This window comes from Rothia amarae (assembly GCF_014705945.2).
GTDB classification, from domain to species: domain Bacteria; phylum Actinomycetota; class Actinomycetes; order Actinomycetales; family Micrococcaceae; genus Rothia; species Rothia amarae.
On record NZ_CP061538.1, the window covers coordinates 2,014,366 to 2,129,708 of the forward strand.

General features: G+C 53.6%; 100 protein-coding genes, 3 tRNA genes, 3 rRNA genes and 1 other RNA gene (2 of these 107 only partly in view). 47 read left to right on the forward strand and 60 right to left on the reverse strand.

Annotated elements, in window-relative coordinates:
* The 13 genes from IDM48_RS09435 to IDM48_RS09495 all read right to left on the reverse strand — a co-directional run.
* Positions 1–975 carry the 5' portion of a FecCD family ABC transporter permease gene (locus IDM48_RS09435; RefSeq protein WP_190617099.1) on the reverse strand. Its footprint begins 81 nt before the window's first position, so only the first 975 of its 1,056 coding nucleotides appear in the window; the start codon lies at positions 973–975; its stop codon lies off the left edge, out of view.
* Positions 975–1,949 (reverse strand): FecCD family ABC transporter permease, encoded by a 975-nt coding sequence (locus tag IDM48_RS09440; protein WP_190617101.1) that lies wholly within the window; start codon positions 1,947–1,949, stop codon positions 975–977. Before IDM48_RS09440 ends, IDM48_RS09435 begins: the two co-directional genes overlap by 1 nt.
* Positions 1,950–2,090: 141 nt before the next feature.
* Complete coding sequence (locus IDM48_RS09445; RefSeq protein WP_068169976.1) at positions 2,091–3,140, reverse strand: ABC transporter substrate-binding protein; 1,050 nt, start codon at positions 3,138–3,140, stop codon at positions 2,091–2,093.
* A 267-nt stretch (positions 3,141–3,407) separates the two neighbouring features.
* Complete coding sequence (locus IDM48_RS09450; RefSeq protein ID WP_190617102.1) at positions 3,408–3,659, reverse strand: YiaA/YiaB family inner membrane protein; 252 nt, start codon at positions 3,657–3,659, stop codon at positions 3,408–3,410.
* Positions 3,660–3,831: 172 nt separating this feature from the next.
* Positions 3,832–3,905, reverse strand: a tRNA-Thr gene (locus IDM48_RS09455).
* Between the two features lie 74 nt (positions 3,906–3,979).
* Complete coding sequence (locus tag IDM48_RS09460) at positions 3,980–5,272, reverse strand: ATP-binding cassette domain-containing protein (RefSeq protein WP_190617108.1); 1,293 nt, start codon at positions 5,270–5,272, stop codon at positions 3,980–3,982.
* Positions 5,269–6,042: an energy-coupling factor transporter transmembrane component T family protein gene (locus IDM48_RS09465; protein WP_190617110.1), complete on the reverse strand. Its 774-nt coding sequence runs from the start codon at positions 6,040–6,042 to the stop codon at positions 5,269–5,271. Before IDM48_RS09465 ends, IDM48_RS09460 begins: the two co-directional genes overlap by 4 nt.
* Positions 6,039–6,845, reverse strand: a complete 807-nt coding sequence (locus IDM48_RS09470) for an ECF transporter S component (RefSeq protein ID WP_145175773.1) — start codon at positions 6,843–6,845, stop codon at positions 6,039–6,041. Before IDM48_RS09470 ends, IDM48_RS09465 begins: the two co-directional genes overlap by 4 nt.
* A gap of 14 nt (positions 6,846–6,859) precedes the next feature.
* Positions 6,860–7,864 (reverse strand): nucleoside hydrolase, encoded by a 1,005-nt coding sequence (locus tag IDM48_RS09475; protein ID WP_190617112.1) that lies wholly within the window; start codon positions 7,862–7,864, stop codon positions 6,860–6,862.
* 99 nt (positions 7,865–7,963) lie between these two features.
* The gene (locus tag IDM48_RS09480; protein WP_190617114.1) at positions 7,964–8,851 is read right to left on the reverse strand and encodes a DsbA family protein; all 888 of its coding nucleotides are present in this window, start codon (positions 8,849–8,851) and stop codon (positions 7,964–7,966) included.
* Positions 8,852–9,019: 168 nt separating this feature from the next.
* Positions 9,020–9,136, reverse strand: a 5S ribosomal RNA gene (rrf, locus tag IDM48_RS09485).
* A gap of 102 nt (positions 9,137–9,238) precedes the next feature.
* Positions 9,239–12,329: ribosomal RNA gene (locus IDM48_RS09490) — 23S ribosomal RNA — on the reverse strand.
* Positions 12,330–12,669: 340 nt separating this feature from the next.
* Positions 12,670–14,199: ribosomal RNA gene (locus IDM48_RS09495) — 16S ribosomal RNA — on the reverse strand.
* The 16S, 23S and 5S rRNA genes sit together here, the layout of an rRNA operon.
* 774 nt (positions 14,200–14,973) lie before the next feature.
* Here IDM48_RS09495 and IDM48_RS09500 point away from each other — a divergent pair.
* Positions 14,974–15,129, forward strand: coding sequence for a hypothetical protein (locus IDM48_RS09500; RefSeq protein ID WP_190617115.1), 156 nt, complete (start codon positions 14,974–14,976; stop codon positions 15,127–15,129).
* Between the two features lie 267 nt (positions 15,130–15,396).
* Positions 15,397–15,852: a hypothetical protein gene (locus tag IDM48_RS09505; protein WP_202939869.1), complete on the forward strand. Its 456-nt coding sequence runs from the start codon at positions 15,397–15,399 to the stop codon at positions 15,850–15,852.
* A gap of 61 nt (positions 15,853–15,913) precedes the next feature.
* Here IDM48_RS09505 and rlmB read toward each other — a convergent pair whose 3' ends face one another.
* Together rlmB and cysS are read right to left on the reverse strand one after the other, a co-directional pair.
* On the reverse strand, positions 15,914–16,897 hold the full coding sequence (gene rlmB, locus IDM48_RS09510) for a 23S rRNA (guanosine(2251)-2'-O)-methyltransferase RlmB (protein ID WP_068168629.1): 984 nt from the start codon (positions 16,895–16,897) through the stop codon (positions 15,914–15,916).
* Positions 16,898–17,011: 114 nt separating this feature from the next.
* Positions 17,012–18,433 (reverse strand): cysteine--tRNA ligase, encoded by a 1,422-nt coding sequence (gene cysS, locus IDM48_RS09515; RefSeq protein WP_068168627.1) that lies wholly within the window; start codon positions 18,431–18,433, stop codon positions 17,012–17,014.
* Positions 18,434–18,596: 163 nt separating this feature from the next.
* Here cysS and IDM48_RS09520 point away from each other — a divergent pair, with 163 nt between their 5' ends.
* Positions 18,597–19,484: an alpha/beta fold hydrolase gene (locus tag IDM48_RS09520; protein WP_190617119.1), complete on the forward strand. Its 888-nt coding sequence runs from the start codon at positions 18,597–18,599 to the stop codon at positions 19,482–19,484.
* On the opposite strand, the gene ispF is transcribed toward IDM48_RS09520, so the two are convergent.
* Genes ispF through IDM48_RS09535 form a run of 3 tightly spaced genes read right to left on the reverse strand, consistent with a single transcriptional unit; the run spans position 19,453 to position 21,235 of the window.
* Positions 19,453–19,935, reverse strand: a complete 483-nt coding sequence (gene ispF / locus IDM48_RS09525) for a 2-C-methyl-D-erythritol 2,4-cyclodiphosphate synthase (RefSeq protein WP_068168622.1) — start codon at positions 19,933–19,935, stop codon at positions 19,453–19,455. The genes IDM48_RS09520 and ispF overlap by 32 nt on opposite strands.
* A complete protein-coding gene (gene ispD, locus IDM48_RS09530; protein ID WP_190618748.1) occupies positions 19,932–20,699 on the reverse strand; it encodes a 2-C-methyl-D-erythritol 4-phosphate cytidylyltransferase in 768 nt (255 codons plus the stop codon). The genes ispF and ispD overlap by 4 nt, the downstream gene beginning before the upstream one ends.
* A gap of 50 nt (positions 20,700–20,749) precedes the next feature.
* Entirely contained in the window at positions 20,750–21,235 is a 486-nt protein-coding gene (locus IDM48_RS09535; RefSeq protein ID WP_068168621.1) for a CarD family transcriptional regulator, read from the reverse strand.
* Between the two features lie 232 nt (positions 21,236–21,467).
* Between IDM48_RS09535 and IDM48_RS09540 the strand changes: the two genes are divergently transcribed.
* Positions 21,468–22,025 carry a hypothetical protein gene (locus IDM48_RS09540; RefSeq protein ID WP_190617121.1) on the forward strand — a complete coding sequence of 186 codons (558 nt, stop codon included), beginning with the start codon at positions 21,468–21,470 and terminating at the stop codon, positions 22,023–22,025.
* 87 nt (positions 22,026–22,112) lie between these two features.
* Here IDM48_RS09540 and IDM48_RS09545 read toward each other — a convergent pair whose 3' ends face one another.
* The gene (locus IDM48_RS09545; protein WP_151146015.1) at positions 22,113–22,793 is read right to left on the reverse strand and encodes a response regulator transcription factor; all 681 of its coding nucleotides are present in this window, start codon (positions 22,791–22,793) and stop codon (positions 22,113–22,115) included.
* The gene (locus tag IDM48_RS09550) at positions 22,793–24,034 is read right to left on the reverse strand and encodes a sensor histidine kinase (protein WP_238397960.1); all 1,242 of its coding nucleotides are present in this window, start codon (positions 24,032–24,034) and stop codon (positions 22,793–22,795) included. The genes IDM48_RS09545 and IDM48_RS09550 overlap by 1 nt, the downstream gene beginning before the upstream one ends.
* 199 nt (positions 24,035–24,233) lie before the next feature.
* Between IDM48_RS09550 and phoU the strand changes: the two genes are divergently transcribed.
* Complete coding sequence (gene phoU / locus IDM48_RS09555) at positions 24,234–24,875, forward strand: phosphate signaling complex protein PhoU (RefSeq protein ID WP_068168617.1); 642 nt, start codon at positions 24,234–24,236, stop codon at positions 24,873–24,875.
* 110 nt (positions 24,876–24,985) lie between these two features.
* Here the strand turns inward: phoU and IDM48_RS09560 are convergent, their stop codons facing one another.
* The 3 genes from IDM48_RS09560 to IDM48_RS09570 all read right to left on the reverse strand — a co-directional run bounded on the left by IDM48_RS09560 (position 24,986) and on the right by IDM48_RS09570 (position 27,327).
* Positions 24,986–25,729, reverse strand: a complete 744-nt coding sequence (locus IDM48_RS09560) for a phosphoglyceromutase (RefSeq protein ID WP_068168616.1) — start codon at positions 25,727–25,729, stop codon at positions 24,986–24,988.
* A gap of 62 nt (positions 25,730–25,791) precedes the next feature.
* A complete protein-coding gene (locus tag IDM48_RS09565; RefSeq protein ID WP_238397961.1) occupies positions 25,792–26,109 on the reverse strand; it encodes a DUF2516 family protein in 318 nt (105 codons plus the stop codon).
* A gap of 27 nt (positions 26,110–26,136) precedes the next feature.
* A complete protein-coding gene (locus IDM48_RS09570; protein ID WP_151146012.1) occupies positions 26,137–27,327 on the reverse strand; it encodes a trans-sulfuration enzyme family protein in 1,191 nt (396 codons plus the stop codon).
* 76 nt (positions 27,328–27,403) lie between these two features.
* Here IDM48_RS09570 and tmk point away from each other — a divergent pair, with 76 nt between their 5' ends.
* The 5 genes from tmk to IDM48_RS09595 all read left to right on the forward strand — a co-directional run bounded on the left by tmk (position 27,404) and on the right by IDM48_RS09595 (position 32,084).
* Complete coding sequence (tmk, locus tag IDM48_RS09575; RefSeq protein WP_190617123.1) at positions 27,404–28,108, forward strand: dTMP kinase; 705 nt, start codon at positions 27,404–27,406, stop codon at positions 28,106–28,108.
* On the forward strand, positions 28,105–29,250 hold the full coding sequence (locus IDM48_RS09580; protein WP_190617125.1) for a DNA polymerase III subunit delta': 1,146 nt from the start codon (positions 28,105–28,107) through the stop codon (positions 29,248–29,250). The genes tmk and IDM48_RS09580 overlap by 4 nt, the downstream gene beginning before the upstream one ends.
* 107 nt (positions 29,251–29,357) lie before the next feature.
* The gene (locus IDM48_RS09585; protein ID WP_190617127.1) at positions 29,358–30,551 is read left to right on the forward strand and encodes an AI-2E family transporter; all 1,194 of its coding nucleotides are present in this window, start codon (positions 29,358–29,360) and stop codon (positions 30,549–30,551) included.
* 174 nt (positions 30,552–30,725) lie between these two features.
* Complete coding sequence (locus tag IDM48_RS09590; protein ID WP_274382296.1) at positions 30,726–31,832, forward strand: YeeE/YedE family protein; 1,107 nt, start codon at positions 30,726–30,728, stop codon at positions 31,830–31,832.
* Between the two features lie 24 nt (positions 31,833–31,856).
* Positions 31,857–32,084, forward strand: coding sequence for a sulfurtransferase TusA family protein (locus IDM48_RS09595; RefSeq protein WP_190617131.1), 228 nt, complete (start codon positions 31,857–31,859; stop codon positions 32,082–32,084).
* A gap of 72 nt (positions 32,085–32,156) precedes the next feature.
* On the opposite strand, the gene manA is transcribed toward IDM48_RS09595, so the two are convergent.
* On the reverse strand, positions 32,157–33,338 hold the full coding sequence (gene manA, locus IDM48_RS09600) for a mannose-6-phosphate isomerase, class I (protein WP_190617133.1): 1,182 nt from the start codon (positions 33,336–33,338) through the stop codon (positions 32,157–32,159).
* 130 nt (positions 33,339–33,468) lie between these two features.
* Here manA and IDM48_RS09605 point away from each other — a divergent pair, with 130 nt between their 5' ends.
* A complete protein-coding gene (locus IDM48_RS09605) occupies positions 33,469–34,869 on the forward strand; it encodes a phosphomannomutase/phosphoglucomutase (RefSeq protein ID WP_190617135.1) in 1,401 nt (466 codons plus the stop codon).
* A 94-nt stretch (positions 34,870–34,963) separates the two neighbouring features.
* Here IDM48_RS09605 and IDM48_RS09610 read toward each other — a convergent pair whose 3' ends face one another.
* Both IDM48_RS09610 and IDM48_RS09615 read right to left on the reverse strand, forming a co-directional pair.
* A complete protein-coding gene (locus IDM48_RS09610) occupies positions 34,964–35,788 on the reverse strand; it encodes a sulfite exporter TauE/SafE family protein (protein ID WP_190617137.1) in 825 nt (274 codons plus the stop codon).
* A gap of 35 nt (positions 35,789–35,823) precedes the next feature.
* Positions 35,824–36,333: a DUF1648 domain-containing protein gene (locus IDM48_RS09615; RefSeq protein WP_068168608.1), complete on the reverse strand. Its 510-nt coding sequence runs from the start codon at positions 36,331–36,333 to the stop codon at positions 35,824–35,826.
* Positions 36,334–36,460: 127 nt separating this feature from the next.
* On the opposite strand from IDM48_RS09615, the gene IDM48_RS09620 reads away from it, so the two are divergent.
* Positions 36,461–36,934, forward strand: coding sequence for a DUF192 domain-containing protein (locus tag IDM48_RS09620; protein ID WP_190617138.1), 474 nt, complete (start codon positions 36,461–36,463; stop codon positions 36,932–36,934).
* A 71-nt stretch (positions 36,935–37,005) separates the two neighbouring features.
* On the opposite strand, the gene IDM48_RS09625 is transcribed toward IDM48_RS09620, so the two are convergent.
* Positions 37,006–38,196 carry a globin domain-containing protein gene (locus tag IDM48_RS09625; RefSeq protein WP_190617140.1) on the reverse strand — a complete coding sequence of 397 codons (1,191 nt, stop codon included), beginning with the start codon at positions 38,194–38,196 and terminating at the stop codon, positions 37,006–37,008.
* Positions 38,197–38,307: 111 nt separating this feature from the next.
* Positions 38,308–38,781, reverse strand: coding sequence for an RrF2 family transcriptional regulator (locus IDM48_RS09630; protein ID WP_068168605.1), 474 nt, complete (start codon positions 38,779–38,781; stop codon positions 38,308–38,310).
* A 367-nt stretch (positions 38,782–39,148) separates the two neighbouring features.
* Here IDM48_RS09630 and IDM48_RS09635 point away from each other — a divergent pair, with 367 nt between their 5' ends.
* The gene (locus tag IDM48_RS09635; protein WP_068168604.1) at positions 39,149–39,517 is read left to right on the forward strand and encodes a hypothetical protein; all 369 of its coding nucleotides are present in this window, start codon (positions 39,149–39,151) and stop codon (positions 39,515–39,517) included.
* Positions 39,518–39,785: 268 nt separating this feature from the next.
* On the opposite strand, the gene IDM48_RS09640 is transcribed toward IDM48_RS09635, so the two are convergent.
* Both IDM48_RS09640 and IDM48_RS09645 read right to left on the reverse strand, forming a co-directional pair.
* The gene (locus IDM48_RS09640; RefSeq protein ID WP_190617141.1) at positions 39,786–41,249 is read right to left on the reverse strand and encodes a sugar ABC transporter ATP-binding protein; all 1,464 of its coding nucleotides are present in this window, start codon (positions 41,247–41,249) and stop codon (positions 39,786–39,788) included.
* A 233-nt stretch (positions 41,250–41,482) separates the two neighbouring features.
* Complete coding sequence (locus tag IDM48_RS09645) at positions 41,483–43,360, reverse strand: phosphoenolpyruvate carboxykinase (GTP) (RefSeq protein WP_190617143.1); 1,878 nt, start codon at positions 43,358–43,360, stop codon at positions 41,483–41,485.
* Between the two features lie 404 nt (positions 43,361–43,764).
* Here IDM48_RS09645 and IDM48_RS09650 point away from each other — a divergent pair.
* From IDM48_RS09650 to IDM48_RS09660, 3 genes are all read left to right on the forward strand, one after another.
* Positions 43,765–43,837, forward strand: a tRNA-Arg gene (locus tag IDM48_RS09650).
* A 181-nt stretch (positions 43,838–44,018) separates the two neighbouring features.
* Complete coding sequence (locus tag IDM48_RS09655; RefSeq protein WP_068168600.1) at positions 44,019–44,339, forward strand: 2Fe-2S iron-sulfur cluster-binding protein; 321 nt, start codon at positions 44,019–44,021, stop codon at positions 44,337–44,339.
* 1 nt (position 44,340) lies between these two features.
* Positions 44,341–45,171 carry a DUF4232 domain-containing protein gene (locus tag IDM48_RS09660; protein WP_190617145.1) on the forward strand — a complete coding sequence of 277 codons (831 nt, stop codon included), beginning with the start codon at positions 44,341–44,343 and terminating at the stop codon, positions 45,169–45,171.
* A 94-nt stretch (positions 45,172–45,265) separates the two neighbouring features.
* On the opposite strand, the gene IDM48_RS09665 is transcribed toward IDM48_RS09660, so the two are convergent.
* Positions 45,266–45,610 (reverse strand): nitroreductase family protein, encoded by a 345-nt coding sequence (locus tag IDM48_RS09665; protein ID WP_068168590.1) that lies wholly within the window; start codon positions 45,608–45,610, stop codon positions 45,266–45,268.
* A gap of 122 nt (positions 45,611–45,732) precedes the next feature.
* Between IDM48_RS09665 and IDM48_RS09675 the strand changes: the two genes are divergently transcribed.
* The 4 genes from IDM48_RS09675 (at position 45,733) to IDM48_RS09690 (ending at position 54,751) form a co-directional block, all read left to right on the forward strand.
* Complete coding sequence (locus tag IDM48_RS09675; RefSeq protein ID WP_238398082.1) at positions 45,733–51,234, forward strand: DEAD/DEAH box helicase; 5,502 nt, start codon at positions 45,733–45,735, stop codon at positions 51,232–51,234.
* A 184-nt stretch (positions 51,235–51,418) separates the two neighbouring features.
* Complete coding sequence (locus IDM48_RS09680) at positions 51,419–52,309, forward strand: DNA-formamidopyrimidine glycosylase family protein (protein ID WP_190617147.1); 891 nt, start codon at positions 51,419–51,421, stop codon at positions 52,307–52,309.
* The gene (locus tag IDM48_RS09685) at positions 52,257–53,444 is read left to right on the forward strand and encodes a pseudouridine synthase (RefSeq protein WP_238397963.1); all 1,188 of its coding nucleotides are present in this window, start codon (positions 52,257–52,259) and stop codon (positions 53,442–53,444) included. The genes IDM48_RS09680 and IDM48_RS09685 overlap by 53 nt, the downstream gene beginning before the upstream one ends.
* A 38-nt stretch (positions 53,445–53,482) precedes the next feature.
* Complete coding sequence (locus IDM48_RS09690; RefSeq protein ID WP_190617149.1) at positions 53,483–54,751, forward strand: glycoside hydrolase family 76 protein; 1,269 nt, start codon at positions 53,483–53,485, stop codon at positions 54,749–54,751.
* Positions 54,752–54,768: 17 nt separating this feature from the next.
* Here the strand turns inward: IDM48_RS09690 and IDM48_RS09695 are convergent, their stop codons facing one another.
* On the reverse strand, positions 54,769–56,280 hold the full coding sequence (locus IDM48_RS09695) for a SulP family inorganic anion transporter (RefSeq protein WP_190617151.1): 1,512 nt from the start codon (positions 56,278–56,280) through the stop codon (positions 54,769–54,771).
* A 164-nt stretch (positions 56,281–56,444) separates the two neighbouring features.
* Between IDM48_RS09695 and tgt the strand changes: the two genes are divergently transcribed.
* The 6 genes from tgt to IDM48_RS09725 all read left to right on the forward strand — a co-directional run bounded on the left by tgt (position 56,445) and on the right by IDM48_RS09725 (position 65,021).
* Entirely contained in the window at positions 56,445–57,935 is a 1,491-nt protein-coding gene (gene tgt / locus IDM48_RS09700; protein WP_238397964.1) for a tRNA guanosine(34) transglycosylase Tgt, read from the forward strand.
* A 104-nt stretch (positions 57,936–58,039) separates the two neighbouring features.
* Complete coding sequence (locus IDM48_RS09705; protein ID WP_190617152.1) at positions 58,040–60,775, forward strand: class I SAM-dependent DNA methyltransferase; 2,736 nt, start codon at positions 58,040–58,042, stop codon at positions 60,773–60,775.
* Complete coding sequence (locus IDM48_RS09710) at positions 60,772–62,760, forward strand: DEAD/DEAH box helicase (RefSeq protein WP_190617154.1); 1,989 nt, start codon at positions 60,772–60,774, stop codon at positions 62,758–62,760. Before IDM48_RS09705 ends, IDM48_RS09710 begins: the two co-directional genes overlap by 4 nt.
* Positions 62,753–63,964, forward strand: a complete 1,212-nt coding sequence (locus IDM48_RS09715) for a GIY-YIG nuclease family protein (protein WP_190617155.1) — start codon at positions 62,753–62,755, stop codon at positions 63,962–63,964. The genes IDM48_RS09710 and IDM48_RS09715 overlap by 8 nt, the downstream gene beginning before the upstream one ends.
* A 39-nt stretch (positions 63,965–64,003) precedes the next feature.
* The gene (locus tag IDM48_RS09720; protein ID WP_145175391.1) at positions 64,004–64,507 is read left to right on the forward strand and encodes an SRPBCC family protein; all 504 of its coding nucleotides are present in this window, start codon (positions 64,004–64,006) and stop codon (positions 64,505–64,507) included.
* Between the two features lie 28 nt (positions 64,508–64,535).
* Positions 64,536–65,021: an SRPBCC family protein gene (locus tag IDM48_RS09725; protein WP_190617157.1), complete on the forward strand. Its 486-nt coding sequence runs from the start codon at positions 64,536–64,538 to the stop codon at positions 65,019–65,021.
* A gap of 116 nt (positions 65,022–65,137) precedes the next feature.
* On the opposite strand, the gene IDM48_RS09730 is transcribed toward IDM48_RS09725, so the two are convergent.
* The 6 genes from IDM48_RS09730 to IDM48_RS09755 form a co-directional block, all read right to left on the reverse strand.
* Positions 65,138–66,208 carry an FUSC family protein gene (locus tag IDM48_RS09730; protein ID WP_190617159.1) on the reverse strand — a complete coding sequence of 357 codons (1,071 nt, stop codon included), beginning with the start codon at positions 66,206–66,208 and terminating at the stop codon, positions 65,138–65,140.
* Between the two features lie 22 nt (positions 66,209–66,230).
* Positions 66,231–66,689, reverse strand: coding sequence for an acyl-CoA thioesterase (locus IDM48_RS09735; protein ID WP_068168568.1), 459 nt, complete (start codon positions 66,687–66,689; stop codon positions 66,231–66,233).
* 121 nt (positions 66,690–66,810) lie between these two features.
* Complete coding sequence (locus tag IDM48_RS09740) at positions 66,811–68,250, reverse strand: amino acid permease (RefSeq protein WP_238397965.1); 1,440 nt, start codon at positions 68,248–68,250, stop codon at positions 66,811–66,813.
* Between the two features lie 129 nt (positions 68,251–68,379).
* On the reverse strand, positions 68,380–69,759 hold the full coding sequence (locus IDM48_RS09745) for an amino acid permease (RefSeq protein WP_190618757.1): 1,380 nt from the start codon (positions 69,757–69,759) through the stop codon (positions 68,380–68,382).
* A gap of 260 nt (positions 69,760–70,019) precedes the next feature.
* Positions 70,020–70,736 (reverse strand): queuosine precursor transporter, encoded by a 717-nt coding sequence (locus tag IDM48_RS09750; protein ID WP_068168487.1) that lies wholly within the window; start codon positions 70,734–70,736, stop codon positions 70,020–70,022.
* A gap of 364 nt (positions 70,737–71,100) precedes the next feature.
* On the reverse strand, positions 71,101–71,913 hold the full coding sequence (locus IDM48_RS09755) for a hydroxymethylpyrimidine/phosphomethylpyrimidine kinase (protein WP_145175378.1): 813 nt from the start codon (positions 71,911–71,913) through the stop codon (positions 71,101–71,103).
* A 120-nt stretch (positions 71,914–72,033) separates the two neighbouring features.
* Between IDM48_RS09755 and IDM48_RS09760 the strand changes: the two genes are divergently transcribed.
* Complete coding sequence (locus IDM48_RS09760; RefSeq protein ID WP_145175375.1) at positions 72,034–72,702, forward strand: TetR/AcrR family transcriptional regulator; 669 nt, start codon at positions 72,034–72,036, stop codon at positions 72,700–72,702.
* A 47-nt stretch (positions 72,703–72,749) separates the two neighbouring features.
* Here IDM48_RS09760 and IDM48_RS09765 read toward each other — a convergent pair whose 3' ends face one another.
* The 6 genes from IDM48_RS09765 to IDM48_RS09790 all read right to left on the reverse strand — a co-directional run bounded on the left by IDM48_RS09765 (position 72,750) and on the right by IDM48_RS09790 (position 79,832).
* On the reverse strand, positions 72,750–73,070 hold the full coding sequence (locus IDM48_RS09765) for a type II toxin-antitoxin system VapB family antitoxin (RefSeq protein WP_145175372.1): 321 nt from the start codon (positions 73,068–73,070) through the stop codon (positions 72,750–72,752).
* 66 nt (positions 73,071–73,136) lie between these two features.
* Entirely contained in the window at positions 73,137–74,537 is a 1,401-nt protein-coding gene (locus tag IDM48_RS09770) for a DUF1501 domain-containing protein (RefSeq protein WP_151145951.1), read from the reverse strand.
* 84 nt (positions 74,538–74,621) lie between these two features.
* Positions 74,622–76,184, reverse strand: coding sequence for a DUF1800 family protein (locus IDM48_RS09775; protein ID WP_190617161.1), 1,563 nt, complete (start codon positions 76,182–76,184; stop codon positions 74,622–74,624).
* A 327-nt stretch (positions 76,185–76,511) separates the two neighbouring features.
* A complete protein-coding gene (locus tag IDM48_RS09780) occupies positions 76,512–77,759 on the reverse strand; it encodes a glycosyltransferase (protein ID WP_202939870.1) in 1,248 nt (415 codons plus the stop codon).
* Positions 77,752–78,795, reverse strand: coding sequence for a glycosyltransferase family protein (locus tag IDM48_RS09785; RefSeq protein WP_190617163.1), 1,044 nt, complete (start codon positions 78,793–78,795; stop codon positions 77,752–77,754). Before IDM48_RS09785 ends, IDM48_RS09780 begins: the two co-directional genes overlap by 8 nt.
* Complete coding sequence (locus IDM48_RS09790; protein ID WP_202939871.1) at positions 78,792–79,832, reverse strand: WcbI family polysaccharide biosynthesis putative acetyltransferase; 1,041 nt, start codon at positions 79,830–79,832, stop codon at positions 78,792–78,794. Before IDM48_RS09790 ends, IDM48_RS09785 begins: the two co-directional genes overlap by 4 nt.
* 169 nt (positions 79,833–80,001) lie before the next feature.
* Here IDM48_RS09790 and IDM48_RS09795 point away from each other — a divergent pair, with 169 nt between their 5' ends.
* Genes IDM48_RS09795 through IDM48_RS09805 form a run of 3 tightly spaced genes read left to right on the forward strand, consistent with a single transcriptional unit; the run spans position 80,002 to position 83,995 of the window.
* Complete coding sequence (locus tag IDM48_RS09795) at positions 80,002–82,128, forward strand: glycosyltransferase (RefSeq protein ID WP_190617165.1); 2,127 nt, start codon at positions 80,002–80,004, stop codon at positions 82,126–82,128.
* A complete protein-coding gene (locus IDM48_RS09800) occupies positions 82,125–83,126 on the forward strand; it encodes a glycosyltransferase (RefSeq protein WP_202939872.1) in 1,002 nt (333 codons plus the stop codon). Before IDM48_RS09795 ends, IDM48_RS09800 begins: the two co-directional genes overlap by 4 nt.
* Entirely contained in the window at positions 83,123–83,995 is an 873-nt protein-coding gene (locus IDM48_RS09805) for a glycosyltransferase family 2 protein (protein WP_190617168.1), read from the forward strand. Before IDM48_RS09800 ends, IDM48_RS09805 begins: the two co-directional genes overlap by 4 nt.
* 131 nt (positions 83,996–84,126) lie before the next feature.
* On the opposite strand, the gene IDM48_RS09810 is transcribed toward IDM48_RS09805, so the two are convergent.
* Positions 84,127–84,663: a TetR/AcrR family transcriptional regulator gene (locus IDM48_RS09810; RefSeq protein WP_190617169.1), complete on the reverse strand. Its 537-nt coding sequence runs from the start codon at positions 84,661–84,663 to the stop codon at positions 84,127–84,129.
* Between the two features lie 137 nt (positions 84,664–84,800).
* Between IDM48_RS09810 and IDM48_RS09815 the strand changes: the two genes are divergently transcribed.
* Positions 84,801–85,190: an LLM class flavin-dependent oxidoreductase gene (locus IDM48_RS09815; protein WP_190617171.1), complete on the forward strand. Its 390-nt coding sequence runs from the start codon at positions 84,801–84,803 to the stop codon at positions 85,188–85,190.
* 219 nt (positions 85,191–85,409) lie between these two features.
* On the opposite strand, the gene IDM48_RS09820 is transcribed toward IDM48_RS09815, so the two are convergent.
* Positions 85,410–85,829, reverse strand: a complete 420-nt coding sequence (locus tag IDM48_RS09820; protein ID WP_190617173.1) for an organic hydroperoxide resistance protein — start codon at positions 85,827–85,829, stop codon at positions 85,410–85,412.
* A 77-nt stretch (positions 85,830–85,906) separates the two neighbouring features.
* On the opposite strand from IDM48_RS09820, the gene IDM48_RS09825 reads away from it, so the two are divergent.
* The 4 genes from IDM48_RS09825 to IDM48_RS09840 all read left to right on the forward strand — a co-directional run bounded on the left by IDM48_RS09825 (position 85,907) and on the right by IDM48_RS09840 (position 87,776).
* Entirely contained in the window at positions 85,907–86,344 is a 438-nt protein-coding gene (locus IDM48_RS09825) for a MarR family winged helix-turn-helix transcriptional regulator (protein WP_190617175.1), read from the forward strand.
* 206 nt (positions 86,345–86,550) lie between these two features.
* Positions 86,551–87,054: a TetR/AcrR family transcriptional regulator gene (locus IDM48_RS09830; protein WP_238397969.1), complete on the forward strand. Its 504-nt coding sequence runs from the start codon at positions 86,551–86,553 to the stop codon at positions 87,052–87,054.
* A 153-nt stretch (positions 87,055–87,207) separates the two neighbouring features.
* The gene (locus IDM48_RS09835) at positions 87,208–87,528 is read left to right on the forward strand and encodes an NmrA family NAD(P)-binding protein (RefSeq protein WP_190617179.1); all 321 of its coding nucleotides are present in this window, start codon (positions 87,208–87,210) and stop codon (positions 87,526–87,528) included.
* Positions 87,510–87,776, forward strand: coding sequence for a hypothetical protein (locus IDM48_RS09840; RefSeq protein WP_190617181.1), 267 nt, complete (start codon positions 87,510–87,512; stop codon positions 87,774–87,776). The genes IDM48_RS09835 and IDM48_RS09840 overlap by 19 nt, the downstream gene beginning before the upstream one ends.
* Before the next feature lie 159 nt (positions 87,777–87,935).
* On the opposite strand, the gene IDM48_RS09845 is transcribed toward IDM48_RS09840, so the two are convergent.
* Positions 87,936–88,023 (reverse strand) — tRNA-Ser (locus tag IDM48_RS09845).
* Between the two features lie 223 nt (positions 88,024–88,246).
* On the opposite strand from IDM48_RS09845, the gene hchA reads away from it, so the two are divergent.
* The 5 genes from hchA (at position 88,247) to IDM48_RS09870 (ending at position 94,094) form a co-directional block, all read left to right on the forward strand.
* Positions 88,247–89,098, forward strand: a complete 852-nt coding sequence (hchA, locus tag IDM48_RS09850) for a glyoxalase III HchA (protein ID WP_238397971.1) — start codon at positions 88,247–88,249, stop codon at positions 89,096–89,098.
* Positions 89,099–89,158: 60 nt separating this feature from the next.
* An RNA gene (gene ffs, locus IDM48_RS09855) (signal recognition particle sRNA small type) lies at positions 89,159–89,253 on the forward strand.
* A 101-nt stretch (positions 89,254–89,354) separates the two neighbouring features.
* On the forward strand, positions 89,355–92,384 hold the full coding sequence (locus tag IDM48_RS09860) for a DNA polymerase III subunit gamma and tau (protein WP_190617184.1): 3,030 nt from the start codon (positions 89,355–89,357) through the stop codon (positions 92,382–92,384).
* 43 nt (positions 92,385–92,427) lie between these two features.
* Positions 92,428–93,561: a recombination mediator RecR gene (gene recR, locus IDM48_RS09865; RefSeq protein ID WP_190617186.1), complete on the forward strand. Its 1,134-nt coding sequence runs from the start codon at positions 92,428–92,430 to the stop codon at positions 93,559–93,561.
* Positions 93,562–93,596: 35 nt separating this feature from the next.
* Positions 93,597–94,094 carry a DUF805 domain-containing protein gene (locus tag IDM48_RS09870; protein ID WP_190617187.1) on the forward strand — a complete coding sequence of 166 codons (498 nt, stop codon included), beginning with the start codon at positions 93,597–93,599 and terminating at the stop codon, positions 94,092–94,094.
* A 27-nt stretch (positions 94,095–94,121) separates the two neighbouring features.
* Here the strand turns inward: IDM48_RS09870 and IDM48_RS09875 are convergent, their stop codons facing one another.
* Positions 94,122–94,544, reverse strand: coding sequence for a DUF1801 domain-containing protein (locus IDM48_RS09875; RefSeq protein WP_190617189.1), 423 nt, complete (start codon positions 94,542–94,544; stop codon positions 94,122–94,124).
* Positions 94,545–94,575: 31 nt separating this feature from the next.
* Complete coding sequence (locus tag IDM48_RS09880; RefSeq protein WP_190617191.1) at positions 94,576–95,067, reverse strand: DUF2087 domain-containing protein; 492 nt, start codon at positions 95,065–95,067, stop codon at positions 94,576–94,578.
* A gap of 103 nt (positions 95,068–95,170) precedes the next feature.
* Between IDM48_RS09880 and IDM48_RS09885 the strand changes: the two genes are divergently transcribed.
* Complete coding sequence (locus tag IDM48_RS09885; RefSeq protein ID WP_202939873.1) at positions 95,171–95,335, forward strand: hypothetical protein; 165 nt, start codon at positions 95,171–95,173, stop codon at positions 95,333–95,335.
* A gap of 17 nt (positions 95,336–95,352) precedes the next feature.
* Here IDM48_RS09885 and IDM48_RS09890 read toward each other — a convergent pair whose 3' ends face one another.
* Positions 95,353–96,252, reverse strand: coding sequence for a DUF559 domain-containing protein (locus IDM48_RS09890; protein ID WP_190617195.1), 900 nt, complete (start codon positions 96,250–96,252; stop codon positions 95,353–95,355).
* A gap of 292 nt (positions 96,253–96,544) precedes the next feature.
* On the opposite strand from IDM48_RS09890, the gene IDM48_RS09895 reads away from it, so the two are divergent.
* Positions 96,545–97,840: an aspartate kinase gene (locus IDM48_RS09895; RefSeq protein WP_190617197.1), complete on the forward strand. Its 1,296-nt coding sequence runs from the start codon at positions 96,545–96,547 to the stop codon at positions 97,838–97,840.
* A 98-nt stretch (positions 97,841–97,938) separates the two neighbouring features.
* Positions 97,939–98,919, forward strand: coding sequence for a 3-methyladenine DNA glycosylase (locus IDM48_RS09900; RefSeq protein ID WP_238397972.1), 981 nt, complete (start codon positions 97,939–97,941; stop codon positions 98,917–98,919).
* Here IDM48_RS09900 and IDM48_RS09905 read toward each other — a convergent pair.
* On the reverse strand, positions 98,916–99,542 hold the full coding sequence (locus IDM48_RS09905) for a DUF4126 domain-containing protein (protein ID WP_190617199.1): 627 nt from the start codon (positions 99,540–99,542) through the stop codon (positions 98,916–98,918). The genes IDM48_RS09900 and IDM48_RS09905 overlap by 4 nt on opposite strands.
* Positions 99,543–99,619: 77 nt before the next feature.
* On the opposite strand from IDM48_RS09905, the gene IDM48_RS09910 reads away from it, so the two are divergent.
* The 4 genes from IDM48_RS09910 (at position 99,620) to purL (ending at position 103,382) form a co-directional block, all read left to right on the forward strand.
* Positions 99,620–99,856, forward strand: coding sequence for a helix-turn-helix domain-containing protein (locus IDM48_RS09910; protein ID WP_190617201.1), 237 nt, complete (start codon positions 99,620–99,622; stop codon positions 99,854–99,856).
* Between the two features lie 117 nt (positions 99,857–99,973).
* Complete coding sequence (gene purS / locus IDM48_RS09915; RefSeq protein WP_145175326.1) at positions 99,974–100,225, forward strand: phosphoribosylformylglycinamidine synthase subunit PurS; 252 nt, start codon at positions 99,974–99,976, stop codon at positions 100,223–100,225.
* Between the two features lie 3 nt (positions 100,226–100,228).
* A complete protein-coding gene (gene purQ, locus IDM48_RS09920) occupies positions 100,229–101,026 on the forward strand; it encodes a phosphoribosylformylglycinamidine synthase subunit PurQ (protein ID WP_068168545.1) in 798 nt (265 codons plus the stop codon).
* A 37-nt stretch (positions 101,027–101,063) separates the two neighbouring features.
* Positions 101,064–103,382: a phosphoribosylformylglycinamidine synthase subunit PurL gene (gene purL, locus IDM48_RS09925; protein ID WP_190617203.1), complete on the forward strand. Its 2,319-nt coding sequence runs from the start codon at positions 101,064–101,066 to the stop codon at positions 103,380–103,382.
* 128 nt (positions 103,383–103,510) lie between these two features.
* Here the strand turns inward: purL and IDM48_RS09930 are convergent, their stop codons facing one another.
* From IDM48_RS09930 to IDM48_RS09970, 9 genes are all read right to left on the reverse strand, one after another.
* A complete protein-coding gene (locus tag IDM48_RS09930) occupies positions 103,511–104,314 on the reverse strand; it encodes a hypothetical protein (RefSeq protein WP_190617206.1) in 804 nt (267 codons plus the stop codon).
* 87 nt (positions 104,315–104,401) lie between these two features.
* Positions 104,402–104,905: an asparaginase domain-containing protein gene (locus IDM48_RS09935; protein ID WP_190617208.1), complete on the reverse strand. Its 504-nt coding sequence runs from the start codon at positions 104,903–104,905 to the stop codon at positions 104,402–104,404.
* A 70-nt stretch (positions 104,906–104,975) separates the two neighbouring features.
* Positions 104,976–105,521 carry a CE1759 family FMN reductase gene (locus tag IDM48_RS09940; RefSeq protein ID WP_190617211.1) on the reverse strand — a complete coding sequence of 182 codons (546 nt, stop codon included), beginning with the start codon at positions 105,519–105,521 and terminating at the stop codon, positions 104,976–104,978.
* Between the two features lie 50 nt (positions 105,522–105,571).
* Entirely contained in the window at positions 105,572–106,966 is a 1,395-nt protein-coding gene (locus tag IDM48_RS09945; protein WP_202939916.1) for a DASS family sodium-coupled anion symporter, read from the reverse strand.
* Positions 106,967–107,308: 342 nt separating this feature from the next.
* On the reverse strand, positions 107,309–109,030 hold the full coding sequence (locus IDM48_RS09950) for an ABC transporter family substrate-binding protein (RefSeq protein ID WP_190617215.1): 1,722 nt from the start codon (positions 109,028–109,030) through the stop codon (positions 107,309–107,311).
* A 313-nt stretch (positions 109,031–109,343) separates the two neighbouring features.
* Complete coding sequence (locus tag IDM48_RS09955; RefSeq protein ID WP_190617217.1) at positions 109,344–111,068, reverse strand: ABC transporter family substrate-binding protein; 1,725 nt, start codon at positions 111,066–111,068, stop codon at positions 109,344–109,346.
* Positions 111,069–111,368: 300 nt separating this feature from the next.
* Positions 111,369–113,588 carry an ABC transporter ATP-binding protein gene (locus IDM48_RS09960; protein ID WP_190617219.1) on the reverse strand — a complete coding sequence of 740 codons (2,220 nt, stop codon included), beginning with the start codon at positions 113,586–113,588 and terminating at the stop codon, positions 111,369–111,371.
* Positions 113,588–114,583: an ABC transporter permease gene (locus IDM48_RS09965; RefSeq protein ID WP_145175296.1), complete on the reverse strand. Its 996-nt coding sequence runs from the start codon at positions 114,581–114,583 to the stop codon at positions 113,588–113,590. The genes IDM48_RS09960 and IDM48_RS09965 overlap by 1 nt, the downstream gene beginning before the upstream one ends.
* Positions 114,583–115,343 carry the 3' portion of an ABC transporter permease gene (locus IDM48_RS09970; RefSeq protein WP_068172928.1) on the reverse strand. The gene runs 223 nt beyond the window's last position, so 761 of the gene's 984 nt are visible here — the last part of the coding sequence; the start codon falls outside the window, past its right edge; its stop codon occupies positions 114,583–114,585. Before IDM48_RS09970 ends, IDM48_RS09965 begins: the two co-directional genes overlap by 1 nt.

The window sequence follows — 115,343 nt, forward strand, 5'->3', positions numbered from 1 at the left end:
GGGCATCGCGCCACTTGGAACGAAGTTGGCGGCTATGAAGTCCGCAAAGACTACAATGATTGCGCCCACGAGTGCCGACGCAGTCAGCGAATGCCGTCCGCCAATCAGCCGGCGCGCAATGGGTCCCGATACAAAAGCGACGAACGCAATAGGGCCGCTGGCGGCAGTTGCAACAGCTGCCAGTAAAACACCCAGCACGATATAGAGCCATCGAGTAATCGTCACGTTCAGTCCCAGGCTTTGAGCGAGTTCTTCACCCACAGCTAGGGCGTGAAGCTGCCGTTGGAAAAGCATCACAGCAGGGAAAATCAGGCACAGCGCAATGAGCAGAATCAGAATGCGTTCCCAGTTCGCTACTGACAGCGAACCGGTCATCCAGACCATCGCAGACTGGGCGGAATTGATGTCAATCCGAGTCAGCAGATAGTTCACCACCGCATTGCCCAAAGCAGCGACTCCTATGCCCATGAGGATAAAGCGGTTGCCCACTCCCCCGTGCCCTGCGGCAAGCACCATAATAAGAATGGCAAGTGCAAGAGAAAAGGCCACGGCAAGAAAAGAGATTTCAAAACCAGTTGACCCCCAGAATACGATGCCTAATACCGCTCCCAGCGAGGCACCGGAGCTGATGCCGATAATATCTGGTGAAGCCAGCGGGTTACGGAGCAACAACTGAAAAATAGCCCCGGCACACCCAAAAGCAAGGCCGGTCAACGTTCCCAAAACCGCCCGGGGCAGCTTATCGGAGAGCACAATATAACGAGCTCCACGAGCACCTTCAATAGAGCCGCCCTGCAAGATGGTAATAAAATCGGGAAAAGTCACCGTGTACGTTCCCAGGAGCACACGAACGAGAAAGACCGCTACCAATGTCACCGCTAAGCCGACAATGATGAGGCGGGGGCGACGTCGTCCGTCCGCGCGTAGTTTCGCTACGCGGTCAACAGGTGTCAGCTCAGTTGCAACTTGCGACATTAAAGTTCCACCGCCTTCTTGGTTCGTACCAGGTAGATGAAGACCGGCACACCAATGACAACCATGGTGACCCCCACCTGTATTTCTTCAGGGGGCATAATAACCCTGCCAACGGTGTCTGCAACGATGAGAAGTGCTGCACCAAAGAGTGCGGACAGCGGAATGATAGCGCGATAGTCGGGCCCGACGAGCGCGCGCAAAGCATGCGGCGCCATCAGTCCAAGGAATGCAATGGGGCCGCACATTGAGGTGGCAGTTCCGCTTAGAAGCGTAATGCCGATAAAGATGATGAAGCGTTTGAGCATCACGTTTTCACCGAGTGCTGTGGCCATGTCATCGCCGAGTGCAAAGTTATTGATGGAGCGGGCTCCCAGCCCAATAATTAGTGCCCCTGCAATCAGCAGAAAGACACCGGGGAAGAACTCCTCCATTGAGCTACCGGCGACAGAACCCAGCTGCCATTTGCGCAAAGAATCCAAAGCGTTGCTGAAGTTAAGAATCAGCGCCGAGGTAAGGGAGCCTAAACCTGCGGAAATAGCGGCGCCCATGAGCGCTAACTTGACGGGGGTAGCGCCGTCGCGCCCTACACTCGCCAAACCGTAAACCAGCGCCGAAGTAATGCCTGCCCCGATAAAGGCGAGCCCCGCCATCCCGGTTGAAGAGTTGATTCCCAGTAGAGAAATTCCCACCACGACGGCAAATGCGGCACCGGCGTTGACACCGAGAATACCTGGATCGCCGAGGGGGTTTCGGGTGACACCCTGCATGCCTGCACCGGCAAGCGCCAGCGCCGCCCCGATGGTTCCAGCCCACAGCGTGCGCACGCTGCGCTGATCAAGAACAGCCTCGGTCATGGCGGGCAAGTCTGCGTGAGTAAAGTAATTCCACACTGTATTCACACCAACATCGCGTGTTCCCCAGAAGATAGAGGAAACCACTGCGAGCGCCAGAAGAACCACCAGAGCTGCAGTCACCGCTAGGGTTCTTTGCCGCTGTGTATGTGGTTTTTCTCGGGCAGTGTGTGCCAGCGAGGGGGACATAAAAATCCTTGATGAATAAACGCCCAAAGCTGCCCGGGGCAATCGCCGCGGGCAACCGTGGAGGGGTGCGAAAAGTTAGGATGCTTTCTTGGTGTTCTCAACAGCCTTGGACATGTTCTCGAGGATTGGAGTTTCCTCGACAGCCCAGACGAGCGAGAGCGGTGAAGCTGCGGAAAGCGCCAAACCAGCAGTCTTGTCAGCTTCGAAGACGACGGCGTCGTGCTTCATCGCTGGCATCTGCGCAAAGAGGTCGTTGGACTTGACCTTTTCGATGTCGCCCTCTGCATTGACCCATGCCCATACGGCGTCGGCTTCGACGGAGTCGATAACTTCAGCGGAAATATCGAGGAAAAAGGCCTTGGAATCCTTTTCTTTGTCCTTCATGTAGGATGCCTGTTCCATGCCAATCATGGAGAAGAAGCGGGGGCGGGTGTCCTGGGAGGTGTATGCGCCGAAGGTGTTCTTTTCGGTGTCAAAAGCGCCCGAGAGGAAGGTTGCACCCTGCAGGTTCTCGTATTCGGCGCCCTTTTCTTTGAGCTTCGCTTCGGTGTCTTCGATGAGCTTCTTTGCCTCATCTTCTTTCTTCAGCATTTTGCCCGCCATTTCAACGGTTTGCTGCCATGAAGCTGCCCAGGAACCTACACCCTCAGGTGCGGGAACAACGGGGGCGATGCCCTTGAGCTTGTCGTAGATTTCCTGGCTCATGTCGCCGTAGGGGCAGAAGATCGCGTCGGGTTCAAGCTTTGCGAGTTCTTCGTAATTGGGGCCGTCGGTCTCGTCATAGCGAACGGGCTGTTTGCCACCGAGTTCTTCGAGTTTTTTGTCGAACCAGGGGGTGGACTGGTTCTCGTTACCACCCCATGCGACGACGGGCGTACCTGCAGGTACTACGCCTAGAGCTAGTACGGCGTCGGGGTTCTGCCAGTTCTGTACGATGGCGATTTTCTGGGGTACGGCATCAAATTTAGTCTCACCGAAAGCGTGTTTGATGGTGTAGGGCTCGGTTGAGGCGGAAGCGCTGGAATCGGATGCATCTTTGGATCCGGTTGAGCAGCCTGCGAGGAGTCCGGCTGCAGCGGTGGCTGCAGCGGCTTTGAGGAAAGCTCCGCGTGAAAGTGAAACCATGAGACAGTTCTCCAAAATCTAGTGGGGACCGCCCCACTGCCTGTTTAAGTTAGGTGTGCCTAAGCACCTCCCTAGAATATGCGAATTTTGGGGGCTCTACCAACTTAGTGCCGGTATTTGGAAAGATTTTTATGCGTTTATTATTTCTGTCTGGCAAGAGTAGGCAGGTTGAGGTGCGCACCCGGCTGACGAGCACAACGCAGACGACAAAGCGCCCCGAAAGATTCGTTCTTTCGAGGCGCTTATTTGAAAGTTTGTGAGAGCTTTTTAGTTTTCGAGACCACGCGAAGCTACACGTTCGCGGTATGCCTTGTGGCGGTTGTAGTCGTAGGTGGCCTTCATAGCGGTGATGGATCCCCCCACAAGAAGGACGGACGTAATGAAATAGTAGCCCTTCACCATCAGCGGTTCTTTCAAGGTCCACAATCCGATAATCATCATGGTGATAGCGATGGCGAGCTGCAGCCAAGCAAACACGAGAAAGCCGTAAGCGCCGCTGTTTTCTTCATTGGGGTTCATGTTTTACCTCTTCAGGTGTTAATACGAGTGTATTGCCGGTTTCCTAGGCGGAGAACGACGGGGGACGTTTCATATATTACAAGTGGACGCCGCGCGGGCTGAATATGCGGAGCTTTGTTACGTCAAGCAGCGGGGATTGAATATATAACACCGATTTTTGGGTAGAAAAAAGAGCCCCCTACCGGATTCGAACCGGTGACCCCCTGTTTACAAGACAGGTGCTCTGGCCAGCTGAGCTAAGGAGGCGAAGCGAAAAACGCAACTCGTCCATACTACCGCATAGCGTGCTAGTTTCGCATTGTCGGCGCGCTCACACCTCGTTAGAGATTCAGCGAGCGATGCTTCACCCGCGCCAGGAACTCAGCATCGTGCGTCGCCACCACAACAGCGCCGCCAGCTGCGCAGTATGCGTTCAGCAATCGAACCACTTGGCTCACGCCAGACTCGTCCAAACGCGCCGTCGGCTCGTCCACAAGCAATACGGCAGGACGCGCGGCAATAGCCGTCGCCAAAGCTAGTAGGTGCTGTTCAACAGGCGAAAGGTCCTGAGGATGCTCCTCTTCTTTTCCTGCAAGCCCCACTGCACCTAATAATTCAGACCGTAGCGCCTGCGAACTTTGCCCCGCCGGCCCTAAAGAAATCTCCGCTGCTACCGAGCTGGCGAGAAAATGGTGGGCTGGATACTGGGCAGCAAGACAGACGAGTCCTACTCGCTGGGCAGCATCTGCCCCCGCAAGAGACCTACCGGCAACCAAAAACTCCCCGCCCACCGAAGGTATGAGTCCAGCGAGCGTGCGCAAAAGAGTGCTCTTACCTGCACCATTAGCGCCCTGAATAGCCAGAATTTGCCCGCGATGAAGCTCAATATCGAGCCCAGAAAATATCGGTTGCGGAGCGTCACGCTTACCCCAGATTCTCCGCCTATCGTGCGGCTGAGGATGCACGGCTAACTGTTTCACGTGCAACGCTGGAAGATTTGCCGCTTCGTTCGAGCGCATCTCTTCCACTAAAAGTTCAAAAATTCGGTCTCTCGAATCCTCAACTCGCGCCGCCGTCATCTGAACAGCATCCGCAGAAGCCAGCTTCACCTGATGAGTCGCCAGGTTCAGCTCAGCTTCGGACGGCCTGACCGACGTCCACACCACACTCCCCTCGTACTCTTTCAACAGAGCAAGCACTCGGATTCGCGCGGAGTCGTCCAAGCCGGTGAAAGGCTCATCCATCACCCATACCGCAGGTTGCATTGCCGCAGAACATGCAAGCACCGCCAGCTGCGACTGCCCACCAGAAAGTTGCAGGGGATTGCGTTCTAACACATGTGAAATTCCCAGCGACTCGGCGGCGCTCTCAACCCGAACGGTCATTTCATCCCGCGTTGCCACCATCGTTTCTAGCCCCAGAGCAATCTCTTCGGCAACGGTTGAACACAGCGCACTCAGTTGCGCCTGAGCATTCGCCCCTTGGACGAGAGCACCCCACCGATGCGCAAAACGCTCGGCAAGCCCTGATTTCCCGCTATTTCGACCCCCATAAATCAGAATGCGCGCCGATTGAAATTCCGGCTCGTTCAGATCTGCCGTCATCAGGGCCCGAGCGTCAATAGTCTGCTTCAAAGAACACCTCCATAAGCAAGCAAAACCAACCCAATAGCCAGAGCGGGCAATATCCAACGCGCAACCTTCTGCCCACGCGAATCGGCGTAGGTTCGTAGAAAAGTACGATGCCCGGGCATCTCTACGCGACGTTGCGCCAACGATTTTCCACGGTCTTCATGCTCTAACAGAACCAGAGTAAAAACGGTCGTCGCGGTTTTCACCGCAAGCCGCACGTTACCCCCGAGCGTTCTGCGCTCAAGACCCCGAGCCCGCTCGCTTTCCCTCGTAATAGCTACATACCGTTGCAGTTGAGAAAGCGCGTTCAAGGACGCCACAATCAAGTAAATGAGCCTCGGCGGGAGACGCCACTTCCCCAGCGCCGTGCGCAACCCAGCCGCAGTGGTGGTCAGCGATATCAGCGCACATCCGGTTCCAAAGCAAAGAACCTGCAAAGCCAGCAAAACACCAAAATGTAGACCCTCCAACGTCACCGCAAAGTTCAATCCGGCAAATGGCTGCCATTGAGCGAGAACCCGCATCCCGTTGAAGCTAACAGCTTGAATGAGAAAGGACATCCCGGCAACCGGCGCCAGCGCTAACAGGAGAAGTAGCAGACGGCGTCCCTGCCCTGCTCCCAACAAAAGCCCACAACCCGTCAACCACAGAATAATACGAGCGCAAATCGACAGTGGAGCCAACGCCACCACGATGAAACTCAATCCGATAACAACCCAGGTTTGCGGATGAAGACCACCCCAGAGCCCATTCCCGTTTTCGAGTAACTTCATCGAGTTTTGAGTTGGTTTTTCACCCGCTGAGGTATAGTCTTGGCAACCGCCCACACCAGTAAGAAGGCAATTGCCTTATCCAGCGGGTCAGAAAGCAAGGATTGCAGGGTAGCCGCGCCCAACAAAGACTGTCCGGTTGCCTGTAAAACGGCGACGAGCGATCCAGTACCTACACCTTGCCCGCCACCAAAAACGAATGCAGCTACCGGCGCACCTAAGAAACCTGCCACAATACCTGTGCCAAATCCTGCCAGCAGGGCGGTCCACCAGCGCTCCAACAAACGATGTTGCCCGGCAATACCTGCCAATACACCGATGACGGCAGCTCCTGCGGCAAAAGGAATAGTCGTGGGGTTGATGGTCAGGCCCCAGGCAAGATTAGTGACGACGCCGGTCAGCACCCCTGCTGCTGGACCAGCCAGGTAACCCACCAAGATAGTAGCGATGGAGTCAAGATAAAGTGGGATTCCCGAGAATCCAACAATCTGACCTAGCACGATGTTAAAGGCAACGGCAAAAGGTATCAGTGCTACTGCTGAGAGTGGAATTCGTTGGAGGTTTCCTAGGAGTAGCAAAATCGCGCCCACGGCGTATCCGCTAACCAGGGGCAGGGAAACCGTCATATCCTCAGCACCACCGCCCGCACTCAGGACGGTAAAGAGGTAAGTCCCCGCAATGACGAGTGCCCCCAGCACGTTCAATAAAGTGTGCGTCCCTCGAGTATGTTGAGTTTGTTCATGATTACCGAGACTCTCACCCATTGGTGAAAGCCTCTGCCCAGACGTCGCGTTTCTTTCTGCCATGCTTTTCTCCTCGGTTATAGGGCGAATGCTTTTCGGACCGTGTCGATATAGTGTTGAAAAAATTCTTCGGTATCCGCAGATGTCAGTACTCTTGCGTTGTGTTCGCGGTTCCACCGTCTGCGCCAGTCGGCGACCGTCTGCCCGCGGGTGAGCCGGCCATCCAATTCCACGTCAATAGTTGTGGCAGTCGACTCCCCCAACATCAAAACTTCTGATTCGCCCTTAGTTCGGAGCGAATCGTTCACTGCCAGAGCCGTTACAAATGGATCATGAACGTGGGCGATAAATCCCAGTCCATCGCTCTCGTGAAACTCCATATAGAACTGCAACGCGTTGTCCAAAGCTTTGAGGACGGGAGCCTCCCCCGCACACAGTCGCGCTCTTAGCTCAGGGGTCATCTCGTTCTTCTCGGTTTGATCAAGCGGGCACAGAACCGGGTAACATTTCAGTCCTGGTTGAGAAAACGTTTCAAATACTTTATATGCCGCTTCTGGGTCAGTATGGATGTTCCACTCAGTGGTGGGCATAGTATTGCCCGTGTGGTTCAAGGCGCCACCCATGATGTACAGGCTTCGCAGTTTAGAAGGCAACTCCGGGTCTAGGTCGAGCGCTAACGCCAGGTTGGTGCAAGGCCCAAGAACGACGGCGTCCAGCTCCCCAGGGTAGGTGTTGGCCATATCCACCCAGAGTTGTGCCCCCTCCCCCATACCCCGGTTGGTGGGTTCTGCCTGTAGGGGTAGCTGAGCGTACCCTGTGCCAAAGAGACCGTGAGTTTCTTCTGTAGTAGTAAGACGTTGCCCCAGAGGGTCTTTCGCGCCCAAGGCCCAAGGCACTTCTGGAACGCCGGCGAGGTGCAAGACACCCCGTAAGTTCCGAGCTACTGTTTCGGTAGACACGTTCCCGCCCGAGGCGACTGCTCCCACAATATCTACGCGGGGATGAGCTGCGGCGTAGACGAGCGCCATCAAATCATCGATGCCTGGGTCGCAATCGATAAAGAGCTGGACGTTCCTATTCATGCTTCTCCTTCACACGAAAAAGGGACAGCTACCCCACGAGTTACCGCGGTAAGTAGCTGTCCCTACAAAACCTCTAATAGTTTAGCGGTTATCTACAGATTATGCTTTTCCTTTTTCGGAGATGATCTTGTTAATCCAACCGGTAAAGTCCTTGCTGGTGTACTGCTGTCCGTCTGCGTAAACAGTCGGGGTGCCGGACACTCCGTTCTTAGATGACTCGGGGGTCACAACGCTCACTAGCGGACGCCAGGTATTGTTGTCCATGTCTTCTTTGATGTCAGCGCCGTATTTAGAAGCAATATCGATGATTTCGTCATTCTTCAGAACGTTGCCCTGGTGGGTGAACATTTCGCGCTGCCAGTTCAGGTAATCATCGGTGGACACCTGGTTAGCAACGGAGTAAGCAGCGTTAGCTGCGCGAGCTGAGTATTCACCGGGGTGAGCTGCATCGAGGAATGTGAGGTTACGGACCTCAAGCTTGATTTTGCCTTCGTCAATAAGCTTTTGGATTTCTTCACCGTATTCCTGTTCAAACTGAGCACAGTGGATGCAGTTGAAGTCCTGGAAGACGGTCAGAGTTACGGGACCGCTTTCTTTACGAGCTTTTTCGGGATCGGGAAGACCAAGCGGGACGGGCGATGCAGTAGACTCACCCGATGGGGTAGCTGATGCAGATGCTGAATAGAGTGAGTTGAAATCACGGCTGGGCTCAGATGAGGCATCTTTAACGATTCCGCCTTTATCCATCACGATGCCGCCATACTGATTGGCGCTGGCAGGTACGGGACCTGATTCGGCAATCTCTTTGGACTTTGAATTGACCATAACGATTGCGACGATCGCAACGATCGCTACCACCAGTAGAGCTACAGTTGCTTTAATCCAGCCTGATCCAGATTTGGACGTCGATTTCGCCTGCTTTGAGGCTACCTGACGGGCGCGCTCACGGGCGTCGTCAGCGGATGAGACGTTTCTGTCTTTCGCCACCGGGTTCTCACTTTCTTCTGATTACTGTCTTCTTCAGAATACTGGAGTATTCAAGGAGTAACCACCTTAGAACATACTTTCTCAGTAAACTATTAGAAAGCCTTCAGTGTATCTGTTTATTAAACGAAAAAAGGCCTCGGAGCTATGCTCCAAGGCCTTCTAAAAGTAATGCGGCGATAACCTACTCTCCCACACCGTCCCCAGTGCAGTACCATCGGCTCAACAGGTCTTAGCTTCCGGGTTCGGGATGGAACCGGGCGTTTCCCCTGCGATATAATCACCGCAAATCTATGAAATTAACATGTGCCTATCTTCTTCGTTGAAGAAGAGTGTTTTGTTATTTCAAAACCATACAGTGGACGCAAACACAACCAAACCAAGAAAAAAATATGTAAGCCTTCGGTCTATTAGTACCAGTCAACTCCACAAGTCTCCAGTCCTTGCTTCCATACCCGGCCTATCAACCCCATCATCTATAGGGAACCTCACACAACACAAAGTTGCCAGGAAATCTCATCTCAAAACAGGCTTCCCGCTTAGATGCCTTCAGCGGTTATCCCTCCCGAACGTAGCCAATCAGCCATGCACCTGGCGGTACAACTGACATACCAGAGGTTCGTCCGTCCCGGTCCTCTCGTACTAAGGACAGCCTTTCTCAAATTTCCAACGCACGCAGCGGATAGGGACCGAACTGTCTCACGACGTTCTGAACCCAGCTCGCGTACCGCTTTAATGGGCGAACAGCCCAACCCTTGGGACCAACTCCAGCCCCAGGATGCGACGAGCCGACATCGAGGTGCCAAACCATGCCGTCGATATGAACTCTTGGGCAAGATCAGCCTGTTATCCCCGAGGTACCTTTTATCCGTTGAGCGACGGCCATTCCACAATGTACCGCCGGATCACTAGTCCCGACTTTCGTCCCTGCTCGACCTGCCAGTCTCACAGTCAAGCTCCCTTGTGCACTTACACTCAACACCTGATTGCCAACCAGGCTGAGGGAACCTTTGGGCGCCTCCGTTACTCTTTAGGAGGCAACCGCCCCAGTTAAACTACCCATCAGGCACTGTCCCTGAACCAGATCATGGCCCGAAGTTAGACATCCAATATGACCAGAGTGGTATTTCAACAACGACTCCACACAAACTAGCGTCCATGCTTCACAGTCTCCCACCTATCCTACACAAGCCACACCGAACATCAATACCAAACTATAGTAAAGGTCACGGGGTCTTTCCGTCCTGCTGCGCGAAACGAGCATCTTTACTCGTACTGCAATTTCGCCGAGTTCATGGTTGAGACAGTAGGGAAGTCGTTACTCCATTCGTGCAGGTCGGAACTTACCCGACAAGGAATTTCGCTACCTTAGGATGGTTATAGTTACCACCGCCGTTTACTGGGGCTTAAATTCTCAGCTTCGCCCAAAGAGCTAACCAATCCTCTTAACCTTCCAGCACCGGGCAGGAGTCAGTCCATATACATCGTCTTACGACTTCGCATGGACCTGTGTTTTTGATAAACAGTCGCTTCCCCCTGGTCTCTGCGACCCATACACGCTCGGGGCAGCAAGTGCCCTCCACGCTCAAGGTCCCCCTTCTCCCGAAGTTACGGGGGCATTTTGCCGAGTTCCTTAACCATGATTCTCTCGATCGCCTTAGTATTCTCTACCTGATCACCTGTGTCGGTTTAGGGTACGGGCAACTAGAACCTCACGTCGATGCTTTTCTCGGCAGCATAGGATCACCAAATCCCCCACAAACGGGGTCCCATCACGTCTCAGGCAAACACCAGCGCATTTAACAACCGGATACCCTACACGCTTAGACCACGACAACCATCGCGTGGCTCGGCTACCTTCCTGCGTCACACCTGTTAATACGTTTACCTCCACTCATCGGGTCCTGCAACCCACAACAAGCTCCCCCACAAAGTGAGGGTTACAAGTCGCTTCGCACAGTTAGCATCAAAATATCAGTATGGACGGTTCTTCGTCGGTACGGGAATATCAACCCGTTATCCATCGACTACGCCTGTCGGCCTCGCCTTAGGCCCCGACTAACCCAGGGCAGATTAGCTTGACCCTGGAACCCTTGATCATCCGGCGCACGGGTTTCTCACCCGTGATTCGCTACTCATGCCTGCATTCTCACTCGCATACCCTCCACCACTAGTTCACACCGCAGCTTCACCGGATACACGACGCTCCCCTACCCAACATGTCTAAAACACATTGCCATAATTTCGGTGGTGTACTTGAGCCCCGCTACATTATCGGCGCAGAATCACTTGACCAGTGAGCTATTACGCACTCTTTCAAGGATGGCTGCTTCTAAGCCAACCTCCTGGTTGTCTCAGCAACTCCACATCCTTTCCCACTTAGTACACGCTTAGGGACCTTAATTGATGGTCTGGGCTGTTTCCCTCTCGACAATGAAGCTTATCCCCCACTGTCTCACTGCCGCGCTCTCACTTATTGGCATTCGGAGTTTGGCTGACGTCAGTAACCAATACGGCCCATCGGCCAACCAGTAGCTCTACCTCCAACAAGAAACACACGACGCTGCACCTAAATGCATTTCGGGGAGAACCAGCTATCACAGAGTTTGATTGGCCTTTCACCCCTATCCACAGCTCATCCCCTCCATTTTCAACTGAAGTGGGTTCGGTCCTCCACGACGTCTTACCGTCGCTTCAACCTGGCCATGGATAGATCACTCCGCTTCGGGTCTAGATCCTGCCACTCAAACGCCCTATTCAGACTCGCTTTCGCTACGGCTTCCCCACACGGGTTAACCTCGCGACAGAACACTAACTCGCAGGCTCATTCTTCAAAAGGCACGCTGTCACCCCACAAGGCTCCAACGGCTTGTAAGCACACGGTTTCAGGTACTATTTCACTCCCCTCCCGGGGTACTTTTCACCATTCCCTCACGGTACTGATTCACTATCGGTCATCAAGAAGTATTTAGACTTACCAGGTGGTCCTGGCAGATTCACACGAAATTCCACGAGTTCCGTGCTACTCGGGTGATCAACAATCGGCGTGCCACATTTCGGTTACGGGACTCTCACCCTCTCCGGCCATCCATCCCAAGATGTTCACCTACACAACACAACATCGACTCAGCAGGCGATTGAACCTACCACGCTGACTCCCACAACCCCCATGATGCAACCCTCAACCGGTATCACACACCACAGGTTTAGTCTCATCCGCTTTCGCTCGCCACTACTCACAGAATCATTATTTATTTTCTCTTCCAGCGGGTACTGAGATGTTTCACTTCCCCGCGTTCCCCCCAACCAGCCTATACATTCAACTGGTGGTAACACACCTCACAGCATGCTGGGTTCCCCCATTCGGAAATCCTCGAATCAACGTCCTGTTATCGACTCCCCGAGGCTTATCGCAGATTCACACGTCCTTCATCGGCTCTTGATGCCAAGGCATCCACCGTGTGCCCTTAATAACTTACAAAACACACAAATAATCAAAGATCATTCAAAAATATCTAAGTTTGACAAAATCAAAGAAACACACAACAAACCCACAAAGAGTCCATTGAGCAGTTTCCAGAAGATGCTCGCGTCCACTATACAGTTCTCAAACAACAACCCACCCACACCATCAAGAACAACCACAACAGTCGAACCATCCAATGCGCCAGGCAAAAACAAGACAACAAACAACAGCTTGCAGCCTCAAAACCCAACAATGCGCCTCATCCAACAACCAAAACCAATATTCCACCCATGAGCAAACCACCCACATAACACTCGTATGCGAAAGCGGCCAACCAAAAAGTTGAGCTCCTTAGAAAGGAGGTGATCCAGCCGCACCTTCCGGTACGGCTACCTTGTTACGACTTAGTCCCAATCGCCAATCCCACCTTCGACGACTCCCTCCCAAAAGGGTTAGGCCATCGGCTTCGGGTGTTACCAACTTTCGTGACTTGACGGGCGGTGTGTACAAGGCCCGGGAACGTATTCACCGCAGCGTTGCTGATCTGCGATTACTAGCGACTCCGACTTCATGGGGTCGAGTTGCAGACCCCAATCCGAACTGAGACCGGCTTTTTGGGATTAGCTCAACCTCACAGTATCGCAACCCTTTGTACCGGCCATTGTAGCATGCGTGAAGCCCAAGACATAAGGGGCATGATGATTTGACGTCATCCCCACCTTCCTCCGAGTTGACCCCGGCAGTCTCCTATGAGTCCCCACCATAACGTGCTGGCAACATAGAACGAGGGTTGCGCTCGTTGCGGGACTTAACCCAACATCTCACGACACGAGCTGACGACAACCATGCACCACCTGTATACCAGCCCCGAAGGGAAACCCCATCTCTGAGGCGGTCCAGTATATGTCAAGCCTTGGTAAGGTTCTTCGCGTTGCATCGAATTAATCCGCATGCTCCGCCGCTTGTGCGGGCCCCCGTCAATTCCTTTGAGTTTTAGCCTTGCGGCCGTACTCCCCAGGCGGGGCACTTAATGCGTTAGCTACGGCGCGGAAAACGTGGAATGTCCCCCACACCTAGTGCCCAACGTTTACGGCATGGACTACCAGGGTATCTAATCCTGTTCGCTCCCCATGCTTTCGCTTCTCAGCGTCAGTTACAGCCCAGAGACCTGCCTTCGCCATCGGTGTTCCTCCTGATATCTGCGCATTTCACCGCTACACCAGGAATTCCAGTCTCCCCTACTGCACTCTAGTCTGCCCGTACCCACTGCAATACCGGGGTTAAGCCCCGGTCTTTCACAGCAGACGCAACAAACCGCCTACAAGCTCTTTACGCCCAATAATTCCGGACAACGCTCGCGCCCTACGTATTACCGCGGCTGCTGGCACGTAGTTAGCCGGCGCTTCTTCTGCAGGTACCGTCACTTTCGCTTCTTCCCTGCTGAAAGAGGTTTACAACCCGAAGGCCGTCATCCCTCACGCGGCGTCGCTGCATCAGGCTTGCGCCCATTGTGCAATATTCCCCACTGCTGCCTCCCGTAGGAGTCTGGGCCGTGTCTCAGTCCCAGTGTGGCCGGTCACCCTCTCAGGCCGGCTACCCGTCGTCGCCTTGGTGAGCCATTACCCCACCAACAAGCTGATAGGCCGTGAGCCCATCTAAAACCAGTACAAACCCTTTCCACAAAAAACCATGCGGTTCCTTGTCATATCCGGTATTAGACCCAGTTTCCCAGGCTTATCCCAGAGTCAAAGGCAGGTTACTCACGTATTACTCACCCGTTCGCCACTAATCCAACCAGTGCAAGCACCAGTCTTCATCGTTCGACTTGCATGTGTTAAGCACGCCGCCAGCGTTCGTCCTGAGCCAGGATCAAACTCTCCGTTAGAAAACAAAAAAGCTTGAATAACCTGATCTCAAAATAAAAACGAAACAATGATTCAAACGCCACACGGGGTACGGTGACTCATCACTGCTTCAAGCTGTCATTCTGATAACCAAAAGGTATTCAAAAATACATATAAATATTTGGTATCAGTTTCAGTCAATAAGCCTCCCCAATATTTATGAGAAAAGGAGGCCATTTATTGAACAAAGCACACTATTGAGTTCTCAAACAACAAACCACACGAACCAATCACACCACTTACATCGTGGCGACTGCAGAACGTCAGTCAACATCTTGTTTACATTTTTCGTTACCCTCATCGGGGCAACTCGTCTAGCTTACCAGGTGTCCAGCGACCATGCAACACGAACAACCGTGAAACACACCACATAACAAAGCGATGAAGTTTATCTTTTCTTCATCTCTTCAACACCCTATGTAATTTCGACGTTCGCTTCGGTTCGAAGTTTTTCGCTTCGTACCCTTGCGACTCCCATAACTATACGCACCCCCAGATAGCCTTGCAACTCGAAAAGTAGTGTGCTAGCTAACTTACAATCGTGTGATTATCGATTTCACCGCTAAATATCAAGGTTTTTAGAGCCAAAAAGATTTTCAAAAAGATTTCAAATTATCTTCAAATGTGCGTTTTCCACTCTTGCAACTCCCTAAATTCACCCAGAAAGACGTCATAAATGCGTCACAAACCACATTTAATGGAGATTTCCCTGAAGTTTAACCAGCTGGCCAACAATCGATAACTACCTTAGAATCATGACCCTCTACTATCGCTGGCTTACCTCCGAGATTAAAGCTTCCTTACCCACATGGGTTGCTATGCGGGGTATAAGTTCTGACCAGATAAGAGATTTAGATACGCGAGCTCTCGCCGTCTTCCACGACGAAGAACTAGTAGCAATAGCTGAATAGTATACGTCTAAAGCTCACGCTAGTGAGTACTGGCTGTATATCGAAGTCGCTCCAAAACGCCGTCGTCAAGGGCTAGGTTTCGAAGTATTTAGACTCGTTAGTCAATTGCGACATCGAGATATTCCTTTTACCTACAGGAACTACCTTCATACCAGCTCTCTTGCTTTCGCTCACAAACTAGGGGCATACACCCGACAAGTTGTTCGTCCAGATAGGGCTAGGCTTATCCATCGAGAAGAACTCACCCTCACGTTTCCAGCATTGGCTTTGCACTGCGAACAACAAGACATCTTTCAACGTGCCTACGTGGATATGTATGAATGGACCCATGAGCTATGGGCTCCTGTATCAGGTGAGCACCAACTCACTCTGCAACGTGAGGCATTAGAAGATATAGATAAAGAAGCTACCAGTATTGTCTATAGCTCCAGCGGTTCCATTGAAGGTTTCGTCGCCACTTACATAGTTGACGGTAAACCATTGCTCATGGGCGAAACAGCCTCCCGCAACACTCCCCATGGAGAACAAATCATTCAAAGCTGCCTTCGCAGAACACTTGACATTCTCGCACACCGTGGGATTGAGGAAGTCCAAATGGATGGGCATATCTCTGATCCTCATTGGCTACCCAATTGGATTAGATTAGCTCCCGACGGAGAATGGTTCACATTGGTCACTATTCCGCCATCCACTGAAATTTCTTCGATTAACGAATTACCTTAGCGATACATAAAGGCGGGGAGTATCTATTGATACTCCCCGCCTTTACATCTACTCAGTCTAGTTACTTACCCTGAGCACGACGCCGAGAAACCTCATACAGTGAAATACTGACCGCAGTTGCCGCATTCAACGACTCCATGGCAGAGCTAATCGGAATCGAAACAATCTGATCGCAGTTCTCAGTCACCAATCGAGACAAGCCCTTACCCTCAGAACCAACCACAATCATCAGCGGCTCCGATGCAAGTTCAAGGTTAGGAAGCTCGATGTCCCCACCGCCGTCCAAACCAACAACGAACACACCAGAATCTTTAGCCTGCTGAACCACACGAGTGAGGTTAGTTGCCATCGCTACCGGAATACGAGCAGCCGCGCCTGCAGAAGTCTTCCACGCCGAAGCAGTAACAGCAGCAGAACGACGCTCTGGAATGACGACGCCGTCGCCATTGAACGCTGACACGCTACGAATAATCGCACCCAGGTTACGAGGATCGGTAATGCCATCCAAAGCCACAAAAAGCGGAGGAGTCGAAAGCTGACCTTCATGGAATTTCTCCATAGTAGTCAGAATCAAATCAGTAGCATCGGGATACTTATACGGAGGAATCTGCAGAGCCACGCCCTGGTGCACAGACCCCTCAGTCAGCCTATCCAACTCACCACGAGAAATCTCCAACAAGGGCAAATCTTCTTGATTCGCAATCTTAATGATTTCTTTAACTCGCTCATCAGCCTCAATATGGCTCATGACGAAAAGATGCTTAGCAGGAATTTCAGTCTTCAAAGCCTCCAGCACAGCATTACGTCCGGTCACCAATTCCTCGCTGGTACGCTTACCGCCCAAACGTTGCTGAGGGCGCGAATGCTGACCCGCCTGGCGGCGCTCAGCAGCACGCTTCATCTTATAAGCCTTGTGATAAGGACGATCCTCAGCCTTGGGAGTCGGACCCTTGCCCTCAAGCGAACGACGGTTCTTACCGCCGGTGCCCTTAGTGGGACCCTTCTTTGCGTTTGTTGCGCCGGGACGGCGACCTGCTTTAGCCATGAAAACCTCTTTTGTTGCTCAGCCCTCAGGTGTGGCAGAACTATATAGAAAATTAAAGTTTGTGAATCTTCAATAGCGTAGTCGAATAAAACACCAACTACACCAAAATGTGCGCTAGCTGATAGACCAGGACGAGCCTTCTACTCCGTCCTTAATAGTAATTCCAGCCTCTGCGAGCGCGTCGCGTATCTGATCTGCTGCTGCCCAATCCTTCCGGGCACGAGCGTCGGTTCGTTGCGCCAGCATCGTTTGAATCAGCGAGTCCAAAGCCGCATGTTCAGCATCGGATGAGGCGCTGCTTCCTGCAAAACTCATCAGTTGAGTCAACCCCAGTACCTTTGCCATAGCGAAGACTTGGGAGGCGATACCAGTTGCATCAGCGCCCTGAGCTCGTTCAGCGTTACCTTCACGTACCTTCTCGTGAAGCACCGCGAGCGCGCGGGGAATATTGAGATCATCGTCCATCGCTGCCGCGAACTCTCCAGGAACCTCGGCGTGCTGGTTAATACCTTCAAGATTCTGCGCAATAAAGGCTTCGATACGCTCCACCGCAACCTTAGCTTCTTCTAAAGAAGTAGGGCGGTAGTCCAGCACCGACCGGTAATGTGCCTGCCCCAGGTAATAACGAACTACCAAAGGACGCGCGGTCTGCAACATATCTGCAGGCGATACAGTGTTGCCTATGGATTTTGACATCTTTTCGCCCTCGAAAGTTACTAGCCCATTATGAAGCCAGAAATTCGCGAAGTTATCGCCGGCAGCCGTAGACTGAGCCAATTCATTTTCGTGATGGGGGAAGCGCAAATCTAATCCGCCACCGTGAATATCAAAACGAGCGCCCAAGTATTTACCTGCCATTGCCGAGCATTCCAGATGCCAGCCCGGCCGTCCCCGACCCCACGGCGAATCCCATGCGGCGGTTTCCGGTTCGCCTACTTTATAGCCCTTCCATAGCGCGAAATCACGAGGGTCTCGCTTACCGCGAGGATCCGCATCTTCGGCGTCTTTCAGCTCATCTAACTTCTGATGGGTCAGAGCACCATACTGAGGCCACGACTTAACGTCGAAATAGACATCTCCGGAATCATCTAAAGCGGGGTAAGCATGACCCTCATCAATCAACCGCTGAATAAGGGCATGCATCTCGGGGATATGCCCCGTTGCGCGTGGTTCATATGTAGGAGGTGTGATACCCAGCGATTCATACGCCTGAGCGAAAACCTTTTCAAAACGATAGGCAAGCGCCCACCACTCTTCGCCGGGAAACTCTCCCTCAAACCCTTCTTCGAAAGAGCGGTTTGAGTTAGCCAAAATTTTGTCGTCAATATCCGTGACATTACGAACGGTCGTTACTTTCAGCCCGCGGTAGGTCAACCAACGCGAAAGCTGGTCAAAGACCAGAGCCGAACGAACATGTCCGATATGAGGAGCCCCCTGCACAGTGGCGCCACAATAGTAGAGGCTAGCCTCCCCGGAGCGAACGGGCTCAAAATCTCGAATGGTTGCTGTCGCTGTATCGTAAAAACGCATAGTCACAGGCACCAGTTTAGCGGTAACAGCAAGAGCGGGCGTAGTACACCGTAAAAATCCAGGTTTCACAGGACAAGGAAACCGATACGCTTACCTATATAGTTTTCGCTTTCATCATGGGTGCGACGGCAAAAACGCTCCTAGTGGTGATGAATTTTAGGTGCCTATCATGACTTCCACACACAATACTGCGCTGCGCATCGGCAGAACACGCCGCATCGTTCTTCGCGACGGCAGAATCGCCGAATGGCATGAATTTGGGGAGAATGAAAATCCCCAGACAGTAGCTCTTTATTGCCACGGGACACCGGGATCAGGCCGGGAAGCGCAAATTTTTGATCGGGTTGCTCGCGAAAAAAAGATTCTACTTATTGCTCCTGACCGACCGGGGTGCGGGGGAAGCACCTTGAAGCCCCATCGCACCGTGCAAGATTGGGCCGCTGATGCCGCAGAAATCCTGAATGCCCTTCAAATTACCCAGTGCCTAGTATTGGGATATTCAGGAGGGACACCGTACGCGCTAGCCTGTGCAACGGCATTTCCACAGAAAGTTTCTGCCCTGGGGCTTATCGCCCCCTACACCCCTGAAGAAGGTGTGTTTGCGCTCGTCGAAGAACGATCCATCCCTGTAATGATGAGACTTCAATACCTTCTCCACAACAACCTGCTACTTCCGTTTAGCCGCCGTCTCTTACATATACGCACTAAACGAGCAAGCGCAATCGAAAGTTTCATTCATTCGCATTCCCATGCATTTGAGCATAGTTTTCGCGGCGCCATCCAAGATTACACAGCTATCTACGGTGAGTGGGGCATACCCCCTGAGCAGGCAAGAAAGTATTTCTCTACCGTGGTATGGGTGGGCGAACGAGATCAAGTCATCAGCAAAGAAGGGGCTTACTCCCAAGGGCAAGAGCTAAACGCCGCCGTTCGTTCTTTCCCCGGACGCGGTCATGCTTCACTTTTCACGCAGCATGCCGAAGAAATACTGACAGAAATCAAACACGTTGCGTACCCCGGCATCCTTAAGAATTCTTTGGATAGACCAGCGCCGTAGCCAATGCTGCTACGCCCTCAGATCTACCGGTTAACCCCAGTTTGTCAGTAGTAGTTGCGGTCACGGTAACGGGAGCACCTGCAGCTTCTGTGAGCGCCTGATTCGCTTCATCACGACGCGGCGCGAACTTAGGCCGATTGCCAATCAGCTGTATAGCCACGTTTCCAATCTCGAAACCAGCCTCTCGCACAATCGCCGCCGCTTCACTCAGAATGAGCACCCCTGAGGCACCCTTCATATCCGGACGATCGACTCCAAAGTTAGAACCAAGATCACCGGTACCGGAGGCTGAAAAGAGCGCGTCCGCTGCAGCGTGCGCCACGACGTCGCCGTCCGAATGACCGCTTAGTCCTAACTCTCCCGGCCAATGCAAACCGGCGACCCACAGCTCAGTACCTTCTTCGCCAAAAGCATGAACATCAATACCAATGCCGGTACGGGGAATAATCATGAGTTCTCCTTTTCATACAGGGCGCGGGCAAGTGCCAAGTCTAAACGAGTAGTAATTTTGAAAGAGTCCTCGGAACCGGCAACGCACAATACGGGGATGCCCATAGTCTCTGCGAGCATCGCATCATCTGTAATACTCTCTGCCAAACCCTGTTGCGATGCCTTCGCATACGCAGCTAAAAGGGTAGAAAGATCAAACCCCTGGGGAGTCTGTACAGCGCGTAACTGAGAACGGGCGGGGGTTCCGGAAACGTACTCATCCGAATCGACCGACTTCACCGTATCTACGACGGGGACCACGGGAATCACTGCTTTTTCGCCAGATTCGAGGGCCTGCGCTACAGCGTGAAAAGCTTCAACCGGCGTAAAGCAACGAGCGCAGTCATGAACCAAAACAGCATCAGGATCAGAATCGCTCATCCCCCCTTGCGCAGGAGCCCGATTAATCGCGTTAAGCGCAGCCACCACTGATTCAGCACGGGTAGCACCGCCTGTGACAGCCAAAGCACCAAATTCCTCAGCAATAGCCGTCAACGCAGTATCGCCAGCGGGAACCGTCACGATAAGACGTGATGCCAATCCCGTGGCCTTCACACCTTCCAGTGCCCACCGCAACAGTTCCTTACCTGCAACGGGTACCTGTGCCTTGGGCAAACCGTAACCCAATCGGCTTCCAGAGCCTGCAGCAACAACAACGACGGCGAAGACCCGTTGCCCGGAAGCAACAGAATCATTCGCCGTCGTCAAAAAAGTATTGGTCTCCATCACAGCAGAAGCTTACCTGAAATATGATGAAGCAGAAGAAACTCTATAGCCTAAACTGCCTCAAGAATCTTATCGAGCTCGCCCTCGGCAGTCGCCTCATCGATGTCCTTCGCCAAAGCAACCTCGGAGGAAAGAATCTGACGAGCCTTAGCCAGCATGCGCTTTTCACCTGCAGATAGACCACGGTCATTTTCACGACGCCACAGGTCACGAACTACTTCAGCGACCTTCAAAACATCACCAGAAGCCAATTTTTCAACGTTCGCCTTGTAACGACGTGACCAGTTAGCGGCTTCTTCAGTATCGGTTGCCTGCAAAACGTCGATGACTTCCTGCAGACCGCGTTCGTCAACGACATCACGCATACCCACCATGTCAACATTTTCAGCAGGTACCTCAATCACCAAATCGCCCTGCGCGACTTTGAGTTTTAGGTACATTTTTTCTTCGCCACGAATTTTGCGCATCTTGACCTCTTCGATCGTTGCAGCACCGTGGTGAGGATATACGACTGTTTCGCCAACCTCAAAAAGCATATGGATAAACCCCTTTCAGCCTACCTATTCTATCACGAGGCACAGTAGGGGCATCCTTACGTAACAGTTAAGCCTTTCTTGCACCCTTTTGCAACTCGAAAGCCACGCGATACAGACGTTCTGTCTATAAGCCGTTAGAATGTACACGAAAGACTCTGTATTTAATCTCTATCTGGAGAACACACACATTCACTGGGATAGAAGAGTTCATGACCATCAAGGAGTTCATGCCGTGAAGTTTGCAACTTCCACCCTCAAGCGCGCTGGCGCGGGCGCTGCCCTAGCAGTCGCTTTGCTTTCAGCAACCGGCTGTGGCTATATCCATCGCCAGCCCACCACCATTCACTACGCCGCTTCCGATGGCGTCAACGCAGATGTAGCAGACATTGACCTTCGCAACATCATGGTTATCGCCGAAAATGAAAAGTCAGACGGTCGTGTGCTGGGCTCCATCATCAACAACGGCAAGAACGACGTCACCGTTGATTTCAACTTCGAATCCGGTGCGAAATCAGTAACCGTCAAGCCTGGCGAAACCGTCCGTTTGGAAGACGATGCCCACAAGCTCATCGTCTCCCCCTCTGGCGCTAACCCCGGTTTGATCTTAGAAAACATCAAGGTAACTGCCGGATCCGATAACACCACGATGAACATCCCTGTCCTCGACGACACCCTCGAAGAATACGCACCTTACCTGCCTAACGCGGCGTCTGCTGAATCCTCTGCAGCATCGACCTCCGCTCCTAACGGCAACGAGTCCGCTCCCGTGGAGACTACTCCTGCTCAGTAACACATAGGCTTCATCCAGATGGAGGCCAAAGCGAGGGCCCTTACCCGGTAGGTAAGGGCCCTCGCTTTATTCGATGTTCACGATTCTTTAGGGCTCGAACTTATAACCCAGACCGCGAACAGTCACCACATAACGAGGCACCGAAGGATCAGGTTCAATCTTGGACCGCAAACGCTTGATATGAACGTCCAAAGTTTTCGTATCCCCCACGTAATCTGAGCCCCACACCCGGTCAATAAGCTGTGAACGAGTCAGTACTCGACCGGCGTTGCGCAGGAGCATTTCTAGCAGCTCAAATTCTTTGAGCGGCATCGCCACATTCTCACCAGAAACAGTGACCACATGGCGCTCAATGTCCATACGCACCGGGCCCGATTCCACCGCATTCGTAGAAACTTCTTCGCCTTCATGCTGACGCCGTAACACCGCGCGCACGCGTGCAATTAATTCGCGCGAAGAATAAGGCTTAGTCACATAATCATCGGCGCCAAGCTCAAGACCCAAGACCTTATCAATCTCAGAATCCTTAGCGGTCAGCATGATAATCGGAACTGCCGAAATCGCACGCAACTGCTTGCACACTTCCATGCCAGACTGTCCAGGAAGCATCACATCCAGCAACACCAAATCAGCACCGTTATGTTCAAACTCAGTGACGGCGTCGACACCGTTATCTACAACCTGAACTTCAAAACCTTCGCGGCCTAGCAAAAACGCAAGCGGCTCGCTCAATGCTTCTTCGTCTTCAACAACCAAAATTCTGGTCACTAGTTTGCGTCCTTCTTCTTCAGCGCCGAAACGGAACCTCCGCCAGGCGTCGTGAGCTTCTTAGCGCTCACCGTCTGAGTACCCTCAATATCAGGTCCCAGCAAATCTTGTTCGCTCTGCTCATCCACAGCGGGCAGAGTCATGGTGAAAGTAGAACCTTCACCGGGGATAGACCACAGCGTAATTTCTCCACCGTGTTGGCCCATCACATGCTTCACAATGGACAAACCTAAGCCCGTGCCACCAGTCTGACGCGAACGCGCCGGATCAACCCGGTAGAAACGCTCAAAAATACGATCCTGCTCATCCTCGGGGATGCCAGGGCCCTGGTCCTTAACAGATATCTTAATCTGTCCGTTTTTCTCGGTGATACCGATTCCGACTTTTGTTTTCTCTGGCGAATAACGGATAGCGTTCTCCACCAGGTTACGCAACGCCGTACCCAAAAGCTCGGGATCTCCGTGGATAGGACGGCGCGCCCGTCCACCCACCAACAGCTGGATGTCTTTACCCTCCGCCATAATCCGGTTATAATCCACCGCGCTGGCCACTAGGTTATTCACGTCGACTAGCTTGGACTGCCGCACGACGTCGGTAGATTGCAAACGAGAAAGCTCAATGACGTCCTGCACCAGCGCAGCTAAACGCTTAGATTCTTTCTGCAAACGGGTAGAGAAATACTTTACGGACTCTTCATCGTCTGCAGAAGACTCAATTGCCTCCGCCATCAAACCGATTGCGCCCACAGGAGTCTTTAACTCGTGAGATACGTTCGCCACGAAGTCATTACGAACCTCCTGCACACGCGCAATTTCAGTACGGTCATCGGCAAGAACCAGAATGTATTCGTCCCCCACCGGCGCGATTCGCAAATCAATCACCAGCTGGGTCTTATTGACCGTACCGCGCGTAATTTTTATTTCCCGCTCCACAATGATGCCACGGCTTCGCACCCGGTGAATCATTTCCACCAGCTCTTGCGAAACAATCGTGTGGCCCTTCACCAGACCCAGCGCATACGCGCCCGGAGAAGCCTGAACCACACCGTCAACCGCATCAACAATCACATAGGCACGACCAATAACGGCCAGCACCTCCGCTGCACCGTCACTAATACTTGGCTCTTCAACATCGGCCCACTGAGCACGATCACGATCACTCTTGTTGACCGCCCACATACTCAACACACCGACGAACAGGCCCACCAAAACCGAAAATAAAATAATGAGGAATGAATCCACGCCTTCTACCTTATCGACAAAAACTTCCCCCCAGACCCCACGAGAGTGCAAGTTCCCGTCGGATTCAACTAACGTTTACTTAGAGCACCCGATTTATTTACTCATTTTTGGGAAGCTATAAAGACGTGTGGGCACCCGCGCCGTATTTCGGGACCCCGCCCGCCCACGACCAACTACTCAACCCGAGAGGACAGCGCACGTGCGTAAAGTCTTTCAAGCAGAACTTCACCAGGTTGGCGAAGAACTCATCCAAATTGCAACCCTGGTCAAACAAGCACTCGTAGGCGCATCGGAATCCTTCCTCAACGCAGACATTGACAAAGCTGAAGAAGTAATCTCAAACGATGCCCGCATCGACTTTCTACAGACCCAGCTCGACGAACGCGCCATCGACATCCTGGCTCTGCAGGGCCCCGTAGCCTCCGATTTGCGCCACATCGTAGCGGCATTGCGCATGAGCTCGTCACTAGAGCGCATGGGTGACCTTGCACGCCACATCGCCCAGATTGCTCGTATGCGCTTCCCCGAGAAAGCTCTGACCGCATCTATCTCCCCCATCTTCGAACAGATGGTAGAGCTCGATTTGAAGATTATCGACGCCGTCATCAAGCTCCTTGATTCCAAGGATCTCACCTACTCCGAAGAAATCTCAGCTCACAAGGCTCGCATCAACGAGCTACACCGCGAAGTCTTCAAAACCCTGAACGCTGAAGACTGGAACTACTCGGCACAGGTCACCGTGGACGTGACCCTCGCCAGCCGCTACCTAGAGCGCTTTGGCGATCACGGGGTTTCTGTAGCTCGCAAGGAAGCCTACCTAGTCACCGGCGACTGGAGCTAAAACCACTACTGCTGGCACATTCCAGCAGTATTACTCAATTACGGCATAGCAAAGGGCTCGTTCCACCGAAGTGGAACGAGCCCTTTGGCATAACCTAGAACTTCAAAGAATTACTTCTTACCCTGGTTAGCAACTGCTGCAATCGCAATCTTTGCTGCCTCAGGATCCAAGTATTCGCCACCTGCGGTTACAGGCTTGAAGTTTTCGTCCAGCTCGTAGTAAAGCGGGATACCGGTAGGAATGTTCAGACCCGAGATTTCGTCGTCCGAAATACCATCGAGATTCTTTACTAGCGCACGCAAAGAGTTACCGTGAGCAGCAATCAAAACGGTCTTGCCAGCTTCCAAATCAGGCTTCACGTCTGATTCCCAGTAGGGAAGCATACGCTCTAGAACGTCTTTGAGGCACTCGGTACGAGGAGCGTTCTTAACATCGGCATAACGAGGATCGTGAGCCTGAGAGAAATCGTCGTCATCATCAATTGCCGGTGGGGGTACATCGTAAGAACGACGCCACTGCATGAACTGCTCTTCACCGTACTGCTCACGAATCTGGCTCTTATCTTTGCCCTGGAGCGCACCGTAGTGACGCTCGTTCAAACGCCAGGAGCGCTTGACAGGAATCCAGAGGCGATCTGCGGAATCAAGCGCAAGGTTTGCGGTGTTGATAGCGCGGCGCTGAAGAGAGGTGTGAACGACGTCGGGAAGAATCTCGCGATCCTTCAACATCTGACCACCGCGAGATGCTTCTTCCATACCTTTAGCGGTCAGGGGAACATCTACCCAACCGGTGAAAAGGTTCTTTTCATTCCATTCTGACTGTCCGTGACGGAGCAATACCAATTTGTATGTCATAACCTCATTCTTTCACTTTTGCCACATAATCAAAAGCATTCCCACATAAATAGATATGGGAGTTACCGCCGACGACGCACCGCAACCGCCGGGCGCACGTCCGCAAGGAACACCCCAGCAGCAGTGGCGGCTATCAGCTGGATGAGCCAGCTAGAGCCAGCCCCCAAAAAAGTTGTGTAAAGACTAAATACCGAGAAAAATGCGCAAGCTGCAGTGACCGCCACCCAGAAAGTTTTGGTGCGCTTGCCAGCACTCTCATAAGCGTAATTCGTTGCCTGAAGCGCCACAATTAGTGCCCACACGGACATTACTGCAATGACCAGAGCAAAAACGGTGCCGATGAGAGTATCGACCAGGGAAACTAAAATAATTGGACTCACAAGACAAGCCTATCGAATCTGGGTGGATCAGACGATGCTGGCAAGAGCTTGGTTAAGATCGTTATAGAGATTATCAACATTTTCGATGCCAACAGAAAGACGGAGTAACGATTCGGGAATTGAATCTGGTTCAGACAGATGGCGACGACGGCGTTCTATCAGCGATTCGACTCCGCCCAAGGAGGTTGCGGGAGTCCAGATTTTCAATTTTTCTACTACGGCGTCTGTTTCCTGCGCATTCGCTTCGAGGACTACACATAGAATTGCTCCAAACCCATTCATCTGTGAGGTAGCTACCGCATGGAAGGGATCGTTGGGGAGTCCGGGATAACGGACCTCTCTCACCCGAGGATGCTTCGTCAGTCGCTCTGCGAGCACCTGGGCATTCGCCATTGAACGTTCTACCCGAAGAGCCAAGGTGCGGACACCTCTTAGGGCTAAAAATGCTTCGAAGGGTCCAGCGATTGACCCGTTGAGGGTACGGTGCTCCAGCATCATCGCGCGCAGTTCGGGATGGTTCGTGATAGCCAACCCCAGCACTACATCCGAGTGTCCTGCAATAAATTTTGTGGCTGAGTGCACCACAATATCCGCGCCTAAAGTCAGCGGTTTCTGGACTAAGGGAGTGGAAAAGGTATTATCTACGGCGGTTACAATCCCCAGTTTCTTTGCTTCGGGAAGAAGCACCTTTAAATCAGCAACCTCCAGCATGGGATTGGTGGGGCTCTCTAACCACATGAGAACTTTCGGCGCACGGTAATCCACATTTTCGGCTGTCACACCACGCGCCGAAGCCGCAGCTTTCATGGTCTCTATCGTTTGCTCAGTATTTTCAAGATCATAACGAATTACTTCACAGATACCTCGTCGCTGAAGCTTAAGCGCCAAAGAAATTGATGCCATATAGGTATGACGAGGAAGTAGAATGACAGATCCCACAGGAACCAAATCTTCAACCGCCGCTACAGCCGCCATGCCCGAAGCAAACATCAAACCGGGAAGCTCCGCGTCTTCTAATGAAGCGATAACTTCTTCTAAATCTTCCCACGAAGGATTATGAAAGCGCGCATAAACCTTGTCGTTCAGGGTATCCACGGTCTTTCCGCCACGAAAGGTAGAAGTCATATAGATGGGAGTATTCACAGGAGCATCATGTTGATGTGCCGGCCTGCCTTGGGAAACTACTAGAGTCTCTGGGTGAAGCTTTTGTTCAGTCATAGTCTCCAGCCTATGCGGATTATGTAGTCAGAGAAAGTAGCACTTCATTTTTCGTCTTCCTTGCTACCCTTAGAGAGTGACTGACTCACTCAAATACATCCCAGATCCCACATCGAATACTCCTATTGTGAGCAGTTCTGACTGCGTCGGTGAAGGTCTCTTTATCGTGTTTGAAGGCGGTGACGGTGCCGGAAAATCCACCCAAGTTGCCCGTTTGGAACAGGCACTTACCGAGGAAGGGTACGACGTCATTTCCACTCGCGAACCGGGAGGCACCGATATCGGGGAGAAACTACGCGGACTCGTGCTAGAACACGGGCAAGGCATCATTGACGCGCGCACCGAAGCGCTCATCTATGCTGCCTCCAGATCAGCTCATGCCGAACAAAAGATTCGCCCCGCACTCGCAGCTGGGAAAATTGTTCTTTGCGACCGCTATATAGATTCCTCGGCGGCATACCAAGGAGCAGGGCGCAACTTGGGAACAGAAAACATCACCCAGCTGAGCCTTTGGGCAACACAAAACCTTCTGCCAGACCTGACCGTTTTTATTGATGTCCCTCTAGACGCAGGGCGCCAACGCACCGATAGTCGCGGTGCGGCTGACCGTTTGGAATCCGAACCCGATGAATTTCACACGCTGGTTCATCAGACCTTTGGAGAACTAGCCAGCTCGGGCGGAGAAAACTACGCCATTGTGGATGGCACAGGAAGCATCGACGAGGTCCACGGGCAGATTCTGCGGGCAGTTCAACGCGTGTTGAAAGAGCGTGTGGCATGAGCGTATGGAATAACCTCGTAGGTCAGCCCGACGTCGTGCAGCAGCTCCAACAAGCTGCCGCCGCCGAGCGCACTACCCACGCGTGGCTTTTGAGCGGTCCTCCCGGTTCAGGTCGCTCCACCGCCGCTCTTGCTTTTGCCGCAGCGCTCCTGTGTGAAGAGCCCAATCCCGAGCATCGTGGATGCGGGCAGTGCAAATCATGCCAAACTGTACTCAGTGGTTCCCATGCTGACCTCACCCATTTCTCCACCGAGAATCTCAGTATCAAGATTGAAGAAGCACGCGAACTGGTAGTCAAAGCTCAGGACCGCCCAGCGGTAGGCAGATGGCGCGTAATGATTGTCGAAGACGCAGACCGCATGCCAGAACGAACGTCCAACGTGTTGCTCAAAGCTATTGAAGAGCCGCCGCCGCATACTATCTGGCTACTCTGCGCCCCCTCACCGGTTGACGTTCTGGTAACCATCCGCTCCCGTTGCCGCCCGGTCAAGCTGCGCGTACCCCATCTTTCTGATGTAGTGCAGTTGCTTGTCTCCGAAGGAATTCCCGAGGATTTAGCGTTCCATTGTGCTTCTTTAGCTCAGGGACATATCGGCATTGCCCGTCGCCTGGCAACTATCCCAGAGGCACGAGCGCGCCGTGAAGCTGTGGTACGTATGCCTATTTCTCTGCGCTCTCTACCGTCAGCCATGAAAGCGGCTGAAGACCTCGTACAGATAGCCGAAGAAGAAGCCAACGCCGATGCCGAAGCTCGCAACGAGGTTGAAAAGAATCAGTTGATGACCGCACTGGGAATCCAAGAAGGCGAAAAAATCAACCCCTCCATGCGTTCTCAGCTACGCCAGCTAGAAGAAGATCAGAAGCGACGTGCCCGTCGTATCAAAACGGATACGCTAGACCGTTTTCTGATTGATATTCAGACCGTATTCCGAGATATTCTCACGCTTCAGCTTGGCACAGGATCCCCACTGATTAACACCCATCTGGCCCAAGACCTTCAGCAGTATGCAGCACAGACCACGGGGGTAAAAACGCTAGAGCGGTTAGATGCGGTGACGCTGACCCGGCGTCGAATTTCAACGAACGCCAGCGCAAAGCTAGTCTTTGAAGCCATGATGGCGGGATTCGTACACGAGCGCTAACCCTGTGACATGTTCAATTGCGGCTTCTTGGGGGTACATTGCGCCCCTGGCGACAAAATAGAAAGTATGCTTGCTGAGATACTGTTTTCTTAGCATCAAGGTAGACCATGACTCACACACCTCAAAGTGCTGAATCCATGCAGGATTCTGCAGTTCAGCACAAATCAGGGTGGCCTTTTGGCCTCTTCTTTCTCCTCGGCGTAGCGGCGCTCGTCGTTTCTTTTGCCGGACTAAAAACCATGGCCTCGGTAATTGGCCCTACGTTCTTGGCTCTGTCACTCGTTATTGCCGTCCGCCCCATTCGCGAATGGCTCGTCAAGAAACGCGTTCCCACATTCCTTGCGGCAATGATTACGTTGCTTGTTCTTATTGGTCTGCTGGTAGCGCTGATTGGATCGCTGACTTACTCAGTCTTCGCTCTCGTTGAAATCTTGCCTCAGTACTCGCAGAAGTTCCAGAGCCTCTACGATGAGAGCCTGGGCTGGATAACCTCCACTTTTGGGGTTTCGCAGAATCAGATTTCTGACCAGTCCATGAGCTTCTTGGAACCCTCTAAGATCATGAACTGGCTAACCACTTTCCTCAACGGCTTGAGCGCAACCGGTTCCGGTTTCTTCCTTCTCGTGATGGTGATGGCCTTCCTCGTGGTCGACTCCGCCATCATTTCAGGGCGCGGAGCATACCTACGCAACCACCGCCCCCATCTGGCATCAGCTCTGGCTGATTTCCAGCACCGCACCAATCGCTACTGGGTTGTGAACACCGTTTTTGGTCTGATTGTTGCTGTCATTAACGTGGTGGCGCTGATGATTCTCGGAGTTCCTCTGGCAATCGTATGGGGCATCTTCTCCTTCGTCACCAACTACATTCCCAACATCGGGTTTGTTCTGGGAATGATTCCCCCGGCGCTGGTTGCGTTGCTGGACGGCGACGTCACCACCATGATTTGGGTTATCGTCCTGTTCTCGGTTATCAACTTCACCATGCAGCAGATTGTTCAGCCAAAGATTACTGGCGACGCCGTTGGTCTTAACACCACCGTCACCTTCCTTTCGCTGATTATCTGGTCCATGATTATTGGTCCGCTCGGCGCGATCCTGGCTGTTCCGCTCACGCTGTTCTTCAAGGCGATTGTGCTGGATTCCGATCCGCGCACTCACTGGATTAGCGTTTTCTTCACCACCAACTTTGCCAAGGTCAACCCTGCAGAAGTAAAAACCATTTCTTCCAAGGAGTTTGAGCGAGCTAAAAAAGAAGAAAAAATGGCTGAAAAAGAACAGGAAGTAGAAACTTCTAAGTAAGTTATCTTTACTCTCTCGCTTGAAGCGAGAAATACAAGACGGGCGCACCTGCGGTGGGTGCGCCCGTCCTCTGTATATCTAGGCTTAACGCAGGCGAATCCTAGCAGAGTAGCACAAGTTGAATTACCCCGTTTGACGTGGGGTTTCTTCAGGTTACAAGCTCTCTTGAAGGTGGTGAAGCGAAGTCTTACCTTAGAAAACATGATTGTTACTGGACTTCTCGTGGGCGCCATCTTTGGGTTTATCCTTCAAAGAGGCCGTTTTTGCGTCACCGGGGCTTTTCGAGACGTTTTCGTTTCCAAGAGCACCTGGTGGCTAGGCGCATTCATTACAGCTATTGCCGTCCAAGCAGTAGGTATTGCGCTTCTTAATTCTTTAGGGGTTATCGACTTATCGGTAGCGGTAAGCCCTTTCGCTCCTTTCGGCACAATCGCGGGCGGCTTTATCTTTGGATTTGGCGCCGTACTCGCCGGGGGATGTGCCACAGGCACTTACTACCGCGCGGCGGAAGGTCTCATCGGCTCGTGGTTCGCGCTTATTTTCTACGCACTTTTTGCTTCTATTTTTAAATTTGGTCCCTTCGCAGAAACTACCCGGTTTGTTCGCGGTTGGGGTATTACAGAGCATGCGACGATCACCGATTCGTTGGGCGTTTCACCGTGGGTATTAGTTACGCTATTAGTTGCTGCGGTAGGTGTATGGGCATACAAAAATCTCACTAAGCCTAAGTTGCCTATGGCGCAACTACCTCCAGAAAAAAGCGGGCTTGCGCACCTTCTTTTTGAAAAGCGATGGAACCCCTACTTCACCGCGATACTCATCGGCTTGGTAGCAATTCTTGCTTTCCCCCTCAGCTGGGCAACCGGTCGAGAAGGCGGCCTGGGAATAACTACCCCAAGTGCCAAATTGACAACTTTTCTCACCACCGGTGACTTCACAATGATTGATTGGGGCGTCATGCTCATTATGGGTATCATGGTGGGTTCTTTTATTGCTGCCAAGGGTAGTGGAGAATTCAAGCTCCGTGTCCCCGACGCTAAGACAATAGTGCGCGCTATCTTCGGTGGAATGCTCATGGGTTGGGGTGCTGCGTGGGCTGGTGGTTGCACCATCGGTAACGGACTGGTAGAAACTGCGATGTTTTCCTGGCAAGGCTGGGTGAGCCTCATTGCGATGATTCTCGGAACCGGCGCTGCTGCCAAGATTTTCATTATGCCGCGTAAGAAAAAGACACCGGTTGCTTCGACGAAAAACGCTCCAGAACCTCAGCTCACCCATTAAAAGTTTATGAAAGGAACGAACAATATGGCACAACGTGTATTAGAAACTGATGGGCTTGTCTGCCCTTTCCCTGTTCAAGAAGCTAAGGAAGCGATGGAGACTCTCAGCTCCGGCGATGAATTAATCATTAACTTCGACTGCACTCAGGGAACTGAATCCATCCCCCGCTGGGCCGCTGAAAATGGTTATGGAACTAAAGATTTCGTCAAACGCGGTCCTGCAGAATGGTCCATTACCGTCGTCAAGAGCTAACTCACTCATCTTCAGGCAAGGACGGGCGCACCCGCGGTGGGTGCGCCCGTCCTTGTTTTTATCTTGAGCTAACTACACGTAGGTGGCTACGTATGCCTCGCCTAATCCTCTGATGGTTGTAGCAGTGTCGCTACCAGAATGTAACAGCGACTCAGTCGGATACACGGTGAAACTCTGTTGCTCCGACTCAACTGTTAGCTCCCCTGCTACAGAAAGCAAAGTGGAGGTTCCCTCAAACGTGAAATCCACAGCTTGCGAGGCGGGAACTCGAATACGGGTCAGTAAAAGACGCTCATCCCACAAAGAAAATTTGCCCACCGCCGCGTCATCAGGGTTTGCACGAACCACCTCAGGGGCGCACTGGTCATCGCGTAAGACCTCGATTAGCTCTTGAGTATCAATATGTTTAGGAGTCAGCCCCGCGCGCAACACATTATCTGAGGGGTTCATAATTTCAATGGCTGTACCTGAAACATAGGCATGAACCTGACCATCTGGAGTAAACGCAGAATCACCCGGTTCTAGATAAAGCAGATTCATCACTACAGCCACCAGCAACCCTCGATCACCCGGGCACTTTTCCTCAATATGCTCCACGAGTTCGGCAGCGCGCTCCAGAGTGCAAGGACCACCGGTGTGAGTCTTAGCCCAGGTGCGAACACCGTCTAACGTTTCTTCAAGAGCGACCGCGGCGTCGCCCTCGCTGAGGCGAATAATCTTTGCCAAAAGCTCTTTTCCTGAATTTACAGGAAGTAAATCCGCGAGCCAGCTCAGACCAAAAGCCGTGGCAATTTCTTGAACTTCATGGTCTGGGCGAACTCCCGTCAAAATTTTCATGGGAGTTAGAGCAATAACGGTTTCCGGCTTTGAATGGCGGTCTTTGTAATTACGAGAGGAATCATCGAGGGCAATTCCTTCTTGATTTTCGCGGTCAAATCCAGATTCTGCTTGGGCGTCAGTGGGGTGAACCTGGATAGACAGGGGGGCGTCAATGGCAAGAATCTTAAAGAGGAAAGGGAAGTTCTCAACTCCCTGGGGCAAAATGCGGTCTGGAGTGTTTTCGACCACTCTGTCAAGACCCATTTTGTGCCCATCAATATCGATTTCTGAAGGAGCGGAAGGGTGCGCACCCACCCAAACCTCAGCTTCTGGCTGGTCGCTGGGTGCAGACAGTCCACGCATATGAGCCAGGGTTTCATGTGATCCCCAGGCGTAGTGTTGCGTTTTGTTAACCAACCGAAATAGTTCGCCCATGCTCTTATCCAACCATATTCGTCAAGAGGTACCCCCTATTTAGGGGACTACCTGCGGTGTTCCTCACCATATAAAAGTAATATCTCTGAGTACACATCGCAAAAAAGCCCTCGCCACGTAGAATAAACCTGTGAATACTATTGATTTAACCGCATCTTTTAAGGCGTACGACGTTCGTGGCATCGTCGGTGAAACCATCACCGAGGATACCGTTCGTGCAACCGCAGCAGCATTCGTTGATGTTCTGGAACTCGCAGGTCAGAACATTCTGGTGGGTAGCGATATGCGCCCATCCGGCTCCGATTTCGTTAATGCTTTCGCCGAAGGAGCTACCGCTCGTGGCGCAAACATCATCAAAATAGGCCTCATCTCAACCGATGAGCTTTACTTTGCCTGCGGCGTGGAGAATGCAGCGGGCGTAACTTTCACCGCCTCGCACAACCCCGCCGAATACAACGGCATGAAGATGGCTAAGGCTGGCGCCGTCCCGATTTCTTCGGAAACCGGTCTGTTCGACGTCCGCGACTTGGCACAGCAATACCTGAACGCCGGAGAAATCCCCCAGTCCGAAACCCAGGGAACTGTTTCAGAAAAAGACATTCTCAAAGATTACGCAGAGTACCTACGCAACCTCGTTGATCTTTCCAACATCCGCCCTCTAAAGGTTGTTGTTGACGCCGGTAACGGCATGGGCGGCATGACCACCCCCGCAGTCCTAGGCGATTCAATTCTTCCCGGTCTACCTTTGGATATCGTTCCTCTGTACTTCGAGTTGGACGGTTCCTTCCCTAATCACCCCGCTAACCCTCTAGAGCCTGCTAACCTCGTGGATTTGCAGAAAGCTGTTGTGGAGCATGGTGCAGATATCGGTCTAGCTTTCGACGGCGACGCCGATCGTTGCTTCGTCATCGACGAAAAGGGTCAGCCCGTTTCACCTTCTGCTATCACCGCTATCGTGGCAGAACGCGAAATCAAGCGTGCCCAGTCAGAAGGCGAAGCTGAGCCCGTTATTATTTACAACCTCATCACCTCTAAGGCTGTTCCTGAACTCGTGGAGAAGCTCGGTGGCCGTTCGGTAAAGACCCGCGTGGGTCACTCCTTCATCAAGGCTGTCATGGCTTCTGAAGGCGGCATCTTCGGTGGCGAGCATTCAGCTCACTACTACTTCAAGGACTTCTTCAACGCGGATACCGGCATGCTTGCCGCAATGCACGTGCTAGCAGTTCTAGGTAACTCCGAAAAACAGCTTTCCGAAATCGGTGCTGAGTACCAGCCCTACTTCTCCCCCGGTGAGATTAACTCTGAGGTGGAAGATAAGGACGCAGCTATTGCACGGGTTCGCGAAGCTCTCGGCGATTCTGTTGAGGTTTCCGAGATGGATGGCACTACCTTTGAGCACAAGACTGAGGGCTGGTGGGTAAACCTTCGCCCCTCCAACACCGAACCCTTCTTGCGGATGAACCTTGAAGCCCCTGATCAGGCAGCCATGGAACGTGTACGCGATGAGATTCTAGCTCTGGTTCGTGCCTAATCACTTTCGTGTTTAGTCGCTAGGACGTAAGCACTTCGAGGGCGCTCTCTGTTTCTGACAGGGAGCGCCCTTTAGCGTATGCGGAAGTAGTCTTCTAACTCAGCAGCAGATTGATGAGCGCTACAGTACCGATTACCAGGATGACTGCCCGAAGAAGATTTGCGGGCAGACGTCGTCCAACCTTTGCCCCTACGAGGCCGCCCACCGCCGCTCCTGCGGCGATGGTAAGCACAACGAACCAGTTGATGATATCGCCCGCCCAGGTGACAAAAATTAGCGTCGACAGAATATTGACGAACGCAACGAGCAAGTTTTTCACGGCATTGAGAGATTGCAGAGAGACGGTGAGGAGCGCGCCCAGGAAACCAATCATCAGTACGCCCTGGGCGGCACCGAAGTAGCCTCCGTAGATGCCCAGCAGATAGACGATGACGATGATCGCCAGCCGTTTTTTGTCCCGGGGCAGCGCCGGTTCAGGGGTGGTGCCAAGAATTTCTTGAGCGTTAGTATCATGTGAGCGAGCGGCAGCTACTCGTTGCTGAATTCTGGGCCCCGCAACCACCATGATGAGGCCTAAACCAATGAGCACTGGTACGACGAAGGCGAAGGCTGATTCGGGCAGAATCAACAACAGAGAAGCACCGGTAATACCGCCCAGAATAGAGCTGGGTAGGAGCATTCTGATAAGACCCGAATTCTGCCGAATTTCCCTGCGGTAACCGTATGCACCGGAGATATTTCCCGCAACCAAACCCACCGAGCTTGAAATGTTAGCGGTGAGCGGCGGATACCCCAGTAGGAGCAGAAGGGGGAATGAAATAAGGGTTCCAGAGCCAACGATGGCGTTAATAAAACCAGCGCTCAGCCCAGCACCCAAAATGATGAAAAAACTAAGCACCAACGTTGAATCAGGAAGCATAATTTGATGCTAGCGCAGAGCCGGCAGCTGTGGGGCTACTTGGCAATTTTCAGCATTTTAGGAATGTAATAAACGATGGGCGCAAGGATGAAAAGCACTAACAACGCCATCCACGGACCTGATGTTTCTGGATGCGATGTTGAATAGGTGACAAAAACGAGCATGAGCCCTACTCCGATAGAGGTCCACAGCAGCATATTGCGGGAGCAAGTATAGAGAGCTTGCCATCCTTCAGCGGTTGAAGGAGTTTTCGGCACATTATGGATTCGAGGGAATCGCGCTATCACCAGGCAGAAAAGAGTCACCATGCACAGCATGATAGGTGCGAGAAGGAATTGATTTTTATCGCCCCAGTCGTCAGGTTCTCCGTTGGGACCGAAATGAACCGGAACTATTTGAGGCAACCCAACATAAGTCACCACAGCGTAAATAACTCCAGCTACCAGAACAAATGCCGAAATACCCTCCAGAATCCGAGAAGATTTCGCCGGGGAAGCAGGAACGGGGCGTTCGGTTCTGCCTGGGAGTTGTGGGGAATTCTCCATTGAAGTTCACCTATCGTCGCAGTGGTTTTTTTAACTATATAAACTAGGGGGTAAGCAACCATTTTCTGACGTGGTGTTTTACTATCAACTCATTTTTCACGAACGTATTTCAGGACGAGGTATATCTATGGGTTTACTGTGGTGGACAGTAGTGTTACTAGCCGTTCTTTGTTTGGCGGGCATTGCCCTCTATCAGGCGCTGAAATTTATAGCCTCCCGAGATGCGCAGAATCTAGATGCTCTCCCCCACCGCACCGTCGTCGGACCGGCAGGTTCTCTCAAGCTCGCCGTTGCAGAGACCACTGACTCGTTGAGTAAAGGGCTGTCAGGACATCAAAAACTCAAAAACGTTCACGGTCTTCTTCTAGTTCTCCCACGGAAAGCTACCTCACTGACTCTTTTAGGTGTACAATTTCCGCTCGACGTCGTATGGCTAGATGCCCAGAACCGAGTGCTCAAGGTCGCCTACGATGTCAAGCCCGGGTTTGGAACTCTCCGCCTACCTTCACCGGCGCGTACCGCCGCCGTCATTGAAGTACCAGCGCTCAAACTGCGTAAGCTGGGCGCCATTGAGCCAGGAACCACTCTTTCCTGGAAATAGGATTTATTTTTTACACCCAAAGTGCCACTCCCCTGATAAGGAAGCGGCACTTTAGATATGAAGAATAACCGTTACTTGTTTTCAGCTCGTGCAGTATCGCGAAGCATCCACTGGTCAGGACCAAAAATCTCGTACTGAATCTGGACACCAGGAACACCTGCATCCACCAGAGCCGAGCGGGTGTCCTTCATGAAGCCAAGAGGTCCGCAGAGATAAACCGAGGCATCGGAGGGAACATCAAGCTTGGAAACATCCACGCGACCTTCAAAATCGCCCGAACCATCGCCCAAGAAGCTAATGAGTTTGCCGTTAGCCAGCTTGCCTACGAGCTCTTCCATTTCTTCGCGCAACGGCCACGCGTCCTTACTGGAAGAGGAATGAACGACTACAACTTCACGCTGGGAGTTTTGGTCCACCAGTTCGGAGAGGAAAGCGAGCATAGGGGTTACACCGATACCTGCCGAGAAGAGGTAGAGCGGCCCCGAGCCGTCGTCGCCAAATCCACCCAGGGTGATATCACCGTAGGGGTTTGAGATATCAACGACGTCACCCTCCTGCAGAGCGAAGTGGCGCTTAGTCATCTCACCGTTGGGGTCGAGCTTGATAGCTACGCGGCGCTGGTTCTTCTCCGAGGGTAGCAACGTGTACTGGCGAGGCTGCAGGAGACCATCTTCTGCCTGAGTAAACAGTGAGATGTACTGACCGGCTTTTGCCTCGGTCATCGCGGTGTCATCTGCAGGTTCAAAAGTAAGATCTACTACCTGATCCCCGGTTTCCTTGCGGGATACAAGTTTGAAGGGCGCGCGCATGACGTCGTTAGCCTGCTGTGCGTAAAGACCCTTCTCAATCTTGATAAGAGCGTTTGCCATCAACCAGTAAACTTCGCTCCACGCCTCGGCAACTTCAGGGGTGCAGGCGTCGCCCAGATCCGCTGCAATAGCTTCAAACAGGTACTTGTAGACGGTGGGGTACTCATCTTCGAGCAGTCCCAGGGAGGTGTGTTTGTGTGCCACGCGGGAGAGCACTTCGTCGGGGTACTTATCGGGATTGTTCAAAATATAAGTAGCAAAAATGACGATTGAGTTAGAGAGCGCCTGGGGCTGAGTGCCTTCGAGCTGCGATGAACGTGAAAACATGCCGTCCATCAGGTCAGGACGAGCGGCGAACATACGCTTGTAGAACTCCGGGGTGATGTGAGGCATCCGCTCGGCAACGACGGGCGCGGTGGCTTCAATGATGGGTCGTGACTTTTCTGAAAGCACGGTGTCTCTCCTTTGGAACAAAATGTTGATTAACCATTTCCAAAACTAGCATATTCAATGCAAGATAAGGAATAAAAAAGATGAGCTGCTTCATAAACAGCTCATCTTCATCTATGATGCCTGAGTTAACTTCTTCGTCTGGCTCAGCGGCCCCAAGCCCAGCTCAACAAAAACCGGACCCATCTGCCTCTGTGTGGGCAGGCTGGAAATCGTGATGGGATCTAGAACCTCAAAGAATGCCTCCCGAGCCCTGGAAAGATAGCCCCGCAAGCGGCAGGAAGAATTCAGCGGACAATCACCATGTTCACTCTCGCACTCCACCATGGGAATATCCCCCTCGGTCTGGCGCAGAATATGACCAACCGTCACATTCTTGCCAGCCTCAGACAAGACGACGCCGCCGGCACGCCCGCGAGTTGCCACAACCCATCCATGATTTGCCAAGAACGCAACGGATTTAGCCACATGGTTATAGGGCGTGCCCACTCCCTGAGCAATAGTCTGGGTAGAAAGCTTCTTGTCCTCGGCACCAGCCAAAAGAATCATGATCCGTAATGAAACGTCGGAAAAAGCAGTTAGACGCAATGCCCCTCCTTCATGATTTTTTGGCATGATCTGAAATTTAGTTTACTCCTCTGAACAAACCACAGTGCGCACTAGTGCGAAATGAGTTCAGAACCATATTCACAGTGCATCCGCTTGTGACTAGCGACTATACACACTTATATGTACAAACACCTCGACAAAGTTATGTTCACCGCAAAATATCGTCAAAAGGATGATTTCGAAACTCTTTACTTGTGGGTAACATTGTAAATAGTTTGTGCCCACAAGCATTGCTAAAGCATCTTTTTCAGGGGGAACTTGAAGAATAAAATTGGTGCTCGTCAAATGCTGATCGGGTTAGTACTAAAGTCCATGACGATCAATAACACCAGATAAGGATTCACTCATGTCACAGCTTGACACCTCAATCCAGGAACTTCTTTCCATCGAAGGCGCAAACGGCGCAGCACTCGTGGACATCTCTTCGGGCATGGCTCTAGCTTCCGGCGGCAACCCCGGGTTCGATCTCACCGTTGCAGCAGCAGGTAACTCCAACGTTGTCCGCGCAAAGCTCAAGACCATGAACGATCTCGGTCTAGAGGGCAACATCGAAGACATCATGATTACCCTCAACTCCCAGTACCACCTCATTAACGTACTCAACGCTTCTGAGACCGCTGGTCTGTTCGTTTATCTGGTGCTTGATCGTAACACCGCGAACCTAGCGCTCGCTCGCCACAAGCTCAACACCATCGCAAACCGTATCTCCCTCTAAGCCCCACAAGCTAGACGCAGAGAAGCGAAGCCCCACAGAGGCAACTTATAAACCAATGGCCGGTGATTTCTAGGGAATCACCGGCCATTGGTTTTTATTTACCTTATGTGAAGGAGTCTATTCAGTAGCAAGAGCTCGAGCAAGCACAGCAGTAAGGTGAACTGGCTGGGGCTGGCATGAATCACCGCGTGAGCGCTAGCGAACTTCGTGAGAAGGTTAGTACACCGTTGCTGTGCTTGCTCGAGTTCAGCGTCTTCGAAATAACCTGTTAGATAATAGAATCGCCGATTGCAGCTTCCATCAGCGTGTCTTCGGTAGCGTCTCGGTGCTCTTGGATTGCTACGATTTCGCCGTCCTTCATGACAGCGATACGGTTGCACAGTCCCATGAGCTCTGACATGTCCGAGCCAATCAAAAGAATAGAAACGCCCTCAGCGGTAAGGTCCTTGAGCATCTTGTAGATTTCTACCTTTGCGCTGACGTCGATGCCGCGGGTGGGGTGGTTGAGAATCAAAATGTCGCAGTCCGAGCTGATCCACCGTGCCAGCGCCACTTTCTGCTGGTCACCGCCGGAGAGCTTTCCGACTTCACCCTGAATGTTGGTGGTCTTGATGTGTAGCTTGCGGATTTGCTCTGCTACCTCGCGAAGGGCAGAGACTTCGTGCAAGAAACCTGCACCTTCATCTTTGGTGATTCCCGCAGAATCCATGAGGGTCTTTGCGATGGACCGTTCGTTTGCGAGACCCAGTTCGTCGTCGTTGTCTGAGAGATACCCGATGCCGTAGCTGACGGCGTCCTCGGGGCTGGAAATCGTGACGTCTTCACCGTTGATGCGAAGGGCTCCGAATTCAGCGGTCTCATCTACGCCAACCAGCGCCGAGGCGATTTCGTTAATTCCCGAACGACGCAAACCGGTTAGTCCTAGAACTTCACCGCGAGCGAGAGTGAAATTAACATTCTTCAAGAAACCCTGGGCGCCATTGAGGTTCTCGATAGTGAGACGGGGGGTCTCTTCCACAAAGTCAGAAGGCTGCTGATGCATTGAGACTTCGCGGCGGAACATTTTAAAAGCGATGTCTTCAGCGCTCATGTGACCGGGTACGATTTCATGGGAGATGATGCCATCTTCCAAAATGACCGCGCGATCTGCCAGGGAACGAATTTCATCCAAGCGGTGGGTGATATAGATGACCGAACGTCCCTCAGAGACCAAACGGCGGGTCATCTCATGGAACTGGAAAATCTCATAGTCATTGAAAGTCGCCGCAACTTCATCCATCAATACCAGCTGGGTTTCTTCAGCTACTAAACGCACAACCTCGATGAGAGCCTGTTCTGCACGCACCAAATCGCCCATCAGGGAGGAAGGGCTAATTTTCAAGCCCGCTTCGCTCAGAAGCTCGGCGGCACGCTCGTTCTGCTCCTGCTCGCTCTTCTGCGCATGAAAGGTCGAGCGGAAGATGGTCTGCGCTACCGTCAGCGTAGGATCTACCGAGAATTTCTGGCGAATCGAGCCGACTCCGCAAGCTAGAGCCTCATCGGGGTTCGACGGCGCATACGGCTCCCCTGCCAGCATCATCGTCCCAGAATCCGCGGTGTCCCATCCACCGAGAATCGAAAGCAGCGTGGATTTACCCGCACCATTTTCCCCGAGCAGACCCAATACTTCACCGCGCACCACTGTAAGGTCTACGCCTTTAAGCGCTCGCAGATGTTCGTGTTTTTTAGTCACGCCCTTAACACTGAGCAAGTTATCCACTGCTGATTGTCCCTTCAGATGGAGAGTGATATGTGAAATGACCGCAGAGGTCATTTCTAGCGAACGAAAACTAGTTTCGGTATCAAATATTACTGTTGTTTAAAGCCAAAGATTGATTATAGAGCTTAGATAATCTAAAAAATTGAACCGACGATATATTGAGAGCAATATATCGCCGGTTCAGTACTAATGTGTCCGTCTAATGGTTAGGAATTGCTACGAGCTTCTTCAATACGCTGTGCCAGTGCATCACGCTGTTCGTGAATGCGTTGAGGCAGGTCATCACCGAATTTCTCCAGCCATTCATCGATGCCGATAAGCTCAGCTTCGATCTCATCAACATTGACAGCTAGCGCAGCGTCTAGCTCGTTGTCCTCAATTTTGAGACCGGTCAAGTCAAGGTCCTCACGGGTGGGCACGGTACCCATGAGGGTGTGCTCGCCGCCTGCGGTACCTTCAAGACGATCGAAAACCCATTTCACCACGCGGGAGTTCTCACCGAAGCCAGGCCACGCGAAACCACCCTCGGGGGTACGGCGGAACCAGTTGACGTAGTACACCTTAGGCATGTTCTCTTCGCCGTGCTTCTCGCCCAGGTCAAGCCAGTGGCGGAAGTAGTCAGAAGCGTTGTAGCCGATGAAAGGAAGCATTGCCATGGGGTCGCGGCGAACCACGCCCACAGCACCCTTAGCTGCAGCAGTAGTTTCAGAAGACAACGTTACGCCGCGGAAAACGCCTTCGCTCCACGACTCAGCTTCAGACACCAAAGGAATAGTGGTCTTACGACGTCCACCGAAGATGATTGCCGACAGAGGCACACCTTCAGGCTCGTAGAACTCTTCTGCGAGCATGTCTACCTGGTTGAGCGGGGTGCAAAAACGTGAGTTAGGGTGTGCCGCAGGACGGCCCGATTCAGGGGTCCAGTCGTTGCCCTGCCAGTCGATAAGGTGGTCGGGTACCTCATCGGTCTTACCTTCCCACCACACCGAATTGTCATCAGTCAAAGCAACGTTGGTGAAGATATTGTTGCCTTTGGCGATTGCGCGCATAGCGTTGGGGTTAGTGGACCAGCCGGTACCCGGAGCTACACCGAACATACCTGCTTCGGGGTTGACGACGCGAGGGGTGCCGTTTTCATCGAAGTTGATCCAGGAAATGTCATCGCCCACCATCTCGGTCTTCCATCCCTCAAGAGTGGGATCCATGAGTGCGAAGTTGGTCTTACCGCAGGCAGAGGGGAAAGCGGCGGAGATGAATTTAGTTTTGTTCTCAGGGTTAGTGACCTTGAGGATAAGCATGTGCTCTGCCATCCAGCCTTGGTCGTGTCCCATCGCCGATGCAATACGCAGGGCGTAGCATTTCTTGCCCAGCAGTGCGTTTCCGCCGTAACCCGAACCAAAGGACCAGATTGCACGCTCCTCGGGGAAGTGAACAATGTACTTCTCGGGGTTGCAGGGCCAGGGCACATCCTGCTGCCCTTCTTCTAAGGGAGCGCCGATAGAGTGCAGAGCCTTGACGTAGAAAGCGTTGGTATCAGACATCTTCTTCAAGACATCAGAACCGATAGTTGCCATGATGCGCATGGAGCATACTACATATGCAGAGTCAGTGATTTCTACGCCGAAACGAGGAGTAGAGGCATCGAGAGAGCCCATGACAAAAGGAATCACGTACATGGTACGACCGTGCATGCAACCGCGGTACAGATCCTTCATCAGCGACTTCATCTCGGCAGGATCGCGCCAGTTATTAGTGGGGCCAGCTGCCTCTTCGGTCTCGGAGCAGATGAAAGTGCGCTCTTCAACACGGGCGACGTCATCGGGGTCAGAAAAAGCGACGTAAGAGTTTGGGAACTCATGATCAGAAAGACGGCGGAAAGTACCAGCTTCCACGAGTTCACCGGCTAGGCGGTCATATTCTTCTTCCGTGCCATCAACCCACACAATGGATTCAGGTTCGGTAAGCTCAGCGACTTCTCGTACCCAATCCACCAGCTCAGTGTATTGAGTTGGTGCCTGAGCAAGCTGGTCTTGAACCTGCTGGTTCAGGCCGGAAGAAACAGTACCGTTTGAAAGGTCAGCCATCTGACGATTCCCCTTAAAGTTTTACGCACCGCGACACCGCGTTGTGCCGAAGATTTGAATCTTCACAAACTTTGCCTCTCGTTCTTTAAGAAGCAAATGCGTCATCTCTACTGAGAATGAAGGACAACGCAACGTTTTGAAGACCATCACCTCTTTGTGATTAGAACACCAAAGTAACAGTAAAGAGTGGGTTTAAACCATCAATTACGCACAAATGTCAGAATATAGCTCAACCTCTTGCGTTTTTTCGATAAATAGTTGATGAACTTCCGCTAGTTTTCGGGGCTTCTTCTTCCAGCGGGTAACGTGTAACGAGTGTCACCCCTTTTCGATTTGGCAAGGTTCTCTAGCGCGTGTAGAGTATTACCTGTTGCTGAAACGGGGTAGCCCGGAAAACAGAACATGCGCCTGTAGCTCAACGGATAGAGCATCTGACTACGGATCAGAAGGTTGGGGGTTCGAATCCCTTCGGGCGCACTAAATAGCCCGCTTCTTCGGAAGCGGGTTTTTTGTTTTTCCACGCCATTTCTAGGTGCGGAGTGAGTGAGGGATTGCCCACGAGAGCAAGATTTATGCTCTCCATACTGGGCATAATAGGGTAAAACTTCACCACGCTCTAGAATAATAATGAGCGAAAAATTACAAGGAGTACATTCTCATGAGCATCAACATCAATGTAGTTAACGAGAGCGGCGAGACTCGCGGAGCAACCTGGGAAGAAGATCAGACGCTCCTTGACGCCCTGCTAGCAAACCAGTTCCCCGTTCTAGCTACCTGCGGAGGCAACGCCTCCTGCGCTACCTGCCACGCGTACATCGATCCTGAACATTTCGAAGCATCAGGAGAACGCACCGAAGCTGAAGAAGATTTGCTAGATATGGTCGACGACGTCGCCAACGAATACTCCCGCCTTTCGTGCCAGACCGAATACGCCGAAGGTCTTGATGGCGCAACGGTGACCCTCAAACCTGGGATGTAATATGAGCCCCCTCAAATCCCCTCGGCATTCTCTCCTCCTCGTAGCGAGCATCAGCATTTTAGCGCTCTCCGCTTGTGGCGGTGGGGAAAGTACGCCTGAAACCCCGACCGAGGCACCCACTGCCGCAGTATCAGCTTCATCTACCGCATCTGTTACTGCATCGGAATCGCCCAAACCCAGCGCAACGCGCACCTCACCCGCTGCGACCCCCAGTCCGGTAGCAACTCCGACCGTTCATGAGCCAACCGTCACCGAACCTAAGGTCACAGAGGAAACGGCGCCTCCTCGGGGTAGCGTCACCACGGTGACCCAAGAGCCACAAACCCCGGCTCCAGCGCCGGCTACCGAATCCAGCGCCGCGGCTACACCTAACGAAACAGCGAATGCAGATGCTCAGCAGAGCGCAGCATGCGACTACGAGCACATCCGTATTGCCGCAGAGGTAGCCCCCGGCGGCGGGGCTGCAGGCTCTCGATATATGAACCTCACCTTCACCAACTCCGGTTCTACACCGTGCTCGTTGAGCGGTTACCCCAGTGTCAATTACGTGGACGCGCAGGGCAACCAGATAGGCGCAGCCGCTAAACAGGCCGCAGAGTGGACCAGCTCGGGAGCCGTTATCGGCGCGGGCGAATCTGCGACCGCAACGCTTCGTGAAACTCGTGCGGGGCTTTACGACGCGGCATCCTGCCAGCCCACTCAGGCAGCCGGTTACCGCGTGAGTATTCCAGGTACGTCGTCTTCGCTGGTGCTGAACTTCCCCGCTGAGGCATGCTCCACATCGGGAACAGGTCAGCTATCCGTCGGGCAAATTGGTGCGCAGGCAAAGTAAGCCCGACACCGTGAGATTCTAAGAACCATAAAAAATAAGGCAGGTTTCGCTCTATTCAAGAGCAAAACCTGCCTTATTTTTTATTCACCAGTGATTAGAGAATCTCTGCTGCTTCATCAAAGGAGAAGCGGGGGCTACGGTCATATTCTGGGAGGACGCCGTACCCCAGATTAACCGCCAAAAAAGCCTTGCGCTCGCCATCGGGGAAGAACTCCTGGGTGATACCCTCAAAATCAGCGCCAGTCATAGGACCCGCAGCCAAACCTAGCGCACGCGTAGCGATGATGAAGTAACCTGCAGCAATAGATGAGGACAACAAACCGGACGAGTGGCGAACACCCTCATTGTCACGGAACATTTCCCGCATACCAGCAGCGCGAGGATTGAACTCGGGGAATCTTTCGGACCAGTTGGTGTCAAAGCTCAGCACAGCAGTCACCGGTGCTTTTTCGGCCTTTTCCCGGTTGCTTTCCACCAGGTGAGGGATGAGACGGGCGCGTGACCCGGTAAAGCATATGTAAGTTGACTTGGTTTGTCACTCCCACCTGGCATAATGAACAAATGACCTCTGCCGGCACTTTTCATAACTCGCTTCAGTATTTCTCTGCACCCACCCGCGAGTGGTTTACCGGGGCGTTCACCGCCCCTACCGCCGCGCAGGACGGCGCATGGCACGCGATTTCCGCTGGCAAACACGCGCTCGTAGTTGCACCTACCGGCTCGGGTAAAACTCTGGCGGCTTTTCTCTGGGCACTTGACCGGCTTCATATTCAAGAAAGTGCCCCGAACCAAAAAACCGGTACCAAGGTTCTCTACATTTCTCCGCTCAAAGCCTTGGGGGTGGATGTCGAACGCAACCTGCGCTCCCCTCTGATTGGCATCGCTCAAACCGCAAAGCGGATGGGCGCCGATGTACCGAATGTGACCGTTGGGGTGCGTTCGGGCGATACACCGCCTAAGGAGCGCCGTCAGCTCATCTCCAATCCCCCAGATATTCTCATCACCACCCCCGAATCTCTCTACCTGATGCTAACCTCGAAAGCGCGCTCTACGCTGGCGGCGGTTCATACGGTGATTATTGATGAGGTTCATGCTGTTGCCGGAACCAAAAGAGGAGCACACCTGGCGGTTTCGCTAGAGCGCCTGGATCAGATACTCGACCAGCCCGTGCAACGCATCGGTCTTTCCGCAACGGTAGAGCCGGTCGAAACCGTCGCGCGCTTTCTCGGCGGCGTCGCCCCGGTTGATATTGTGCAACCGCCCTCGGAGAAAAAATGGGAACTAACCGTTTCTGTTCCTGTGCCCGACATGACCACGCTGGGCGGCCCCAACACCTATGGCGAGGGCGAACAGTCAGACCCTAGCCGGGAGGAAAACGGCGAACCAGTAGCTGGGGTGGGTTCAGCGGTGGGCGGCGCCTACGTCGACAAGCTGGCAGATCGCGCCCGGGTGCGCGTCAATGCATTTGAAACCGGCACCGAATTCCACGACGACGGCATGGTCAACAGCGATTCGCTACTGGAACGGGACGGTACCGCCCCGGACCAGCACTCCATACCTGCTGTAGACATCGATCATCTGACGCGCGGGCTTACTCTTGCCGACGCTATCGGGATTTTTCCGCAGGAAAACGCCCCTGCCCCACAGGTAGAAATCACCCGCACTGAGATTGAAGAATTCGACCCGGCAGAGCTCTCCCCCGCTGAGATAGCGCAAGAAGCAACGCCGGATACCAGTGGCTACCAGGCGTCTATCTGGCCGCACGTTGAAGAGAGAATTGTTGATTTGGTGGAGAAGTACCGCTCCACCATTGTGTTTGCCAACTCTCGCGGTTTGGCGGAGAAACTGACCGCGCGTCTCAACGAAATTCACGCTGATCGTGAGGAAGCACGAGCGGCTATGGAAGGCTCCTCCGAAGATTCGGAAAACGCCTCTGCCTCCCCGCGAGTGACGTCCCCGCCGCAGAATATTTCCGAAGCTCTCAGCCAGGCGCTGGCGGCAAACGGTGGCGCTCGAATCGAACGTGAAGACGCCAAAATCAAGCGCCCACCAGCGCAAATCATGGCGCAATCCGCCACTGCCCACGGCGTCCCGCCGCTCCTCGCGCGAGCGCACCACGGATCGGTCTCTAAAGACCAGCGATCGGTGATTGAAGAAGCGCTCAAATCAGGTGAACTTCGCTGTGTGGTTGCCACCAGCTCCCTTGAGTTGGGCATCGATATGGGTGCGGTAGATCTGGTAATTCAGGTGGAATCCCCCGGTTCAGTCGCCTCTGGTTTGCAAAGAGTAGGACGCGCGGGCCACCAGGTAGGAGAAATTTCCAGAGGCTACCTCTATCCCAAGCACCGCGGTGATTTGCTCAATGCAACGGTGACCGTTCAACGAATGCTCGCGGGCAATATTGAGCCGCTCTCTATTCCGCAAAATCCGCTGGATATTCTTGCCCAGCAAACCGTGGCTGCCTGCGCGCTTGGACCTATCGATGTGGAGTCCTGGTTTGAGGCGCTTCGCCATACCGCCCCCTTCGCCACCCTGCCGCGCAGTGCTTTTGAGGCAACCTTAGATTTGCTCTCGGGTAAGTACCCCTCCGATGAATTTGCTGAGTTGCGCCCGCGCGTCATTTGGGATCGCGATGCTGGAACGCTCGAAGGCCGTCCCGGTGCGCAGCGGGTGGCGGTAACCTCCGGCGGTACGATACCTGACCGCGGGCTGTTTCCCGTTTACATTGTGGGTTCAGAAGACTCCAAAGCCCCTAAACGCGTGGGTGAACTCGATGAAGAGATGGTGTACGAGTCCCGGGCGGGCGACGTCATCGCTCTGGGTGCTACCTCCTGGCGTATTGAAGATATTAGCCACGACCGCGTGAGCGTTACCCCCGCCCCTGGTGTGCCTGGCAAGCTACCTTTCTGGCATGGGGAGGGGCCGGGACGTCCGGTCGAACTCGGCCGCGCGCTGGGCCAGTTCACCCGTGAGCTCGCCACAGAGATTCAGAATGAGCCTGCTGCCGCTCGTCAGCGTGTAGAAGCTATCGGTCTTGACACGTGGGCTGCCGATAACGTGCAGGCCTACGTTCGCGAACAATCCGAAGCAACCGGGGCGGTGCCTTCTGACCAGCAGTTCATCGTAGAAAGATTCCGCGATGAAATTGGGGACTGGCGAGTCGTTCTACACTCCCCCTACGGCATGCCCGTGCACGCACCCTGGGCGCTGGCCGTCGGTCAACGAGCCGAAGATATGTTCGGCGTCAATGCCTCAGCAATGGCGGCTGACGACGGCATCGTGCTCCGCATTCCTTCCATCGAGGCGGAACCACCCGGGGCATCCCTGTTCTTCTTCGACACCGATGAACTCGAAAACATCGTCACCGAACGAGTAGGTTCCTCCGCCCTGTTCGCCAGCCGGTTCCGCGAAAATGCAGCGCGCGCCTTGCTTCTGCCCCGCCGCGACCCAGGGCGGCGAACCCCGCTCTGGCAGCAACGCCAGCGATCTGCCCAACTTCTGGACGTCGCCCGCAAATTCTCCAACTTTCCCATCATTTTAGAAACCGTGCGCGAGTGCTTGCAGGATGTCTATGATCTGCCTGTCCTAATGGACATCCACCGCAAAATAGACTCCCGCGCCATCCGCGTGAACGAGATTGAAACAGAATCCCCCTCGCCTTTTGCGCGCACGTTACTCTTTGGGTACGTTGCACAGTTCCTCTACGAGGGCGATTCGCCCCTTGCAGAACGACGCGCGGCAGCGCTCACCCTTGACCCGGCGCTACTTTCCGAATTGTTAGGGCGCGATGAACTGCGTGAATTGCTCGACGCCAACGTCATTCGCCAAACCGAAGCCCGCCTGCAGCACAGCGTGGCAGGCTACCGCTACCAAGGAATTGAAGGCGCCGCTGACCTGCTACGTTTGCTCGGCCCGCTCAACGCCCATCAGCTAGCAGCCCGGCTGAGGGTCAACCGCTCTAGCGAGGAAACTGAAGAAGAACCCCTCACCTCAGAGCAGGCTGAAGCGTTTGCCCGCGAACTAGTTTCAGCCAACCGCGCTCTTGCCTTCACCCTTCATGGCACCGAACATTTTGCCGCCATTGAGGACGCCGCCCGCCTGCGCGACGGTCTAGGTGTGCCCCTCCCCATGGGGGTTCCTCTCGCTTTCCTCGAACCGGTCCCCCACCCCCTACACGATTTGGTGGGTCGCTACGCCCGCACCCACGCCCCCTTTACCACCGCCCAAGCCGCGGCGGCGCTGGGGCTGGGTACCGCCGTCGTCGAAACCACTCTGCGCGCCATGGCAACGGAACGCAGGATCATTTCCGGCGAATTTTTACCCGAAGAAATCCGCGCAGAACTAGCCCTTGCCCGCACCGGAACGGTCGAAGCAGCAGGCACCGAATGGGTCGACGCCGGTGTTCTACGCACCCTCCGATCCCGCTCGTTGGCAGCCCTACGCGCCGACGTCGAACCGGTTGCCCAACACATCTATGGGCGTTTTTTGCCCCCTTGGCAGCACGTACAGTCGTGGGAAATCACCGAAGAAACCTTTGCGCCCGGCACTTTTGGTGCCCCGGTTGGGGGCAAAAAAGTCTCGGCGAAAGCCTATGAAGACTCCATGCTCAGCGGATACGACGGGCTACTCACCGCGATTGACCAGCTGGCCGGAGTACGCATACCGGCATCCGCCCTGGAGCCCCTGGTTCTGCGCTCGCGGGTGAAAGACTACTCGCCCTCACTATTGGACCGCGCCTTATCCAGTGGCGATGTGCTGTGGGCAGGCGACGGCGAACTCGCAGGCGATGGCTGGATTACCCTCCACCTCACCGAAGCCGCTTCACTGACCCTCCCCTCCGATGGCGAACGCCAGGATAGGCTCTCCGAACTTTCCCCGCTAGATCGAGCGGTGTATGAGGTGCTCGGCGGTGGCGGTCTATTCTTCCAGCAGGTTCGCGAGGCACTTTCCCGCTACGCCGCAGAAGCTTTGCAGGCAGTAGAACCGAGTGCGAACCCCACCGAGTCAGGCGCAGGACACCCTGAGAATATGCCCTTTACGAGCTCCGAGGTCTCTGCGTCCCTCTGGAACCTCGCCTGGGCAGGACTGGTTACCAACGACACCTTCGCACCGGTACGCGCGCATCTCGCCGGCGGGCACTCGGCGCACAAACTTAAAAAGCCAGCACCAGCGCCGCGTGCTGCAGTACGCCGCGGTGCCGCGCGTCTTTCCGGCTCCCGCTTTGGTACCAACACCGGAATGAGCAGAAGGGGGCGGATGGGGTTGCTTTCTACCCCCGCCGATATGGTGTCTCCTACGGATTCAGGGCGATGGTCCCGGGTATGGACCGAAGAGCTGGACCCCACGATTGCCGCCCATGCCCGCGCCGAATTACTCCTGGACCGTTACGGCGTGCTAACGCGCGGCGCCGTGGCAGCAGAGGACACCCCCGGCGGATTCTCAGCGGTATATCGCGTGCTCTCTCTAGCAGAAGAAAAAGGAGTGGCGAGGCGAGGTTACTTTGTGGAAGAGCTAGGGGCAGCACAGTTCTCGACGGCGAACACGGTAGACCGCTTGCGCGCCTATGACCGGGAGGTAGAGAATCAGGGCGGCTCCACTCAAACAACCCGAACGGTCGTTCTACTTGCGGCGACCGATCCCGCCAATCCCTACGGCTCAACGCTCCCCTGGCCTGCGCCGTCGTTACTGGGTCAAATCGAGCAAGAATTTACCAAACATAAACCGGGCAGAAAAGCCGGCGCGGTGGTGGTCTTGATTGACGGGCGGTTAGGAATCTACCTCGAACGAGGCGGGCGAACCGTTCTACTCTTTAGCTCCGATGTGACCGACGTACGAGCGGCAGCCCCCTTGCTTGGTGAGCTGGTGCGGCGCGGAGCAGCAGAGAAAATCATGATCGAAAAAGTCAACGGACTGGGAATCTTAGAAAACCTGGCACCTTTAGTTTCCACCCAAGAACAGGCTGTTGAACCCCCGATGCACCCCATAACAGCACTGCGTCGAGGTCTAGAAGAAGCCGGGTTCTACGCTACCCCCAAGGGTTTGCGTATGCGACAGGAAATATAAAAGTGGCTCCTGCCGGTGCAGGAGCCACTTCATGGGGGATTTACGCTCTACAAATTGGGGGAATACTGTATAGACATAATGGATGACACAACGATGTTACCAGTCGGTAACTGATAAGCCAACCTATCTTCTGTCACATTATTTATAGAATGAAGCTTACTCAAAAGCTGCTCTAGGAGAACCCATGCCTGAAGGCGATACCGTATGGCGCCAAGCGCGTAACTTACACCGCGCTCTTACAGGCAGAACGGTGCACCACACCAGCTTCAGATTTCCCGATTCCGCCGAAATAGATTTAGCGGGAGAAACCATTCACGGCGCTTTTGCCCGGGGCAAGCACCTCTTCATCCGCATCGGCTCAATGAGCGTTCACTCCCATCTCAAGATGGAAGGTATCTGGCATGTCTACGGCACCGACGGCACCGGCAAACCCGCACGGTGGAAAAGACGGACGACGGAGGCACGCGCCGTCATCAAAGCGAACGCGCGGCTAGATTCTTCAGGAGTAATAAGAGATGGCTCCTCACCGGTAGAGGCAGTCGGCTTTAACCTAGGAATGCTCGATGTGGTGCCCACCGAGCACGAAGAACGATTTGTTTCCCACCTGGGTCCGGATATTCTTGGCGCCGACTGGAATCTTGCACAGGCGGTAGAAAACATTCGCAAACGCCCCGAACGTATGATCGGCCCAGCCCTCCTCGACCAGAAAAACCTCGCTGGAATCGGAACTATCTACCGCGCTGAAACGCTCTTTCTTGCTGGCGTAGACCCCCGCAGCACCGTCGCCGCCGTGCCGGATTTGCCGCGCGTCGTCGAAATCGCTTCTCTCCTCCTCAACGCAAACCGCGCACGCCCCCTCCGGGTGACGCGCACCGTTGCTGAACCCCTATGGGTCTACGGTCGCAGGCGGCAAAACTGCTACCGTTGCACCTCACCGATTGTGCGCGAAGAACTGAGCGACCAAGGCACCGGCGGCGAACGCTTCGGAATCACACCGCACCGGCTGGCCCAAGAGAACGATATTGCGCGCCTCTCCTACCGCTGCCCCACCTGCCAAGTACTCTTTAGGGAGTAGTTGGGCACGCTACCATAGCCCTATGGCCCGCCGTAGAAAAACACCCATCAGCAAACCCCTGCCCCAGGTAGAGGGGATAGATCCCGTGCATCTCATCATGCCGGAGCAGTACCCCAGCGAATACGCGGCCACCGATAAAACCTCGCCCACTCTGGCGGACTACCTCACCGCCAGGTTCTTCCCCCAAGACCCCCACTACGTACCTGCTCGCTTAGAACGCGGGGAAATCGTCGATGACTCCGGGACCCCCTATGCGCCGCACTCCCCGTTTATCGGAGGAAGCTCAGTGTGGTACCACCGCGAACTATCTCCAGAACCAGATGTACCCTCTGACCTGCCCGTCCTCTTCGAAGACGAATGGATTTTGGCAGTTGATAAACCACATTTTCTTGCCACCACGCCCCGGGGTATGTTCGTCAAAAATACCGCCTTGGCAAATCTTCGGGTAGCACACGATCTGCCCGAGCTCTCCCCTGTGCACCGTCTTGACCGCGCAACGGCAGGAGTGCTTGTCTTCGCTAAAGTGCCCCCAGCCCGGGCGCCGCTCCAGATGCTGTTCGAACGCCGCAAGGTACGCAAAACCTACGAAGCGGTAACCCTGCCGATAGCGAACCTAAGCGAAGGAGACCAGCTGACGGTACGCTCGCGCATCGACAAAGAACACGGCCACATTCAAGTAGAACAAACTAACGTGCAGATTCTACCCGGTGAGCACCCGCCCCTAGCCCCTGAAACCCATGCGCAAAAACGGAAGCGCAGACAGTCCGGCCAAGCTTTCGACGGACTCAATGCAGAATCCCGCATCACGTGCCTGAGCATCTACGACCTCGATTCGGCGACCGTAGACATCACCGGACTAAACAACAGCGCCCGCCGATTAACCCACCTTCAACTCGAACCGCACAGTGGAAAAACCCACCAATTACGGGCACATCTGCTGGCAGCAGGTTCCCCTATTTTAGGCGACACCATCTACCCAGAATTACAGGAGCACGGCAACGATAATCCCGCTCTTCCCCTGCAACTTCTAGCGCGAACACTGGAATTTATCCACCCTTTAACCGGCGAAGACGTGATGTTGCGTAGCCAACGCACCCTCGCCCTCGCCCCGCCCCCAGGACCCGGCGTGCGATAGGCTAGAAACGAGTCCACACCAACATCAGAGGATAAAAATTGAGCACCGAACCTACTCGCCGCTCCCTGCACCAAGCGCCTACCGCCGCAGAAATTTCCCAGCTCCACCAAGAACACGCACGGGAAGTCAGCGACCGAGCTGAAACCGCCGGGCGGTCCATCCTCAGAATGTTCGGCAAAAAAGCTTTTGGTGTACCCGGAACCCTGCTCGGCGCAGTACAGATTCCCGAAACCCGCACCAGATTCACCCGGCTGGGTGAATGGCATTTCTGGTGGCAGGCACACCTGCTCGATTGCGCCATCGACGCCTCCCTACGCGCCCATCGCGAAATGGATTCAGCCACCGCAACCACCTGGTTTGAAACCGCCCAGGCAATCCTCCGCGGAATTCATACCCGCAACCTCGGTTCCTGGACTAACTCCTACTTTGACGACATGGCATGGCTGGCACTGGCGTCAGGCAGACTCAACGCCCTTGCCGAGATCCTCAACGGGCGCGGGCTTATTCAGGCACAAGACGCCGGGCGCGACCTATTCGTAGCACTCTCCAAAGGCGCCACCACAGACCTCGGTGGCGGTATGTTCTGGTCTACCCAAAAAGACTTCAAAAATACACCCGCCACAGCACCCGCAGCCCTTGCCTTCGCCCGCGGCGCGCAGGTGGGTCGCGCGTCTGCCCTCCTCAACTGGCTCGACACCAAGCTGTGGGACGCCGAGCGCAAGGTTTACCTCGACGGCATCAAAATTCGCCAAGATTCTGAAGAACTAGAATCGGCCCTCTACTCCTACAACCAGGGCCCGGTTCTCTCAGCCTTGCTGGAAGTTGCAGAAGCAGGCGGAGAACTTAACTTTGAAGTAAATCAGCGGATCTCGGACATCCTCGACGGTATCGAGCAGCACTTCACTGCAACCTTTGAAGTTTCCGCCGTCGAAAGGGTCAAGGTTCTCTCCACACATGGCGATGGCGACGGCGGACTCTTCAGCGGTATCCTCGCTCGGTACCTGGCGCAGGTAGCGCTGAGCGAGCAGGTCGCTGAAGAAGTGCGCTCGCGTGCCGGCGCTTTGGTCGTTCAAAGTGCCGATATTCTCTGGGAAGGGCGACGCGAGTTCGACCCCGATTTGCCCCTCAACGAGTACGGCATTGATGTTCGAGAAGTACGCGGTGAACCGACCGTTCTTTTCAGCACCGATATTGTGCGTCATGCCTCTGAGACTTTGGGGGTAGGTACTCCCGTTCAGCTCTCGAGCCAGCTCCAGGGGTGGATGCTTCTCGAATCCGCCGCGCGAGTACTGGCGGCGAGCGCTTAGTTTTTGGTTTCTCGGTTCTAGCTTCGAACGCGCAGTCGTTCTCTCAGCTCATAAGAAACCTCGTTCAACCCCGTGACTCTCACGCTCTTGCCTAAGGTCGCATATTTGGCGGCAATAGAATCGAGGGCAGATACGCTCGATGCGTCCCATATATGCGAATTGCTCAAGTCGATCTCCACCGCGCTGGGGTCTTCGGCGTAGGAGAATTGGAAATATAGATCGTTCGAGGAGCCAAAAAATAGCGGTCCGTTTACGCGGTAGAGGGCGTAAACGCCGTCCTGTTCCGTTTCGGCAACGATCTTTCGGTCTACCGTGACGACGTGCGTAATTCGACGTGCAAAAAGCACCAACGCGCAAAGTACACCTACGCCCACGCCCAGCGCGAGGTTGTGGGAAAATACCGTAACCAGAACGGTCATAGCCATGACGGCAAGTTCAGACCGGGGCATCGTGCGAAGGGTAGAGGGCTTGATCGAATGCCAATCAAAAGTGCTCCAGGACACCAGAATCATTACCGCTACCAGTGCCGCCATAGGAATCTGCCCCACCAGGTTCCCCATAGCAACCGATAGAACTAGCACGAACACTCCCGCACTAAAGGTAGAGATTCGAGTGCGAGCATGGCCGGTTTTCACGTTGATCATAGTCTGACCAATCATGGCGCAACCGCCCATTCCGCCAAAGCAAGCGGTCACGATATTGGCAAGGCCCTGCCCCCAGGATTCACGAGTTTTGCTGGAGTGGGTATCGGTGAGGTCATCTACGAGTTTGGCTGTCATCAGCGATTCCACCAACCCGACGAACGCAACGGCGAGCGCGAACGGGAAGATCGTTTTTAGAGTGTCCAGTGTCAGGGGTACACCAAGTGCAGTCAACTGCGGTAATGAATCGGGAAGGGCGCCAAAATCACCGACCGTGGGCACGCGGATACCCGCCAGCATGGTGAAGGCCGTGAGTAAGACGATGGCGACGAGCGGCGCGGGAATCATCGGGTGAATTTTAGGCAGACCAAAAACCAGCAGTAACCCTACGATGGCAAGCGGGTAGACCAGCCACGGCACACCGATGAGCTGCGGAAGCTGGGAAGAAAAAATGAGTATGGCTAGTGCGTTCACAAAACCCACCATGACCTGACGGGGGATGAAACGCATCAGCTTAGCCACCCCGATCCCTGCTAGAACAATCTGCAAAATACCGGCAAGAAGCACCGCCGTAATCAGGTAAGGCAGTCCGTGACTTGCCATGAGAGGTGCGATGACGAGCGCCGTCGAACCCGCGGCACCCGATACCATGGCAGGACGCCCGCCGGTGATTGAGATGGTCACCGCCATGGTGAATGAGGCAAAAAGACCGACGCGCGGATCAACTCCCGCCACCACGGCAAAGGCAAGTGCTTCGGGAATCAGTGCAAGCGCCGTCACCAAACCTGCGAGTACTTCCACGGTGAGAAGTTTGGGACTTCTCAGCGTACGTACCACCGATTGACGTTGCTGGGGTGAAAGAGGCGACGCAGATACCGAGGTGCTCATGAAATCCTTGAAAAGCAGATAGGGGTGAACACTTTTCAGGGTAGCAGTTGGGTTGAATGCACCCGAATTGCTCACAAGCACAGCGAAGAACGGTGTGTGGTGGGCAGATGGTGTGTTCTCGGCAGAACGGCCTTTCCCCAGGCTGGACATTGTAGAATGGGCAGGTGCTCAATACAGAATTTTCTGACCCCACTTTTTCCTTTGAACTTGGCAACAGGCTAGCGGATACCGCCGATATCCCCGCTGCTCGAACCGACGCTAATGGCGGCGAGTTCCGTGGCCGCACCGGCGTCATTCATACCCCGCACGGGGATATCCAGACCCCCGCTTTCACCCCCGTTGGCACCAAGGCAACGGTGAAGGCTGTTCTACCCGAGGCCATGAAAGAGTTGGGCTCGCAAGCACTGCTCGCTAACGCCTACCACCTGTACCTGCAGCCTGGACCCGAGGTTCTCGACGCCGCTGGTGGTCTAGGCAAGTTTATGAACTGGGATGGCCCAACGTTCACCGACTCCGGCGGATTCCAGGTCATGAGCTTGGGCTCAGGATTCAAAAAGGTCATCGACATGGGCACAGTTGCAAACGCTGTGGGCGCCGATGGTCGACCAATTGGTGACGACGACGTCGCGACCGGCAAAGAACGCATGGCGCATGTGGACGACGACGGCGTGTTCTTCAAGTCCCACATCAACGGCGATATGCACCGCTTCACCCCTGAGGTTTCGATGCAGGTGCAGCATCAAATTGGTGCCGACGTCATGTTCGCCTTTGACGAGCTCACCACCCTTTACAACTCCCGCCCTTACCAGGAAGAAGCGTTAGAGCGTACCCGCTTGTGGGCGCTGCGTTGCATAGCTGAGCACCAGCGTCTAACCAAGGAACGCATAGGCAAACCCTATCAGGCGTTATTCGGCGTCATTCAGGGTGCGCAGTATGAAGATCTTCGCCGTAAAGCATGCCGCGATTTAGGGTCGATGCCCTTTGATGGTTTTGGCTTGGGCGGTGCGCTGGAGAAAGAAAACCTGGGCACCATTGTGCGCTGGTGCAACGAAGAACTCCCCGAGAATAAGCCCCGCCACTTGCTGGGGATTTCAGAACCCGATGACATTTTCGTGGGCATCGAAAACGGTGTTGATACCTTTGACTGTGTCTCGCCCACGCGCGTTGCCCGTAACGCCGCCGTCTATACGCCCGAGGGTCGTGTGAACCTCACCAATGCGCGTTTCAAGACCGACTTCACGCCGATCTTTGATGGCTGCGACTGCTACACCTGCGCCCACTACACGCGCGCCTACATCCATCACCTGTTCAAGGCGGACGAGCGGCTTTCGGCAACTTTGGCGTCAATTCACAATGAGCGATTTATTGTAAAGATGGTGGACGACGCCCGCCTAGCGATCGACTCCGGCGACTACTTTGAGTTCCGCGACGAGTTCGTGGGCAAGTACTATTCGAAGAAGGTTGCCCAGCTCAAAGCCCAGGAAGAGGCTGCGGCACGCCGAGCGCAGAAAGAGGCCCAGCGCATCGCGGCGGCAGAAGCGCGCCGGGCAGCAAATCTCAAAGCTAAAGCTGAGGCGGAGGCACGACGCGCGGCGGTGGCAGAAGCGGCGCTTTTAGCTGAGGCGGGAGAATCCACAATAGAGACCCACAACTAATAAGAAATATTACGCCCAGCACACCCAACTCATGCAGGCTGTTTCTTTTGTCTAGTTTAAAAGAGACAGGTTCGTATTCGCATTGAAGGTAGATAAGAAGACCTATGGCAAAGCTCAGTGTTAAGGCAATCGAAACCCGTGTCGATTTGCTCGTTCAGAGAGAACGAGAAGAAAGCGAAAATCATCACGATTTCATCTTCGATCTCCTCCTAGCGTACGGGAAACCCAAGAGCACTGTTTCCCGTCTTAAGAATGGGGTTCTGAATGTCGCCCTTGAACCTGCTACCGAGGTAGCTCTCAAAAATGTTGTTTATTTTAGGGAGCTTTTAGAGTCTGAAGACGCTCTAGAAGAAATTGAACGGTTGCGAGAAGCTGCACATGTTGTGCGGTATTCTCCCCGGTTTATTATCGTTAGTGATTACTCTGAGCTCTTGGCAAGAGATACTAAAACTGGTGAAACGCTTGCCATTGATTTTCTAGATTTTGCAAAGCATTTTGCGTTTTTCTTGCCTTGGGCTGGCATGGAAAAAACCCAGTATATTTCTGAGGCTCATGCGGATGTTAAGGCTGCAGAGCGCATGGGAAAGCTCTTTGACGAATTACTGAGAGCAAATCCCTATGTGGTTGAAAATGATTTCAATCGGCATACCCTCAATATTTTTTTCACGCGCCTACTCTTCTGTTTCTTCGCTGAAGACACCAATATTTTCAAAGAGAATCAGTTTACGAATGCTGTTGGGTCTTTCACTCAAAAGGATGGTTCTGATACTCAAGAATTCTTGACTGCTCTCTTTGAGGCTCTAGATACTCCTGATGCTGAAGATAAAGAAGCGCCGTTCAAAGATTTCCCTTATGTAAACGGTCGTCTTTTTGCTAAGCAGGATGCGCTGGTTGTTCCGCAGTTTACTGCAAAGGCTCGCCAGCATTTGGTGGAGTTAGGCACCTTGCAGTGGCAGGAGATTAATCCGGATATTTTCGGTTCGATGTTCCAGGCTATTGTGACCCCGGGTAAACGCTCTGATTTGGGGCAGCACTATACCTCGGTACCGAATATTCTCAAGACGATTGAACCGCTCTTTCTTGATGAGTTACGCGAAGAATTCGATGCGGCATTCGACAATGTCAAGAAATTAGAGGCTCTGTTAAAGCGTATTTCTGCCATCAAGATTTTTGACCCTGCCTGTGGGTCTGGCAATTTCTTGGTGATTGCTTATAAGGAGTTACGCCGCCTCGAACACGCTATTTTGGAGAGGCTAGCGGATATCGGCGGTAATAAACACAGCTCTCTTTTTGCTGACTCCCGCATATCGATTGAAAATTTCTTTGGAATCGAAATTGATGACTTCGCAGCCGAGGTAGCTGTCCTGTCCCTCTGGATTGCTAAGCATCAGATGAATATGGAATTCACGGATAAGTTCAAGGTAGAAATCCCTCTGATCCCCCTACGGGAAACCGGGCAGATTAAGGAGGGCAATGCTGCGCGCATAGATTGGAACGAGGTCTGCCCTAACGACGGAAAAGAAGAGATTTACCTGATTGGTAATCCGCCTTATCTAGGAAGCCGAAATCAGGGCAAAGAGCAAAAGACTGACCTTAAATTATCAACTTCCAATTTCAAAAGTCTCGACTATGTATGCATTTGGTTTATTAAAGGTAGCGAATATATAAATAAAACTGTTGCACAGTTATCTTTTGTAGCAACAAATTCAATTACACAAGGAGAGCAAGTAAGCCTTTTATGGAAACCGATTCTAAGTAAAAATATCGAGATCGGTTATGCTTACTCCTCTTTTAAATGGAGTAATTCGGCTAAAAAGAATGCGGGTGTTATCTGCGTTGTCATCAATCTTAGAAATAAGGGAAACAAGAAAAAATATATTTTTTCAGAAAATCTTGTTACTGAAGTCAAGAATATTACACCTTACGTTACAGAGAGCCAGAATGTTTGGATTAGCAGAAGATCACATTCCATAAGCCCCCAACTTCCGCAGATGGGATACGGTTCAATGCCTAATGATGGAAGCAATCTTATTCTCACAACCACCGAAAAAGAGGAACTATTATCCTGTCATCCTTATTTAGATAAAATTATCAAAAAATTTTATGGAGCCGATCAGTATATTAACGGGAAAGAAAGATACTGTCTTTGGATTGAGGACGAGAATCTAAATTTTGCTCATGAAATAAAACCTATTTCCCAAAGACTTGAAAAAGTTCGCCAAGTTCGTATCAATAGTACAGAAAAATCTACTCAAGCAATGGCGATTTTCCCTCATAAGTTCTACTTCAGCGCATATAAACCCACCGACTCAATTATTGTTCCTCGCGTTTCATCTGAGCGTAGAGAATACATTCCGATAGGGTATCTCGGTGCAGACACTGTTATATCCGATGCCGCCTTTGCGGTCTACGATGCCGAACCCTGGCTCTTTGCTTTGCTGACATCTAGGCTCCATATGGCTTGGGTACGGTCTGTGGGTGGCAAGCTCAAGACCGATTACAGATACTCCAACACCCTCGTCTACAACAACTTCCCAGTACCACATCTCACCCCACAGATGAAAACCAAACTCACTGAGGTTGCCCTGCGGGTACTCGACGTCCGCGAATACCACTGCGAAAACACTCTGGCAGAACTCTACGATCCAGATAAGATGCCAGCGGACCTCCGCGAAGCCCATACAGCAGTGGATAAATTAGTTGATTCCCTCTACTCCAAAACAGGTTTTGAAAACGATGAAGATAGGCTCGCCAAGCTCTTCGACCTCTACCAGAAACAAGTTGCCGAGGAAGAAGCTAAAGCCCCCAAGAAATCCACTCGCCGAAAGAAAACCACATGAACGCCTTTAATGACAGCTCCCTCAACACCGTCAACGTTACCTATGCCCAAGCAGGAACTTCAGTCGACACCGATGAGCTAGGCATGCGCGAAATGCAACGCCGAGTCTATGCGCAACGCAACGCGCCCTACCTGCTGGTGAAAGCTCCACCGGCATCCGGCAAATCCCGTGCCCTCATGTTCGTTGCGCTCGATAAGCTCTACAACCAAGACCGCACAAAAATTATTGTGGCAGTACCCGAACGCTCTATTGGTGCCTCCTTCAATGCCACAAAACTAAGCCGCTACGGTTTCTTTGCCGACTGGGAAATAAAACCCCAGAACAACCTCTGCATACCGGGTTCCTCGGTAAGCATGGTAGAAAAATTCACCACTTTTCTGAAGAATAACGACCCGGTTTTAGTCTGCACCCACGCCACCCTACGCTTCGCCTTCGAAAAACTCGCTCCCGAAGACTTCAACGGCACAGTTCTAGCTATTGATGAATTCCACCATGTCTCAGCCAACCTCGATGCAAACCGCCTAGGCAAGTTACTTAAAGACATCATGGCAAAATCCGATGCCCATATTGTAGCTATGACCGGCTCATACTTCCGAGGAGACTCCATTCCAGTTCTCTCCCCCGAAGATGAAGCCAAATTCACCCCGGTTACTTTCAACTACTACGACCAGCTCAACGGCTACCGTTACCTGAAAGAACTCGGAATCGGTCACCACTTCTATCAAGGGCGCTACACCGATGCAATCAGTGAAGTACTAGACCTAGATCAGAAAACCATCATCCATATACCCAGCGTCAATTCCGGCGAATCAACCAAGGATAAAATCGAAGAAGTTGGCTTTATTCTCGACGCCATAGGAACAGTTGAAGAAACTGAAGCTGATACCGGGATTATTCTGATACGCCGCCGCGATAACGGAGAAGTTCTACGGGTTGCAGATTTAGTTGATGATACCGATCAAAAAGCCCGGTCTAATACTCTTCATTACCTTTCTGCTACTGCATCCAAGAAAAAAGATGCGGTAGACATCATCATCGCCCTCGGCATGGCAAAAGAAGGCTTCGATTGGCCCTTCGCCGAGCACGCCCTCACCGTGGGATACCGCGCGTCGCTGACCGAAATTATCCAAATCATCGGTAGAGTCACCCGCGATAGCGAAGGTAAAGAACACGCACAGTTCACTAACCTCATTGCTGAGCCAGATGCCGCTCAAAGCGAAGTTACTATTTCTGTGAACAACATGCTCAAAGCCATTACCGCGTCCCTTCTCATGGAACAGGTCCTCGCGCAAAACTTCGAGTTCAAAGCTAAAAAAGGCACCGACGATCCGCCAAAACCAGGCACCGTAAAAATCACCGGTTTCAAAGAACCTTCAACAGCTAGGGTCAAGCAGATTGTAGAAAACGATCTCAATGACCTCAAAGCAACTATTCTGCAAGATGATACTTTCGCCCGCGCAGCTGCAGGCAGCGTGGACCCTGAAACCACCAACAAGGTTCTCATACCCAAGATTATTCGCGAGCGCTTTCCCGACCTCAATGAAGTAGAGGTTGAAGAAGTTCGCCAACATGTAGTCGCTGATTCTGTCATCAAAAACGGGGAAGTCCGCGAGGTTGGGGACAAACGCTTCATCAAAATGGCTGATAGGTTCGTCAACATTGAAGAACTCCACATCAATTTGATTGATACCATCAACCCCTTCCAGCGGGCTTTTGAGGTTCTCTCTAAATCCGTTACGCCGAATGTTCTCCGACTCATTCAAGACACCATTGCGGCTACCCGGATTGAGATTACACTCGAAGAAGCCCTTTCGCTTTACCGCAAAATTCAAAACTGGGTCAAGGTGCATAACGGACACCACCCCGACCGCAGATCAGAAGATCCGATTGAACGCCGCTACGCCGAAGCTCTATTGGTGCTCCAGAAAGCTAAACAAGAACGGGTACGACAACAACAACGAGAGGCAGGAAACCAAAATGACTGAAAAGCTCTCATACGAAGAAGAACTTGACCTGCTCATCCTCGAAGATGAAGACGGTCTGCTGAACCTTCCTGAAAAGCCAAAGCCAATTACCTCAACTGATCGTTTAGAACGTGCGTTTCTTGAAATCGTAGAATTCAGACGAGAACACGGGTGTTTGCCGAGTTCAGAAACCCTGAATATTTCTGAACGTAAACTTGGTGCGCGCCTTGAGGGATTCCTCTCCCAAGACCATAAAGCTGAGGCAGTGCGCCATCTGGATGAAGAGTTTGGTCTGCTTACTTTGCCAGATGCGCCGGAAAGCCTCGACGATTTGCTTGCATCAGATGATTTTGACTTACTCGATACAGACAACGATATTTTCGATATCAGCACCCTGCCTGATACTGAGTATAAAGAAGACGATTTTGAGGTAGCACAACGGAAAAAAGCAAAAGACTTTGCCGTCTTCGAGCCGCTCTTCAAAACAAAACATAAAGAACTTGAAGATGGGTCTATGAAACTTGTTCCCTTTAGCGGAGTCTCCACCATCCGAGAAGGCCGTTTTTTCGTGCTCGGGGGGCTGATGGCCTTTGTAGCAGAAGTAGGGAAAACCGAATACATTGAAGGTACTCGCAGAGTTCCTAAAGAAAGACTCCGCGTTATTTTCGAAAACGGAACAGAATCTTCTATGTACCGTCAGTCACTTGCCGGGCGATTGGGCGAACACAATGGATTTACAGTAGCTCGGTCTGAAACAAGCATTACAGAAATTGAAGACGCCGATATCGAGTCAGGTCATATCTATGTACTGAAATCGCTCAGCGCTAATCCTGATATTGCTTCGCTCCAGCATCTTCACAAGATTGGTTTCTCCACAAAACCTGTTATAGAACGAATTTCCAGAGCAGACACTGATCCTACCTATCTCATGGCTCCCGTAGAGGTGCAGGCAGATTACAGGGTCTACAATGTAAAAGCTTCAAGGTTAGAACATCTGATTCACAAGCTCTTTACAGAAGTACGTTTAGATATCTCTCAAGTTGATTCAAACGGAAAACAATATGATCCTTCCGAATGGTTTATTGTTCCGCTAGAGGTTATCGATCAGGCAATTGAGATGATTATTAGTGAAGATATTGTCGATTTCATTTACTCACCGTCTCAAGAAAAACTCATCTGGTCGCGACCATCTTCTAAGCGCCCAAATACACAGAAAGTTATTTGATAGCTTTGTTTCGCTTTAAACAATTCGAAAGGTTGCCTCATGGCTGATTTTCCCCTCGATAAGGTGTCGAAAAAAGAACTCCTGACCGTCAAGCACGATTTTCTGGCGGGGACCGATGAGTTGCTCGCCGCGTTTACCGCCGCTGACATCTTCAAACAGTGGTACGCCCCGGCTGGTTGGACTATCCAGGACGAACACTTCATTTTCGAACCCAAAATTGGCGGGCGAATCCAGTTGCTGATGAAGCACGAATCCGGCCCGAACGTTTTTGCCCCTGTGTACCTACGATTTGAGTCCATCACCGATACGCTCCTGGAATTTACCGAAGCCATCGCCGGTCCCGACGGTCAACCCACCGAGCAGGAAATCGGCTGGCGGCTACGGATGGTGCCCGGGACAGTCGTCACCGACGACGGCGTGGGGCAGGGAACCACTCTGGTTCTAGAGCTGGGACCGCTACCAGCATCGGTTCATGAACAGGCAGCTAGCACTTGGCATGAATCGTTTGCTTCCCTAGAAAAAGTTTTGAAACCTCACAACTAGAGACTCGCTACAGACGAAAGGCCCAGCAATGGCTGAAGCACCTCCCTTCAAGATTGAAGAAGTCCCCGCAGAATTAGTGTTCGAAATCGAACACACTTTCAAGGCATCCGCCGAGCAGCTTTTTCGCGCTTTCACCGGAAAAGACTTGCTCGTTCAGTGGTTCGGTCCCGAAGGATGGAGTGTTCCCGCCGAATCCGCTGAGGTTGATCCCCGCGTCGGCGGCGTCTGGAAATTCACCATGGTCAACGACGACGACCCGTCCATGACCAGCCCCTCCAACGCCGTGTTTGCAACCCTGGAGCCCAACAAGCTCATCGAAGGCATCGAAACCATGCCGGCTGCCGACGGCGAGGAGCCCGGCTACCTCTATATGCGCATCGAATTCAAAGAAGAGGGCGATAAGACTCACCTGAAGATTACCCAGGGCCCGCTCCCCACCGAGTATCACGAACCCGGTGCGCAGGGGTGGACGTCGTCCTTCAACAAGTTGCAGGCTCTAGTTTCTGAAATCTAAGAACCTCGCAGACTTGAATCGGATATAGAAAAAGCGGACCGTATGACATACGGTCCGCTTCCCTCTATCTGCTCCACACTCAAAAGAGCTAGTTACATCGAAGTCTTAGTGCAGTCCTACCTGCGCCGATGGTCCCGGGCAAATCGGATTAGAGGAATCGCCACGGTATCTTTGCCCAGGTGCTCTGGGCTAGGTGAAACGATGGCACCCACCATACCGATAATCGCACCGAGGATAGTTTCGAACATGCGGGTTGTGAGCAGTTCATAGCTGGTGAATGGCGACGCCAGGTGCACCATAAACAGCGCCAGCGGTGTAATAAAAATTGCCGCCAGCCCGTAGTTACGCATCACAAAAATCTCTGTGACGAACTGTGCAATCACAATGAGCACGGCAATATGCCAAGCATCAGGATGCATCGAAATAAAAAACGCGGTGACCAGCACGCCCAAGATAGTGCCGATCATGCGGTGCACACCGCGCAGAATTCTTTTGGACATTGACGGCGCAGCCAGCACCGCAGCCGCAGCAACCATCGCCCAGTAGGCATGGGAAAGCCCCAGCAAGTTACCCGCCAAACCTGCAACCAGGGTGGTAATAAAGTTAGTCAGGGTCTGCGTTGCTACATTTTTATGTTTGAGAGAGGGGCGAATAATAGTGGGCACGCCCCTGCCTTCTCCCCAGAGCTGGCCCAAAATAACACCGAGTAAAAGCGAGAAACCGGCGGAGGCTGCGGTAAGAGACAAGTCGCGCACCGCCATCCCCGAATAGGGAATCGAAGCAATACCCGCCGAAGCAAAGATATAAAACAGCGGCCCCGAAGGTTTAAGGTTGAGTATCATCGCGATGTAGGCGCACACCGCCGCAAAAAACGAGGTAACAGCTACCAGCTGCCACCCTGCCACATGATGAGCAGAGAGAAACAGGCCAACTCCCACACACACCACCATCAGAACGCCCGATGAGGTCTGCTGAATGACGCGCGGTAGTAGCGGCTGGTTTCTCCCGTAGAGCGCCGTAAACGCACCGAACGCAGTGAATATGGTAAGTTTCGGCTCCCCCATGAGCAGCAAAACCAGTAGCGGAATACCAACGCTGAGTGCAATACGCACGGCAGGCAGAGTGTCTCGGTGCCTTACCTGGGGTGGCAGTTGGAATAGTTCGCGGGCGTACTGGTTTTTTGGCACGTCGTTAGTGTTCTCCTCTTGTCTAGTTGATGAAGGATTCAAGCTCGGTTCGCTGCGCCTTATTCAGGCGGGTCAAGGTACCTGTGGTGGCGTTAAAAAATGCAAGCACTGTAGAGGCGCTGACGCACAAAGTACTGGTGTGGGGGTCAAAAACCCGGTAAGAAATAGTGAAGGAAGCAGCAGTTACCTCAGTGATAGCCACGTCTACTTTTACCTTAAGACCCCGGTAAGGCAAAGGCGAGTGGTATTTTGCGTGATGTTCGGCAATCAGCGCCTGGACGCCGTCGGGAAAGGTCTCAAAGAGATGGACGCGCGGCCGAGGAGATTCCGCAACAGGCTCCCCTGACGACGGCGGCATTCCAAAAACAGCCACCCGCGCTTCTTCTAAAATCTGAAACATGGTGACGTTGTTGACGTGCCCATAGGCGTCCATATCGCCCCAGCGGAGCGGAATTTCTACTTCGAATACGTTCTCAGCCATGGTTTCGAGTGTACTCGGGTTATTGAGTACCAGGGGCAAACAAATACGACCACGAAAATGCACTGTTGACCAGTTTTTGCTGGTCAGATGTGCACTTTCGTGGTCGCTTGTGAAGGAAAATTTACTCGGCTACCTGTGAGCTTGCTGCGCGTGCCTCAGCGAAGGCGTCGTCGTCCGGTGTTTGTACCTTGCGAATCACGGCAAAATAAACCATGGTCAGAATCAAGAAATAGACGATTCCTACCGTTGCGGGAGTGCTATTTCCCTGAGCTGCAAAGAGAGCTGCCCAGATAGCGAAAAGGAGCAGGATGCCGACGGCGGCAGTACCGCGCCCACCCCACACCCGAAAGGCCGAAGAGTTGCCCTCCACTCGTTTGAACGCCATATATGCCAGCAGAATCAGAACCCACACGGTCAAAGCGGAAACCATGGTCAGGGTCATCATGGTTCCAAAAGCAGAACCGGGTTTGAAGACCGCGAGAACGATCGCCAGAATGACGCCGAGGGTCGAAACCCACATGGCGCGGGCGGGGATACCGTGGGCGGTAACCTGCGCCAGAGATGAAGGAGCCATCTTGTCTGATGCCAGAGAGTGCATCAGGCGGGTACCCGCATAAAGGTTAGCGTTAGCGGCTGAAAGCGCAGCAACCAGAACCACCAGGTTAGTAATAGTTGCGATAGCGGGAATACCCAATTCGGAGAAGACCATCACGAAAGGAGAGGTTTCTACTGTACCCTCTAGCTGAGCGGCTTGGCTCCAGGGAATCACAGAAACCACCACGAACATTGCCAGCACGTAGAAAGTAGCCAGACGCCACATCATTGCCTTAGCGGAGGTTCGCACCGAACGGGCTGGATCTTTCGCTTCTGCTGCAGAAATCGAAATCATCTCGATGCCGCCAAAGGAGAACATCACGACTGCAAGTGAGAGCCACACTGAAGAGAAACCGTGGGGCATGAAGCCGCCGTCGTTGGTCAGGTTCGAAACGCCTGTTGCCGTATGTCCCGGTAGCCCGAAGAACACCATGCACAGACCCACGAGAATAAACGCGGTCAGCGCAATCACCTTAATGGACGAGAGGAAAAATTCCATAGTGCCGAAGTACTTTACGCTCCGCACATTCAGCAGAATAATCACCACGCCAAAAATCACGATGCCCACCCACAGCGGCAGTTGAGGCCACCAGAATTTCAGATAAGAACCTACTGCTACCAGCTCGATGCCGGTAATAATCATGGTGCAGGTCCAGTACGCCCAACGCGTGAGAAAGCCGGCGAAAGGCCCCAAGTACTTAGCAGCGATGGATCCGAAACCGCCGCGCACCGGAGTGTGCACTGCCATTTCGCCCGTCGCGCCACCGATGATGGCGGCAAGAATCGAGCCGATGGCGTAGGACAGGATGACGGCGGGGCCAGCAATTGCGATAGCGCCCCCAGAACCTAGAAAAAGACCGGTGCCCAGAGCGGAGCCGAGCACGATCATCGTCATCTGCCCGTGGGTCAAAGAACGCTGAAGACCGCGGGGCTCATCCTGTGGGGAGTGTGTGAGTTGAGAGGGCATTAAATCCTGCTTCACATTGTTTGAGTTAAACGCGCCAGCGGCGGATTCGAAGCTTTCACTCCGTATCCCGCCGCTGCCTAGCGAAATCTAACTTGAGTCTATCGCAGCTACCTGCGAGAGATTCTGCGGTTATTTCTTCTGAACGGTAGGAATTTGGGCAGTCATGGTCTTGGCTTCTGCAAAAGCATCATCGTTAGTGGCAATCTGCTTATTCACACCGGCAAAATAAATCACGGTAATCAGCAAGAAGAACCCGAGACCCACGGCAACGGAGGCGAGCATATCACCGATGAAGAACATTGCAACAAAGGTGGCAATCACGCCGATGAGACCGACGGTTGCAGTAGCAGCGCCACCCCAGACCGTAAAGGGTGATTTATTCCCTTCGACCTTCTTGAACTTTAGGTAGGAGATAAGGATCATCGCCCATACCACCAGCACACAGACGGTCACCAGTGCCATCATGTAGGTGAAGATTCCTCCTACACCCGAAATTGCCAGCACCACAGCGACGATTGCGCCGAGCGTCGAAAGGGCCAACGCTTGGGCAGGTACTCCGCGGCCATTGGTGCGTGCGAAGACGCGCGGTGCCATACGTTCTGAACCCAGCGAGTGAAGCTGGCGGGTTGCCGCGTAGAGCGCTGCGTTTGCGCCGGATAGTGCGGCTACCAGCACCACAAAGTTAGTGATTCCTGCGATGTATGGAATGTGCATCTGGGAAAAAACCATCACGAACGGTGAGGTTTCAATCTCATCCTTGAGGGTCGAAGCATCCCGCCACGGAATGAGCGCTACCACAACGAACAACGAGAGTACGTAGAAGAAAGCCAGGCGCCACATCATTGCTTTAGCAGCAGAGCGTACCGAGCGTACGGGATCTTTCGCTTCTGCAGCAGAGACTGAAATCAGCTCAATCCCTCCGAATGAGAACATCACAATCGCCAAAGCCAACCAGATGGAAGAGAGCCCGTTAGGCATAAAACCGCCGTCGGCATGCAGGTTAGTGAGCCCCGGGGGCGGAGTGTTCGGCAGTCCGAAGAACACCAGAATCAAACCGAAGATAATAAATACAACGACGGCGATGACCTTGATGGAAGAGAGGAAGAATTCCAAAGTTCCAAAGGAGTTCACGCTGGCGAAGTTCAATCCAACAATCAAAACTGCTGACGCAACAACCCAAATCCACAGGGGAATTTCTGGCCACCAGTAGGTCATGTACTGACCCACTGCAACGAGTTCAGCGCCGGCGAGGGGAACAGTGGTTGCCCAGTAGGCCCAGCGGGTGAGATATCCGGCGTAGGGGCTAATAAATTTACCGGCGATGGTGCCAAAGCCGCCGCGAACGGGGTAACGCACTGCCATTTCGCCGGCGCACGCGCCGATGATAGCTGCAATGAGCGAACCGATAGCGTAAGAGACGACGACGGCTGGTCCGGCAATGGCGATAGCGCCACCAGAGCCAAGAAACAGACCGGTACCGACGGCAAGCCCGAGGGCGATCATGGTCATTTGACCGTGTGAGAGGGAACGAGCAAGGTTTCCGTTTTGCTCTTCCGGTGCAGGTATGCTCACGGTTTCTTCTTTCTACAGACAAGTTCAAATGTTGTTAACGTATGTTACGCATCACATTTCTTGCCGACTAGAGACAGACGGGTTTTACTAAAGCGCAAGTGCTTATTATGCACTGAATGCCAATCTCCCCGCACTTTCGGGCAATACTACGCGACTTGTCCCGCGCATTTCACCTGAGTCTCACGGAGTAGACCGTTTTAGAGAGATGAACCGGCGAGCTCACGTGGATAGGTGGGTTCATGGCGTTTAAACCAGCCGATGACAGGCACGGTAATAGGCATGAGGAGGAACTCAACCAGGCACTTATAGATATAACCCACCAGAACATAGTTGAGGTAGTCGCTAAATTGTGTAATTCCAAGAATAGGAGCTGCGATGGTGCAGAAAATAATGGTGTCTGCCAGCTCCCCCACCATGGTTGAACCCACCAGGCGCCCCACCAAGAATCGTCCGGCAAAGCGCTTCTTCATAGCTACCATCACCCACGAGTTCAGTAACTGACCCACCACGAACCCCAGCAGAGAACCGCCCACGATGAGGGGCACTGGGCCGAGCACTGTCTCTAGCGCCGTCTGATTTTCATAGAAATCGGCTCCGGGAAGCTTAATAACAATCCAGAAAACCAGGCTGGCAAAAATCGCTGCGCCAAAACTGAAGAATATGGTTTTGCGGGAACGTGAAAAGCCGTAGATTTCAGCAATAACGTCGCCTATCACATACGCCACCGGGAAGAGGAAGAAACCACCGTCGGTCAAAATCGGCCCAAAGGCCACAGCTTTGGTCGCGCCGATGTTCGAGAGAATCAAAATGATGGCGGAGGTAGCTAGCAGGAGGTCAAAATACGTTCGCGAAGGACGCGCGTAAGTAGGAGCGGGCGTAGAAACAGGCGCAGAGCTGTTCTGAGAGTCAGACACAGTTCACCTTTCGCAGTAGGTCAACAAGAGAAAGCTCGTCTGCCACCCGAGCCGTTTTAGCATACCTGAGAGAAAGGGCTCGTCAAAGGCGGTGAGAGTCTATTCGGAGTAAATAATGGAGGTCGGTCCGTGCACTCCGGAAAGAAAGCTCTCACCCCTATCGCTTCAGCCCGGCACAGCGTCGGCAAGCGGTCCCTCTTGCCTGCTTCGAAAGAGGCTGGCACTGTTTCATTCATTTACCTCTTATGTGCTCGCGAGCTCGCACTCGGCAAACTCATCTCAGAAAGGCAATTCACGCCAGACCCGGCCAGCTTGCCTCCCGCTGCGCCGGGCTGAAGGCAACAACCCAGCGAGATAGCACCTTTTATTGATTGATCTGCCGCAACGCATCGAAGGGAGCCTTCGACTGCACGCGCTGCTCAATACCTGCGGTCACGAATTCTTTAGCTTTCTTCGCAGCTTCCAGCGGTGCAGCGCCCTTGGCCAGTTCAGCAGCAATAGCCGCAGCGAGAGAACAACCGGCGCCAGCGACTACAGCGCCTTCGCCCACCTTAGGGGTTTCAAGAATTTCGAGGATTTCGCCGTCGTAGAAGACATCAATCGCGTTATCGCCATCGAGACGAATCGAACCCTTAGCAAGAACAGCGGCACCTGACTTTTCGTGAATGAGTTTGGCAGCTTGCACCAGGTCATCCACGTTTTCAATCTTTTCCATGCCGGAGAGGGAAAGGGACTCAAAGTGGTTGGGAGTGATGAAGGTTGCCAGCGGCAGGATGTGCTCTTTGAGAGCATTATCGGTATCCAGCGCAGCGCCGGGCTCCTGGCCCTTGCAAATCAGGACGGGATCAAGCACTAGGTTCTTCGGCTTGTTCTCCTTCAGGAACTTCGCCACGGTCTCAATGGTTTCGGGGGTGCCGAGCATACCAATCTTGACTGCGTCGAGGTCGTAGGCGGCGTGGGCAGCTTCGAGCTGATCGTGGATGGTCTGCGCAGGAACCGGCATAAAGCGGTGTCCCCAGTCGTTCTTGGGGTCGAAAGATACGATGCAGGTTAGAGCCAGCGATCCAAAAACACCCAGTGCCTGGAATGTTTTAAGGTCTGCTTGCGCGCCGGCGCCACCGGTAGCTTCGTTGCCTGCAATGGTCAGTACAAAAGGAGGATTAGTCATAGTGTTCATTAAACTCCTCTGGTACTGATTTACTCAATATCCCCGTCATCAAAGCCGCAACCTGAGAACTCACTGACACTTTGAGAGAAAACGTCACCAATTACTGACACCGTGAGATAAAGTGTCATTATGCCTAGAATTTCAGCTGCCTCCAACGCCGCCCAGCGCGAAAACACCAAACGAGCTATTCTCGATTCCTTTGGGCGTTTGCTCTACACGCACGGCTTGCCCGGTCTGACCATGACCGACGTCGCGCGTAATGCTGAAATTGGCCGCACCGCGGTCTACAACTACTTCGCAGATATGGGCGAACTACTAGTCGCCTACGCCATGGATGAGACCGACAAGTTCCTCAAGGACCTCGAAGAAGGGCTAGAAGGAATCACTAACCCCATCGACAAGCTGGCGGTTTACATTCGGCTAGAAATCGAACGTCTTTCGGTTCACCATATGCCGCCGGGGCCAGCTATGCGCTCGGTGCTCTCCCCCGAATCGTTTGCGCGCCTCGGTAAGCATGTCAGTGAACTGCAGCGGGTTCTCTCTCAGATTTTGAGTGAAGCAATGACACAGGGGTATATTCCTACCGCCGACATCGCCAGCATGGCAAAGCTCGTACACGGCTCTCTTGCAGCCTCAGCAGATCGCACCGATGAAGCGCCCGACGCCGCCGCGCGTCAGCAACACATCGATTCCACCATTCGCTTTATTCAGATGGGTCTGGGGGCACAATTCGACGCCGACGGCAACCCCTCCCGCCTCGACGGACGCCGCGAACAGTTTTTGAGCGCCGTTTCCTAATCTAAATCCTGGAACGTCAGCTAAATCTCTGCGCCAATGAACTGAGATTAGCTGGCCAAAAGTCCGGGATGAAGTTTATCCAAGTCCAGTACTCTAGCGTACATAATTGCGCGGCGATGCAGGGCTGTGCGAAGAGCACGGTGAACGCCGTCCTCCAGGTAGAGCTTGCCGCCGAACCGCACCACATGCGGAAAAAGATCGCCGTAAAAGGTGGAATCTTCATCCAGCAGTGTTTCTAAATTCAGATTTTTCTGCGTGGTAATGAGCTGGTCTAAACGCACCTGCTCGGGCGCTATCTTGCCCCATGCCTGCAAAGACAGTGCATGGTCGGGGTAGGGGCGGGAATCACCAACAGCCTTGAAAATCATGGGTTTATCTTACTACCCCATCTACTGACCAGGTTTCCCCCGCCCCTCTTCTACGCCGTAAAGCCCTTAGGCAAGAACTCCCACCGGTTTAGGTGAGTAGGAGGGGAAGATTTGGGCGATTCGAGCGTCGTCGATACCCAGCCCCTTCTTCATAACTTCAGCCGCCACCGAGCGGTAGTCGGTGCTAATCATGTTGTCCTTATCCTGGCTGTTCTTCAACCCTGCCCAGGTGCCGCCGGCAATTTTGCCGGTTGCTTTACCTGAGAGGATGAAGGAGAAGTTACCCGCGCCGTGGTCGGTGCCCTGTGAAGCATTTTCTACAGTTGTACGGCCGAACTCAGAAACGGTCATGACAACAACCTTTTGCATACGTACTGAGCCCATGTCTTTGTAGAAAGCTCCCAGTGAGTCGCCCAGTTCTTTCGCCAGCACGTTCACACGATCTTTCTGACCGCGGTGGGTATCCCAATCGCCTTGATCCACGGTAACCACCTGCACGCCTTTGTTCGCTTTGAGAATCTGGGCGACGTCCTTCATACTCGGACCCAAACCGGTCTTGGGGTAGACCGCACCGTTCTGGGGCTGGTAACCCGACTTGGCTAGCTTCTGCACCTCACCCATCGCCCTCAAGGTCTGCTGAGCAGTAGTACCCAGGGCACCGCCCACAGACTTAGCGATACGCTGTGCGGTGGCGTTGATGGTGTCCTTATCGTTCATCACCGTTGCCGGCTTAAACTCAGCAAAGCTGTTAATCGCCAGAATGTCCTTATCAGCACCATAGAACGCACCGGCTACTCGTGATGCGTGGGAAAACGCACGGAACTGCGACTGGTTATCGGTGGTGGTGTCCAGCAAACGGGCTAGCCAACCGGTCTTGTACTGCACCGGTGCCGAGCGATCAACCTGGGTGTAGTTGGTGAAGTGTGAGCGCGTGTTGTTATCGATACCCACTGAGTGAACGATTGAAAGGTCACCCGCAACCCATGCTTCTCGCAAGCCCTTCATTTCAGGTGCCAGCATGAACGTATTGTTGAGCACCTGAGCGCCACTCATGGAAGGGGTTTTGCGGGTGGTTTTACGGTTTGCGGTGTAGTACTTGTCGTTATAGGGGGTCACCAGCGAAAGCCCATCGGCGCCACCGCGCAGGTAAATGACAACCAGCACGGTACCATCGCCCAGCGGTGTGTCTGCGTAGGCGTAGCGGGGATGGATTGATTCACTGAGCATCAGCGAGCTTAAAGAGAGGACGCCAACACCCGCTCCGCTGAGCAGGGTACGGCGCGTAAAGCCGCGGCGTCCTTCTTTTTTCTGCATACGTTCCAGCGCGATTTGGTTCGCCCTGGTCATTGAACTAACGGTCTCACCGGTTTCGGTATCTACCAGAAAGTTCCGGCTGTCATCGCCGGAGTGGTGGTGAACCTGGTGGAGCGAATCGTCTTTAAGAAAGAGGGTGTTCAGGGGTTGCATAACAAATCCTTAGAGTACGGTGCGTACTGCAGTTATCGGTAACTGCTTCATCGAGAAGTAAGACAAGAGGCGGGCCAGTTGCTACTAGGCAACTAGAAGGTGAGGGGTGAGAAGTACCGCTTCTACCAGTCGGTAGACTTCACCTTCGTTCGCAATAACTTCGTTGCCTGCGTTACGAGTTTCAGCCGCCTGGACGCTATTGCGCGTGATGGCATAGACGGCTATAGAATTCACGATTTCGGTGTTGTTCGCCGCGTACCCGGTGAGGTATTCGAAGGTCTTCCGCGCCGCATCTTGAGCGGTGGTCTTGCCCAGGGTGATACCGATTTTGTCTGACCAAACGATGGTGTTGGCCCAGCGTCTCATGGAGGAGAGGTCGGATGCACCGTCCCACTTCGAAATGTAATCGGTGTAGCGTCCAAATTGGGTGAGCATTCCGTAGTTCACTGAGTTAATCCACGAATCCGCATCCAGGGAGTATCCGTTGGTTGCTGGTGCATCAAAGGGAAGCCCGCAGTTGTATTTCAAGGTCATGAACATCTTGTACAAGACCTTGTCGATGGCAGAGGTATCCGAAAGATTATGGGTGCCTTTGAGTTCCAGCTTTCCTGATGCCATCAGCGAACACAGTACTTCCCAGGGGCGGCGGATGGTTTTACCGCCGGAGTGAAGGAACTCAGAAGACGTAAACAGCTCACGCAGGACAGGGCGGATAGCGGTATCGTTGGCAACGTAGGTGGTCGCCAACCGCTGCGCAAGTGCCTCATAGTTCTGATCTTGGCCTACGAAGAACTGGATGAGACGGCGGGCGATGCGCAACCCGGTATAGCGGTCATGTGCCAGGTAATCGGTCAGTTCCCGAATAGTGCGGTACATGTCTGCGGCCGTTGAACCACCGTTGCGGAAAGTCTTTCCGACAACCTTGATAGGACCAAAAATATGTAGGTCGGGTCGTGCCTCTTTGAACTCATAATTGGTGTTACCGCCCAAGCCAGTGAGCAACTTTGCCACGTTAATGACGTCGGTTTGGGTGTATCCCTTTTCAGGACCCCAGCTGTGCAGTTCCATGAGCTCACGACCCATATTCTCGTTGAGCGCATACCGGTTGTTGGTGTTGTTATCCAAGAACAGCGCCATGGTCTGTGAGCAAGTCATGTTGTAGAGAAGGTCTGAATATTTGCCCAGAGCACCCTCGAACAAGATGCCTACGTAGTCGTGGTATCCATTAGGAGCCTTTTCGATGGTGACAGCCAACATGTCTGCCCAGAACTGCGCCATCTTGCCTTCGAGATGCTTGTTGGAACGCCAGAGGCGGTGCAGGGCAGACTGCAACACGTAAACGCTGACGTCGTAGGGGTGGTTTTTAGCACCGCGCTGATAGGTATCCCAGAAGTTTTTATCGCGGGTTTTACCACCGGCGGGTTTGATAAAAGTAGAGGGGAAGAGTGCTTTACGTTCAGTTTCATAGCGAGTGCTCTCGCTGATGCGCTCGGGGTAAAGTTGCTGTTCGACCCAGGCGGAGGGCCCAATTTTTTCGATGTACTGAGCTAGCTCGCGACTAGGTGCAGTTGCGAGCTTACGCGCATAAAACCAGCCGGTTGAGCTGGTCAAAGTTGTTCCGGTCAAATACGGGGAGACGAAGTCCATGGTGTTCTTCGGCCTTTGCACTAGGGAATGATTGGCCTCTAAGGGATGCGATATGTGAGGTGCTTTGAGTACCTCAAGTAACGAGAGAAATGATGATTCACTTCGAGGGGATAACCCGATATACCCAAAGCGCTTGAAACGATACCGCATTTGGCTTTGACTAGGGCGCTTATCCCATTAATGGGGACTAATGTCCCTATCTGGGGGACTATCGGCTAGGAGAGATACTCTCAGGTCCTTTTGTCTTCTTCCCTCATACGTCCCCCTAACTGATTGGAGCTCTCTAGAAGGACGGCAAAGGTTACCTTTCCGCTAAGTTTTGAGAGCTCAGTGCACATCACTCTCATCCCAACCTGCAAAAAATCCCTCTAGACGAATGGGCTCTTCGTATTCTTGCCACCGGGCCGTTACCTCCGCTGGGATAGCACCTTCACCACTTTGATAATGAGTTGTAGCCAACGCCCGGAAACGTGCACTGGTTACCTGTGCCACCGTGCGTCCATTGTGGTTTTTGAGGACGACGTTCCCACCGAGTCCCTCGGTATCTCGAACCAGCACAAAGCCTTGCGTATCTTCTGCTTCAGGATGCACCGGCGCACTCAACCGCATCTGAAAACGGGCGCGTTCCATTAGCTTCATATCGTCTGAGCCCTTTATTTTCACTCTGGGGTCGGCAGCAAAAAGTCCTGCTTCTTCACCCTCGCCAGGCAATACCACGTGGGTATCCGACTGCGCCAGCCAACCGATTATCACGGCATCGGCAACTCCCGCCGGCCAGGTGGAGTAATCGGCAGGGAAAAGAACCACGGTATCGGGAACCTCAAAAAATGCCTGGGACGGGCGCGCCAGCGGATGCGTAACCCGCCGCGCTAATGCGCGCGTCTCCACATTCTTTTGCGCATACGCCTGCTCTTTATCTTCGTGGCGAGCGCCCCAATCGTTCTCTGGGTGGTCGGCAATGGCTGAAGGTTGATGAATAAATTGGGCGCCGGCGTTCCAACACCGCCAGGCAAATTCCCAGTCCTCTCCCCCGTAACCCACGATGGTGGCATCGAAACCACCAACACGTTCAAAGAAGGCTCGGGAGCAGGTCAGTACGGCTGAGATGATGAACCGCCAGGAGGAATCATCGGCATCGAGTAAGTCATCGGTGGCTTGCCATGCTTCATGGAGCCATCGAGGTTCTTGCCCATCGGAATGCAGGCGGGTACCGACCACCACCGCCAGCGGGTCTTTTTTCACGGGGGCAACGGCGCTGCTCACATAATCGGGGCGAGGCACGGTATCCCCATCAATAAAGGCGAGGATTTCTCCGCTGGCTGCAGCGGCTCCCAGGTTGCGGGCGGCTGCCGCTCGAAAGCCCCGATTTTCCTGGCGGACGATTCGAACGGGAGTCTCTATCCTTTCGGGGATAAGGGGCGGCTGCGTCGAACCGTCATCAGCTACGATGCATTCGAGACGACCGGAGTAGGTTTGCGCATCCAGGGCTTCGAGGAGCCGGTTGAACCCTTCTTGGTTCTCAAAGTAGGGCACCACGACCGAAACGCTGGGCAAGCTGTGCGTTGTTTTAGCCAAGAGAACCCTCCCATTCTGCCCGAAAGGCAGCGGCGACGTCGCGCCACGTCCAGTCGGTGGGTGGTTCAGTGGCGAGCGCGAAATCAGCGGGGAGATGCTCTACCGCTTGCCTCCACCGGTCATCAGCCACCAACACAATGAAGTCACCCCAACGGTCTGCCAGTTCCCGGCTATAGGCGGTGTCTGCCACCAGCACGCGCGGTCCTAAACTAATCCACTTCATCAGTGACCCCGAAGCAGAGAAATGCCGGTGGGCGCAGACGGGAATTTCGGTGGCGAGCATATGCCGCTCCAGTTCTTCCTCAGGCAAAAAACCGGTGACGCTAAATTTCACGCCTGCACGATGGGCGGCGTCGTTGAGTTCGTCAACGAGATCGTCGTGACCTGCAGAAACCCCACCCAAAGCGCGGACGCACGCGCCGGTACCTGCCAGAGACTCAATGAGCTCGCGGTGCCCTTTGCCGGGGTAGAGAAAACCCATGACTGCTAGCTGTGGATAATCTCTTTCTGCACCGGATGCCCCTGCAGAACCTTTGAGGCGCTGCTGTAGTTTTTGTACCTGTTCTGCATTGATTTTTTCGCGCTCAGACTGGCTCAGTACCGGTTGAGGTAGTGGTAACGGGATGACAACCGGGCGCACATCGCTACCCTGCTCAGCAAAGAATCCTGCCTCATGCTGGGAGTTGACCGTCACGACGTCGGCAAGTTCGCCCAGTCGGAGATAGGCTCCAGCTCGCTCTTGAAAACGTTCCGCACCTTCCTGGGGCTGGGGAATATCGTGAAAGGAGATGCTAAGCGGCGCTCCTCCGGCAACCCTTTCCACTCGTTCAACGGCTGCCTGAGGATTTTCGCCCCAGAGATGGTCGGTGAAGCAAAGGTGCACGCCAGAGGAAAAATCTAGAGATAACGCTTCCTCCAGTTCCGCCGCCGTTTCAAAGCGAAGCGGGGTAACTCCCATCTCATCGCTGAGGCGGAGAGCGTACTCCACGACTCCGTGTTTTTCGGGACCTACCACGAGATGCTGTGGCTCTTTCATGCCCTCTTGCCTTTCGGCGCAGCAGAGACGGCCGGTTCCGAAGAGTCCCCAGGATTATCCGGCACCTCAAAACCCAAGAGAGTCAAGAGTTCCCCGTGGCGATTCAGAGCAGCCTGCACCACCTCGGGGTGCTCTTCATAGAATTTCAATTGAGCTTCCCGAATTTCCTCAGCATCTATCACCTCGCCATTTTCAGTCCATTCGCCCCGGCGCACTTTCGCGCCCAGCGCCTGCGCCGCCTGCTCATCAATCGGAGATTGTAAGTGCCCCAAGAGTTCCTCGTCCGGTAGCTGCACCTTATGAGCCTCAGCCAGCTGAGGGTCAATCGCCCGCAGTACCCGATGGGCAAGCGCGGCAAGCGTTTCATTAGAAGGATGATTGAGCGTATGCCACACGGGAATATCGAGCAGAGTATCGGAGATAGACACACAACCGTGAGCGCGCTCGCGGCTTGCAAGTTGCTCCACCGTTTGGTTCAGGGCACCGCCGAAGTCAGGGGTGCCAGGACGTGATAGCTGCGCGTGCTCAGCGATGAGGCGCAGGTCGTGGTAGGGCACCACCGGCGGGTTCAAGGCGGGATTCTGCGGCGAACGCACAATGGCGATATAGGGGTTCAGCGCATTGAAACGTAGAACAGGGAACTTCACGACTCTCCCATGAGAAGGGAGGTATTGGGCAAGCTGGTCGGTACCGCAGGGCAAATCGCGGTAGTTATCGCGCACCGGCTGACTGATGAGCACATCCGTATCGGCCAAGAGATGGCGCACAAAAGGTAGGTCTGCTTCGTCCCACTCGTGAATAGGTGGAATACGGAAAGAGCGCACAGCACCGGTAGTTGCCAGCAGAATACGCAGAGATTCAGCCTGGCAATTACCCACCACAGCGACGCGCGGCGCGGAGATTGCGGCGTCGTGACTGGTTTCTAGATTGTCGGCAATTTCGCGGAGCTTATAGAACTCCCCAAAGTGATAGTCGCGAGGCGTGGGCGATTCACGGCGAAGTTCAAGGGCTAGTTCAGATGAATTGAGGTGTTTCACGGCGGCCTTATCTTATGGGTGCGCGGGGCTGAGAACTGCGTTCGTAAGAAGTAGAAAATTAGCCCACATATATTTCATCATCATACTTCCTAAAATAGCGTAAAGTGGTATATACAACATTTGAGACGAGTGAATTCTTGCTCGGCGTGAGTGAAAGGAATTCGCGCTCTTGGCTCTTCTATCTATACCTTCTGAGCACCCCTACGTGCGCTCGATTTACCCCCGCGCGATAGCTCACGACGTCCCCGTTCTCGACGATCCGATTCTCGATCCTGCAGAACCGGCACGCTGGTGGCCCCACCCAGCTTTTGAACGTCAGTGGTGGGAGAACAATACCGCCGATACGCCTCGCCATCTCAAAGATTCGATTACAGCGGTACACGTTCATTTTGGTTTTGAGCACCTCAGCGTGGAGCAAACCCAAGATTTCATCGATACGCTCAGAGACCAGCGCATTCCACTGATTCTTACCGTGCACGATATTGATAACCCGCATTTGGCAGACCAGAGCGATTACCACCGCCAGCTTGCTATTTTGCTAGGCGACGCCGCTCGGATTTTCACGCTCACCGAGTTAGCTAAAAACCGCCTGGTCACAGAATTTTCAGTGCGTGCCGCGCGCATCAGGGTAGCTCCCCACCCGCGCGTCGTACCTTCAAGTGAACTACCTGCACCCGCCGCTGGTGAGGGCGTGGGCGTATTTCTCAAATCAGTGCGCAGCAACGTAATTCACGACTTTACTTTCTACCGGGATATTGCCGCCGAATGTGCCAAACGCAGTCAATCTTTCCGGGTTTTTATTCACCGGGACCAAGCGGAATCAGAACTTTTCCGCCAGCTAGAGAGCTACCCCGGCATCGAGTTGATTGCCCACGATGAGATGAGCGATTCCCAACTATATGCAGCAGTTGCCGGATGCGCCGCCGTCATTCTGCCCTACCGCGGCGGTACCCACTCAGGGTGGCTGGAGATGTGTCGCGATCTCGACGTGCCAGTAGCCGTACCCGATTGCGGATGCTTTGCCGGACAAGCGGATTCTGCCGACGCGGTACGGGTTTTCCCCACCGGCGACGGGCACCAGGCGGGAATCGCTGCAGCAGAACTAGCCCAGACCGGTCACATACCTTTTTCCGGCGACCGCGACGCCCAGCAAAAAGAGATAGTAGCTTTGCACCGGCACATCTACGAAGCACTACTAGGGCCCTCTCTAAACATTGCGCTGATTGGCCCCGCCCGCTTCCCTATCAAGGAACCCTACGCCGGCGGACTAGAAGCATTCTGCGCCCTCATCGTAGAAGCGTTCCGCTCCTACGGCCACCGCGTAGATTTCTACGCCGCCCAAGGATCGGAGGGCAACTGTCCAGCCGTCGAATTTCCCGGGGTGAACTGGGAAGGACACGAAGATGACCAAACCGATCACACCTACCCACCGGGTGAAAGAGAAAAAGAAGACGCCGTTTTTAAGCAGCTACGCGAACATCTAGAAGCGGATCTTGCGGCAGGGCGAATCGACGTCATTCACAACAACAGCCTGCACCCCGAATTCTTTGGCACCGCCGTCGCGCCCTCGATGGTCACGACCTTGCACACTCCCATGCTGGACGATTTACAAGAAAGTATTGACGAGGGAGTCCAGACCGAATGGGGCGCGGGGCTCTTTGCTGCGGTCAGCGCTGTTACCGCATCTACATGGAATTTGCCCACCCCCGCGTGCATTATTCCCAACGGAATCGACGACCGCCTGTGGAAACTCGGCCCCGGCGGTGAGCGCGCCATCTGGTTTGGGCGCATCACACCCGAAAAAGGACCGCACTTCGCCATCGACGCCGCGCGCCAGCTCGGTCTGCCGCTCACCCTGGTGGGCAGATTGGGCACACCGCGCTACTTCGAAGAAGAAATTAGGCCCCGTCTAGGCGAAGATATTGAGCTGCTCGGTAGCACCAGCCAAAGCCACCTCAACGAGCTAGTAGGAGCCAGCGCCGTCTCCTTCGTTACACCCCAATGGGACGAACCGTTCGGCATGGTCGTCATCGAATCCATGGCATGCGGCACCCCAGCCGTCTCCTTTGCCCGCGGCGGAATCCCCGCCATTTTGAGCCCCTTCCCCCAGCTTTTAGTAGAACCCCAAGACGGCGCAGACGGGCTCGCCCGCGCCGCCCGCCAGGCACTCACCATGAACCGACAGGAACTCTCCGACTGGGCCCGCTCAGAATTCAACAACCGCAGACTGGTCGAAAGATACACCGCGCTTTTCGCGCAGGTGATTGGGATAGCAACAGAAGAAGACGCAGCATGAAACCTGTGATTGGCATGTACGCCCATCACCAGGGCGCCGGACATCTCCAACGGTGTAGGGCAATCGCGTCTGCTCTCGATGCTGAAGTCACCATTCTGTCATCCCTTACCGATGCCGACGTCGTGTTGCCACTAGATGTTGACGATCCCTCCCCCGCCCAGGACGCCGAAGCTGGCGGAACTCTCCACTGGGTGCCCCTGCATGTGGCGGGTTTGCGCTCGCGCATGGCAATGATTGCTGGCTGGATTGAGAAGCATCAGCCCGACGTCTTTTTTGTAGATGTGTCGGTAGAGGTTGCTCTGCTGGTACGCCTGATGGGCGTGCCGGTGGTAACCATAGCCATGCCCGGCAACCGCGACGACTTCCCCCACCAGTTACAGTACCGCCAAGCGGCTGCGCTGATTGCCGTCCAGCCACCGGGTTTAGAGACTCCCCCGCATCTGAAGGAGTTTGCCCATAAGTTACATGCTGTCGGTGGGATTTCCCGCTTTGAGAATCAGCGGTCTAGCGAGCCCGCCGTCTTTGAGGGGGCGGAACGAACCGCCGCCGTGATGCAGGGGCAGGGCGGCACAGAATGGACAAGCGAGTATTGGGAGGAAGTCCAGCGCGCCTGTTCTGACTGGAATTTTATTTTTCTTGGCGGCGATTACCGTGTGGAAAATCCGCTCCCTTACCTACAAGGCGCCAATGTGGTGATCAGCGCGGCAGGGCAAAATTCGGTAGCAGATATTGCGTTAGCCAATGTCAACGCGATATTTCTGCCGCAGCCCCGCCCTTTCGATGAGCAGTATGCCACCAGCAAGCTATTGGAAGAATTGGGGATTGCCCAGGTTTTTGTTGACCTCCCCGCACCAGATTGCTGGCCAAAAATTTTAGAGAATGCCACGGCGACCGAGCCTCGGTGGGAACGGTGGCAGATGAACGGAGCAGCTCAGCGTGCTGCTGCCGTCCTCGAAGAGGTAGCCCGCAGTGTAGCCCCGGCGCAGGAGAATTCATGACGACCGTAGTAACCCTTGCTGATTTCAACCGCCGGGAACGTGTAGTTGCCCAGCATGAATACTTGCTGCAGACCGCGCACGATGCGGGCGAAGAACCGCCCCGCCACGGTGTAGTTATTCTGGGACCGGAGAGGTTCGCGGTAGACGGCGTAGAGATTATTGCGCACCTTTCCGACCGCCAGCCCCACTTGGCAGCGGCACGCAACCTCGCCGGAGACTGGGCTACTGGCAGTGAATCGGGGCGGAGCAGGGCGAACGAAACTATCATCTTTCTCGACGCAGACTGTGTGCCGGGCTCTGATTTACTCCGCCGCTACCGACAGGCTCTAGAGCAGGAGCCGAGCGCGGTGGTCACCGGCCCCGTTACTTACTTGCAGGAGACTGATTCTCAGCTGGAACAGATTCGCGCCGGGGCACAGAGCCCCTCGTGGCTGGATCAGCTGCGCCAGCCACATCCCGCGCGGCCTGAGATAGAAGGGACGCAGCTGCGTAAAGCAACGGAGCAAGAGTACGACGTGTTTTGGTCGCTGACCTTCGCGCTCACTAGTGCAACGTGGCGGCGCATCCGCCGCTCGTGGGGTGGATTCGATGAGGATTTCCACGGCTACGGTGGGGAAGATACCGATTTTGGCTGGCAGATGCGTGAGCACGGTGTGCCCCTGTTTTGGGTAGGAGGTGCCGATGCGTTTCATGTGTGGCACCCGGTTTCATCGCCGCCTTGGGAGCATCTGAACGACATCGTGGAGAACGCCAACCGCTTTTATGCCAAGTGGGGCAAATGGCCCATGAAGGATTGGCTAGATGCTTTTGAGCGCGACGGCGCCGTACAGCTCATGCCGACCGTAGGCAAATACGCGGTGGTGAAATAGAGCTGTTATGAGTATTCTGCCTTACCAAGGTTGATTTATATGGTTTTGTTTACCTTTCCAGAAGGTTGGACCTTTGTTCGTCTGCCTCGATAATTTTTTCTAGGGTATTTCACAGCAGAAATTATGAGATGTTATACGCTCCATCCTTTTTCAAGAAGGATGAGCAAAGAATCCGCCGATTCTAGATTCTTGCTGGCCCATGCCAGCCCCAGAACAGCGTGATAGAGAGACATACCCGTCACGTCTTCGCGCACGTCTCCCTCTTCTTGGGCACGCTTAATAAGGTGATCCATATTTGTAATAATTGCTGAACAATGGACTCCAAGTGGGGAAGAGTAATTGTTTTCGCTCGCCTCTAAAAGGGGCTGCGTGAGACTTTCATAGGATCGCATCCAACCCCACAAAATAGATATCCAGATACGGAGGGCTTCCCGGGCGGTTGAAGTCTGTGCCAGCAATTCTTCAACCGCTGGGAGATCCGTATGACGAGTGTTAATAATCTCTGCGATAAGCAATTCTCGAGTAGGAAAGTGGCGGTAGAGAGTACCAGCTCCAACGCGAGCAGCTTTTGCTACCGCATCCATGGAGAATTGTGCTCCCACATCATCCATGAGTTCTGAGGCTACCTCTACGATTTTCTGACGGTTTCTCACAGCGTCTGCACGCATAATACAGGCCTCCTCTATTACTTTTTAGATTGTCAATTGATATCCGGAGAGTGTATCCATATATTAACAAAAGTAAACGGAAACCATCTCCACCTGAAAGAAAATCGCATGTCAGATGAAAAAAGATGATTATCGGTATGGCAAATTTTTCCGCCGCTGGATCTCAAGCCCTTGCCTGGCGAGATTCCGAGTCTCATTCGAGTAGCTACCCTGATTTTGAGGGATACGCACACTCCGCCCAATTAACCGAGAAAGGAAAATTCCATTTTCTCTTCCTGGGCAACTTCCCCGGCATGTTGCCGGATAATAATGCGGAACCACCTTCGATGACTCCTGATCCGGTGGTGACTATTGCCGCCATGGCAGCAAAGACCTCACATATCGGCTTTGCAGCAACAATTGCCAGCGAATGGCACGAACCCTTTAACGTTGCTCGGCAATTCAAAGCCCTCGATTCTTACACAGCAGGTCGCACGGCGCTCAATGCCGTAACTGGTTCAAATCCGCAAGCAGCGGCATTGGGTTGATCAAAGATATTCCTACTGTTGCCGCTTTGGTTGAACGCCTCTTTGAGGATACGACGCTCTAAACCCATGAGGGTATGCGCGGGGTGAATTTACTCCCAGAATATAAGCACCAATGTTCTTCACCCGTGAAGAACATTGGTGCTTATTCTTGTAACAGATTTATAGTATGAGCCTAAAAACACTCCCTACTATAAATAGAATTTGAGCAAAAGGAATCCTTTAGTCGTCTGTAACAGTTACGGTAACAGGGATGTTATTGCGGGTAGCGTTGGAGTAGGGGCAAACCTGATGAGCTGCATCAGCTAGTTCTTGAGCTTCCGATGCGTCCATTTCCGGAATCACCACTTCAAGCTCTACCGCAAGACCAAACCCCTCCCCCTGCTTGCCAATAGAAACTTTTGCACCTACAGAAGATCCTTCGATATTTTTCTTCTGGGTGCGAGCTATCATTTGCAAAGCAGAGTGGAAGCATGCGGCGTAACCAGCTGCGAACAGTTGCTCAGGGTTGTTTCCCTTACCACTCCCTCCCATTTCTTTGGGGACAGCGAGATTTGCTTCGAAGGTTCCATCACTCGTACGAACGTATCCATTTCGACCTTCACCAGTAGCTAGTGCTTCGGTGGTGTAGAGAGTTTCCATGATTTTTCTCCTTATCCTAAACAATAAATCTTATATAGATTGTACACAATTTAATAGCGCAATATATAGTTAAGATTATGGCTTCACAAACTTCTCTTGCTCTAGATAATCAGTTATGTTTTTCGCTGTACCGCGCGCAACGTCTAGTCACCCGCACCTACCATCAGCTGCTTCAAGAACTTCATCTCACCTACCCCCAGTATCTGGTTATGCTGGCGCTCTGGGAAGAAGGAGGCGAACTGGGAATGAAGGAACTGGCAACCCGACTTGAACTTGATTCTGGAACCTTAACCCCTCTCATTAAGAGACTCATCGCCTTGAATCTTCTACAAAAAGAACGGTCTGCAGAGGATGAAAGAAGGACGATTCTTCGCTTAACTGAAGCTGGACACTCTTTGCACCATAGGGCTGAACAGGTACCCGAACAATTGCACGCCCTATGTACAGGTGAAGGGGTTAACCTGCCCGTCTTAAAAAGCGAGTTGGATTCTTTGGCGCGTAGACTAAGCTCATAAAAATACTCCATAGCTTCCGAGGAAAGAGTACAGGAGCCCATCTACAGGGGAGGGAAGGTAATCTAATTCCTATGCCCCACATTCAAAGTTCTGACCGTCAGAGGCCAGCAGGGACTTCTGGACCTGCTCGCGATGTAGCCCTCAATAGGCGTATTCTTGACGCGGTACTCGACCTCTTGGAAAAACAAGGTTACAGCGCCTTTAGCATGAATCAAGTGGCAGCTCATGCGGGAGTGGCTAAATCAACTATTTACCGGCGATGGGTGTCTAAAGAAGACCTTGTAGCTGATGCTCTTGAAGGGATCATACTCCCGAAAGCGTCCGAAGAAGAAGTCAGACCAACAAATCTGCGGGATGACTTGGTGGTTTCATTAATTCACAGTTCTGGTTGCCTGCAACGTACCGATCATCGTTTTGTTCGATTGTTTTCTGGTGTTAATTCTGCTGCCCCAGAGGTGGGCAAGGCTATTACGGGAAGATATATTGCCCATCAGTATGAGGCTTTGAAAAATTGCTTACTTTTAGCCTGCGGCAGAGGTGAACTATCTGCAGCGAAGACGGCTGATTTGTTATCCCCAGATGATCTTAAACTTGCGGCTATCGTTTCTCTTTTAATCGCTCAAGATGATGTATTGGGGAAAACTCTCGATGAAAAAGGAATTGCTCAACTCGTGGATGGGGTGTGCCTGCCGCTAATGACGCAAGGGTAACTGAGAGTAGAAGGTTAAGCCCTGGACTTATAGACAAAAAATACTTGCATTCCTAACCCGATACCGATAGTCTCTAGTTTCAATAAGAATACTTCACAGCAGTACCTCATAACTGAGAAAATACAAAAAATCCTGGTAACAGGGGCAACCGGCATGCAAGGAGGCGCTGTAGCCCGAGCACTATTAGCTCACGGGCTTGAAGTAACCGCGTTCGTTCGCAACAGCGAATCTGGTCCCGCCCAAGAACTTAAAGCACTAGGCGCGAAACTTGCTATGGGAACCATGGATGATATGCAGTCCCTCGAAGCTGCCACCGCTGGACAAGATGTAGTATTCTCTATGCAACCATCGGGCACTGCCCCTGGTGCAGAAAGTGAACAGGCACATAACATCGCCAGCGCCGCCCACAAGAACGGTGTGAAACAGATTATTCATACCTTTGTATCTGCAACAGGTTGGCGGGAGATGCCCTGACTTATCAAGAAATCGCTGAGATTATTACTGAAATTACGGGCAAGAAGATTGAAGCAGTACAGGCTAGCTTAAAAGAAGTCGAGGAAAGTATCGGTGAGCCTTTCGGCGCAGCATCGGCCGAAGGGTACCGCTGGAACGACATGGTTAACTACCCTGCCACCCCTGCACATTTAGCCAAATTTGGCCTGAGCACTGCCAGCTTCCGCCAATGGACGCTAAGGCAGGACTGGTCAACACTGGTTGACTAAGTGTTGGTGAAGAACAAATACCCTTCATAAAGAGCAAAGCGCCTTACGAAAGTAAGACGCTTTGCTCTTTTGTCAGCTACCCCTGGAAGCACAGGAACCCGTTTTAAACTTAAACAAAAAACCGCTTTCCCTATTTGATAAGAAAAAACGGTTTTTCACTGGCGGAGGATGGGGGATTTGAACCCCCGAGGGCGTGAACCCAACACGCGTTCCAGGCGTGCGCCATAGGCCGCTAGGCGAATCCTCCAGGCTGTTTGCTTAGTTATAAAAATAACTTCACGAAAGCGAACAGATACGAGCTTACCCTATCTTTTGGCGTCCTGGCAATTCGTCCGTGAGTGAGGGAATACAGGGTTCGTCACACTTATGCTCCTTTTCCAGCTGCTTTTCAGTATGAATCCTTAAAATGGTGAATGACCTCAGATATAAGAGGTATAGATAATTTTCTCCTCAAGAAAGAAGAACTCACCGTGAGTAATCAAGAACTAACCAAGAATCCCACTGCCGACCCCGCAGAGGACAACGCATTCTTCCCCTCCCCCTATTCTTTGAGCCAGTACACCGCCAGCAAAACCGACTTTGATGAGGTTCTGCGCTCCAATGGGGAAGGCAGGGGGAAGAAAGTTCTCGTTATTGCGACCGAAGAGCGGTACATGCTAATGCAGAACGACACTATGTTCTCCACTGGCAACCACCCGGTAGAAACCCTGCTTCCCCTACATCACGTGCACGAAGCCGGTTTCGAAATTGAGATTGCCACGTTGACCGGTGCACCCGCAAAGTTCGAGTGGTGGGCGTTCCCCAGCGAGGACGCCGCCGTCGTCCCTACCTGGGAAGCTTTGAAAGAGCAGTTCAAGGCACCAGCACGTCTGTCGGATATTGCTGCGAACCTTAACGGTTCAAGTGATTATGCAGCGGTCTTCATTCCCGGCGGTCACGGCGCCATGCTGACCATCCCCGAATCTGCTGACGTCCAGAAAGTTTTGGACTGGGCTATGGAAGAAGACAAGCTCATCGTGTCTCTGTGCCACGGCCCGGCAGCCTTCCTTGCCGGTTCTATCAACCGCGAAAAATCACCGTTCGCTGGTTTCAAGGTGTGCGCCTTCCCCGATTCACTAGATGCCGGAGCGAACATCGAAATCGGCTACCTGCCCGGCAAAATGCCCTGGGCTTTGGGCGAGGCCATGAAGGCTGCTGGTATCGAAATCGTAAATGATGACATGACAGGTGCCGTCCACCGCGACCGCAACGTACTCACCGGCGATAGCCCACTGGCGTCCAATGAGCTGGGTAAGCAGATGGTGCAGGCATTGCTGGACTAGCCCCATGAACAGGTAGCGGACAGCCATTTGTCAGAAAACTGTCTCTCCTGTAAACTCTTATATGCCCCTTACGTGGCATCATCTTGGAAAACTCCCCCAGGGCCGGAAGGCAGCAAGGGTATCTGAGCTCTGATGGGTGCGTAAGGGGTCTTTTTGTATCTTCTCGCCCTGTGTGAAAAATGCTTATCTTGTCAGTGGTAATCAGTAAACTGAACTCAGATTCTTTATCCGCCACACGAACGTATAGGGTTGAGCTGTGAGTACCGCACTTTATCGCCGTTACCGTCCGGAAACGTTTGCCGAGGTCATCGGCCAAGAACACGTCACCGAACCTCTCATGACCGCGCTTCAAAACAATCGTGTGAACCACGCGTATCTGTTTTCTGGTCCTCGCGGGTGTGGAAAGACAACCTCCGCCCGAATCCTCGCACGTTGCCTTAACTGCGCCGAGGGTCCCACTCCTACACCCTGCGGCGTCTGCGATTCATGCGTTGAGCTGGCTCGGGACGGCAGTGGGTCGCTGGACGTGATTGAGATGGACGCCGCTTCCCACGGCGGTGTGGATCATGCTCGTGATTTGCGCGAGCGCGCAACATTCGCCCCGGTCCGTGACCGCTACAAAATTTTCATCATTGATGAGGCACACATGGTCACCCGTGAGGGTTTCAACGCGTTGCTGAAAATTGTGGAAGAACCACCGGAGCATATTAAGTTTATTTTTGCGACGACCGAGCCCAACAAGGTGTTGGGAACCATCCGTTCGCGTACCCACCATTATCCCTTCCGCCTTGTTCCGCCGGAAACCCTGCATGACTATCTGGCGAAACTCTGCGAAGAAGAGGGAGTCAAGGTTGAGGACGGCGTGCTGCAGCTCGTAGTGCGCGCCGGTGGCGGTTCGGTGCGTGACTCGCTGTCGACTCTCGACCAACTCATGGCTGGCTCAGGTGAAGAGGGTATTACTTACGATCTTGCCGTTGCGCTGTTAGGGTTCACTCACGCTGAGCTTCTAGATGAAGTAGTCATCGCGTTCGCAACCGGTAACGCTGCCGATGTATTCACAGCCGTTGACCGCGTGATTCAAACAGGGCAGGATCCCCGCCGTTTCGTCGAGGACTTGCTGGAGCGATTCCGCGATTTAATTATTGTTCAGGCTGTTCCTGAAGCTGCTGAGTCCATTTTGCACGGCATGAGCGCCGATCAGATTGGGCGTTTGCGGTCTCAGGCCTCCGCATTTGGTGCAGCAGAGCTTTCGCGCGCTGCGGATGTAACTAATGCTGGATTGAATGAGATGTCCGGTGCGACGTCGCCGCAGCTCCACCTGGAGCTATTGTGCGCTCGAATTCTTTTACCCGCCTCAGATAAAACAGTGGGCGGAGTGGGTGCGCGTCTAGATCGTCTAGAACGACGCGTGGCGAACGGAGATATCCCGGCACCTACTCAAGCGCCTGCACAGGCACCCGTTCAGGTGGCCTCTGCACCGGTTGCACCCCAGCAGCAAGCCCCGTCGAACGTGGCTTCTCCTCAGGCACAGGCACAGGGCAACTCTGCGTCGTCCCCTGCCCCTGCACCCGAACAAATGAAAACCGCGCCTCTGGCCAATCTACGCAAAAAGCAGGAAGCCTCAGCACCTGCGCCGGTATCTGCATCGACTCCCCAAAACCGAGCGCCCCAGAATACTGTGGCAGCGGCTCGCAACGCCTGGTCTGAGATTGTTGACCATGTGCAGTCCCCTGCCGCACGCGAGGGATTCAGCAAGTGCGAGCCCTCAAAATTTGAAAACGGGGCACTGTATATCCGCGCTAATATCCAGACGTTGCGCCAGGTCAAAGACTTCATTCCGCAGCTCAAGACTGCTCTACGGGAGGTCATTCAGCTCGACGCCGACGTCCACGCTGAAGTAGCCAAATCAGGCGCCCCTGCACCAAGACAGCAAAATAACACTCCCCCGCTGCAACGTCCGTCCAGCGCCGGCGGCAACAGCAACAGCAATGGTTCTAGCAATAGTTGGGGCAATCGAAACCAACCACAAAATCCCGCTCCTTCGCAGGGGCAGCCTCAGAATTCTCAGCCAGAAATAGCTGAGGGACCACGCGGCGGGGAGGAAGCGTGGCGCGCCCACGGGCAGCCTCGCTCTACCGAGGCGCCTCAGTGGAGCACCGAAGATTGGAACAATCCAGTTACCGATTGGGCAGTTGCTTCAATTCCTTCTGAACAGCCCTCGGAAGAGGAAAATCACTCTCAGCCCCGCCGTTCTGAGATGAACACGGCGAATTCGATGAGCGCGAATACGCAGCCGCATCCGGGTAACGAATCCGGGCCACAGTTGCGCGTCATCGACGGCGAAGGCAACGAGAATGCCAACCGCTCAAGAGTGAACCATCCGTCGTCGGGCATGTGGCAGCGCCCCGATATTGCTGCTGCTCCCACTCCTGACGACGTAGATGAAGGCGTGGCAGCACCCGTCGACACCACCGATGCTGCTAGCTCTGAACAATCAGCTGCTGATCCCGTCACCCAGGGAGAAGAAACTGCTGAGGAATCGGGAGAATCGTCTCCGCTGGCGGCTACCCCGGATGAGTCGCAGGGAGAGGACAACGCTCGTTACACGGAGGAGCCTGATACTCGACCTGCAAACACCGGAATTGCCGACGGCACCGCAGAGGCAGCCCCAGCAGAAGATTCAATGATTCCTGACCCTCCTCAGGCAGATCAGAACGAACCAAATTCTGAAACTTCTGCCGCTGGCACCAAGGCAAATGCGCAGTCCGGCGCATCAGCCGGCGCGGAGGATGAGAATTCAGACCCAAAAGAACTAACTGAGCGCACCAGCTCACGGCAGATTGCCGATGAATACGGCAATTATGAGGGAGGACATTTTGATGATGCCCCCGCAGAAGAACCTGAATACGTTGCCGGGGTGGGTTATGTAAAGAATGAGGCACCCTCGGGGGTCTTGCCCCCTCTGGCTCCCCAAGCTGGGCAACGGCAAGCTGATTCCGCTCCTCCTGCCCGAAAAGTAGAGGAGAGTCCTCAGCCCAGTGCTGAGTCCACGCCAACCCAAAAGACCGGCGGGTTCCGCGAGCGCTTCGCCGCCCAATTAGCTGAGGGGCATCGCGCCAGTGAGAACGCTTCAGCTCCTTCGGTTGCTCGGGGCTCTCAGGAACCAGAGGACTTCTCCATTTCCGAGGAAGACGAAGCGCTGGAAACTTCAGTCTTGATTGGTCAGCGAGCGGTAGAAAAAGTACTTGGTGGTGTGGTGATTGAAGAACGCCCCCACGGTGCCTAACCCGTTAGTGTGCTTGATAAACCTGTGTGATTAGGAGAAACGAATGTACGATGCTGCAGTACAAAACCTCATTGATGAGCTAGGGCGCTTGCCCGGGGTGGGGCCGAAATCTGCGCAGCGTATCGCTTTCTACATTCTGAATGCAGATAGCTCGGAGATGGAGAAACTTACCTCAGCTATCAGCACGGTCAAACGCACGGTGAGCTTCTGCGAGGTGTGCGGTAACGTTTCGGAGACTAAGCTCTGCTCGATTTGCCGCGACGAGCGTCGGGATCCTTCGGCTATTTGTGTGGTGGAGGAATCTAAGGACGTCGTAGCGGTGGAGCGCACCCGCTCATTTTCCGGTCGCTACCATGTGCTGGGTGGGGCGATTAATCCTTTAGCTGGTTTTGGTCCTGAGCAGTTGCGCATCCGCGAGCTGGTGGCGCGACTCTCTGATGAGCGTATCCAAGAAATTATTTTGGCGATGGACCCGAACCTCGAAGGTGAGGCTACTGCCACTTATCTTTCGCGGCTACTGGTGCCTTTGGGTATTCGAGTCTCACGCCTTGCCTCCGGTCTGCCGGTCGGTGGCGATTTGGAATACGCCGACGAAATCACCCTCGGACGTGCGCTGGAAGGTCGTCGTATTATCTCCGAGGGCAACCGCACGGTAGAGAATCACGCCGTAGAAAAGTTTGAAGAAGCGGTGGAGGAAGAAGCGAAAGAACGCGCAACCGCCGCAGCAGAGCAAGCGGCGGTACAAGAACCCATCAAACGCTGGTCTGGATCAATGTTTGATGACCTCGAAGACACAGAGACCACCCCCGGTCCCGACGTCGTCGCGCCTACTAAGTTGGTGCTCGAAAGTGAAACCGAACAGGGCAACTTGGTAGAGCAGGGCACGCTAAATGAGCCTTTACTGGAACAAGAGCTTGAAAAGCAGAGCGCAGAGAATCCGCAGTCTCATGAGCAAACTGGGGAACCAAAAATTCCCGGCGACCTCTCGGCTGAAGAGTCTGAGGCAGAGAAAACGTACTCCGCTGAGCATCGGGAGGTAGCGCCGTCGGATGCCGATGCCAAGCGCCGCGCGTCCTACGAAGAAAAACTTGAGGAGCTCAAGAAGACGCCTCTACGTACACCTAAGCCGAACGTTCCGCCTATTCCAGGAGCAACGTACGTTAACCCCTGGGGTTAGAACGAGCCAGACCCTACTATGTGACGAGGAGAATCATGAAACACCATCTGTTATCCGAAGCACCCATCCACGGCATTTCACCGCTAGCGGCAGTGGAGCGCGGTCTACGTAAGACTTTCCGGTACTCGGGGCGTGCATCAAAAAGTGAGTATTGGTGGGCCGCAACTGCCTATTTTGTTGCGACTGTTCCGTTTGTCGTGCGCGATGTTTATGCCCAGCGTCGTAAGCAGGTAGCCGAAAAAGCTCGCCAGGAGAATGCAGCCGATGAGGAGCTTGCAGAAATCTTTGGCGCTGAAGAAATGCAGCTAGATTACGCGGCCGTGGATTCGTCTACAGGTTATAAGCCCTCGCCGCTGACTTGGGTTGTGGGAGGTCTTTTCACCATTCCGCTGGTGAGCCTGAAGGTTCGTCGTCTGCACGATTCCAGCATCAGCGGCAAGTGGCTACCGCTCATTGATTTTTTCCCCGCGAGCGCCTACTTCTACTCGCGTAATTCACGAGTTGCAGGCGCCCGCTTCGATAAAAGCCGCTAGTGCTCACCGTTATGAGGGTTGTTTACTCTACCACTGGTCGGGGAAAGTCATTGCGATGGCAATGAGCTGGCGCAGTACGTTGAGGTCGATGTCTTCGAGCTTGTTCACGTAAACACAGCCCATACCTTCGGTGTATTTGCCCAACTGCGGCAGCAGTTCTTTGCCTTCGGGGAGGTCTTTGAGCCCGTACAGCGAGATTTTTGCTTTGCGCGGGGAGAATGCCGTCTTGGGCCAGATGCCTTTGGTGCGTTTATTCGCCGGGGACATGTAGTTGAACTGGCTGAAGCCCACCATCGAGGGGCCCCACATCACGGCCTTCTCGCCGGAGGCTTCGGTGAAAATTTTGAGTAGCTCATGGCCTTCGCGCACACGACGCGCGGTCGCGGCGGTGTCCAGAAATTCTTCAACGGGTTGGTCAGTGGGCAGAGTTTTTTTGGGTAAGTTTTTCACTCATGCCGCCAGTCTAAACGATGGTGCGCTTTCACAAGATGGGCCCCGTCTTACCTACCAAATAATCGGGGAGCCAGTGATTCTCCCAGGCAGGTGCTTCGGGGTGCAGGATGGTTCCCTCCCGCGATTCCAGCTCAGTCGTTAGCCAATAATCCCCTTGAGCGTTCCGTTCAAGGTAACCGTACTCGACCATTTCACGGCGCAGATAGGCAAAGTCGCCCCATAAAGCGCCCAAAATCTGATTCACTTCTTTTTCACGATAAATACGACCGGGCACAAAGAAATTCACCAAGAAAAGCAAAACGTGAGCACGAGGTTTCCGTTTCGACGGCCACGCAGAGAACTTTTCACCCGTGAAAAATCGAGAGACCACCAACCGATGCTCGGCGAGTGCCTCCTCGCGTTGAGCCAGAATTTCCGCCGCTCGTTCTTCCAAGAGAGCGGCGCGCGCGGACGTAAAGTTTTGCCCTGTCTCTTCCATACGGGCACGAACGAGAGCTTTAAAGTTGGGGCGGGAAGTCACGTTGCATCGACTTTCTGTATCCCTAGCCTACGATTCCAGTCGGAAAACGATCATATATACCCGAGAAGTCAGTTCCCTTCGCGCCAAGTTACCGGGTGCTAGGGTGCCGGTAGTTGCGCTGGGCGGTGGGTGCGCCATCGTCGTCTATATTAACCGCAGTGTGGACGCCGCCGCAAGAGCTCGACGCGTGGGCAGGCAGCCGCACGACGCCGCCGGGTCACTAAATTCGCAAAAGTGCACTTATTTGAATGCACTTTCGCTGATTTAGTGACCCGAACCCAGTTATCACAGCCCTAACCCCTCTAACCGCAACTTCAGCTGCCGAGAATTTCTCGTAATATCGCCCCAATCCGCACGAATCACGGTCCACCCCAGTTTCTCCAACTCCCGCTGACGGGCGCGCTCGTTGCGAATTACGTCCCCGGGGTTTCCCAAGTCACCGCTGTATTTATGTTGCCCATCTACCTCCAAAATTAGCTTCTTTTTCCGCCACAGAAAGTCCACGCGGTAGGTATTCCCACCGGCAAAGACAAATTCCCCCTGTTGCTCCGGCAGCTCCATTCCCCACTCATGCAAGAGGTTCCACGTGAGACTTTCTAATGGCGATTCGCACAATAAAGACAACCTGGAAGCAACTTTCACCGCTCGTTCTTGGTGAACACGTCGAGGTTGCAGAAGTACCTCGGCTATCTCATCCGGCGTACATTTACGCTGGTGCAAAAAGTAATTTGCTATAGCAAGCACGCCACCGCTCGACGTCGTCTCTACGCAATCGCTCACGGTGTGCGCCGCGGCGGTCGTCATGAATCCATCAATCGGAGTTGCACTGTCGCATTGTTCAAAACGATTTCTATGTAATCGCAGGCCCGGGCGCGACCGCCCCGATAGCCCCGGTGTAGACACATGCAGTACCGACGGCGTCAGTAATAGTGGTGCACCGTGCCAAAGGGCTGCGGATTCATGGCTCAAAATGGGGCGACGCAGCTGCTTGGCTCGCACGACAAGACGAGCTTTAGGCTGGTCAAAGCGAGTGAGCTGACGGTCGAAACTGCTCAGCATGTAAATACCGTGAGCCATTTTCAGAAGCTCGCCATCGCGCATACCATTTTGGATCTGCTGGAAAGTGAATCCCCGATCGATGAGCTCGGAAAGGGTGAGGATGTTGTTCATAAAATCTTGATTCATTCTTATAGTTTGATGATATTTAATAGCGTTTAGTGGTTTCTTATAAATCTGTGGATAACTTCTTCGCTTCCGCCGGGTCACTAAATCCGTAAAAATGCACTTATTTGAATGCACTTTCGCTGATTTAGTGACCCGAACCCAGGAACGCACCCGTTACATCGCCCCCTCAACAATCCGTAATACGCGTAGCATTTCCACTAAGTGACACACAAATCGCCCCCGGCTACCCGGTTCACGTACTATGAATCCAGCCGGCAATACCGGCACACCTCGATTTTTACTGGAGTTTTCGATGAGCCTGATTGTCCAAAAGTTCGGCGGGTCTTCCGTTTCTGATGCAGACGGCATCAAGCGGGTGGCTCGTCGCGTAGCGGACACATATAGGGCGGGCAACCAGGTTGTTGTAGTGGTCTCTGCAATGGGCGATACCACCGATGACCTGCTCGATCTCGCTGCTGAAGTCAGTTCCAACCCGGGTGCCTCCCGCGAATTGGACATGTTGTTGACCGCTGGTGAGCGCATCTCGATGGCGGCTCTTGCTATGGCAGTCAACGATTTAGGGGTGCAAGCAAAGTCTTTCACTGGCTCCCAAGCAGGCATGATTACCGACGGCATCCACGGTTCAGCGCGTTTGGTTGAAGTGAATCCCGATCGCATTCAGAGAGCGATTGATGAAGGTGATATCGCCGTCATCGCGGGCTTCCAAGGCATGAACCGGCAGACCGGGGACATCACTACCTTGGGTCGCGGCGGTTCTGATACCACCGCCGTCGCGCTTGCTGCCGCCTTGGGTGCGGACGTCTGCGAGATTTATTCGGACGTCGACGGCGTCTTCAGTGCCGACCCGCGCGTGGTCTCTTCAGCCAAGAAACTTGATGTGATTACCAGTGAAGAGATGCTGGAAATGGCTGCCAACGGTTCGAAGATTTTGCATCTGCGTAGCGTGGAGTATGCGCGCCGGTTCAATTTGAAACTTCATGTGCGTTCTTCGTTCTCGCAGCTTGAAGGCACTATCGTTATTCCTGATACCCCCGATGATTTTGTGCCCAATAACTTGAAGGAGATCCCTTTGGAACAACCACTTATTTCTGGTGTGGCTCATGACCGGAGCCAGGCGAAGGTTACTTTGATTGGTGTTCAGGACGTTCCGGGTTCTGCCGCTAAGGTTTTTGGTCTGCTCAATGAGGCGGATATTAACCTGGACATGATTGTTCAGAACGTTTCTACTGACCGCCCGGATGTAACCGATATTACGTTCACTCTTCCGCAGGATCAGGGTGATAAGGCGGTTGCTACGTTGTCATTGGCTAAGGACGATATTGATTTCGCTGAGATTCAGTACACCGATGAGGTGGGTAAGCTTTCCCTCGTTGGCGCCGGCATGAAGGCTAATCCCGGTGTTTCGTTCAAATTCTTTGAGGCTCTCTCTAGCGCGGGAATCAACATTCAGATGATTTCTACCTCGGAAATTCGTATTTCGGTTATCACCGAGTTGGAGAAGCTGGACGACGCCGTGCGCGCCGTTCACACCGCTTTCGATTTGGATACCGAAGGTGAGGCAACCGTTTACGGCGGTACCGGCCGATAAAAAGTTTTCGTTCCCTCCTAGAGCGATGATAGAAAGTGCGCGATTTCTCACGGGGAATCGCGCACTTTTGCGTTCGGGGTGTCCGTAGGATGGTTGGCATGCATGTTTTTCAGGACTCTTTGGCAGCTCCCCTGCGCCCGCTGGAGCGTGAGCAGTGGGAGCCGACGGCGCGTACCCACGAGCGGCGTGCCGGTCGGTTTGCAGATCCTTTTCTGGATAGGCGCAATCGCGGTCAAAAGCATCCTGTAGAGGACTTCCTGTTCACTTATTACACGCTGAAGCCGGGTCAGTTTAAGAAATGGCATCCGGGGGTGGGAGTGATTCTTTTAGACGCCCCCGAGTATGCTGCGCAGAAGTTTTACCGCCCCGCCACTGCCGCTGAACTTGAAGCAGCAGGGGTGGACGCCGCCCGCGCGTCGTCGTTAGAGAAGAGCGGGGAAGCAATGTTGGTAGATGTCGAAGCTTTCTTGGAAAAACGTGGCTCTGCCGTGGAGTTCACCCGTGAAATCCTCGGCAATACTGCCGCGAAGCCGGGGTTCTTTGGGTGCTTTGGCATGCACGAATGGGCGATGGCGTATAAGTCTGAGGAGAACAATATCCGCCACGAGTACCTGCAGTTGCGATTGGGTTCTGAAGGTACGAACCAGGTGGTAGAAAATAACCGAATTCGTTGTTCGCACTTTGATGCTTTCCGCTTTTTTATGCCCCAGGCAATCGATAAGAACGAGCTTCAGCCCACCCGCGAGCAGCAGCGTTTTATGGAGCAGCCCGCTTGTTTACACGCGAATATGGACGTTTATAAATGGGCGTATAAGCTTCTGCCGCTGGTTGATTCTGAGTTGCTCATGGACTGTTTTGAGCTTGCCTGGGAGATTCGCGAACTCGATATGAAGGCAGCTCCTTACGAGTTGCGCGATTGGGGTTATGAACCGATTGAGGTGGAAACCCCTGCAGGCAAAGCAGAGTACGTGAAAATTCAGCGTGGTTTTTCCGAGCGGTCGGTTCAGTTGCGCCGTCGCTTAGTGAAGGTGCTCGACGATGCCCGGACGGCGTCGGGGACTGAGCAGGTTCGCGCCTAGTAGACGTGTACGCGCGTCTTTCGGTCCTTGCGTTCCCTGCGTTTTTTGAGAACCCAGAAGATAGCCAAGACGACCAGCACAAGGAATCCCACCACTAGCACCGGTAAGAAGATAGCGGCAACAACTAGCAGGATGGACGCGCCGTCTTCTGCGGTTGAAACTACAGGTGCAGCGAGACCTGCTGAAGCGGTGTTCAGAATAGGTCTCGCTCCCATTTTGAGCAGGTGAATCACTAGCGCAATCACAATACCTAGAACGATTGAAATCCATGCGCCGGAGTGGGCGTAGGCGGCAGGGTCCGTGACTGTATCGACTCCCCCAACGTTCACGCCGGCAATCTGAGAAACAGCGGTGGAGCCAAAAACGATTCCGCCCGAGGTGGGGCGCACGATGCTCTGAATCATGTCGTTGAATGAATCAATGGCTGGAATTTTATCTGCGACTATTTCAAGCAAAAGCAAGACGCCGAGAATAGCCAAGACCCAGCCGTTAGAAAGCCACGCGTACCCCGGCCCCAGGTCAACCACCGAGGTAAACCGATCGAGCAAACCAACTGCCAGCAAGGGCACATACGCATTCAAACCGGCGGAGGCCGCCAACCCAGTTCCCGTGAGAAAATCCATGCCTTCATCATAGGTGGGTGCGTGGCAAACTCGATAGAGTGGGTATCAACACGCCCTAAAATCAACCAGGAGTAAAGATGTCTGAGCAAGATTCCATGCCTCTCGCAGAAGTTGCCGAGTACCTGGGAGTTTCTGACTACACGGTGCAGTCTTGGGCTGAGGACGGCGGATTAGAGCGCGCCGAAGGCAACCCTTTCTGGTTTACCCGCGAATCAGTTGAGGCTTTGAAGAAAGACCTGATGGGCCGCAAATTGCAGTCCTTTGATTTGCTCAATAAGTTCAGCGAGCACCCCGGTGCTGACGGGCAGGATTAAGCAACATGTCGGGGTGTGTCTGCCTCGGTGAGACCTGTCTAGGTGTGCACTATCAACGTGAGCTAGGATAAGTAACGGCTCACATGTAGTTTCTGCACACCAAGGAGTGCCTGCCAAATGGCCCGTATCGTAGTTGATGTAATGCTCAAGCCCGAAATTCTTGACCCTCAGGGCAAGGCAATCGCAAATGAGCTTCCCAGAATCGGTTTGAATGAGTTCACCGATGTTCGCCAGGGTAAGCGCTTTGAGCTCACCGTAGAGGGCGAAGTAACCGAAGAGTTGCTGGCGCAGGCTCGCAAAGCGGCTGAAGAGTTGCTCTCTAACCCTGTGATTGAAGACGTCGTTAACGTTTCAGCGTTGGAGGACTAATCCATGGCAGAATCACTCTCCGCTACTGAAGTTCCCTTGGTGGGTGACTTCTCTCAGACTCCCTCCAACGATTCCCTCAAAGACGTTCGTGTGGGCGTTATTACATTCCCCGGCACCCTGGATGATCGCGACGCTTCTCGTGCGGTCCGCGCAGCCGGTGGCACCGCCGTCGAGCTTTGGCACGACGACGCCGACTTGAAGAACGTTGACGCAGTCATTATCCCCGGTGGTTTCTCCTACGGTGATTACCTGCGCGCCGGTGCTATCGCCGCTAAAGCTGCTGTGATGAGCAAGGTCATCGATGCCGCTCAGTCTGACAACGCCTTGCCCGTGCTGGGCATCTGCAACGGGTTCCAGATTCTGACCGAATCCCACTTGTTGCCCGGTTCCATGATTAAGAACGATCACCGCAAGTTCATTTGCCGCGATCAGATTCTGCGCATTGACAACAATGAGACTCCCTGGACTTCCGAGTTCGAAAAGGGCCAGGAAATCGTAGTACCGCTCAAGAACCAGGACGGCCAGTACGTTGCCGAGCAAAAAGTTCTGGACGCTCTTGAAGCTGAAAACCGCGTCGTCTTCCGCTATGTGGGTTTCAACCCCAACGGGTCACGGAATGACATCGCGGGCATCACCAATGCGCGCGGTAACGTCGTCGGTCTCATGCCCCACCCCGAGCACGCTATCGAAGCTGGCTTTGGCCCCTCGTCCTCTGGCTTTGGCGATGTTGATTTGCGCGGTGGCGCAGACGGTCTAGGTATTTTCACCTCGGCTCTTCACAACATCATCAACGTAAAGTAACAGCCGCTTTTGGCGATTAAAAGGATTGACTAAACACATGAGTGAAAAGCAGTTCAACCTGGATACCGTTGAGCACGCAGCGGCTACACCAGACACCGAACTTCCCTGGGCTGAACTCGGCCTCAAAGAAAATGAGTTCAACGACGTCGTAGAACTGCTAGGACGCCGCCCCACCGCAGCCGAACTGGCTATGTACTCGGTGATGTGGTCTGAGCACTGCTCCTACAAGTCTTCGAAAATTCATCTCAAGCAGTTTGGCCAGAAGGTCACTGACGAGATGAAGAAAGACCTGATGGTGGGCATGGGCGAGAACGCCGGTGTAACCAACATTGGTAATGGCTGGGCTGTTACCTTTAAGATTGAATCGCACAACCACCCCTCCTACGTTGAGCCTTATCAGGGTGCAGCAACAGGCGTGGGCGGTATTGTTCGTGACATTATTTCGATGGGTGCACGCCCGGTAGCTGTGATGGATCCGCTGCGTTTTGGCGCTATCGATCACCCTGATACCGCGCGTGTGGTTCCCGGGGTTGTCTCCGGCGTGGGCGGCTACGGCAACTCGCTGGGTCTGCCTAACATTGGTGGTGAAGTTGAATTCGACGAATGCTACCAGGCAAATCCGCTAGTCAACGCACTGGCTGTTGGCATTATGCGCCACGAAGACATTCGCTTGGCGAATGCTTCAGGTGTGGGCAACAAGGTGATTTTGTTCGGTGCTCGCACTGGCGGCGACGGCATTGGCGGCGCCTCGGTTCTGGCGTCTGAGTCATTCGATGACACCAAGCCCTCTAAGCGCCCTGCTGTTCAGGTGGGCGACCCCTTCGCCGAGAAGGTCCTCATTGAGTGCTGCCTCGAACTCTTCAAGGGTTCAGTGGTTGAGGGCATCCAGGATTTGGGTGCAGCGGGTATTTCCTGCGCGACCTCCGAGTTGGCATCCAACGGTGAAGGCGGCATGCATGTTGACCTCACCAAGGTACTGCTACGCGACCCCACCCTGACTCCCGGCGAGATTCTGATGTCAGAGTCCCAGGAGCGCATGATGGCGGTTGTTACCCCTGAGAAACTCGCTACCTTCGAAGAAATCATGAAGAAGTGGGATGTCGAATACTCCGTTCTGGGTGAAGTAACCGACACCGGCCGCCTCATTATTGAGTGGGACGGCGAGGTCATCGTTGATGTTGACCCCAAGACTGTAGCTCACGACGGCCCCACCTACGAGCGCCCCTACTCTCGCCCCGAGTGGCAGGACGACGTCCAGGCTAACCACTTCACCGGTTCTGACGCCGACGACGCGCGACCCGAGGGCGCTGAGCTTGCCAAGGCGATTTGCGACTTCATGGCGTCCCCGAATCTCTGCGATAAGTCCTGGGTGACCAACCAGTACGACCGCTACGTTCAGGGCAACACCGCGTTGTCTCAGCCCGATGATTCCGGCGTGATTCGCGTGGATGAAGAAACCGGTGCCGGAGTGGCATTGGCTACTGATGCGTCTCCTCGATACACCTACCTGGATCCCTACGAGGGCGCCCGCGCGTCCTTGGCTGAGGCATACCGCAACGTTTCTACCGTGGGCGCACGCCCCGTAGCTGTTTCTGACTGCCTGAACTTCGGTTCCCCCGAAGATCCCGATGTCATGTGGCAGTTCGTTGAGGCTGTTCGCGGTATCGCAGACGGTTGTATGGAACTGGGCGTTCCCGTCACCGGCGGTAACGTTTCGCTCTACAACCAGACCGGTGGCAAGGCAATCAACCCCACCCCGGTTGTGGCAATGATGGGCGTGATGGACGACGTCACCCGCCGCACCCCCTCAGGTTGGCAGAAGACCCACGACGGCCAGGCAATCTACCTGCTCGGCACCACCGCCGACGAATTGGACGGCTCCGAATGGGCACGGTTCAAGGGTCACCTGGGCGGTTTACCTCCTAAGGTTGATCTGGCAGTTGAGAAGGAACTGGGCGACATTTTGGTCAATCTGTCTCGCGACGGCATGATCGATTCAGCTCACGACGTTTCCTCCGGTGGCCTCATCGCTGCTCTTTCTGAGGCATGCTTGCGCTTCAACGTGGGCGCTCGCATTGGCTTGGGCGAGGTTGCGGAGCGCGACGGCGTCGACACCTTCACCCTGCTCTTCTCAGAGTCGATGGGTCGTGTGGTCGTTTCTGTTCCTCGCTCCGAAGAGGTTCGTTTCAAGGATATGTGCACCGCCCGCAACTTCCCCTTCGCCCGCATCGGTGTTGTGGACGCGGAGTCCGGCGAGTTGGCTATTCAGGGCGAGACCACCGTGAAGCTCGACGAGTTACGCGCCGCTTGGTCTGCCACTATGCCGGATCGTTTCGGCGAGGTAGCGCAGGGTTAGTTGCTCAGAACTAACTGCTAGTCAAAGTGGCGTTCTGAGGTGCATTTTTACACCTCAGAACGCCACTTTGACTGTGTTTTAGGTTTTAGCTTTCAGGCACAGCGTGCCCGCAGAACCTCCGCCGTCATTTAGCGGTACTGGTTGAAAGCAAGCCACTGCTTGCGCTCACGCATCTTACGGAAGAACTCGTTGGAGGGGCGGAGGAACATGTAGACTATCGCGCCGATGCACAGCAGTCCGCTGATGGTCGAAAGGGCGGCAACTCCCATCGGGTAACCGAGTAGACCTGCCATGGGGATAGCAAGGATATTGAAGATGCCGAATGCCATCAGAATGGTCAACACAATGCGCGCCCAGTTAGCGCCGCGCAACATGAAAATGGTGAACATGATGGTTAGTCCAGACTGAATGACAATCCAAATAACAGCAAGCCAGATGCCCCATTGCATGAACCCTTGCAGATCAGATTCAGTCAGTCCGCTACCTTCAAGATCGATAGAATTTATACCTGTCTGTTGCATCAAATCTTCAGGATTCATGAGCTGCATAATGAGCCCAATAATCCCCAGCAGAATCGTGCCGTAGATAAAGTAGCTAGCAATCTTCAAGGTCTTAGGAGTGGCAGGCTTCTCGGGCTCTGCACCGTTGCTGTACCCCATTGCTCCTGCGTAGGACGGCGGCTGGTTAGGCACCGGGTAGCCGTTAGAGTTCTGGGTTCCGTTAGGCTGCCCGTAATTACCCTGCTGGTAATTTCCCTGCTGCCCGTAGTTGCCGGCGTATGAGGACTGTGCGCCGGGGTTCTGAAATCCGGGGTTCTGTGCACCTGAGTTGTGCGGTGCTGAGGTATGGGATCCTGCGTTGTTACCGTTTAGGTTGCCGTAGTTATTGTTATCAGAGCTGGGGATTTGCCCGTAATCGTTCTGGTCGCTCATGTCACTCCTTAGGACGTTCGATGCGTGGTTCTTTGGCCCTCGCGATTTTATGGGGACAAGTTTAATCCTATCGAAGTTCCCTTCGACTTAGCCCTCGAAAATTCCACGTGACCGATCTTTACGCACGGTTTCTGCAGCAAAGATGCGACCGCTCATCGAGATGTAAACGCCCGGTTCCAAAAGGTTGAGGGCGGCGACGGCGGCACCGACGTTGAAGTCGGCGTCCGAGGTTCGCATGATAGCTGGCTGGATGGACCCGCAGAGAACTACAACCTTTTCGCCCAGGTCCGCATTTTGTAGCAGGTAGCGGGCAGTCTCTGGCATGGTGTCTGTGCCGTGGGTAATGAGCACCCGGTCGCCGTCGACTTTATTCAGGGCTTCGGTGAGGACGGCGCGGTCGGCGTCGGTCATGTCTAAGGAGTCGAGTTTGAGGATGGACTGTACGTCGAATTCAACGTCGGTGATAACTCGCGAGAGAATCTCCCGAATCCAGGGCTCACCAATCACCATTTCGGAGTCGAGGTTGTACTCTTTGTCGATGGTTCCACCGGTAGCGAGCACGGTGATGTGGGTGGCGTTGCGGATGGTCATGGTCGTCCTTTATGCAGAGGGTTGGCGGGAAAAGTTTCAGAGTTATCGTACAGCTGCATGGTCGATCCCCCTAGTCGGTAAGTTTTTGCGCCAGAAGGCTTCCCGCTTTTTCGATGCGGGCGCTAATTTTCTGGGCGCGTTTGTCTGAGCCGTTGAGTTCTTCGGTGGTGGCGAAGAGCCGGGAGGGTACGACGTCGGCGTCGAGGTATCCGAACAGCGGTAGTAGAGCGTGGTCCAGTACCAGTGAGTGACGCCCTGTTCCTCCTACTGCGGCGAGAAGTACCGGGGTGCCTACAATGTCGCCGTCTTCGGTGATATCCCAAAAGAGTTTGAAGAGCCCCGAATAGCTGGCTTTGAAGACGGGTGTGATGGCAATCAGCGCATCTGCCGAGCGGACTGCTTCGAGGAGGGCTGCGAGTTCGTCGCCGGCAAAGCCGTCGGAGAGATAGTCTGCGATGTCGTAGGTGAAATTCCCCAGGTGAAAGGTTTGGTGGGTGATTTCGATTCCGGATTGTTGGGCGGCGGTGAGGGTGCAGTCGCGCAGGCGCTCCCCCATCATTGCCGAGGTGGAGTGGCGGGATCCGCCGCCGGTGAGTACCACTAGTTTTTTCGCCATGGTTCAACTCTAACCGGTGGGGCTTTCTTGCACCTCAACGAGTGGGAGGACTAGAGAATGAGCATCATCCAGGGAAGTCCGACTACTGCCCACACCAGTAGATTCACTACCGAGGCGATGAAGCCCACGCGGAACCATTCGCCGGTGGTCACGTATCCCGAACCGTAGATAACCCCTGCGGGGCCCGATGCGTAGTGGGTCAAACCGCCAATGAGGTTGCCGGCAAAACCGAGGATGAGCGCGGCGAGCATAGCGGGGGCGCCTGCGGCTACTGCGGTACCCAAGAAGACCGAGTACATTGCCACAATTTGCGCGGTGTTGGATGCGAAGAAGTAGTGAACGTAGAAGTAGACCAGCACCAGAATCAGCAGGGCGATAGGCCAGGAGAACCCGCCTACTGCTTTCGCTGCGCTGTCACCAATCCAGCCGATAACGCCCAGGTCGTTAAGATGTGTTGCCATGCCCACCAGCACCGAGAAGAAAATCAGGGTTGACCACGCGCCAGCGTTGGCTGCCATATCTTTCCAGGTGAGCACCTTGAACACCAACAAGACGGCGATGCCCAAGAACGCCGCCGAGGTTGCGTCCACCCCAATAGTTGACCCAAGCACCCAGAGCGCCAGCAACAGAATGAAGGTTGCTAACATGACCCATTCACCCCGGCTCATGGGGCCCATTTCTTTAAGCTGAGCGCTGGCTTGGGCAGGAGCGTCGGGCGTTTTTTTGAGGGTGGGTGGGTAGATTTTGCTCATTGCCCAGGGCATCACGATGAGCGCGGCAAGACCGGGTACGAGCGCGGCAAGTGCCCATCCGCCCCAGGTGATATTCGCGCCGTTTTCAGCGGCAAACTTTACGGCGAGGGGGTTGCCCGCCATTGCGGTCACGAACATGGCTGAGGTGATGGTATTGACCTGCACCGACGTCAAGGAAAGATACGATCCGAGCCGTTTGCGCGATTCATCGCTGGTGGGTTCTGACCCATTCACCGTTGCCAAGGATTTGATGATGGGGTAAACCACGCCACCTGCGCGGGCGGTGTTGGACGGCGTTGCCGGTGCCAGAATGAGGTCGGTTATCGCCATACCGTAGGAAAGCCCAAGCGAGGATTTACCCAGGATGCGCACGAACATCAGAGCAATGCGCTTACCCAGGCCGGTGAGAAGAAACCCGTCTGCAATAAAGAACGCGGCAACAATCAGCCAAATCGTGGAGTTACCAAACCCCTGGAGCGCTTCTTCCTTGGCAGTCATCGTGCCGGTAATCATGGCGATTGCAAGCCCGATAATTGCTACCGATGCTGTGGGGAGTGGCTGCAGAATCAGACCGAGGATCGTCCCTACAAAGATAGCCGCCATGTGCATACCGCGTGGGTCCACGCCTTCCGGCGGCGGGATGAAGTAGAGGGCTAGAGTCACGATGACGATGGCGGCAATTTTACCTGCCATTGCGGATCGTGGGTGGTGGCGGGGCGTGAGATCCTTTGCGGGGATCATCAGGCGGGGGCTCATTGCTGGCTTCTCTCGCTACAGAGTGAGGGCGGACGAGCAGAGCTGCGTCCTTCTTTTCACCTCCTATTATTCCACCGTGACGAGGTACTCCCCCAGCGCATTAGCCGTTCTTTTTCTCTCGGGCGCGTGGTGGCGCAGAAAGCCAATGGTTTATGAAACAACATGACGTTTAGGTCAGTTTCACTTTTTACCCTGCCCTGCATTGAGGTGTGCAAAAGGGTCAACTTTTCGAGGAAAAGTTGACCCTTTTGGGCACCTCAACGATAGAGAGAGGAGTTGTTACTTAGTCCAACCGCGCTTGAGCCAGGTGTTGGGTGCCTGGTTGACGTCGCCAAAGAGGGCTGCGCCGAAGTTCGCCAGCTCGTTCTTTGCCATGAAAATTTCGGGACCGTTGAAAAGAGTACCCATCATGGCGAATTCTTCCATGTGCTTCTTTTCAATCTCGTTGCACTTCTTGTTGCGCTCTTTGTCGTCCTGAATCTTTCCGGCTTCTTCGATGAGCTTGTCGATCTCTTTGGAACCCTGACCCTTGTTATTTGCTGAGTGGTAGTACTGCTTCGCCACAGTGGTAGCGTCGGGGCCAACGGTGTAACCGGAGAAGGTGAGGTCGAAGTCCTTGTTGCCGACGACGGTGCCAAAGTTTGCATCGGGCTGATTGTCGATGGCGCATTCGATTCCTGCGGTCTTCATCTGCTGCACTAAGGTCTGGGCAAGGGCTGAATCCACGGGATCATCACCGAAGGTGGTGACGGTGAACTTGGCGTTCTTGCCGTCCTTCTTGTAGAAATCGCCATCCTTCTTGTATCCAGCTTCTTCAAGAATCTTGCCGGCGTCCCAGTCCTTGGTTGCTTCAGCAAAGTTATCTTGGTAGTACTCGGAGAACGGCATGAGCATCATGGAACCGGGCATTTGCTCGGTCCAGTTGAGGCCGTTGAACTTTACCTTTGCCATGGCGTCGCGGTCTACCGCGGCAAAGATAGCCTTACGCATTTCAAGGGGTAGGCGGAAGGAGCTCATGTTCAGACCACCGGCAAACAGACGCTGACCTCGGCGGATTTCTGCGCCCTGGGTTCCTTCAACATCCTTGTAGGCGGTGAGGGTGCGAGCTTCAACGGCGTCCAACTCGCCATTCTTGAAGGACGCACGCTGAGCGGAGGTCTCCATCTGACGGTAGGTGACGTGCTCTAGGAGGGGCTTTTCGCCCCACCACTTGTCGTTGGGAACCATGGCGAGAACTTTTTCGGAGGAGTTCCAGCTATCTACTTTGAAGGGGCCAGCCTGCCATTCGGGGTGCAGCTTATCGACGAATCCGTTATTGAAGGTCTCTTTGTTGTTGACCTCGGGGTGGAAGACGCCAAAGCCGTAACCGAAGACGTCGGAAATCGGGTAGTAAGGCTCTTTCATGGTCACCTTGGCGGTAAAAGCGTCGCCGTCTTCTTCGATGGATTCGATGAGCGAGTGGGGACCGGAGTCGACCAGGTTGAATCCGTTATCGAGACCCTTACCCAAGATCTCGGCAGTTGCTTGAAGAGCTTTAATGTCGATGGGGGTGCCGTCGTTGAACTTCGCTTTGGAGTTCAGTTTGATGCGTAGAGTTTGGACGCCGCCGCTGACTTCTTCCTGGAAGGATTCGCAGAAGTTGGGGTTGGGTGAGGCTTTACCTTCGAAATCGGTCTGCCATAGACCGGATACGTTGATGGGTGAGACGGCAGAGAGAGCTAGCGCGTTGTCGTGGGTATTGCCGTTTTGGTTAGCGACGTTGAAGTCGGGACCCAAGGATTTCAGAGCAAAGCGGAATTCGCCACCTTCTTTGAGGTCTGCTCGTTCCTTGGGGTTGACCGAGATGAGCTTGGCGATGTCTTCGCCCACTCCCAGGGCTGATGCCGATGCGGCGCTAGAGGTGTTGCCGCTGTTTCCGCCACCGCAGGCGGCAAGTAGACCGACGGAGCCGATAGCGGTTCCCGCAAGAAGGGTACGACGGTTGAAGATGAAATTTTTCATAGAGGTGTCTTTCGAATGGCTAGAGCAATGTGTGTGGATATTGTTCAACCGATCCTTACATTTGTGGTGTAAGTCTCAATAATGTTGAACTTTATCTAACACTAAAATTATGCTCCGTGCAACACTAGGAGAATATTTGAGAAAACCCTCCGTCCCCTCGCTAAATCCACCGTCAGCTCGACGTCGTCACCCTCTAAAAAGACCCACCGCCCACAAACACCTTCACACCAGGCATAAAAAAGTGCCTCAAAGGCAAAATTCAGAAACCCTAGGGTGTATAAATTTAGCCTTTGAGGCACCTTAATTCAGTGAATTACTCTTTAATCCAACCGATGTTTGACCACATATGAGGATTCAAGCGAGGCGAGCCGAAGAGTGCAGCACCCCAGTTCGCAAGAGTCTTCTTCACGACGAAGATATCAGGACCATTGAAGATGGTACCCATCATCGCGAATTCCTTCATGTGCTTGAACTCAATTTCATTAGCCTTCTTATTGCGCTCGGTGGCATCCTGAATCCTGCCCATTTCTGCGATGAGCTTATCGATTTCATCAGAACCCTCACCGTCGTTATTGTCCTTTAGATAGTACTGGCTAGTAGCCAAAGTACCATCAGAGCCAACGGTGAAACCCGAGAAAGTCATATCGAACTGCTTGTTGCCCATGATATCTGCGAAGTTAGCATCAGGCTGGTTATCGATGGTGCACTCAATGCCCGCAGATTTCATCTGCTGAACCAACGTCTGAGCCATAGCACCGGATACCGGATCATCACCGAAAGTGGTTACAGCAAATTTTGCATTCTTGCCATCCTTCTTGTAGAAGTCACCGTCCTTCTTGTAGCCAGCCTCTTCCAGAACCTTACCGGCTTCTACACCTTCAGTAGCCTTCGAGAAGTTGTCCTGATAGTACTCCGAGAATGGCATCAAGAGCATAGATCCTGGGAGTTCCTCTGACCAATTCAGACCTTGGAAACGAATATCAGCAAGTGCCTTCCGATCAACTGCCGCAAAGATTGCCTTGCGCATTTCAACAGGCAAACGGAAAGAGCTCATATTCAGACCGCCGGCAAACAGGCGCTGTCCGCGACGAACTTCTGAATCTGCAGTGCCCTCAACGTCCTTGTAAGCGGTGAGGGTGCTTGCCCCCACCGAATCAATCTCACCATTCTTGAATGCTGCACGAGCAGCAGAAGCTTCCATCTGACGGAAAGTAATGCGCTCAAGAAGAGGCTTCTCGCCCCACCACTTGTCATTGGGTACTACAACTGCACGCTTCTCGGATGAATTCCATTCCTCAAGCTTGAAAGGACCGGCATGCCATTCATTGTGGATTTTGTCGACGAAGCCGTTATTGAAAACTTCTTTGTCGTTCATTGCAGGATGGAAAACACCGGAACCAAAAACATCTTCAATGGGGTAATAAGTCTGGGACATGGTGACCTTTACAGTAAAGGCGTCACCGTCTTCTTCAACCGATTCAATGTAGGCGTGAGGACCCGGATCAACCAGGTTGAAACCTTTATCTAACCCCTTGCCAAGAATTTCGGCAGTTGCCTGAAGTGCCTTCACATCGATGGGAGTACCGTCGTTGAACTTTGCCTTAGGGTTCAGCTTGATGTTAAGAATCTGCTTGCCACCCGAGACTTCTTCTTGGAAGGACTCGCAGAAATCAGGGTTAGTAGAAATCTTTCCTTCATAATCGCTCATCCATAGACCCAAAACAGTAACGGGTGAAAGCGAAGAAACGAACACTGCTGCAGAAGAGCTATTTCCGTTTTGAGAAGCAGTGTTAAAGTCGGGGCCTAGGTCAGCCATAGGAAGGGTAAGATCGCCGCCTTCTTTCAGCTCAGTGCGCTCTTTAGGATTAATAGAGATGAGCTTTGCGATATCTTCGCCGACTCCCAGTGCGGAAGCTGACTCGGCATTAGTAGTGTTACCACCCTTGCCACCTCCACATGCTGCGAGTAGTCCGGTAACTCCGAGTGCTGAAGTGCCGAGCAAAAGCGAACGGCGGTTAACGATAAAGGATTTAGGCATAAGATCCCCCTTATGTAATGCACAGTGTGCGTGTGGGTAGCTTTGCCACAATTTTCCGAAAAAAACAGTGAAACAAAGCTGATAATGCGCGTGCCTTCCTCTAATCTGAAAGGCTCGTGGTTGAGATACATCTAACACTATTTGTGATATATATCGCAACTTTTTGATAGCAATAATACGAAATATAAATAGGGGCATTTACCTCTACAGGTGCCCGCATGCGCCGCCGTATGAGCGGCGTGGTACCAGGCTGACGAGGAGTCACCTCAGATAACCCCTCGTCAGACCGCCTTTTCGGAGCTAGGCCCGAATCGAACCTTCACCCGCAGCACTTGAATCTGCCACGGTCGAATCTGCAGCCAACGCAGAATCACCCCAGGGGGTTTCATCCTGCGATACGCCAACAACCGCCTCAGGGTTAGTCGCAGAAACGATAGCGACCTCCTCGTTGGGGAAGTAGCAGGCATACTCGTGATCCAGGTTGCCTTCGCGGCTCATCGCCGGGTGCTCGCTGGTGCACACCTTCTGCTTCTCCTCAGGTAGCAACTTGAAGATGGGGCAACGCGTGCTGAACGGGCAACCATCGGGCGCGTTCAACGGCGTCGGCAAATCACCCTCCAGAATAATCCGCTCACGAGATGCTTCCACCTCCGGATCAGGAACCGGAATAGCCGAAAGCAACGCGCGGGTATAGGGGTGAATCGGGTTGTCGAACACCTGATCCACATGCCCAATTTCCACTACGCGGCCCAGGTACATCACTGCAACACGGTCAGAGGCATGGCGAACCACAGCCAGGTCGTGCGCCACCATGAGGTAGCTCAAGCCTAGGTCTGCACGGAGCTTCTCCAACAGGTTAATAACGCCTGCCTGAACCGAAACGTCGAGTGCTGAAACCGGCTCATCCAACGCCACCAGCTTGGGGTTAACCGCGAGCGCACGAGCAATACCGATACGCTGACGCTGACCACCAGAGAACTGATTGGGGAAGCGGTTCACATGGTCCGGCTGCAGACCCACCGTGCGCATCAGTTCGATAACGCGTTTCTGAATGTCCTTCTTCTTCCAACCCTGGTTTTCCAGGGGTTCAGCAAGAACTTCGTAGACGGTAAAACGGGGGTCAAGCGCACCGGTGGGGTCCTGGAACACCATCTGCTGGTTCTTGCGCATCTTCAGAAGCTCAGAGCCTTTCAGCCCATCATGGACCGAAGAACCGTTCACTAGGATGTCGCCGTCGGTTTCTTTGTTGAACTCCATGATTTCTAGCAGCGTGGTGGTTTTACCACAGCCAGATTCACCCACGATGGAGAAGCACTCACCCTCGCGAATATCGAAGGAGACGCCGTTGACCGCCTTGACGGTACCTACACGACGCTTCACCAAAGCGCCCTTGAGCAAGGGGAAATGTTTCTTAAGGTTCTTGACCTCAAGCACAGTGGGGCGCTCTTCACGAGGAATCGAATCATACTTAGATTCAGGAACCTCAGGTACGGGGTAAAGATCTTCGGGGCGAGCGTCCACAAGCTGTTCCGCAATATCTGCAGCAGCGTAGTGACCTTCGCCAGCGCCCTCAATCAAGCGCAATGCAGGCTCTTCAGCCACGTCCTTGCAGCACTGACCGCCAGACTTAGCGATAGGGCAACGAGGGCGGAACGAGCACCCGTGCACCTCGTTCAAGAGGTTGGGCGGCGTACCGTCGATAGGGACCAGCGAAACCTTATCCGCACGGTCAACACGCGGAACCGCGCCCAGCAGACCGATGGTGTAGGGGTGCGCGGGGCGGGTGTAGATATCCTCAGCCCGTGCAATTTCCACAGGCTTACCGGCATACATGACCATGATGTCATCAGCCATACCAGCCACAACGCCGAGGTCGTGGGTAATCATAATGATGCCCGCGCCGGTTTCTTCCTGCGCCTTTTCCATGACCTCAAGAACCTGAGCCTGAATGGTTACATCCAGAGCGGTGGTAGGTTCGTCCGCAATAAGAACTGCGGGGTCATTAGCGATAGCCATAGCAATCATCACGCGCTGGCGCATACCACCAGAGAATTCATGAGGGAAGGACTTCAGACGGTTCGCAGGGTCCGGGATACCCACCAAACGCATCAGCTCTACCGAACGATCCTTAATCGCCTGCTTGCTCATGCCCTTATTGTGAACCTTCAGCACCTCACCAATCTGATCACCAATGGTGTACACCGGGGTCAGAGAGCTCAGCGGATCCTGGAAAATCATCGCGATATCTTTACCGCGGTGCTCACACATCTCTTTATCCGACAGGCCAAGCAGTTCCTTGCCCTTGTACTGGATAGAACCGGTGATATCCGCGGTGGTAGGGTGAAGCCCCATAATCGCCATCGAAGCTACCGACTTACCGGAGCCCGATTCACCCACGATGCCGAGCGTCTTACCGGCGTGCAAATCAAAGTTGATACCGCGAACCGCATGCACCACGCCGTTTTCAGTGTTGAATGAAACGTTAAGGTCTTTGACCGAAAGAACGGGATTAGCGCTCATTATTTTGCCTTCTCCTTCTTGTCTTTCTTAGCCTTACCCACCGACAGTGAGGTGGGATCGAATGCGTCGCGCAAACCGTCGTTCATCAAAGACAGCGGGCCAACGAGTAAGAAAAACAGAATCATGGGAATCCAGAACATCCAGGGCAGAGTATTAATCTGGCTCGATGCCTGAGCAATCAGTGAACCAAGCGAGTAGTTGGGGTACTTCACGCCAATACCCACGAAGGTGTATGCAACCTCAGAAAGAATCGCCAAGGTAATACCGCGGGTGAAGTTCAAAACCAGCAGGGAGCCGATGTTTGGAACCAGGTGACGCCAAACGATTTTGAAAGGCGAAACACCCATGTAGCGGGCGGCTTTCACATAATCGCGCTGAATGAGTGACATCGCCATCGAACGAATCACACGGGCGTCATACATCCACGAGAAGATCAGCAAAACGATGGTGAGGATAACCCAGCCGGGAAGAACTTCGCGGATTTTCTGGCCGCCAGCACCGTTAATCACAATTGCAATCACCAGAAGCTGAGGTGCCATCATGAGAGTTTCGAGGAAGAAGAGCATGACGTTATCGAGCTTGCCCCCGAAATACGCCATGATGCAGCCATAGACGGCGGAGATGATAACGCTCAAACCACCGACAATGAGACCAATTGCCATCGAGGTGCGCACACCTTCAACAGCCTGGGCATACAAGTCGGTTCCAGCGCTGGTAGTACCAAACCAGTGGGCTGCGCTGGGACCGGTTGCCATGTAGAAGGGGTCAATGGTGTTGGTATCCCACTGCGCCAACAAGCCGCCAAAGAGACCAAAAAGACCTACGAGAATGAACACAATCAGACCAAACGCCGCCGCCTTGTTACGGAAGAACCGGCGGGTAATGATCGTGGACTTATTGATGACTTTGAAGTCAGGAGTGTCATCCACCTTCAACTCGGGAACATCTTGCGACTCGCGAGGAAGATTATCTGTTGGAGGAACTGCAGCAGTCATTAATTCATCCTCACTCGGGGGTCAACAATGGTAGTTGCAATGTCAGCCAAAATCGCTGATACGGCGAAGAGCACCGAACCGTAGGCAAGAGTTGCAGTTGCCGCATTGACGTCCTGCGCACCAATCGCCTGAAGCGACCACAATCCGATTCCGGGCCAGGCGAAGATTGCCTCAGCGAAGAAACCGCCGGTGAAAATTGCGGGAACGGTAAAAGCGATGGACTGCGCCACGGGAATGAAGGAAACGCGCAGTGCGTGGCGAGTAATCGCCTGGTTGCGGGTTAGACCTTTCGCGCGAGCAGTACGGACGAAGTCAGCATTCACGCTATCGAGTAGGTACTGGCGCTGAGCAATCTGGTAACCGCCCCAGGACATGATAGTGATACAGAAAGTAGGTACCAGGTAGTGAGCCGCCATATCGACGATGGTCGGCCAGCCAGGTTCAACACCCGGCGACGAAATGCCTGTCACGAAGAAAATACGGTCCCCTGCCGCCTGGTTAATAGCAACCGCTCCCAGCTGCACCAAGAAGTAAGCAATAGGTGCGGGGATGATGTAAACCAGGTAGGAGTAACCGGTAATGATACGGTCAGATGCCTTGTACTGGCGAGCCGCGGAAAACACACCCAGAGCCACACCGATAATCAGCGACAAAATAATAGCTGCGGCAAAAAGGCGGGTAGAGACCCAAACACGCTGGCCAAATTCACTGTTGATGTACGCGCCGTTGGGCGAACGTCCCCAATCAAAGTGGAAAAGAA

Coding starts and splice junctions, on each gene's coding strand:
- IDM48_RS09820 (WP_190617173.1), bottom strand. CDS start 85,829: ATGGAAACTCTCTACACCACCGAAGCACTAGCTACTGGTGAAGGTCGA.
- IDM48_RS09825 (WP_190617175.1), top strand. CDS start 85,907: ATGGCTTCACAAACTTCTCTTGCTCTAGATAATCAGTTATGTTTTTCG.
- IDM48_RS09770 (WP_151145951.1), bottom strand. CDS start 74,537: ATGCAACCCCTGAACACCCTCTTTCTTAAAGACGATTCGCTCCACCAG.
- IDM48_RS09765 (WP_145175372.1), bottom strand. CDS start 73,070: ATGATTTTCAAGGCTGTTGGTGATTCCCGCCCCTACCCCGACCATGCA.
- IDM48_RS09445 (WP_068169976.1), bottom strand. CDS start 3,140: ATGGTTTCACTTTCACGCGGAGCTTTCCTCAAAGCCGCTGCAGCCACC.
- recR (WP_190617186.1), top strand. CDS start 92,428: ATGTACGATGCTGCAGTACAAAACCTCATTGATGAGCTAGGGCGCTTG.
- IDM48_RS09745 (WP_190618757.1), bottom strand. CDS start 69,759: ATGACCATGATCGCCCTCGGGCTTGCCGTCGGTACCGGTCTGTTTCTT.
- IDM48_RS09710 (WP_190617154.1), top strand. CDS start 60,772: ATGAACGCCTTTAATGACAGCTCCCTCAACACCGTCAACGTTACCTAT.
- IDM48_RS09695 (WP_190617151.1), bottom strand. CDS start 56,280: ATGAGCACCTCGGTATCTGCGTCGCCTCTTTCACCCCAGCAACGTCAA.
- IDM48_RS09620 (WP_190617138.1), top strand. CDS start 36,461: ATGGGTTTACTGTGGTGGACAGTAGTGTTACTAGCCGTTCTTTGTTTG.
- purQ (WP_068168545.1), top strand. CDS start 100,229: ATGGCAGAATCACTCTCCGCTACTGAAGTTCCCTTGGTGGGTGACTTC.
- IDM48_RS09675 (WP_238398082.1), top strand. CDS start 45,733: ATGACCTCTGCCGGCACTTTTCATAACTCGCTTCAGTATTTCTCTGCA.
- IDM48_RS09775 (WP_190617161.1), bottom strand. CDS start 76,184: ATGGACTTCGTCTCCCCGTATTTGACCGGAACAACTTTGACCAGCTCA.
- IDM48_RS09785 (WP_190617163.1), bottom strand. CDS start 78,795: ATGAAAGAGCCACAGCATCTCGTGGTAGGTCCCGAAAAACACGGAGTC.
- IDM48_RS09450 (WP_190617102.1), bottom strand. CDS start 3,659: ATGAACCCCAATGAAGAAAACAGCGGCGCTTACGGCTTTCTCGTGTTT.
- IDM48_RS09645 (WP_190617143.1), bottom strand. CDS start 43,360: ATGGCTGACCTTTCAAACGGTACTGTTTCTTCCGGCCTGAACCAGCAG.
- IDM48_RS09945 (WP_202939916.1), bottom strand. CDS start 106,966: ATGGCAGGTAAAATTGCCGCCATCGTCATCGTGACTCTAGCCCTCTAC.
- IDM48_RS09535 (WP_068168621.1), bottom strand. CDS start 21,235: ATGCTTTTTGAGGTTGGCGAAACAGTCGTATATCCTCACCACGGTGCT.
- IDM48_RS09475 (WP_190617112.1), bottom strand. CDS start 7,864: ATGAATAGGAACGTCCAGCTCTTTATCGATTGCGACCCAGGCATCGAT.
- IDM48_RS09580 (WP_190617125.1), top strand. CDS start 28,105: ATGAGCGTATGGAATAACCTCGTAGGTCAGCCCGACGTCGTGCAGCAG.
- IDM48_RS09680 (WP_190617147.1), top strand. CDS start 51,419: ATGCCTGAAGGCGATACCGTATGGCGCCAAGCGCGTAACTTACACCGC.
- IDM48_RS09465 (WP_190617110.1), bottom strand. CDS start 6,042: ATGAAGTTACTCGAAAACGGGAATGGGCTCTGGGGTGGTCTTCATCCG.
- ispD (WP_190618748.1), bottom strand. CDS start 20,699: ATGGAGACCAATACTTTTTTGACGACGGCGAATGATTCTGTTGCTTCC.
- ispF (WP_068168622.1), bottom strand. CDS start 19,935: ATGATTATTCCCCGTACCGGCATTGGTATTGATGTTCATGCTTTTGGC.
- IDM48_RS09960 (WP_190617219.1), bottom strand. CDS start 113,588: ATGAGCGCTAATCCCGTTCTTTCGGTCAAAGACCTTAACGTTTCATTC.
- IDM48_RS09870 (WP_190617187.1), top strand. CDS start 93,597: ATGAAACACCATCTGTTATCCGAAGCACCCATCCACGGCATTTCACCG.
- IDM48_RS09720 (WP_145175391.1), top strand. CDS start 64,004: ATGGCTGATTTTCCCCTCGATAAGGTGTCGAAAAAAGAACTCCTGACC.
- IDM48_RS09810 (WP_190617169.1), bottom strand. CDS start 84,663: ATGCGTGCAGACGCTGTGAGAAACCGTCAGAAAATCGTAGAGGTAGCC.
- IDM48_RS09655 (WP_068168600.1), top strand. CDS start 44,019: ATGAGCATCAACATCAATGTAGTTAACGAGAGCGGCGAGACTCGCGGA.
- manA (WP_190617133.1), bottom strand. CDS start 33,338: ATGGGCGAACTATTTCGGTTGGTTAACAAAACGCAACACTACGCCTGG.
- IDM48_RS09725 (WP_190617157.1), top strand. CDS start 64,536: ATGGCTGAAGCACCTCCCTTCAAGATTGAAGAAGTCCCCGCAGAATTA.
- IDM48_RS09705 (WP_190617152.1), top strand. CDS start 58,040: ATGGCAAAGCTCAGTGTTAAGGCAATCGAAACCCGTGTCGATTTGCTC.
- IDM48_RS09470 (WP_145175773.1), bottom strand. CDS start 6,845: ATGGCAGAAAGAAACGCGACGTCTGGGCAGAGGCTTTCACCAATGGGT.
- purL (WP_190617203.1), top strand. CDS start 101,064: ATGAGTGAAAAGCAGTTCAACCTGGATACCGTTGAGCACGCAGCGGCT.
- IDM48_RS09935 (WP_190617208.1), bottom strand. CDS start 104,905: ATGACCATCCGCAACGCCACCCACATCACCGTGCTCGCTACCGGTGGA.
- IDM48_RS09585 (WP_190617127.1), top strand. CDS start 29,358: ATGACTCACACACCTCAAAGTGCTGAATCCATGCAGGATTCTGCAGTT.
- IDM48_RS09735 (WP_068168568.1), bottom strand. CDS start 66,689: ATGGCTGAGAACGTATTCGAAGTAGAAATTCCGCTCCGCTGGGGCGAT.
- IDM48_RS09715 (WP_190617155.1), top strand. CDS start 62,753: ATGACTGAAAAGCTCTCATACGAAGAAGAACTTGACCTGCTCATCCTC.
- IDM48_RS09560 (WP_068168616.1), bottom strand. CDS start 25,729: ATGACATACAAATTGGTATTGCTCCGTCACGGACAGTCAGAATGGAAT.
- IDM48_RS09940 (WP_190617211.1), bottom strand. CDS start 105,521: ATGGCGAAAAAACTAGTGGTACTCACCGGCGGCGGATCCCGCCACTCC.
- IDM48_RS09905 (WP_190617199.1), bottom strand. CDS start 99,542: ATGGATTTTCTCACGGGAACTGGGTTGGCGGCCTCCGCCGGTTTGAAT.
- IDM48_RS09660 (WP_190617145.1), top strand. CDS start 44,341: ATGAGCCCCCTCAAATCCCCTCGGCATTCTCTCCTCCTCGTAGCGAGC.
- IDM48_RS09500 (WP_190617115.1), top strand. CDS start 14,974: ATGACCCTCTACTATCGCTGGCTTACCTCCGAGATTAAAGCTTCCTTA.
- IDM48_RS09615 (WP_068168608.1), bottom strand. CDS start 36,333: ATGGAGAATTCCCCACAACTCCCAGGCAGAACCGAACGCCCCGTTCCT.
- IDM48_RS09815 (WP_190617171.1), top strand. CDS start 84,801: ATGGCAAATTTTTCCGCCGCTGGATCTCAAGCCCTTGCCTGGCGAGAT.
- IDM48_RS09930 (WP_190617206.1), bottom strand. CDS start 104,314: ATGAGCGACCAGAACGATTACGGGCAAATCCCCAGCTCTGATAACAAT.
- IDM48_RS09965 (WP_145175296.1), bottom strand. CDS start 114,583: ATGACTGCTGCAGTTCCTCCAACAGATAATCTTCCTCGCGAGTCGCAA.
- IDM48_RS09740 (WP_238397965.1), bottom strand. CDS start 68,250: ATGCCCTCTCAACTCACACACTCCCCACAGGATGAGCCCCGCGGTCTT.
- IDM48_RS09910 (WP_190617201.1), top strand. CDS start 99,620: ATGTCTGAGCAAGATTCCATGCCTCTCGCAGAAGTTGCCGAGTACCTG.
- IDM48_RS09950 (WP_190617215.1), bottom strand. CDS start 109,030: ATGAAAAATTTCATCTTCAACCGTCGTACCCTTCTTGCGGGAACCGCT.
- IDM48_RS09755 (WP_145175378.1), bottom strand. CDS start 71,913: ATGAACACTATGACTAATCCTCCTTTTGTACTGACCATTGCAGGCAAC.
- rlmB (WP_068168629.1), bottom strand. CDS start 16,897: ATGGCTAAAGCAGGTCGCCGTCCCGGCGCAACAAACGCAAAGAAGGGT.
- IDM48_RS09835 (WP_190617179.1), top strand. CDS start 87,208: ATGCAAGGAGGCGCTGTAGCCCGAGCACTATTAGCTCACGGGCTTGAA.
- IDM48_RS09830 (WP_238397969.1), top strand. CDS start 86,551: ATGAATCAAGTGGCAGCTCATGCGGGAGTGGCTAAATCAACTATTTAC.
- IDM48_RS09800 (WP_202939872.1), top strand. CDS start 82,125: ATGAAACCTGTGATTGGCATGTACGCCCATCACCAGGGCGCCGGACAT.
- IDM48_RS09610 (WP_190617137.1), bottom strand. CDS start 35,788: ATGCTTCCTGATTCAACGTTGGTGCTTAGTTTTTTCATCATTTTGGGT.
- IDM48_RS09595 (WP_190617131.1), top strand. CDS start 31,857: ATGGCACAACGTGTATTAGAAACTGATGGGCTTGTCTGCCCTTTCCCT.
- purS (WP_145175326.1), top strand. CDS start 99,974: ATGGCCCGTATCGTAGTTGATGTAATGCTCAAGCCCGAAATTCTTGAC.
- IDM48_RS09900 (WP_238397972.1), top strand. CDS start 97,939: ATGCATGTTTTTCAGGACTCTTTGGCAGCTCCCCTGCGCCCGCTGGAG.
- IDM48_RS09635 (WP_068168604.1), top strand. CDS start 39,149: ATGTCACAGCTTGACACCTCAATCCAGGAACTTCTTTCCATCGAAGGC.
- IDM48_RS09895 (WP_190617197.1), top strand. CDS start 96,545: ATGAGCCTGATTGTCCAAAAGTTCGGCGGGTCTTCCGTTTCTGATGCA.
- IDM48_RS09805 (WP_190617168.1), top strand. CDS start 83,123: ATGACGACCGTAGTAACCCTTGCTGATTTCAACCGCCGGGAACGTGTA.
- IDM48_RS09890 (WP_190617195.1), bottom strand. CDS start 96,252: ATGAATCAAGATTTTATGAACAACATCCTCACCCTTTCCGAGCTCATC.
- IDM48_RS09955 (WP_190617217.1), bottom strand. CDS start 111,068: ATGCCTAAATCCTTTATCGTTAACCGCCGTTCGCTTTTGCTCGGCACT.
- IDM48_RS09520 (WP_190617119.1), top strand. CDS start 18,597: ATGACTTCCACACACAATACTGCGCTGCGCATCGGCAGAACACGCCGC.
- IDM48_RS09760 (WP_145175375.1), top strand. CDS start 72,034: ATGCCTAGAATTTCAGCTGCCTCCAACGCCGCCCAGCGCGAAAACACC.
- IDM48_RS09570 (WP_151146012.1), bottom strand. CDS start 27,327: ATGACTGAACAAAAGCTTCACCCAGAGACTCTAGTAGTTTCCCAAGGC.